Here is a 115,343-nt window from a genome sequence, read left to right as displayed (position 1 = left end):
ACTTTCAAGATTTTCGAGCTGCTGGTATTTCATCGGAATCTCATCGTGATCACGTAACGAACTAAGAATAACAGCTTTTTTACCGGATGCAGCAACGAAAAACATGCTGCCAGCGTCACAACATCTGATTGAACTCTGCAGTGCTTAAGCAAGGTGAATCCTGTATAATCTCGCTTTTCTCAAAACAGACAAATGCGATTATTTTGACCAGCACTCAACTTACGTGGCAAACCTTACAGCCGGATAGCACGCAATATCAATCCGTTTTCTCCCGAATTGCTGACGAAGAGACCGATGCCTTAGCAACGGTACAGCACCGACTGCTGAACGCGCTGGCCCATTTACATCATCAAAGTCAGGGTTTCCCACTGTTGCTGGTTCGCAGCCAGGAAAACCGTGACTATCTTGCGTTGATAGCTGATGCAGCACAACGCGTTATGGGCCATTCGTCAGCACTGTCAGGTGGTGACTACCACATCATGGCCGACAACGTTACCTTGCAGCCGCCAACCGACAGCCAGCGCCCGTTTACCAGTCAGGGTGGCATTCACTATGCTGACTGGATCGAGCAGGAAGCGCTGTTTGGCTGTGTTCGGATGCACAAAGATCGTATTCAGCTTGAGCCGGGCCTTATTCATCGTGCCAACGGCGGAACACTGGTACTTTCACTGCGCGCATTGCTCACTCAGCCGCTGCTGTGGCTGCGGCTGAAAAAGTCTATTGAACAAGGCTACATTGAGTGGTTGTCGCAGGACGAACGTCGTCCCCTGCCGGTTTCCGTTCCCCCGCTTCCGCTTCAGCTGAATCTGGTGCTCTGCGGTGAACGTGACACACTGGCTGATTTTCAGGAGCTGGATGCTGAAGCTCACGAAATGGCGATTTACACTGAATTCGAAGAAAATATTCAGATCCTGGATGAAGACGACATGCTCGCATGGTGTCGCTGGACAGTCGATCTTGCCAGCCAGGCGGATATCGCCGTCCCCGATGAAGACTTCTGGCCAGAACTGATCAAAGAAGGCGTCCGTTATAGCGGCGATCAGGAAACCCTTCCGCTCTGCCCACGCTGGCTGCTGCGCCAGCTGCGTGAAACCACCCTGATGGGTGACACGCTCAGCGCCGAAGCACTGCGTGACGCGCTGGAAGCACGGCTGTGGCGTGAGAACTACCTCAACGAACGTTTGCGTGATGAGATTCTGCAGCGCCAAATTTTGGTCGAAACAGAAGGTGAAGTCGTTGGTCAGATAAACGGCCTGTCAGTGGTGGAATATCCCGGTCATCCGCGAGCCTGGGGCGATCCCTGCCGTATTACCTGCGTGGTGCATCCCGGTGACGGTGAATTTACCGATGTCGAACGCAAAGCGGAGCTAGGTGGCAATATTCATGCTAAAGGCATGATGATTATGCAGGCCTACCTGATTGCTGAACTGGAGCTGGATCAGCAACTGCCGTTTTCAGCGTCGCTGGTGTTTGAACAATCTTATTCCGAAGTGGATGGCGACAGCGCGTCGCTGGCAGAACTGTGCGCCTTGATTAGCGCCCTCGCCAGCGAACCCTTGAATCAGCAGGTTGCGGTCACCGGCTCGGTCGATCAGTTTGGTAATGTGCAACCGGTTGGCGGACTGAATGAAAAGATCGAAGGGTTTTTCGATATCTGCCATCAGCGTGAACTGACCGGACAGCAGGGCGTCATTATTCCTGCCTGTAACGTTCGTCACCTCAGTCTGAACCAGCAGGTGGTCAGCGCGGTCGAAGAGGGACGTTTTCATATCTGGGCAATCGATCGTGCTGATGAAGCGCTGCCTCTGCTGACAGGTAAAATATGGAATACGGAAGATGGCGAAGGCGAATGTCTGCTGCGTACGATTCAGGAACGCATCAGTCAGATGAATCAACCAGAGCCTTCACCACGATTCTGGCCGCTGCGATGGCTTAACTGGTTTAACCACCGCTAATCCCATTTGCTCAGCATACAACTGTTCGCTAATATTCGAGATTCACTAAAAGAAGGCTTATTGAGAACATGGTAGATAAACGCGAATCCTATACCAAAGAAGACCTGATCCTGTCTGGTCGCGGTGAACTGTTCGGCGAAAATGGTCCGCCGCTTCCATCCGGCAATATGCTGATGATGGACCGCGTGGTCAAAATGACGGAAGACGGTGGTAAATACGATAAAGGCTTCGTGGAAGCTGAGCTGGATATCAATCCGGACCTGTGGTTCTTTGGTTGCCACTTTATTGGCGATCCGGTTATGCCTGGTTGCCTGGGTCTTGATGCAATGTGGCAGCTGGTGGGCTTTTATCTCGGCTGGCTGGGTGGCGAAGGCAAAGGTCGTGCGCTGGGTGTAGGCGAAGTAAAATTCACCGGCCAGGTTCTGCCAGAAGCTAAAAAAGTGACGTATCGCATTCACTTCAAACGTGTCATTAACCGTAAGCTGGTGATGGGCGTTGCCGATGGTGAAGTGCTGGTTGATGGTAATCTCATTTATACCGCCAGCGATTTGAAAGTGGGTCTGTTCAAAGATACCGCAGCATTCTGATACGTTCCCCGCAGAAATGAAAACCTCCGCTTGATGCGGAGGTTATATCCCTTTTCAGTGACATCCGGCTACGCAGCAGCCGACCTGTCCTCCATGGCTTGTCGCCAACCTCCCAACCAGTGAGACTTAGCGTCTATCATTTGATACGGACACATCTCTTTAGAGCGTCCTGTAATGCCAGCTTGATAACCACGTGAATGGGCGCGCTCAAGGCGGTCTCGTTTCTGTCTCTTCATACTCCGTGTCCCTCATGTAAGGTATGTGGAATCTGGTGGAAAGAAAAAGATGGCTAATAAATGTTCAGCCACCCTTTTGTTTTACTCGCTCTGTATGAAAAGATCAATGCGCAATCTTCACGCCAATGTCACAAATGTGACCTGAACCGGACATAAATTTTCTGTTTCGTGATGTAAGCCTATTGCTTTATCCGTATGATTTATATAGAAACCTTTGATAACGTCAAAAAACTTATACGATTCGAAACAATAAGTTAACTAAAAGCCCGTCGCCGCTGAGTGGGCAGTGGCAGCGTTACGCGCAATCTGTTGAGCTATCTGCTGCCAGCCCTGGGCAAGGGTTTTGACTAACGCATCATAGCCATCTTCTCGCTGTGGAAGTACCAGACTGAACGCTTGCTTAGTGAAGCGTCCCTGATGTTCCAGCGTCCACTGCCCGCTAATCACCACCTTGCCGTCATACCTGCCCTGGAAGTCGTTCACCGTCACGTTCAGCGTATCGTGTTCTTGCCCGATTAACGTCTGAGTGACCAGACGACCCGGCAAGGCTTTGGTGAGATTGGTAATTAACGTTTGCTGAAGCTGCTGATCAAGCGGACTGGCCCACAAATTATTGGCGGCTATAACGTATTTCACGTCACTGGTTTGATAAACCAGGCCGTTACCCGCCAGATAATCCGGTACGACCACCTGCTGCACCCACAATGTCGGCTGTGCGTTTGCCTCACTGCTGATCACCTGCATCGAGGCTGCCCCTGAGGGCAGCTGATAGTAAGTGGTATTCACCGTGCTGCTACAGGCACTCAGTGCGAGAGCGGCCAAAAAAACGAGTCCTTTTTTCATTGTTTCGCCCTCTTCGGCTGGGGATCCTGTCCCGGTTTTGCTTCAAACACTAACGCATTACTTTTGGCATTTAGCGTCTTCAGCACTGGCTGCAGTTCACGCAGCACCTGATCAAGCCGTTGCATATCGCCCACCAGCTTGCTGTAGGCAGGTGAACCTGGCTGCAATCCTTTCATACTGCGGTTAAGCTCACGTAGCGTCTGCTGGGTCTCTTCGGGCAGTGTTTTCATCGCCGGACTACTGGTAACGACGTTGATATTATCAATGGTACGTTGCAGATCGCGCAGGGTTTTCTGGCTCTCCTTCAGCGTTCCGGTTGCTTCCGACACCATATTGTTTAGCGGTAAACCGTTAATTTTATCCAGCGCAGCCATCAGTTTCTGCTGAATCTGGCTCAAGCCGCCGCTCACCGTCGGGATCACTTCATAACCCGCCACTTTATCCGGGCCTTTATACACCGGTGCATTGTCATAGAAGTCGATATCGACAAACAGCGCGCCAGATAACAGGTTGCCGGTCTTCAACGTGGCGCGCAGGCCGTGTTTCTTACCATCCTGGAGATGCTGTTCAATGTCGAAGTTTTCACCCAGACGGCTAATGAAACGGTCAGGTTCAATGCGAATCAACACCGGCACGCGATAGTCGTTATTCAGCGCCTGCGCAGTGCCTGCATTCATAAACGGCACTTCTGAGACCGTACCCAGACGAATGCCGCGGAATTCCACCGGCGCACCGACCTGCAGCCCGCGAATGGAATCCGAGAAGAACAATAAGTAGTCGATATGCGTGGTATACAGAGAGTCCTGAATACTGCGTTGATCGTCAAACAGATGATAATCCGCATGATTTTGGGCCGCTTTGCCTAAATCCCAGCCATCTGGCACATCAAAGCTGACCCCGCCGCTGAACAGCGTGGTCAGCGATCCCATTTCAACCCGCATGCCTGACGCCGACATATCAACGGCAATCCCGCTGTCTTTCCAGAAGCGCACATTGGTGGTCACCAGGCGGTCGTAAGGGGCGGCGATAAACAGCTGATAGGTCATCATGCGTTTATCGGTATCAAAACTGCTGGTTTCAACGGTGCCAACACGATAGCCCCGGAACAGCACCGGATCACCCGCGTTAAGCTGCCCCGCTTTTTTACTGTCGAGGATAATGCGGATGCCCTTCGCATCAGGCGGCGCTAAAGGTGGCGCATCCAGCAAAGTGTACTGATCCAGGGGTTCTTTTTTGGTACCCGGCTGGAGCTCAATATATGCCCCGGACAGCAGCGTACCTAAACCGGTAATGCCTTCACGACCCACCTGGGGTTTAACCACCCAAAATGCGCTGTCGCTGTGTAGCAGCTTTTCCATACCGGCATTCAGTCGGGCTTTAATCTCAACATGGTGAAGATCGTCAGTCAGTACCGCACTTTCAACCACACCCACGTTAACACTGCGGCTTTTTATGGTGGTTTTACCCGCTTCAATGCCCTCGGCGCTCTCGGTAATCAACGTGACTTCCGGTCCCTGATGGCTAAAGTGATAAAAAAGAATCCAGCCGCCAATTAACAGCGTAACAATAGGGACGATCCATACCGGAGACCAACGCTTGATCTGATCCACTTTGGCATGACCGTGATTATTTTCCGTCAAGATGCGGCTCCTTCATGTTTTTTTCACCAGCACGATCCCAGGTTAAGCGCGGGTCAAACGTCATTGCTGCAATCATGGTCAGAATCACCACCAGCGCAAACAATACGGCTCCCCATGCCGGGTAAACTTTCATTAACTGCCCCATACGCACCAGCGCGGAGAGCACTGCAATCACAAAGACGTCAATCATTGACCAACGTCCAACAAATTCAACCACCTCATAGATCAGGTGCATTTTATGGCTGTCACGCTGCCCGCGCCCGCTGGCATCCCAACACAGCCAGCCAATCGCCAGCATTTTCAGGGACGGGACCATAATACTGGCGATAAAAATAACTAACGCCACCGGATAGGAACCATCACCCCAGAGTAAAATCACCCCGGCCATAATATTGGATGGCATCGCCGACCCCAGCGTTTCGGTAATCATTATCGGCAGCAAATTGGCGGGGATGTAAAGCATAACGGAGGTGATCAGCAGGGCCAGCGTCCACTGCAGGCTGTGCTTGCGGCGCGCATCGGCAACCACGCCACAGCGCGGACATTCCCGCTTCGTCACCGGCAAGACCGCAGTACAGCACGGGCAGGAGCGCAGGCCCTGTTTTAATCCACTGACACCTGCTTGTGGGGCATGAGGCAAAGGCGGCATGGGTTCAATGTGCTGCCACAGCCAACGGCGATCCAGACACTGAAACGCCCGTAGCTGTAAGAGACAAAACAGGCACCACGGCCAGAAGCTGGTTTCGAGACCGATTTCACCATAAGCCATTAACTTCACGAAACTGACCAGCACGCCAGCCATAAAGATTTCTGCCATGCCCCAGTTGCGCATATGGAAAAGACTTCGTGCCAGCCCCAGTTTAAGGCTGACAGGCATCCTGACCTGATTGACCAACAGGACAATCGTGATCATGCAAAAGGCGGGAATGCCCTGGACAAACAGCAGGAACAACGTGGCCAGGCTGGCGTAATCATCGGCCACCATCACCCTGGGGATTTGCATCAGGCTAATCTGGCTGGACAGCCCGGCGACTTTCATGGTGATAAACGGAAACAGATTGGCGAGCACCAACATAAACAGCGCGGCCAGCGCATACCCGGTCGGACGTTTACGCGGCTCCGACCAGTTCACGGTCAGGGAAGTATGGCAGCGCGGACATGACGCACGGCTGCCAACGGGAATGTCCGGCAGTTTTACCATCAAGTCGCACTGTGGACAAAGCATCCACGCGTTCGTTTTCTCTGCAGAACACATTCCCGAACCCTTAAGCTATGCGCCGTTTCTCATAGATTCCAGCTCTTCCCAACGCGCAAAAGCGGTTTCCAACTGCTGTTCGACGTCAGCCAGTTCATCTAACACCGGCTGCGTTTTATCGTGTGGCTGACTGAAAAAATCCGGATGACTCATCCTGGCCTGCAGCTCGCCAATACGCGCCTCTAACTGTTCCAGTTTTTGTGGCAACTGTTCCAGTTCACGCGTGAGGTTATAGCTTAGTTTGTTCGCGTTACGTTTGGCAGCGTCATTTTTAGCATCGGCTGGCTTAAGGGCACTATTTGCCCCTTTTACTGCGCCCTGCCCCTTTTGCTGTTTATAAGCCGCCCGCTGCTGCTGCGCGTCATGGTAGCCGCCGACAAAGGTCCCTATCTCACCGTTGCCTTCAAAGATCCAGCACTCGGTGACGGTATTGTCAACGAACTGACGATCGTGGCTGACCAGCAGCACGGTGCCCTGGTAGCCATCGATGAGCTCTTCCAGCAGTTCCAGCGTTTCCACATCAAGGTCGTTGGTCGGTTCATCAAGAATCATCAGGTTACTGGGGCGCAGGAACAGACGCGCCAGCAGCAGGCGGTTACGTTCTCCACCCGACAGCGCCCTGACGGGAGTCATCGCGCGTTTTGGATGGAACAGGAAGTCCTGCAGGTAGCCCAGCACGTGGCGCGGTTTACCATTGACCAACACTTCTTGCTTGCCTTCCGCCAGGTTGTCCATCACTGTCCGATCGGGATCGAGTTCGGCACGGTGCTGATCGAAATAGGCGACCTCAAGCTTGGTACCCGAATGCACACGACCGTGATCGGCCTTCAGCTGTTGCAGCATCAGACGCAGTAAGGTGGTTTTTCCACAACCGTTCGGCCCAATCAGGGCAATCTTGTCGCCGCGCTGCACCTGGGCAGAGAAATCTTTTACCAGTTGCTTGCCGTCCACGGCGTAATCCACATTTTCCAGTTCAAAGACAATTTTACCAGAACGTGATGCTTCACCGACCTGCATATTGGCTTTGCCCATGACTTCACGGCGCTCTGAGCGCTCGCGGCGCAACGCTTTTAACGCCCGCACGCGGCCTTCATTACGCGTACGACGCGCCTTGATGCCTTGACGAATCCACACTTCTTCCTGCGCCAGCTTGCGGTCAAACTCGGCGTTTTGCATCTCTTCAACGCGCAAGGCTTCTTCTTTGCCTTCCAGGTAGGTGTCGTAGTTACCCGGCCATGACACCAGCTTGCCACGGTCCAAATCCACAATACGGGTGGCCATATTGCGGATAAAAGATCGGTCGTGAGAGATAAAGACGATACTGCCGCTGAAAGTTTTCAGGAAAGTTTCCAGCCAGTCGATCGTTTCAATATCAAGGTGGTTAGTTGGTTCATCCAGCATCAGCACGCGGGGATTACTGACCAGCGCACGTCCCAGCGCGGCTTTACGCAACCAGCCGCCGGATAAAGAGGACAGTTCGGTGTCCGGCGACAGACCAATCTGCTGCAGCACGTCCATGATACGGCTTTCCAACTGCCACAAATTGTGATGATCCAGAATCCCCTGCAGGCGCGCCATCTCGTTGAGATTTTTATCACTCGGATCGTCCATCACCTGATGCGAAATCGCATGGTAGGCTTTAAGATGCTCCGCCTGCTCTTCTACGCCTTCGGCCACAAAATCATACACCGAACCGCTGATATTACGCGGTGGGTCCTGCTGAAGCCGTGCCACGACCAGATCGGTTTCATAAATAATGCGACCGTCATCCAGCGGCTGCTCGCCATTAATGATTTTCATCAATGTGGATTTTCCGGCACCGTTACGGCCCACCAGACACACGCGCTCATTTTCTTCGATGTGCAGTTCGGTATTGTCTAACAGCGGCGCATCGCTAAAGGACAGATAAGCGCCGTGGATACTAATTAATGACATGTAACTTATTCCTTACCAGCATGAGTAATCAGCCAGCAGTTATGAATTTGGCGGTTACGCGCAAAATCCTGTGACAGGGTTTTCTGAGTGATGTCCTGAGCCTGGAGCCCCAATGCCTTAAGGCCATCCCGATCCATTTTGAAACCACGTTTGTTATTCGAGAACATGATGGTACCGCCTTTACGCAACAGGCGTTTCAGGTTACGCATCAGCATCATATGATCGCGCTGCACATCGAAACTCTCTTCCATACGTTTTGAGTTGGAAAATGTGGGCGGATCGATAAAGATCAGGTCGAAATTCTCATCGCTCTCGTTCAGCCAGCTCAGGCAGTCGGCATGAAGCAGGCGATGTTGACGGCCGGTCAGGCCGTTGAGCCGCAGGTTACGCTCGGCCCATTCCAGATACGTGCGCGACATATCCACGGTGGTGGTGGAGCGCGCGCCGCCCAGACCCGCATGTACGCTGGCGGAACCGGTGTACGCAAACAGATTCAGAAAATCTTTGCCCTGGCTCATCTGGCCCAGCATCTTGCGGGCAATGCGGTGATCGAGGAACAATCCGGTATCCAGATAGTCAGTCAGGTTCACCAGGAAACGGGCGTTAAACTCCTGCACTTCAAAATAGTCGCCCTTCTCGCTCAGCTTTTGATACTGCGCTTTGCCCTTTTGACGTTCGCGGGTCTTAAGGATTAAGCGGTTTGATGGCAATTCAAGCACGCTCAGCGTAGCGCTAATCACATCAAACAAACGCTGACGGGCTTTGTTCGCGTCGATGGTTTTGGGTGGTGCATATTCCTGCACGACCACCCAGTCCGCATAGCGATCCACGGCCACATTATAGTCCGGCAGATCGGCGTCATAAATGCGGTAGCACTCGATGCCTTCCTGGCGCGCCCACTTATCCAGCTTCTTGAGGTTTTTGCGCAGACGGTTAGCGTAATCTTCAGCAATCTGATTACCGCGCTCAGCGCTGTTCGCCGACAGCTGATAGTTTTTCTGTACACAGTCCAACGGGCCGTTTTTGGCTTTGAACTGACGGTCGGCACGCAGTTGCAGGCAACTCAGCAGCTCGGGAGACGCGCTAAACAGCGACAAATTCCAGCCAGCAAAATGCTGCTTCATCAACCGACCAAGCTGACTGTGCAGGGCAATAAGCGCAGGCTCGCTTTCCAGACGTTCACCGTAAGGTGGGTTACTGAGTACCGTGCCCAGCGTTTCTGAATTAACGGGATTCTGCAGCTTCAGCAGGTCCTGTTGTGCAAAGGTGAAGTGTTCAAAGACACCGGCGCGGCGCGCGTTCGATTTTGCCCACTCCAGCACCCGGCCGTTATTGTCATAACCAAAAAAACGCGCCTGACACGCTGCGGTGCCGACACGCGCCCGCGCCTGCGCGTCGCTCTTAACCTCTTGCCACAGGCTTTCGTTAAAACCAGACCAGGCGGTGAAGCCCCACTGATTACGCAGTAAACCCGGTGCGCTGTCGCAGGCTATCAGCGCGGCCTCAATCAGCAAGGTCCCGGAACCACACATTGGATCAATAAGCGGCGTGGTGGGCTGCCAGCCTGAACGCATCACAATCGCTGCGGCCAGGTTCTCTTTCAGCGGCGCCTGTCCGGTTTGCTGACGATAACCGCGCTGATGTAAGGCACTGCCGCTTAAGTCCAGCGCAATGCTGGCGCGATCGTCATCAAGCCACACGTTGATGCGGATATCAGCCTGTTCGCGATCGACGTCCGGGCGTGCCAGATTACGGCGGGTAAAGCTGTCGACAATCGCATCTTTCACGCGCAGTGCGCCAAACTGGCTGTTGCGAATCTCATCGTTGGTGCCGTTAAAATGCACGACAAAGGTTTTATCGCTGCCGAACATGGCTGGCCAGTCGATGCCTTGCACCCCAAGGTAGAGATCGAGATCGCTGTAAACGCCAACCTCAGACAAGGGCAGCAAAATACGCGAAGCCAGACGACTCCACATCAGGCTTTGGTACATAACGCGGTCATCGGCTTTGAAGTGAACGCCTCCCTGTACCACTTGCAAATCCTGCGCGCCCAGCGCGTCCAGCTCATTTTTTAACAGCTCTTCGAGCCCACGCGCCGTGCTGGCAAACAGAGAATTCATATCGTCACTTTTTTACTCTTGAGAAAATTGTTGCGCATTATAGCGAATCGCAGACCTATGTCATAAAGTTAGCTTCTTTTGTCTTGCGCGCCTGCTCCTGGAGACCTTCATGATTACGCTTTCCCGCCTGTTTATCCATCCTGTCAAATCCATGCGCGGGTTACAGGTATCACATGCCTGGGTTGCCAACAGCGGGTTAACCTATGACCGTATCTTTATGGTGACCGAACCTGACGGTACCTTTATTACTGCGCGTCAGTTCCCAGAGATGGTGCAGTTTACGCCGGCCATTACGCCAGAGGGCTTGTTTTTACAAGCGCCCGACGGCAGCCAGTCGCTTATCCGTTTCGTAGACTTCACCCAGGATGAGCAGCCGACAGAGGTTTGGGGCAACACCTTTACCTCACGCATCGCGCCAGACAATATTAACCAGTGGCTGAGTGGTTTTTTTCCACGAGCGGTACAGTTGCGCTGGGTCGGGCCGCAGCCCTCACGTCGTGTGAAGCGCTTTACAGAGGTGCCACTGAGTTTTGCTGATGGATATCCCTACCTGTTAGTGAACAACGCGTCGTGGCAGGATTTACAGCAGCGTTGTCCAGCCAGCGTGCGGATCGAGCAGTTTCGCCCAAACCTGGTGGTGAGTGGTGCACCCGCCTGGGATGAAGACAACTGGGCTGAAATAGCTATCGGTCAGGTAAACTTCTCCGTTCCTAAGCCTTGCAGTCGCTGTGTTTTTACCACGGTTGGCGTTGAAAGCGGCCAGAAACATCCGGATGGCCAACCTTTGGCCACGCTCCAGGGATTTCGAACGGCGCAGGATGGCAGTGGGGACATTGATTTTGGCCTGAATCTGATTGCGCTCAACAGCGGTATTATTCGTGCCGGAGACGAGGTCAGGATAACCAAACGCCAGCCGCCGCGCGCGTACGGACCGGGAGAGGTGGTCGAAACGCTCAAACCGCAACGGCAAGCGCCCCAGCAGGTCACGATTACCTGGCAGGGCCAGCGCTTCAGCGGCGACAATCAGCAGGTTTTACTTGAGCAGCTCGAAGTGCAGGGCTTCCGCATTCCTTATTCGTGTCGGGCTGGCCTGTGCGGCAGTTGTAAAATAACGCTGGTTGCGGGAAAGGTAAAAGCCTTAAAGCAGAGCGCCATCAGTGATGATGGCACTATATTGAGTTGCAGCTGTATTCCGGCGGGTGATATCGACGTGGTATGAGTTACACCGCGCGCGCATAGCGCGTGGCTTTTTCCTGCTTGTGAGGTTGCAGCCGATCGTTCATCACTTTAATCGCATCGCCAAGAACCATTCCCTTGCCCGCCAGCGTCAGCGCGGGCTGTGCCAGCAAGCAGAGCGCGGCGTTGTCGCCATTTTCGACCACCAGCAGACGCGCCTGTTCGCCATTTTCAGCCAGCGTGACCTCGACCATTTCGCCCACAGCGGGCTGCATAGACTGACGGTGCGCCGAGAAATGCCAGCTTTTTGGCATCAGGGGTTTCAGAAAACGCGCAGCAACCAGCGCATTTAATACCAGTTCAGCGCGTTGATCGCTGTTGAGCGGGCTTTGACGACATTTCTCTTCAAACGTGAAATAGAGTGCAGCATCATCAACACAAAATCCGGATTCAGTGAAAGCATCCGGCGTCAGCATTTTACGTGCATAGCGGGAACGAAAAAGCATACCGTCAGCCAGATCGAGCATCATTCGGTCGTGCTCTGCGTCGTAATACCAACGCCATTTGTCATCGGGTTTAATTTTCATCATGTGCCCTGTATTTACCGCTACGCTAAAAGCAAAAAATCCATCAAATAAAAATGAATGCTGAAAAATCGTGCAACAGGACAAAATATAAACGAGCCGGAGGGATAAATAAACCCCCCAGCGCATTATTATGACGAATGTCTTAGATATGGCTCACGATATCTTTAATTAAGCCCGGCCCTTTATAAATAAAACCAGAATAAATTTGAACCAGCGTGGCGCCTGCCGCTATTTTTTCACGCGCCGCGGTAAGCGAATCAATGCCGCCCACGCCAATAATTGGCAATCGTCCCTGTAATTCTTGTGACAGCCGCTGAATGACGGCGGTGCTGCGAGACTGTACCGGACGACCACTTAAGCCACCGATTTCTTCGCCATATTTCAGACCATTTACCAGCGACCGATCGAGCGTGGTATTTGTCGCAATAACGCCATCGATCTGGTGCCGTATTAAACTGTCAGCCACCTGGATCAATTCTTCCTCAGAAAGATCCGGCGCGATCTTTACCGCCACCGGCACATATTTGAGATGCCGTTTTTCCAGCTCTTTTTGTTTCGCTTTAATGGAAAAGAGCAGATCGTCCAGTGCCTCACCATATTGCAGCGAGCGTAAACCTGGCGTATTAGGAGACGAAATATTGATAGCGATATAACCCGCATGGGCATACACCTTCTCCATGCAGATCAGGTAATCATCTTTGCCCTGCTCTACCGGCGTATCTTTATTTTTGCCAATATTGATCCCCAGTACACCTTTAAAACGGGATTTTTTCACGTTTTCCACCAGATTATCGACACCGAGGTTATTGAACCCCATGCGGTTAATAATCCCTTCTGCTTCGACTAAGCGAAACATGCGCGGCTTGTCGTTGCCCGCCTGAGCGCGTGGCGTAACCGTTCCCACTTCAACAAAGCCGAATCCCATGGCACCAAATGCATCGATACACTCGGCATTCTTATCCAGGCCCGCGGCAAGGCCAAGGGCATTGTCGAACGTCAGCCCCATACAGCTAACCGGACGCGAGGGTAAATTCTGGCGAATGAACATTTCCAGCGGCGTACCGCTCATAAAGCGCAGCTGCTGAAAGGTGAGATGGTGCGCACGTTCAGGATCGAGCCTGAACAATGCCGGTCGGACAATTGAGTAAAACATGCACTCTCCTGGAAGACGGAAGCGATGGTGAAAATCAGTGCACAGGAAATTGTGCGCCAGAATGGTAAGGTGCTCTGGCGCAAAAGTAAATCGCGGGGCGTTAAGCCAGGGGACTGTTTAAAGCAGTTTTGATCTTACACAACGGAATCGTTTGCTGTACGTGAATTCAACCTGTCGGGGAACGCATAGTCACGCCAGATTTTGTGCCGCACCATGATGCCGAAAATACCGATGCAGACCAATACTTCGGCCAGCACCATCGACCAGGCCGCGCCGACGGCACCAAACTTCCACGCCAGCAGGCAGCAAACCGGGACGTTAATCACGCCCGCGACCATCATCACCATCATGCGTTGCCGTGCCAGCCCATGGGGGATCAAAATCTGCAGGCCCGCCGGATACGCAATATTGCCAAACAGGAAGCAGAGTACAAAGACGCGCAGCACATCGGCTGAGGGCAGGAAGTCTTTACCTAACAGTAACGCGACAACCTGATCGGCAAACAGCCAGGTAAAGATCACGATAGCCAGGCTCAGCGCAAACGACAGCATCAGGCTTTTCCGTGTTGCTGCGACCGCCGCCGCTTTGTCGCGGCCAAACAGGTGACTGACGCGGGGGAAAAACGCGCTACCAATCTGCTCTGGCACCGAGTTCGCGGCCTTGCGTAACCGATCCGCACCGTTGTAGATCCCCACCATGTAATGGGAGGTAAAAGAAGCCAGAATCACGACGTTAACACTGTTAAACAGATTGGCGCCCGCGATAGCAATAAACACATCGGCACTGTCGGTGATGCGCTGTTTGATTTCGCGTGGCTCAAAGCGATACGCGCCAATCACCTTCATTTCCAACACAAATTTCAGCGTGATGATGGCGTTGATAATCGACACCGCGCCCGGTATCAGGGCAGCCAGCCAGGTATCCTCTGGCGTTTTCACCAGTAAAAACGTCAGTGGAATGGCACAAAAGTTACCAAAGGTCGCGATGACAGCCGTTTTGCCCAGCTTTTCGAACCCCTGCATTAACCAGCCGAATGAAAACAGAGAGCCGATTAAGGTGGTGCAGTTAGCCAGGATAATGAAGAACAGAGAATGCCAGGACGGATTAAACCAGGTCGCCGTGAGTAACGTGCCGCTGGTCACCAGCAGCAGCATCAGCTTGGCGTTGAAGGTCGACCAGAAAAGCTGGGTAACACGTGTTTTATCGTCCCGGTGATGGGCAATGTCCTTGGTGGTAAAAACATTGAATCCCCAGTCAGAGATGGTACTGCAGTAAAGGACGCAGGCAATCGCCAGCGCCAGAATCCCCATATGATCCACCCCAAGCACACGCGCCAGATAGGGTAAGGTCGCCAACGGAAACAGGAAGGAGGCTCCCCGGTAGGCCAGTAAAGATAAGATATTGACTACTAAACTTTTGTCGAGCACTTTTGCCATGTCACAACAACCTTATACACATTGCATGTCTCACCTTCTCATTTCGTTCAGGTGCAAACAACATCAGGGTCCACTTTTAGGAATTACGGAACGCGTTTGAGTTCTTTTTTCACTTTATGGCTTTGCAATAAAATGAAGGTTTCCGGACTGTTTAACAGCAGCCATTCTTTAAGGCTGCTGGCTTTAATTCGGCGGCCCAGATAACGAATCGCATTCAGCACATATTCCGGTACGGGCGTTTGGTTGTAGAGCGACAGATAGATCATTAAACGAAAAGAGTGAATAAGGTAGGCTTTTTCCAGCGCCTTCTTTAATTCACTTTCTGCCCGTGAACTGCACAAGGTGTTGAAAGTGGCAATAAAAGCATTGTAGCGCTGAAAGAAAAAGGTAGGACTTTTACTGCTGTTGGTCAGCGACCCACTACGAATGCGCTGTTTGTAATACGTCTGCTGGGTTACCCATGCCTGTTTGCATTTCATAAATACCGATAAGGTAAAATTATGATCTTCATGCACGCGATCGACAAAGCGCAAATGATGCTGCTGGATAACGGTTTTTCTCAGCACGTAATTCCAGGCTGCAGAGGTATAGGAGCCGTTATGAAGCAACGCTAACAGCACATCCTGTGGCCGCTGAATGCCAGACAGGCTGTGCCTGACTTTAGGCCAGGTGATGTGCGGTTTATCTTCCCGGTAGGCGCTGGAATTAAAACAAAATAAATCGGTATCCGGATAATTTTCGACGACCTGAGTAAGCTCACTCACTAATCCGTCCGCCACCACATCATCAGGATCGCAAAAGAAAACGAACTGCCCTTGCGCCACTTCTACGCCTTTATCGCGCGCATTGCCTGCACCGCCGTTGGCTATTGTGATCATTTTCACCTGCGGAAGATGACCATAGTGCTGTTCAACTAAGGCTACCGTTCCATCGGTAGAGCTGTCGTTAACAATGATAATTTCGTTTGGCGCGCTAATTTGCCGTAATAATGAATCAACGCATTCGACAATATATTTTTCAACATTGTAAGTGGGAATAATGACCGATAACAGGATGTCAGACATACGAGATTTCTCTGCTGTTAGAAAATGACAAATAAAATCCACCAGCCTGAGACAGGCACTGACCAAGGGCGAATAGTAATTTTTAAAATAACAGGCGCTTACATTGAGCAGAGACATTTTACTGCCTGAATCAATAAAATGCCTGTCTCAATGTCGACAGGAAAAGGCGATCAAAAAAAACATCGTTAGCGGTTCTAAAGAATAACTGACAGATAATCACGTCCCTGTTTAGAAATCATTTAGAAATCATTATCTCATCAGGACGTTTTGGCTGCGCTATCTGTAACCAAACATGAATTACCGTTAAAAAATTCATGTAAAAAGGCCGTAAAGCCAACCCCTTTGATGCAACTAATCCTAATACTTCGCCGGGAGCCAAACGAAATCACATTGAATCATCGACATTTTTTACCCTTTCTTTTTTTGTGTCGCGTAAAAAACAACAACACCGTTTTTCATTTCATTCCTTTGTTTCATTATTTTGATATTCAAGTAACCAAATGTACGGATTCCGGGGATTTCATGGTGTTTATTCACCCGGATTAATGTATCAATGCCCCCTCCCTGCTTTTTTTAAGATTTGTCGTATCGGTTTTATCTCTCAGTCCTGACGTTTTTATCTGAAATCCTTTTGCAATTTTTACCTTTAGATTGTCAGAAAAATCATTTAAGCCCTGCCGTTGCCTCTGCCAGGATGAAAGCCTCAGTTCTCAACAAAAGATAATCAATAACTTTCAGTTATAAGGAGTCGTAAATGAGAGTGCTTACCCTGGCAGGTAGTCCGCGGTTTCCTTCACGGTCCACGTCGTTGTTAGCGCTATGCCAGCGCAAACTGGAATCATCCGGCGTTGAGGTCATTCCGTGGAACATCCATAACTTTCAACCTGACGATCTGATCAATGCACGCTTTGACTCCCCGGCGCTTTTAGCCCTGAGCGAAGACCTGGCTCAGGCTGATGGCCTGGTCATTGCCACGCCTGTCTATAAAGCCTCTTTTTCGGGGGCGCTAAAAACCGTTCTCGACCTGTTACCTGAACGCGCGCTGGCTCATAAAGTGGTGCTCCCGTTGGCCAGTGGTGGAAGCGCCGGTCATATGCTGGCCCTGGATTACGCACTTAAGCCAGTTTTAAATGCCCTTAAAGCCGAAGAAGTGCTTCATGGAGTTTACGCCGAAGATAATCAAATCAAACATTACGACCGCCAGCCAGAACTGGACCCGGTGCTGGCAAGCCGTCTGGATGAAGCGGTGCAATCGTTCTGGCTGGCGTTGTCACGACGTCATCAGCCCGTTGCCCTGGCCGTGTAAGGATACAGAGATGAAACGAATAGTCAGCGCGTGGTTAATGGCAGGGATGTTTGTAGCAGGGGCACAGGTTGACGCCGCAGAAGCGCCGCCCGCCCAGGTTCGCATCGGCTATCAGAAGGGGTCGGTCAGTATGGTGCTGGCAAAAGAGCACCGCCTGCTGGAGACGCGTTTCCCCCACACGACAATTCAGTGGATTGAATTTCCGGCCGGACCGCAAATGCTGGAAGCGCTGAACGTGGACAGCATTGATATTGGCAGTACCGGCGATATCCCGCCGATCTTCGCACAGGCCGCAGGAGCAGACTTACTGTATATCGGCTCCGAACCGCCGAAGCCCAAAGCTGAGGTCATTCTGGTCAGCCAAAACAGCCCGTTAAAATCCGTTGCCGATTTGAAAGGCAAAAAGGTGGCCTTTCAGAAAGGCTCCAGTTCCCATAACTTGCTATTGCGCGCGCTGGAAGAAGCGGGTCTGAGTTTCAAGGATATTCAGCCGGTTTATCTGACGCCTGCTGATGCCCGAGCAGCCTTCCAGCAGGGCAACGTTGACGCCTGGGCGATATGGGACCCCTATTATTCCGCCGTCCTGCTGCAGGGTAATGTCCGCGTATTGAAAGACGGCACCACGCTGAATCAAACCGGGCCGTTCTACCTTGCGACGCGCAGTTTTGCACAGGACCACAATGACTTCGTCTTAGCGACGTTAAAAGCCTTCAGTGACGCAGAAGCGCTGACGCGTAGCGAACGCGATCAGAGTATTCGTCTGCTTTCTACATCGATCGGTCTGCCTGAGGCCGTCATTGCCAGCAACCTTGACCATCGCCCGCCCAGCCCGGTCAGCCCGGTGAGTGCGCACACGGTCGCTTTGCAGCAGAAAACCGCCGATCTGTTTTATGCCAATCATCTGATTCCCGTGAAAGTATCGATTGCCGAGCGCATCTGGCATCCCCATGCCGTGACGCAATAAGGAGAGAAAAATGAGTGTTTCCGTATTTTGGTTCCTGCCAACCCATGGTGACGGACATTACCTTGGCACGGCTGAAGGCGCTCGCCCGGTTGACCATGCTTATTTACAACAGGTGGCACAGGCTGCCGACCGGCTGGGCTTTGGTGGCGTACTGATCCCGACGGGCCGCTCCTGTGAAGATGCCTGGCTGGTGGCGGCATCGTTAATCCCTGTGACTCAGCGTCTGCGTTTTCTGGTGGCCCTGCGTCCCGGTGTGATTTCGCCCACCCAGGCTGCGCGTCAGGCCGCAACGCTCGATCGCCTTTCCAACGGACGCGCGTTGTTCAACCTGGTGACCGGGGGCGATCCCGAGGAGCTGGCTGGTGATGGCGTATTTCTCGATCACCGCGAGCGCTATGCAGAATCGGCCGAGTTTACCCGCGTCTGGCGGCGCGTGCTGGAAGGCGAAACGGTAGATTACGAAGGCAAGCACGTTCATGTGCGAGGCGCTCGTCTGATGTTTAAGCCGGTACAGCAGCCTCGTCCGCCGCTGTGGTTCGGGGGTTCTTCAGAGCCCGCTCAGGATCTTGCCGCCGAACAGGTTGATGTTTACCTCACCTGGGGTGAACCACCTGCCCTGGTTAAAGAGAAAATTGAGCAAGTGCGGGCGAAAGCCGCAACACAGGGTCGGCAGGTTCGGTTTGGTATTCGCCTTCACGTGATCGTACGTGAAACCAATGAGGAAGCCTGGCAGGCAGCCGACAAGCTGATCGCCAACGTGGATGATGCCACCATCGCCAAAGCACAAAGCGCCTTTCAACGCACCGACTCGGTGGGTCAACAGCGCATGGCTGCTCTGCACGGCGGACGCCGCGATAAGCTGGAGATCAGCCCTAACCTCTGGGCCGGCGTCGGACTGGTGCGCAGTGGCGCAGGCACGGCGCTCGTTGGCGATGCGCCTACCGTGGCGGCACGGATGAAAGAGTATGAAGCCCTGGGCATTGAAACCTTTATCCTGTCGGGATATCCGCATCTGGAGGAAGCTTATCGCGTCGGTGAGCTGCTGTTTCCTCATCTGGATCTGAATATTCCTCAGGTCCCGCAACCGCGGGTGATTCAGGCGCACGGTGAAGCCGTTGCGAATGATTTTACGCCTGAGAAAAAAGCCGCCCGGGCCTGAGGAGATAACGATGACCAGACTACGTAAATCATTCTCAGCGGCGCTGGTGCCCTGGCTGCTGCCGGTGTTACTGGTGGTGGTCTGGCAAATTGCATCACAGACCGGCTGGCTGTCTACGCGTATTCTCCCAGCACCGGAAAAGATTGTGACCACCTTCTGGCAGTTGGCCGCCAGTGGCGAGCTCTGGCAGCATCTCGCCATCAGCAGTTGGCGGGCATTGCTAGGCTTCAGCATTGGCGGTTCCCTCGGTTTGCTGCTGGGATTGATCACCGGCACCTCGCGGCTGGGTGAGCGCCTGCTGGATACCTCACTACAAATGTTACGCAACGTGCCCCATCTGGCGCTAATCCCACTGGTTATCCTGTGGTTTGGCATCGATGAATCCGCCAAAATTTTTCTGGTGGCGCTGGGCACGCTGTTCCCTATTTACCTGAATACCTACCACGGTATTCGCAACGTGGACCCAGGCCTGGTTGAAATGGCGCGCAGCTACGGTCTATCCGGCTGGAGCCTGTTTGTTCAGGTGATCTTACCCGGCGCGTTACCGAGCATCATGGTAGGCGTGCGCTTTGGACTGGGATTAATGTGGCTAACGCTGATTGTGGCCGAGACGATTTCGGCTAACGCCGGTATTGGCTATCTGGCAATGAACGCCCGTGAATTTCTGCAAACGGATGTGGTGATGGTTGCCATCATTCTTTATGCCCTGCTGGGAAAACTGGCTGATGTCAGCGCATTACTGCTGGAGCGTGTCTGGTTACGCTGGCATCCGGCTTATCAACGTAAGGAGCAAACCGCATGATTAACTCCGCTATCCCGGCGCGTCTCAACGCGGGTACGCCCGTCGGTGTAAAGGGCGTCAGTAAGAAGTACGGCGAGCGCACCATTCTGAATCACATCGACCTGCATATTCCTTCCGGCCAGTTTGTTGCCGTGGTGGGCCGCAGCGGCTGTGGTAAAAGCACCCTGCTGCGCCTGTTGGCCGGGCTGGAAAACAGCACCCAGGGCCAACTGCTGGCAGGTAATGCGCCACTGCAGACTGCGCGCGACGAAACCCGGTTGATGTTTCAGGATGCCCGACTGCTGCCGTGGAAAAAAGTCATTGATAATGTCTCGCTGGGTCTGCGTGGCAACGCATGGCGTGAGGCCGCACGTGACGCGCTGGAGGCTGTCGGACTGGCTGACAGAGCACACGAGTGGCCTGCCGCGCTCTCCGGTGGTCAGAAACAGCGTGTGGCGCTGGCTCGGGCGCTGATTCACCGTCCCGGCCTGCTGCTACTGGATGAGCCGCTGGGGGCGCTGGATGCCTTAACGCGAATCGAGATGCAGGAGCTGATCGAATCGCTCTGGCAGCAGTACCACTTTACGGTTCTGTTGGTTACCCATGATGTCAGTGAAGCGGTCGCGATGGCTGATCGGGTGTTACTGATAGAGGAAGGTCAGATAGGACTGGATTTGCTGGTCGATCTGCCCCGCCCCCGACGACGGGGTTCAGCGCGTCTGGCAGAGCTGGAAGCGGAAGTGCTGGATCGGGTTATGCGCCGCGGCGCAACAGACAAACCGCCACGCTATGCGCAACAGCGTTAATCAAACGGCGGGCTGTTAACCCGCCGTTTTTTATCAGGCGTTCAGTGCCTTGGTAATTTTCTCGTACAGATCGCCAGACAGTTTATCCAGACCTTGCAACTGCTCCAGCGCCTGACGCATCAGCGCCTGGCGGTTAGCGTCATAACGTTTCAGACGAATCAATGGCTCAATCATACGCGAGGCCACCTGCGGATTGCGGGTATTAAGATCCGTCAACATCTCCACCAGGAAGCGATAACCACTGCCATCTTCGGCATGGAACGCCGAGGGATTACCTGAAGCAAACGCACCAATCAACGAGCGAATACGGTTGGGGTTACCCATACTGAAGGAACGGTGCGACAGTAAACGACGCACGTTGAGTAACGCATTTTGCGCCGGGCTGGTAGCCTGTAAGACAAACCATTTGTCCATCACCAGGCCATCCTTGTGCCAGCGCTCATCATAGTCCGCTAACAACGCATCACGGCACGGTAACTGTGCCGCCACCGCAGCAGTGAGTGCGGCCAGGGAGTCCGTCATGTTATTGGCATGCTGGTATTGCGCCTGCACCAGTTTATTCGCCAGATCCATGTCCCCGAAGGCCAGATAGTAAAGACAGATATTCTTCAGCGAACGTTTACCAATGTCTGCATGATCAACATGGTATTCAGCCTGCTGATTCGCATGGTAGACGGCAAAGAACTCATCGGCCAGCTCACGGGCCAGCGTACGCACCAGCGCCTCACGCACCAGCGCAATGGCCTGCGGATCGATAATTTCAAACAGCTCGGCGATTTCGTTTTCACTTGGCAGCGATAAAATCAGGGCGGTGAGCGCCGGATCGCTGTCGGCATCCAGCAACACCGTGCGGAAGGCATCTGCGACATGCAGTGGCAATGACAGATGCTGGCCTTGCTGATGACGCGCCACGTTGAGGCGCAAGTAAGTGGCTAACAGGCTTTGTGCGGCATCCCAGCGTGAAAAGTCGTTGCGTGCATGGCGCATCAGGAAAGTCAGCTGCGCATCGCTCCACTTATAATCGAGCTTCACCGGCGCGGAAAACTCACGCAGCAGTGACGGCACTGGCTGGAAATAGACATTATCGAAAACAAAGGTCTGGAACTCTTCCGTTACGTTCAACACGTTATGCACCGGATGGCCGTCACGCTGAAGCGGAATCACCTTACCCTGCCCGTCATAGAGTTCGATATCCAGCGGGATATGCAGTGGCAACTTCTCTTTCTGCTCGGCCGTCGGCGGCGTGTGCTGGGTAACATGAAGCGTGTACTGTTCCAGTTCCGGATTGTAGTCATCGCGTACCGACAGCGTTGGCGTGCCCGACTGACTGTACCAGCGACGGAACTGAGAGAGATCGATATTAGAAGCGTCTTCCATAGCCTGAACAAAATCATCGCAGGTGGCTGCGCTGCCGTCGTGGCGTTCGAAATACAGCTGCATCCCTTTCTGGAAATTCTCTTCACCCAGCAAGGTGTGCAGCATACGGATCACTTCAGAGCCTTTTTCATACACCGTTAAGGTGTAGAAATTGTTCATTTCGATCACCTGATCCGGGCGGATCGGATGCGCCATTGGGCTGGCGTCCTCGGCAAACTGCGCGCCGCGCATGATGCGCACGTTATCTATGCGGTTAACCGCACGCGATCCGAGGTCGGAGCTGAACTCCTGATCGCGAAAGACGGTCAGTCCCTCTTTCAGGCTCAGTTGGAACCAGTCGCGACAGGTTACGCGGTTGCCGGTCCAGTTATGGAAATACTCATGACCAATGACTGCTTCAATCCCCAGATAATCTTTATCGGTGGCGGTTTCGGCTTTTGCCAGCACGTATTTGGAGTTGAAAACGTTCAGGCCTTTATTCTCCATCGCGCCCATATTGAAGAAGTCCACGGCAACAATCATAAAGATGTCGAGGTCATACTCCAGGCCAAAGCGCTCCTCATCCCACTTCATGCTGTTCTTCAGGGAGGTCATCGCCCAGTCGGCACGATCCAGATTGCCGCGATCGACAAAGATCTCCAGCGCAACATTGCGACCAGAACGCGTGGTAAAGCTGTCACGCAGTACATCAAAGTCACCTGCCACCAGTGCAAACAGATAGCACGGTTTAGGGAAAGGATCCTGCCACTTTACCCAGTTACGGCCCTGATCATCTTTACCGCTGTCAATGCGGTTGCCGTTTGACAGCAGGTAGGGATAACGGCTGCCGTCAGCGATAATGGTAGTGGTAAAGCGCGCCAGCACGTCGGGGCGATCCAGATACCAGGTGATATGGCGGAAACCTTCGGCTTCGCATTGGGTGCAGAGCGCTTCACCGGATTTGTAGAGCCCTTCAAGGGCGCTGTTACGGTCAGGATGAATATCATTGACGATTTTAAGCGTGAAGCTGTCTGGTAACTGACTTAATACCAGCGAACCCGCGTCTTCATGCCAGGCCGTCCAGGCCTGACCATTGACTTCCAGCGACACCAGCGTCAGATCTTCGCCATCCAGACGCAGTTCAGCCTGGTGGTCTCCCTGACGTTTAACCTGACTCACCGCCGTCACCCGCGTCGTCGTTTCATCCAGTTCAAAGGTTAAATCGATATCGGTGATGGTGTAGTCTGGCGCACGATAATCGTGTCGATATTTTATTTGTGGCTGCTGCGTCATATTCCGTCTCGCATGTAGTAGTTATTCGTCAAAGTCTACGCATTCGTCGCTAAAGTAAAAGTATAAGCATTACTCGTCAAACGTCTAAGCATGATGCGCCGAGCTTAGCATGCACAATGCATGTATCAGATAAAATGGCTACAATTTGTTAACAATGACACATTTCGTCCTCGACTCGCTATCCTCAAATATGCTGTGATCGCTCTCTGTTAGTGATTTATACTTTTGCGTCTTTTACGACGTTAAACACACCGGGCTCTGCGCCACCGAACAGGATGCTGAAACGCGCCATGACAGGACATGCTTCCCCGATACTGACTTCGCTGCTGGATACGGATGCTTATAAGCTTCATATGCAGCAAGCCGTATTCCACCGTTACCATGATGTCACGGTGGCCGCGGAGTTCCGCTGCCGTAGCGACGAGCTGCTGGGTTTTTATGCTGACGAGATCCGTGCGGCAATAGATGCCATGCAGGCGCTGGCACTCACCGAGGCTGAATATGCCTGGTTATCTGACCTGCCCTTTTTTGCTGATGACTACCTTAGCTGGCTGCGAAACTTTCGCTACGACCCACAACAGGTCGAAGTCCAAAATCACCATGGCAAGCTGGCTATCCGCATCCAGGGCCCCTGGCGGGAAGTCATCCTGTGGGAAGTCCCACTGCTGGCGCTGATCAGCGAAGTGGTTCACCGTCACCGCACACCCGCCATCAGCAGCCAGCAGGCCGTGGAATTTCTGCATCAGAAACTGGACAGGTTTCAAACCCAGGTGGCCGACACCGATATGTCACGTTTCCGATTGATGGATTTTGGCACCCGACGCCGTTATTCACAGGGCGTGCAGGAATCGATTGTCAGCACCCTGAAACAGGATTTTCCGTGGCTGATGGGCACCAGTAACTATGATCTGGCGCGCCGCCTTGAACTTACGCCAGTAGGTACTCAGGCCCACGAGTGGTTTCAGGCTTTTCAGCAAATCAGCCCGGTGCTGGCGAACAGCCAGCGCGCGGCCTTACAGGCCTGGCTGGATGAATATGATGACAAGCTGGGTATTGCCTTGACCGACTGTATTGCCATGGATGCCTTCCTGCGCGATTTCGGTCCGGTCTTCGCCCGGCGTTATCAGGGACTGCGCCACGACTCAGGTGACCCGGTTGAGTGGGGCGAGAAAGCCCTAGCGCACTATCAGCAGTTGGGTATCGATCCGCTCACGAAAACGCTCGTGTTTTCGGATAATCTCAACCTGGAGAAATCGCTGGCGCTCTATCGTCACTTTGGCCAGCGTACCAACGTTGTATTCGGCATCGGCACGCGCCTGACCTGCGACATTCCCGGTGTTACGCCACTCAATATCGTGATCAAGCTGGTGCAATGTAATGGCAAGCCGGTCGCTAAGCTCTCTGACAGCCCAGGTAAAACGATCTGTCAGGACAAAGCGTTTGTTAAAGCCCTGCGAAAAGCCTTTGACCTGCCGCTGGTTAAAAAAGCCAGCTAGCCTCTTTGTTATCGGGGCGTTAACGCGCCCCGCCTTCCCGGCATTAAATCTGATATTCCCCTGAATTTTGCTTGTTTCCTGTTGACTCACAAGTAACATAGCTACACCCCAGTCTGGGGAATTCATTCACACACTTCTTCTATATAGAGAGATATTTATGAGCGTAGTGCCTGTAGCGGATGTACTGCACGGTCGCGTCGCGGTTGACAGTGACGTCACCGTACGTGGTTGGGTGCGTACCCGAAGAGATTCCAAAGCCGGTCTTTCCTTTATCGCTGTCTATGACGGCTCCTGCTTTAATCCCGTTCAGGCTGTCGTCAATAATTCTCTGAATAATTATCAGGACGAAGTGCTGCACCTGACCACTGGCTGTTCCGTCATTGTCACCGGTAAGGTGGTTGCGTCGCCGGGTCAGGGTCAGGCATTCGAAATCCAGGCGACAAAACTGGAAGTGGTGGGCTGGGTAGAAGATCCCGACAGCTACCCGATGGCGGCAAAACGCCACAGTATTGAATACCTGCGTGAAGTCGCGCACCTGCGTCCGCGTACCAACCTGATTGGCGCTGTAGCCCGGGTGCGTCACACGCTGGCACAGGCGCTGCATCGCTTCTTCCATGAGAACGGTTACTTCTGGGTCTCCACGCCGCTTATTACCGCCTCCGATACCGAAGGAGCCGGTGAGATGTTCCGCGTCTCAACCCTGGACATGGAAAACTTACCGCGCAACGATCAGGGTAAAGTCGACTACTCCGAGGATTTCTTCGGTAAAGAAGCCTTCCTGACGGTGTCCGGTCAGTTAAACGGTGAAACCTACGCCAGTGCCCTGTCGAAAATCTACACCTTCGGCCCGACTTTCCGCGCGGAAAACTCCAACACCAGCCGCCATCTGGCAGAATTCTGGATGCTGGAACCGGAAATCGCTTTCGCCTCATTAGACGATGCGGCAGCCCTGGCGGAAGCCATGCTGAAGTATGTCTTCCAGGCCGTTCTGAATGAGCGTGCGGACGATATGGCGTTTTTTGCCGAACGCGTAGACAAGGATGCGATTAATCGCCTGGAGCGTTTTGTTACTACCGATTTCGCCCAGGTCGATTATACCGATGCCGTCGATATCCTGATGAACTGCGGTCAGACCTTTGAGAACCCTGTGTCATGGGGCATCGATTTATCCTCTGAACATGAACGTTATCTTGCCGAGAAGCATTTCAAAGCGCCGGTGGTGGTTAAAAACTATCCGAAAGATATCAAGGCGTTCTATATGCGCCTGAACGACGACGGTAAAACCGTGGCCGCGATGGATGTGTTAGCGCCGGGCATCGGTGAAATCATCGGGGGTTCTCAGCGTGAAGAGCGTCTGGATGTGCTGGATGCGCGTCTGGAAGAGATGGGTCTGAAAAAAGAAGATTACTGGTGGTATCGTGATCTGCGTCGCTATGGCACCGTGCCACATTCAGGTTTTGGATTAGGTTTCGAACGTTTAATCGCCTATGTCACCGGCGTACAAAATGTAAGAGATGTTATCCCCTTCCCACGCACGCCTCGCAACGCGAGCTTCTGATTTTCAGCATTAAATATAAGAAATTCATATATATAAAGAGGTCGGCATCGCCGGCCTTTTTTTATTTTTGTAAATTTTGATATGTCTCACAAAGTTCCGTTATTTTTACATTTTGTAATACATATTTTATATTTGAAACAAGATTACGACTTTTGTAGCATTTTCGCAGTAGAATTACCCGGTGGGGGATGGAAAGATGCGTGCAGACACAGGAGACACCAAACTTCTTTCAAGGTTCACGTAAAGTTTTCTTGACGGCAGTGGCAGGTGTCCAAATAACTCCAATGAGGGTAATAAATAATGATGAAGCGCAACATTCTGGCAGTGGTTATCCCTGCTCTGCTCGCCGCCGGCGCAGCTAACGCAGCAGAAGTTTATAACAAAGACGGCAACAAGCTGGACCTGTACGGTAAAGCGGATGCACGTCATACTTTCTCTGATAACGCAGGTGATGACGGCGATCAGACTTATGTTCGCTTCGGTTTCAAAGGCGAAACCCAGATTAATGACCAGATGACCGGTTACGGTCAGTGGGAATACAACGTTCAGGCGAACAACTCTGAAGGTTCTGATGCACAAAACAATAACAAAACCCGTCTGGGCTTTGCTGGTCTGAAATTTGGTGATGCCGGTTCAATCGACTACGGCCGTAACTACGGTGTGGTTTATGACGCAATCGGCTGGACCGATATGCTGCCAGTATTCGGTGGTGACTCAGGTAACTCCGATAACTTTATGAATGGTCGTAGCACCGGTCTGCTGACCTACCGTAACACCAACTTCTTTGGTCTGGTGGATGGCTGGAACTTCGCCGTTCAGTATCAGGGCAAAAATGACCGTACTGATACCCGCCGCGCGAACGGTGATGGCTACGGTATTTCAACCTCTTACACCTCTCCAATTGGCGTTGGCATCGTAGGTGCATACAGCAGCAGCGATCGTACCAATGCCCAGGCGGCAGGTGCACAGACCACATTTAGTAATTCCGGCAGCACCACCACCGCTTCAACCACAACGGGTGAAGGCGCTGGTAAACGTGCTGAGAGCTGGGCAACTGCTCTGAAATATGATGCGAACAACATCTATCTGGCAGCGATGTATGGTGAAATGCGAAATGCTGCACCAATCTCACGCTCAACAACAGGTACCTTTAACATTAACGGCCAGACATTTAGCAACGCTTCTTTAAGCGGTTATGCTAACAAAGCCCAGATCATTGAACTGGTAGCACAGTATCAGTTCGACTTCGGTCTGCGTCCTTCACTGGCCTACGTGCAGTCTAAAGCAAAAGACATCGAAAATATCGGCGATGCTGACCTGTACAAATACTTCGATGTGGGCGCAACCTACTACTTCAACAAAAACATGGCCACCTACGTTGATTACAAAATCAACCAGCTGGACAAAAACAACCCACTCGGCATTCCTAACGATGACGTAGTTGGTGTTGGTCTGGTTTACCAGTTCTAAGTTTGTTGATGCAGTACAAAAAACGGAGCTTCGGCTCCGTTTTTTAATGCCGTTTTCTCGCCCTCTCCCCGGTTATTTCCCCCCGACAACATAAGAACGGGTAATTCTGGCGCACAGACGATGAATTTTATCGCAAACGGTTGGCATTTCGCCGTGCTGACGTTAACCTGATGGTTCATTTGCTAAAGTTCACGCTACTGGACCCGACTCATGTTTGAATCGATCTCTGCTGCACCCGCTGATCCTATCCTTGGCCTGGCCGATCTCTACCGTGCCGACGACCGCCCAAATAAAATCAATCTTGGTATTGGTGTTTATAAAGATGAAACCGGGAAAACGCCGGTGCTCACCAGCGTTAAAAAAGCAGAACAGTACCTGCTTGAAAACGAAACCAGTAAAAATTACCTGAGCATTGACGGTCTGCCGGATTTCGCGCGTTGCACGCAGGAATTGTTATTTGGCAAAGGCAACGCCCTGATCGCGTCGGGCAGAGCCCGTACGGCGCAGACGCCGGGCGGTACGGGTGCACTGCGCGTCGCCGCAGATTTCCTGTCTACCCAGACCGCCGTTAAGCGCGTGTGGGTGAGCAACCCGAGCTGGCCTAACCACAAAAATGTGTTCAATGCTGCCGGGATTGAGGTATGCGAATACCAGTATTACGACGCGGCTAACCATACGCTGGACTTTGACGGCATGCTGGCCTCCCTGAAAGAGGTGAAAGCCGGTGATGTGGTGCTGTTTCACGGCTGCTGCCATAACCCGACCGGTATTGACCCAACAGCAGAGCAGTGGCAACAGCTGGCACAGCTCTCCCAGGCCAACGGCTGGTTGCCCCTGTTCGACTTCGCCTACCAGGGCTTTGCCCGTGGTCTGGAAGAGGATGCGGAAGGGCTGCGCATTTTTGCTGCCAGCCATCAGGAACTGATTGTCGCCAGTTCTTATTCCAAGAACTTTGGCCTGTATAACGAACGTGTTGGTGCAATTACATTGGTTGCAAGCGACGCCGCGACGGTCGAGACCGCGTTTAGCCAGGTGAAATACACCATTCGCGCTAACTACTCCAATCCTCCGTCACACGGTGCCGCCGTCGTTGCCACCATCCTGGGTAATGACGCGCTGCGTACTATCTGGCAGCAAGAGCTGTCTGATATGCGTCAGCGTATCCAGCGCATGCGTCAGCTGTTTGTTAACACGCTGGCGGATAAAGGCGCACAGCAGGACTTCAGCTTTATCATCAAGCAGAATGGGATGTTCTCATTCAGCGGATTGACCAAAGATCAGGTCATCCGCCTGCGCGAGGAGTTTGGGGTTTATGCCGTTAATTCGGGCCGCGTGAACGTTGCCGGTATGACGCCAGATAATATGTCTGCACTGTGTGAGGCAATTGTCGCCGTACTTTAGGCTGATACCGCATAAAAAAATGGGCCGCTCTGGCCCATTTTTTATTGCAGGAAAGGATTGGTCAGACGTTCACGTCCCAGCGTTGACACAGGACCGTGACCGGGTAAAAACGTGACATCGTCGCCTAGCGGCAGCAGCTTATTTTTTATCGCATCGATGAGATGCTGATGATTGCCCTGCGGGAAATCAGTGCGCCCTACACCACCGCTAAAAATCACATCACCCGAAATCAGTAAGCGACCTTTGGCATCAAAAAATACAATGTGGCCTGGCGTATGTCCCGGGCAGTGCAGTACGTCGAGCGTGACCTGGCCGACCTGAACAGTGTCACCTTCCTCCAGCCAGCGATCCGGCGTCAGTGGCGCGCAGTACTCAAGACCAAACATTTGGCTTTGCGTGGGTAATGATTCCAGCCAGAATGCATCCTGCTTTTGCGGACCGACCAGCGGCACCTTCCAGAATGCAGCCAGTTCCGCCGCCGCCCCAACGTGATCGAGATGACCGTGCGTAAGCAGGATCTGTGCGGGCTTTACCTCAAGCTGTGCCAGCGTTTGCTTGATGGTCTCAGCATCGCCACCGGGGTCCACAAGGGCGGATTCACGCGTGGTTTCACACCAGATAACCGAACAATTCTGCGCAAAGGCGGTGACGGGGATAATGTGATAGTTCATAACGCTCCATGGTCGGCACCCGCAGCGTTGCCGACGTTACTACCAGTGCCTGACGGGACCGGTATCAATATGTACAAAGTTGCTGCTGGGGTAATATCCTACACCACCGGCTCGCATTTTTAATGCGGCTTTGCGAACATTCGCCAACGTCACCCCTTCAATATGAAAATCCATCGCCTGACCTTTGGTGTGGTAACTGTGTTTTGCCACACCAGGTCCCGACTCCCGCAGCATATTGTTCGTCGCCAGTGAGCGATAGCCGGAGACGAGCTGAACGGGTTTGCGCGTTTCCAACAGCGCCTGAAGACGATAGAGCTGGTCAAACAGATGGGGATCGATACTTTTTGTTTTATTGGCACGGTAGTCGCGGAAAAAGTGGTTCAGGCGTGACAATTCACTTTTGTCGTAACTTTTACCGTTAAAAAATTCAGTTTTAAGGGTTTCGCCAGTGTGAAGATTATTGAGCGTTAAAATCCGTGGACGTGAAGTGGAGAGTGAAGCCATCGCGGTCTCTGGCAGTAAGGCCAGACCGGCAGCGGCACTTCCGCAAAGCAGCAGTTTGCGACGTAAAGAATCGATTGTAGACATGGAGCGGTTTACCTGAAAACAGAGTCAAAGACATGTGCAAAAAACGTACTGGCGGAACCATAACTTCCTGGCGCTAGCACGTCAACCCATTATGGGCAAGTTTGGAAGGCGGCTCCAGATAAAGCCGCCTTAATGACAGGACTGAATCACGCAGAGGCCGTGCGACTAACGATTAAAAATCAACCATTAGAGCAACAACTGTTGCGCACGGCTTAAGACCTGGCTGGCTGAACGCGCCGTATTATCATAATTGTAAATATCTGTACGGAACTGCGTTTTACCGTCATCCGCGACCCAGGCCGTTAAATAATACAGGTTAACCGGGATGCGATGGCGAATAGGCACATAGCGCGTGTCACCCTGCTTAAGCGTGTCAGAAATACGGGCATCGTTCCAGCCGACATCCTGCAACAGAATACCCGCCAGTTCTGAGGCTTTATTGACGCGCACGCAGCCCGAGCTTAGTGCACGAATATCGCGCTGGAACAGGTTGTGGTTCGGCGTGTCATGCAGATAAATCGCATCTGAGCTTGGCATATTAAACTTATAGCGACCCAGCGAGTTGGTTTGCCCCGGTGCCTGACGTATGCGGTAAGGGAAAGAAGACGCGGACACCATGCTCCAGTCAATCATGCTGGGATCGATGACTTCAGAATCGGCACTCCAGCCAGACAGCAGGGTATAACCGTGCTTATACAGATAGGTGGGGTCCTGTTTCACTTTAGGAATAATGTCCTGACGCACCAGGTTGGTCGGCACATTCCACGGCGGATTCAGCACCACATTATTCAGTGCGCTTCGCATCAACGGCGTTTTACGATCTGGCCGGCCCACGATAACCCGGGAGGACAGAACTTTTGTGCCGTTGTTGTAATAGTTCAGCGAGTAGTTGGGGATGTTAACCATAATGCCGTTGTGCATATCATCCGGCAGCAGGCGCAGGCGCTGAATATTCAACGCCAGTAAGGCAGCACGCTGCTGGGGTGAGACATTCAGCCATTCACGTGTGCGCAGGCCAATCGCCCCATCGGCGTCAAGTCCCTGCCACTGCTGAAAGCGTTTTACCGCCGCCACCAGGTTGTCATCATAGACGTTCACACCGCCCGGTGCCGCGGGGGCATTTTGCACATTGCCTGAAACATCGGGCGTGGTGGCGGGTATATCATTAACCGTCACTGCCGAAGGACTCACGGCGACAGGCTGCTCGCTGTGGCTGGCAGGAACGGGCGCGGTAGGAACGACGTCCTCGTTGGGCGCAGGTACGGCAACCTGAGCGCTTAACATACCGCTGCGGCGTAATATTTCGCGTAAGGCCGGCACATCGTCACTGACCTGTCCAGGTCGTAAGGTGTCACGATTTTTAATTTGCGGCCAGGGCTGTTTATCTTCAAGCAGACTCTTCAGCGCCTTGTGCATCAAAGGATACTGCGGATGCTGCGGCACCAGTGAATTGACAAAGGCCAGCGAACTGCCCGCATTCACCGCATTCTGCCATGCATTGATCACGGACACCGACGGTACCGCCAGCTTGTAAGGGACGGTGCTGTACAGCCAGGTTTCCCCCTGAACAGGCACCGTTGACACAAACTGCAAATAGCCCAGCATCGCATCGGACAGCGTTACATCGCGGGCGAAATCTTTAATAGTCGGATCGGTCAGGCGATCGACCCAGCGGGTAAACTGCGGCTGGACGCCGGAAAGCGCAACCTCCGCCAGCTGCTGCTGAAACTTTTGCACGGCGTCAGGATCTTGCCAGATTGGCTGCATATTTCGCGCGGCATACAGGGCAGCCAGTGAAGCGCCATAAAAAGGTTGGTTATCGCCTGAAAAAGCCTGTCGGATCTTCTGCTGGCTCTCGCTGACGGACAGGGCTGCATGCGTCATTTGCGTGCCCGGCATGGCAGCGATGATAGCGGCCTGAGCCATGGCACAAGGAATCAGCGTTAGTGCCAGCGCAAGCCACGAACTAACCTGATGAATTTTTGAGCTTTTATTCAGTAACATCCCTGCCCCCTTCATTAATCTACCGCGCAGCATGTCAGGAAACGGCTGCGATCGGGCTGTTACCCATATTATTGAGTATACGAATAAAAACGGCATTTGCCTCCTGTGACAAATGCCGTTACCAGATTAACCAATGGCGCTGTTTTTGACTATCTCTGCATCATGAATATTATGTCGTGGTTTCGCTTGCTGGATCGGCTTCGCTACTGCGTTTCGCAGGCAGCGGATCGGCGGCAAATCCGCGTAATCCCACCACGTGAACGTGCTCGGTATTATTAAATACTTTACGCATCAGTTTATAAGTGGTGCCCTTCTCCGGACTGATGTTCTCTGGTGCCGCAATAACCAGCTGCATCTCCAGACGCTCACAGAGTTCAAACAGCGTCGCGATAGAGCGTGCATCCAGACGTGCGGCTTCATCCAGGAACAGCAGACGGCAAGGTGAAATATCTTTACCGCGCAGGCGGCGTGATTCCTCTTCCCAGCTCTGAACGACCATAACCAGAATCGACATCCCGGTACCAATCGCCTCACCGGTAGACAGCGCACCACTTTCTGCGCGCAGCCAGCCGTCCGAACCACGATTGACCTCGACTTCCATCTCCAGGTAATTACGGTAGTCCAGCAGCTCTTCACCAATGGTCTGCGGCGTGCGCTGGCCCATATCAATATGCGGATTCAGACGTTGATAAAGCTTCGCCAGCGCTTCCGAGAACGTGAGTCGGTTGCTGTTAAACAGATCCTGATGCTGTTCATGCTCTTCAGACAACGTATCCAGCAGCATCGCGTGGGTTTCCCGCACGTTAACGTTAAGCCGAACGCTGCGCACCTGACCAAAGCTAACGGTTTGTAACCCCTGGTTAAGCTGGCGAATACGGTTCTGTTCACGCTGGATCGTTTTACGAATAATGTTCGCCACGCTACGTGAACTGATCGCCAGAGTTTGCTCACGGGCCGTCAACTCCTCCGTCAGCCGATTGAGTTCAATCTCCATCTGTTCGATGGCTTCAACCGGATCGTCGGTGCGAATAATATCCTGACGGATACGTTCGCGCAGATGTTGATACACGGCGATGAAAAACTGAATCTTACGTTCCGGACGTTTAGGATCTTCAGACAAACGCAGCACGTCGCGCAGATGTTCGTTATCCGCAACCGCCAGGCGCAGTGCGCCCAGCGCCTTATCCGACATGGAGCGCAGTTCATCGCCACTGAGATAAGCCAGTTCACGGCGATGCAGACGGCGTTCCACCCCGTTGTCTTTAACCAGACGCAGTACCAGGCACCAGCCCGCTTTGGCGCTGACCACCTGTTCACGGTTCTGGTGATAGTTACGTTCAAGCTGGCGCAGCTTTTTCTGCAGGTTGTCCATCTCTGCTTCGCAGAAGGTGAGCTGTTTCTCCAGCTGATTGCGGCGGGCGCGGTTGTGGCTCAGCGCCGTATAAAGCTCGTCACGGCGGATTCGCGCGCGTTCTTCCGCGCTGGCATCGGCCTGAACACCAATGTCCTGCATTTCCTGCTGCAGCTCTTTCAGCATGTCGCGCTTGGCATCATAAGCACTTTTTAACGATGCCAGCACCTGCGAATACTGCGTCAGCTGCGACTGATGCGCGCGCAGACGTTCACGCGTGCGGCTCCGTTCGGCTTCGGCCTGCTCCAGCCGCTGCCGTAGTTTATCGCTCAGGTCGTTGTTGCCGCCCAGCATGCCAGCCGAGTCGTCATAGCTAAAATGCGCCCGGCGCTGTACCACTTCCGTCAGGGCAAACGCCTGCTGACGCGCATTGCGCTGCTGTTGCTGCGCCTGCTGGTAATCCGCCTGCAGCTGTTCGTGCTGTTCAGGATCGCTTTGCAGTACCGCAATCATCGGCTCAAGTTTGGCCAGTTTCGTCCCATGTAAATGCAGGAAACGTGCGGCCTCCTGCGCCTCTTCGACCTGCTCGCGAATCTCTTCACAACGATCCGCCAGGGTTTCATCCAGCAACAGGTTAATGCGCGGCAACAGGCGGTTAAGCTGTGCAACGCCCTCTTTCGCCAGCTCAAACTGCTGACGCTGCTGCTGATTGTTGCTTTCATGTTGATTGAGCGCACGTTCCAGCTCACCGCGACGGGCGCCGAGCTGACGGATTTGTGCTTCAGGATCGTCATCGAAGGCCACCGCAAGGTGACTGCCGATAAAGCGGCTGAAAGACTGGTGTAAACGTTGCGTCTTCTGAACGTCAAAAGACAACGTGGCATAGCGTTCCGCCAGGCGATCGCGCTCATTGTTAAGCAGCTCGAGTTGGTTTTCGCGTGCCGCCCGACCAAATAAAGGAATTTTTGGGAAGCGGGAATAGCGCCACTGACGCTCGGCAACTTTCACCACGACTGCGTTTTGTAGCTCGTCTACGCTGAACACGCTGTCATCGAACGACTGGGGGTCCCCTTCGATCAGGTACAGATCTTCCGGGCACTCTTCTAAGCCATCCAGTTGCTCGCGCACCAGCGACAGATCGGGCACCACAATGGCGTGGCGCGACGGGCCATACAGCGCGGAGAAGTAAGGTGCATCGTTCAGCGTCACGTCATCATAAATTTCTGACAGCAGTACGCCGCCAAACCGTTCGGCAAGCTGATTCAGGCGAGGATCTTCGGCACCGCCCGGTTGGCTGAGACGTTCAATTTGCTGCTCAATTTCACGTTTGCGCGCCGCCACTTCGTCACGTTCAACGGTGGTTTCACGCTCGCGTTCCAGCAACTGCTGCATGTATTCGGTCACGTCCTGGCTGCTGGCCAGTTCCTGACCGGTTTGCTCACTGAGCTGAGTCAGGATTTCTTGTGCTGCCAGCCAGTGCGGCGCGCGCGCGGTCAGCGACGTGATGCGTTCGCGCAGCTGCTCAAGTTCCTGGCGCATCATCATGCGCTGTTCGCCCGCGTCAGCCACGCTGCTGTTGAGCTGCTCGATTTGCGCTTCGAGTTCACGCTGCAACCCTTCCAACGCATCAGGCTCGTAATGCTGGCCCTGACGTTTACAGAACTCTGCCAGCAGACGTTCGGCTTCCTGTTGTTCGCGCAGGCGCTGTTCAAGCTCATTCAGGCGCAGACGCAGTGACGAAAGTTGATCGGCATGGTGACGCTGATTGCTGGCATCGCGCAGCAGATCGCGGCCGACTTGCCACGCCTCTTTGCGGCTGACGTCACCGGCAATGCTGGTAACCAGCGACAACGCCTGCTCAAACTGGCTGTGAGCCGCTTCCGCTACGCTCAGCTTCTGCTCAAGATGCAACAGTTGCCCCGTGGCTTCTTCTTCTTTCGCCTGGAAGCTGGCCTGCCATTCGGCAGCATTTTCAATATTCAGATCCGGCAGCTGGCACAGCGATCGCGCACGTTCCAGCGCCTGTAACGCCTGTTGGTACTGGATCGCCCGGGTTTGTTGCACATCCAGCGCCTGCTGAAAATCGGCCAGCTGGCTTTTCAGCTCATCGACTTCCAGTTCGGCCGCCTCAGCACGGGCCTCATTTTCTTCCTGGATTTCACGCGCTTCGGCGACCACTTCGCTCTGCTCTTCCAGACGCAGCGTTAGATCCTCGATATCGCTGTCATACCGGGTAATCTTCTCTTGCTGGCGCATCGCCGTTTGCACCAGATTCAGGTGATCGCTGGCTGCCTGATAATCGATTTCGAGATCGCTTTCCGCCCCGCTGTGTTCGGCCAGCTCGCGCGCCATTTCCACATGACGGAACTGTTCAGAGGCCAGCTGTTTGCGGCTGCTGAACAGCTCATTGCGCAGTTGTAAGGCGCTATCAAGATGAATGCGTCGCTCATTGGCGTGACGCATGTAGTCTGCCGAAACGTAGCTGGTGGCTTCAGAAATCAGATGCTTGAACAGGTCACGATCGGACTGCGTCACGCGGATGGCTTCCAGCGTCATGCGGTTTTCGCGCAGTGCCGCTTCCATATCCTGAAACGCTTTGCGCACGCCGCTGTTTTCCGGCAACAGGTAGTCGCGCAGAGAGCGGGTAATCGCACTGGAGATACCGCCGTAAAGTGACGCTTCGATCAGGCGATAAAACTTGCTGCGATCGCTGGCTGAACGCAGGCGACGCGGCACGACACCGAGATCAAACATCATGGCATGATAGTCGGTGACCGAGCTGTACTGACGGAACTGGACGCCTTCCAGTGCCTCAACGCGTTCTTTTACCTCGTTAAGCGGTAAAACACGTGCCTGACGGCTGTTGAGGATTTCCGTGAGCATGTCGGTAGGCAGCGTATCCGTGGGCAGCCCATGAATACTGAAAGGCTTGATATCGACCTTCTTATCACGTCCGGCGATCTGCTGCAGTCTGACACCCACGACAACGCGTTGATGACGGGAATTGACCACGTCCAGCATGGCATAGCAGACGCCGGCGCGAAGTTTACCGTGCAGGCCTTTATCGCGTGAACCCGAGGTGGCGCCAGCTTCAGTAGTGTTACGGAAGTGCAACAAGGTTAAGTCAGGAATCAGCGCCGTGACAAAGGCCGCCATGGTGGTTGACTTACCTGCCCCGTTCCCACCCGACAGCGTGGTGACCAGTTCATCAAGATCAAAGGTTCGGGCAAAAAAACCGTTCCAGTTGATCAGCGTTAGCGAACGAAATTTGCCGCGTTCAATCATGCCTGTTCTTCCTCCGCGATATCACCCGCATCGCTGTCATTCTCTTCACTGTCTTCCGCCTCAGTCGTGGCCGTTGCGTTGTCCAGCAACATTGCCTCGCCGTCACGAATCAGGCGCAACTGCGCTTCCCGCGGATCATCACCGCTGCGCACATCGGCACCAAAGCGAAAAACAGACTCGATAATACGAAACTTGCTGCTGTCATTGCCAAAGAACCACACCATACCAAGACGACGCAGGCGGCTTAAGGAAGCCCGCATTTTTTCCTGCAGCTTGGCACGATCGAGATCCGAGCCGGTTGAGCGCTGGTTAACCAGCTTCAGCAGTTTGCTTTCATCAGCCAGGGACAGCAGCTCGTCATACAGCTCCTGCTGGGTAAAAATACCTTCGTTCGCCAGACGTTCCGGGCTGAGATAGAGATAGCACAGGATTTTACCGACCATCATATCCAGCTCAGACAGGACAGAGCGAGGAATCAACGTGGTTGAGCGTGGACGCAGATAGAAGAATCCCTCTGGCGCGCGGATCAGCTCAACGTTATAGCGCGTATAAAATTCTTCCAGATACTGCTGGTAATCCATCAGAAAAGCGTGGTTATCCAGCTCTTCAATGCCAATGTGGCGTCCGGCACGCAACTGACTGTCCAGCGCCGGAAAAATCGGATTTGCCAGTGCCTGTGCCAGTTTAACCGGCATCACTTGTTCAATATTTGTCGATGACATGTGCCTGCACCTTGGCTCCGTAATCATTAATGGCTTGCCATTCCACAGGCAAACCGGCTAAATCGGCTTCCGCTACGCCGAGTCGCACCGCCTGATCCACTACGATGCGCGCAAGGTCAAAGTGACGCGCGCGTGGGTATTGGGCCAGATAGTCGCGCATTACCACGGCGAGGTTGAGCGGTTTTTGCTGCGTTTTGTAACTCTCTAAGGCTTCTTCAATCATGGCCGCCAGCTGCTCGCGAATTTCATTAAATTCTTCAAATTCCAGCTCGGCAGGCAGTTCGCCCATGACTTCGTCGTTACGCAGCGTCAACTCGTCATCACGCATATCGTAAAGACGTTCGGCGTTGGCATAGGTCAACGCCCAGGGCGCATCAAAATAGTTCTGTACGGAAACCCGCAACCGCTGAGCAAAAACGCGGTTTTTGTCCATATCGATGGCAGTACGAATAAATTTGTGGACGTGGCGATCGTAGCCAATCCACAGGTCGATGGCCTGCTGCCCCCAACTGGTAATGCGGTCGAGTTTGCTTTGCAAATCGAAGACCAGTTTATCGACGAAGCCCAGATCCGGGCTATCCAGCGTCGCATCCTGAATACGCAGCAGATTTTCCTGCAGCTTATCGCCCGCCGCCTCAAGCGTATCCTGCAGCTCGCGCAGTGTACCTGAGGTTTCCGACAGCAACATTTCACAGCTTGAAATTGCGGCTCGCCAGTCTTTGTTCAGCAGTTCAGCAATATCGGATTTCACCGCCTGCTGTTGCTCATCCATCAGGCGCTGTGTCATATCAATACTGTCGAAGATTTCGGCCACCGAGTATTTCAGCGGCGCGAACACGTTGCGGTGCCAGTGAAATTCGTCGCCATTTTCCTGAGCGGCATCCGCGGCACGCTTCAGTTCCGCAGCAACAATGGAAAGTTGCATAGACAGGCGCAGCGTGGAGAACTCACGCTGGCGGATATAGTAATCGGTGATGCCGATGGCCAACGGCGTCAGGCGATAAATGGCATTGCCCTCGGTTAACTCACTGGTAAAGCGATTTAACAAGCGCTGACGCACCATATCGTTGATGGCGTTGTTGGCACGCACCAGGACGGTTTCACTGGTTTGCTCAAAGGCTTTGCTGACGTGACGAAACGCATCAATCAGATCACCTTCGCTCATCTCTCCGTCCATGCGCTCGCCATTTAGCGTGGCGATAGCCAGCAAAAAAGCCAGACGTTCAACTGGCAGCGCAAGGGAGAAGTCATTCTTGCGCGCCCAGGATACCAGTTCCGGTACCGTCTGGGAAAATTCACTCATAATTCGTCCTTCTGCCCGGGTTTGCGCGCGGTCACGTGGATGTAACGCCCTAAGCTTAAAAAGGGTTCCTGGCGGCAAAAGCGCCGCTCCATCTCAATAATTTCGTCGTCACTCTTTGGCTCGCCTTTAGGCGGCTTCATATAATCACTGAATACACGAATCCCGGCACGCCGTTCAATCTGGAAACCACAGGCTTCCAGCCAGCGATACACATCATCGGGATCGCGAGGATAATCCGGTGACAGCGTGCGCTTCTTGCGTTTGGTTAAGTTGGTACGCAGATAACCAAAATTACCCAACGTCAGGGTGCGTAATGTTAAACCATGCAGGTTGTAAAACATCAACGACAGCACGCCGCCGGGCCGCAGTGTATCAAACAAGGCTTTTAACACGGCTTCAGGTTCAGCAACCCACTCAAGCACAGCGTGAAACAATACCAGATCCACCGGCTTAACCAAATGTTCACCGACCTGCTGCGCGCTAATTTGTTTGAATTGCATGTGGTGGCTCACACCCAGCGCCTGGGCATTTTCCTGCGCGCGGCGTAACATTTCACCTGACAGATCGCACAGCACGACCTGATGGCCCCGCGCCGCCAGCCCGCTGGAAATTTGCCCTATACCGCCGCCCGCATCCAGCACGCTCAGGGAAGAGGAGGACAGGCTGGGAAGAATCGTTTCCAGCTCATCCCACAAGATGGCCTGACGCACCTGGCCTTTGGTTGTGCCGTAAATATTTTGCGAAAATTTATCCGCGAGATCGTCAAAGTTACGATCCTGCATGGCGTGGACTCCGGTATGCTGCGGTGAAACATATGCTATTTTGTCACAGGTACAGTAAGAATGAAGCTTTCATCCCATTCTTGTGCTCTGGCTGCTGTTTTTTCGGACAACAAGAGGTTTTTTAAATGTTTTTTATGCTGAAAAAGGCAGTGGGTAACGTATTACTTCCCCTGCCTTTTCTGCTTTTACTTATGGCAGTGGGCATTTTACTGCTTTGGTTCAGTCGCTGGCAGAAAAGCGGCAAAATAATCATCTCAACCAGCTGGCTGGTGTTATTGCTGATTAGCCTACAACCCGTTGCAGACCGCCTGCTGCTGCCGGTGGAGTCGCACTATCCGACCTGGAATGGCAGCCAGAAAGTGGATTACATCGTGGTACTGGGCGGAGGTTATACCTATAACTCTGCATGGGCACCCAGTTCAAACTTGTTGAATAACAGTTTGCCCCGGGTAACAGAAGGCGTGCGTCAGTGGCGGCGTAACCCGCAGGCAACAATGATATTTACCGGTGCCGCTGCAGGGCATAACCCCAAAAGTAATGCGTGGGTAGCCGCACAGGTCGCCGAAAGCCTTGGCGTACCTTCATCACATATCCATACATTGGATCAGCCCAAAGATACTGCGCAGGAAGCCCAGGCGGTCAGCGCCCTGATCGGTCATCAACCCTTCCTGTTGGTTACATCAGCGAATCATATGCCGCGTGCCATGCGTTTTTTCCAGCAGGCAGGACTCGACCCGACGCCCGCGCCGGCTAACCAACTGGCGATTACCTCCCCGTTAAACTGGTGGGAGCGTGCTTTCCCTTCTCCGCTGTGGATGGGCCACAGCGAGCGCGCTATCTATGAAACGCTGGGCAGCCTGTTACAGCGCTTTAAAACCTCTGCTGAGGACACTGGCCCGTAAACATGCTGAGTGATACGCCCAATAACGCGCGTATCACTCAACCATGGTTTTCTGTTTGGGGCCATATCTGGACGGGTGCATCCTCAGGCAAGCGCCGCGAGGGGTAAAGCGCGACGGCTCGACTCAGCCGTGCATGGCAGCACGAACGCGGATCAGATCCTCTGGCGTATCGACGCCAACGCCCGGTACCGTTTTTGCTACCGCGACATGAATCTTTTCGCCATACCACAGCACGCGGAGTTGCTCGAGAAGTTCGATCTGCTCAAGTGGACAAGGTGCCCAGCCTACGTAACGACGAATAAACCCTGCGCGGTAGGCGTAAATGCCAATGTGACGTAACAGCGTATCGCCGATCCGATCGCGCGATTCAGCATAGCGCTCACGGTCCCAGGGAATGGTCGCGCGTGAGAAATACAGCGCGTAGCCTTTTGCATCCATAACGACTTTAACGGCATTGGGATTAAATGCTTCTTCCGCATCGGTAATCGGCACGGCCAGCGTCGCCATACCTGCTTCAGAATGCGCCAGGTTGGTCGCTACCTGATGCACGATTTCCGCCGGGATCATGGGCTCATCGCCCTGAACATTGACGATAATTTGATCGTCTGCAAACTGATACTTCTCAATCACCTCGGCAAGACGTTCCGTGCCTGAATGATGGTCGGCGCGCGTCATGCAGACTTCGCCCCCTGCCGCTTCGACAGCGCTGGCTACATCAGGGTGGTCGGTCGCCACGATCACCCGGCTGGCACCGGATTCTCGTGCACGCTCCATCACATGTACCACCATCGGCTTGCCATGAATATCGACCAAGGGTTTACCGGGTAAACGGGTTGAGGCATAACGAGCAGGAATGATGGCAATAAAACTCATGGATGGATCTCTTCAACCGATAAGGTACGGGCTTCATTTTCCAGGAGAACCGGAATGCCATCGCGCACAGGGAAAGCCAGCGCATCCGGCTTGCAGATCAGTTCTTGCTGTTCGTTGTTGTAGTACAGCTTGCCATTGCAAACCGGGCAGGCAACGATTTCGAGTAAACGGTGATCCATATTTCCTCCATCACGGACCGAGAGCGTAAGCGCTAAAGCATATCACAGCGCTGACAAGAGCGGGTAAACCGCACCGGGTGCGGCATCACGGATTATCCAGTTGCCACAACGTTGGCCAGTGCGCCAGTAACGCTGAGGGTGCCTGCTGAATCGCGACCGTCTCTGCGCCCTGCCAGCGCGCAAAGCGGGTTATTGCGCGTTGGGCATCCTGCAAAAATGACGCAGTGACCGGGACGTTTTGTTCCAGCCAGATATTTTTGATTTCAAGCTGGCGCGACGCGCGGAGCATCCGTGCATCAAGCCGGGCTTTAATTTGGCCGCGATGCAGTAAGGGTAAGACAAAGTAGCCATATTTACGCTTAGCGGCTGGCGTATAGCATTCAATACGGTAGTCAAAACCAAAGAGTTCCAGCGCCCGTTTCCGATCCCAAACCAAGGGATCGAACGGGGATAACAGCGTGGTATGTGTCGCTTTCAACGGCGTCGCTAATCCGGGCAGCGCACTCTGATGCAGCCACATTTCTCCCATACCATTAACCTCGACCGGAATAATTTCTCCGGCCTCCTGCGCCCATTGCATAAACACGTTGACGGGTGCGCGTTTCAGCCGGTAATAATCCGCCAGCCACTCGCGGCGAAAAATCCCCAGGCTGCGTGCGCTGTTTATAAGCATTAATCGGGTTGCTTCGTCCTCGCTGATGGCATGGATCGCATCCTGCCAGTCAGGCATCACCCGGGCGCGTAAATCGTAAACACGCTGAAAATTTCGCCGTTCCGACACCATCAACTCACCGGCACTAAACAGGTTTTCAAGATGCCGCTTGTGCGGTTTCCAGGCCCACCATCCGGGTTTATGATTTTTTCCGCTGGCAAAATCGGCCGATCTTACCGGTCCGTTATCGCGGATATACGTCAGTAACTCGGCGATCTCCTGCTGATATTCGGCAGCCCACTGCGCACTGTATTTCCAACCCAGACGTTCAGGCGACAGCATGCGATGTCGCAGTAGTTTGTAATCGTTGCGCGGAATAAAGCAGGCTTCATGGGCCCAGTACTCAAATATCTCGCCCTGAGCAAGAGCCTCATCCAGCCAGGAGGACGGATAGTCGCCTAAACGACTAAACAGCACCAGATAAGGGCTTCGGGCAACCACATTGATGGTGTCGATTTGCAGCAAAGACATCTGGGTAATACAGTCTGGAATGTCCTCACGGCGTGCCCGGCGGGCAGCGGGACGAAGCAGGCCCTGTGCCGCGAGTTGAATATTGCGGGCCTGCTGTAGCGAAAGTGAATGTGTGCTCATTCTCTTCCTTATCTGAAGGGGATTTTAGTGCGATGCCCGGTGTGAATACGTGCCGCAAAGGCGTTCTAAATCGTCTAACAGTGCCGTTGCCGCTTCAGCTTGCAGATGAGCATCTACCGGTAAATACCACCAGGCAGGTTGCGCGAATGCGCGACACTTTACTGCATCTTTTTCGGTCATCAGCAGCGTCTGCTCCGGCAGCAGCAGACGTGAAAGTTCGTCTTCGCTATAGGCATGGTGATCGGCGAAGGCGATTTCCGCCACGGGCGTTAAACCCTGCTGTTTTAAGGTGTTAAAAAAGCGAGGTGGATGACCGATTCCCGCCATCGCAACAACGTCTTGAAACGCGCTGAGTGGACGTTGCTCACCGCTAAGAAGGTGGGTCGCCATGCCCGGGCGCAGTTGCATGGCAATTTCACCCTGCTGCGGTTCGCCGCCGTTGACGATAATGGCATCCACCGTATTCAGGCGCGAAGCACGTTCACGCATCGGACCCGCGGGTAGCCACCAGCCATTACCAAAACGGCGCACCCCATCCACCACCACGATTTCCCGATCGCGCTGCAATGCGTAATGCTGCAGGCCATCGTCGGTGACAATCAAATCCAGTGAGTGATGTTCCAGGAGCGCCTCAATGGCATCACGACGACGAGGGGCGACGGCCACTGGCGCAGACGTGCGCTGAGCGATCAGAACAGGTTCATCCCCTGCCTGTTCGGTCGCAGTGTCGGCCGTAACCCGCAACGGATAACTGTCTGCTTTGCCGCCATAGCCGCGTGAAATCACACCTACCCGTAATCCGCGCTGTTGCAGGGCTTCGACCAACCAAATCACCACTGGCGTTTTACCGTTCCCACCAGCAGTCAAATTACCCACCACGACCACAGGCAGCGGCGCGCGCCAGCTTTTACGCCAGCCGCGTTGAAAACTGAAGCGAATCAATGCCGTGATAGCACCGTACAGCACACTGAGTGGCCATAGCAGTAACCACAGGGGCGATCGGCCACTCCAGATGCGCTCAATCATTGGCCAAATTGCATTTTATGAAGTTGTGCATAAGCGCCTTTTTCCGCCAGCAACGCTGCATGCGTGCCGCGCTCAATGATTTTGCCCTCTTCCACCACCACAATTTCATCCGCTTTTTCGATAGTAGACAGGCGGTGTGCAATGACCAGGGAGGTACGGTTTTTCTGCAACTCGTCCAGCGCTGACTGGATGGCACGCTCAGATTCCGTATCCAGCGCAGAGGTCGCCTCATCAAGAATCAGGATTGGGCAGTCGCGCAGCAGCGCGCGAGCAATAGCGATACGCTGGCGCTGACCGCCAGACAACAGCACGCCGTTCTCACCGATCACGGTATCCAGGCCTTTATCCATTTTATTGATAAAATCCATGGCATGGGCCATGGTCGCCGCCTTTTCAATTTCCTCGCGGCTGTACTGCTCGCTTCGCGCGTAGGCGATGTTATTGGCGACGGTATCATTGAACAGGTGCACATTTTGCGACACCAGTGCCACCTGATTACGTAATGAGGATAAGGTGTACTCGCGCAGGTCGTGACCATCCAGCAAAATGTCGCCCTGCTGAATATCATAAAAACGCGTCAGCAGGCTTGCAATGGTGGATTTACCCGAGCCTGAGCGACCAACCAATGCCACCGTTTTTCCTGCTGGCAGCATCAGATTAATGTCTTTCAATGCTGGGGTTTCACGACCGGGATAGGTAAATGTCACATTACGGAACTCGACATCGCCTTTGGCGCGGGTAATTTCACGCTTACCGGTGTCAATTTCCTGTTCGCTGTCCAGGATTGAGAACAGCGTCTGGCAGGCTGCCATGCCGCGCTGGAACTGAGCATTGACGTTAGTCAGCGACTTCAGTGGGCGCATCAGGGCAATCATCGAGGAGAACACAACCGTTATGGTACCAGCGGTCAACGTATCCATTACGCTTGGGAAACTTGCCGCATAGAGGACGAAGGCCAGGGCCAGAGAGGCGATCAGCTGAATGACAGGATCGGAGATCGAAGACGCTGAAACCAGCTTCATGCCCTGCTGGCGCATACGGTTGCTGACCTTAGCAAAGCGCTCAGATTCAATTTCCTGACCACCGAAAATCAGCACTTCTTTATGCCCTTTCAGCATTTGCTCAGCGCTGGTCGTCACCTGCCCCATGGTGTTTTGCATCGATTTGCTGATGTTACGGAAACGTTTTGACACCATGCGAATGGCAAATGAAACGATGGGGGCCAGCACAATCAGGATCAGTGACAGCTGCCAGCTGTAATAAAACATCATGATAAACAGGCCAATAATCGATGCACCCTCACGTACCACCGTCACCAGCGCACCTGACGACGACGAGGCAACCTGCTCAGAATCATAGGTGATGCGCGAGAGTAGCGTGCCCGTGGACTGTTGATCGAAGAAGGCTACCGGCATGCCCATCATATGACTGAAGAGGCGGCGACGCATATTCATGACTACATTGCCCGACACCCATGAAATGCAGTAGCTGGAGATATAGCTGCTCACGCCACGAATCAGCATCAAGCCAATGACTGCCAACGGCATCCACAGCATTACGGACCTGTCCGCTTTACCAAAGCCGTCATCCAGCAAAGGCTTCAACAGGGAGAGCATTAACGTATCGCCTGCGGCATTAATAATCAGGGCCGTAGCCGCCACAATTAAGCCAGCTTTGTTGGGTGCGATCATCGGCCAGAGTCGACGGAATGTCTGCCACGTTGAGAGATCTTTATCTTGATGCATTATTTATTCACGTTGTTGGAAATAGCCGGTCATTCTACCTGGATTCGCGTTTGACGCCAAACCACTGATGATACCAACGGGGCATTAATTGCTCTCGGAGGGTAAAAACCTGTATTTTTCCCTTATTAACCCTGATGCTTATCTGTCCAGATTGCCCCGTATCGAGCCAGTTATAGCCATATTCATGGTAATGCCGCAAAACAGGTTTCGCCGGCATGCGCCATGCATTATAGCGTGCCAGCGACGCCATCGCGGTGCTACCGGCGACGCTGCGCAGCAGTAAGCGAGACGACGAGGTACGGCTGCCATGGTGAGGAACCTGCAGGATATCAGCCTTAAGCTGCTGCTTTTCCAGCCTGACCAGTTGCTTTTCAGCCGGGCTTTCAAGATCGCCGGTCAATAACAGCCGGACTTTTCCATCATCCACCCTCACCACGCAGGAGTCGTTATTTTCGCCCGCGTTCGGCGCGGTGAGCGGCCAGAGCACCGTAAAATTTAGCTGTTTCCAGCGCCATGCGGCACCGCGAACGCAGGGTAAATGCTGGTGGCCCGCTAAACCGCTACGGACCTTCATTGTGGGCCAGTGTTGCAGAATGGCAGATAACCCACCGATATGATCGAGGTGTTTGTGGCTCAGTATGACCTGCTGCAATTTAAGACCTTTGCGTTGCATCCAGGGAATAATAACCCGTGTTCCCGCATCACTGTTTTGCCAGCGCGGCCCCGTATCGTACAAGACAGCCTCACGGCCCTGACTGATGACCACGCTCAAACCATGCCCGACATCCAGCATATCAATGCGCCATTCCCTGTCCGGTTTATCGTGGCGGGAGAACATCAGGGCCAGTGCGACAGCACTGCAGCTCCACGGCAGGCTGAATAGTACGCCAGTGCGCCAGACAAGCAGACCGCCCCAGACGATGAGCATATAAAAAGTCGCCCCTTGTAGCGGCCACCAGCCTGGCGGCAACAGAGCCAGGCCGGTTAACAGAAGACGAAGCGACACATCTGCCGCCAGCCAAAGCCACATGGATAATTCCGCTACCGGCAGCAGCATCGCAAGCAGTATCAACGGCACCGTGATGAATGACACCACCGGGATGGCCAGCAGATTCGCGATTAACGCCGTCATACTGATGCCATTAAATAAGCTCGCCTGTAGCGGCAGCATCAAAATCATCATCCCCAACTGTAGGTGGAGGAGCTGTATCGGCAACCAGCGGCGTGCGTGGCGAAAGCGCGCCACCAGTGGAAACCAGTGATACCAGGTCAACAACATGCCAACGGCCAGCACCGAGAGCCAGAAGCTGTCCGAGAGCACCGTCAGCGGATCGATAGCCAGCAGTGAGCCTACGCACAGCGTCCAGACCTGCCAGCCACTTAACTGCACGCCAATGAATCGTGTTACGGCCCAGAGAGTCAGCGCCAGCAATGCCCGCTGCGCAGGTGCATGAGCCCCCGAGAGCCAGGTATACAGCGCGGCAAAAATCCAGCTAATGACCACGGGATACCGATAACCAATACGGCGGGCCGGAAACAGAATCTGGCTACCCCGTGCCAGTAACCATCCCATCCCTGCTGCCAGCGCGATGTGCATGCCTGAAATAGCCATCAAATGTGCGGTGCCCGTGTCACGCAATAATTGCCGGGTAGCTTCACTCAGGTTGTCCCGGATACCAAACGCCAGTGCTTCAAGCGTGGCGGAGGCAGGCAACAAACCGTTTTGCTGGCGATGATAATGTATAAAACGCCAGCGCCAGCTGCAGGATGGATGCGTGATGACCTGCGAAATAATGCGTCCTTGTACAGGTGCATGGTTCGCCATGGCGAAACGCTGTGCATCAAAATCGCCTTCGTTGAGCCGGGCATGCACCGCCCTCAGCCTGAGCATCATTTTCCAGCGCTGACCCGGGCAATATTCACTGCTGTCACCCGGCAACGAGAGCCAGGCAAAGCGAGGTGGGAAAAACCTCTGGTTGCCCTCTTTGAGCAGTCTGACTCTGATGCGGGAATGGGTCTGATGTACATCCTCAATTTGCACATCGAACATCGCTGGCCGGGCAATCATCTTTTCGGTGTCGTTTACCAGAGATTGTGCATTGAAAAGCGACCATGCAGAGAGCAGCAGCGTCACGCCTGTCATACGCACGTAGCGGTGAGGCAACCGCATCAGGCAACCGCCACTCAGGAGCAACAGCACCGTTATTAACGGCGGCGGAAGCCGGGGTAATAGCAGTAAAGGTAAACTGCTCACCGCAGCGATTCTTGCCAGTGCAATCCATGTCAACATAATGCATCTCGCTCTTGTCGTAGCGCGAGTATGCCGCAGGGCTATTCTTGATAAAGCACGCTATGGGCAAAATAAGGGAAGCGTCGAAGTGAATATCGGCGGTTGCAGTCGTGCGGCTTTTTTCTGGAAGAGAGGTTCAGTGTCAAAATCAGGCAAAAAAAAACGACATCCGGAGATGTCGTTTAGGCGGTTCGGTATCGGCTTAGCCGTAAATGTTGGCACGATCACGCAGCTCTTTACCTGGCTTGAAGTGGGGAACGTATTTACCTTCCAGATCCACTTTGTCACCCGTTTTCGGGTTACGGCCAGTGCGCGGAGCGCGATAATGCAACGAAAAGCTGCCGAATCCCCGGATTTCAATGCGTTCGCCCTGTGCCAGCGTAGTGGCCATGTGCTCAAGCATCTCTTTGACTGCATCCTCAACGACTTTCGCCGGTATATGAGTGTGCTGTCCCGCCAGCCTTTCAATCAGTTCTGACTTGGTCATGTAACCTCCGGTTAATCCCTACAGGAATGTATGACAGCTTTTACCGAAACCGGGCGAATAAATCCGCCCGGTGCAAGGTCGATTACTCGCCTTTAGCCGCTTTGAACGCTTCAGCCATAGCGCTAGAGAAGTTGCCTTCTTCCTGTTTGGTGTTAACAGTGTTGATGGCTTCTTTCTCGTCAGCCTGGTCTTTCGCACGAACAGACAGGCTAACAACGCGGTTTTTACGGTCAACGCCGGTGAATTTAGCTTCAACGTCGTCGCCTACGTTCAGAACCAGCGTAGCGTCTTCGATGCGGTCCAGTGAAGCTTCAGAAGCGCGCAGGTAACCCTCAACGCCGTCTGCTAATTCAACTGTAGCACCTTTAGCATCAACTGCAGTCACTTTACCGGTGACGATGGCACCTTTCTTGTTCAAAGTGATGTAGTTGTTGAACGGATCTTCTGCCAGCTGTTTCACGCCCAGAGAGATACGCTCGCGCTCTGCATCAACCTGCAGTACAACGGCAGCGATTTCGTCGCCTTTTTTGTACTCACGAACGGCTTCTTCGCCAGTCGCGTTCCAGGAGATGTCAGACAGGTGAACCAGACCGTCGATGCCGCCGTCCAGGCCGATGAAGATACCGAAGTCAGTGATTGACTTGATTTTACCTTCAACGCGATCGCCTTTGTTGTGGGTCTCGGCGAACTGCTGCCATGGGTTAGATTTGCACTGCTTCAGACCCAGGGAGATACGACGACGCTCTTCATCGATGTCCAGAACCATAACTTCAACCACATCGCCTACGTTTACAACTTTAGACGGATGGATGTTTTTGTTGGTCCAGTCCATTTCTGAAACGTGTACCAGACCTTCAACGCCTTCTTCGATTTCCACGAAGCAGCCGTAATCAGTCAGGTTGGTTACACGACCAGTCAGCTTAGTGCCTTCTGGATAGCGCTTAGCGATAGCCACCCATGGATCTTCGCCCAGCTGCTTCAGACCCAGTGATACACGGGTACGCTCGCGGTCGAATTTCAGCACTTTAACGTTGATTTCATCGCCAACATTCACGATTTCGCTTGGATGCTTAACGCGCTTCCAGGCCATATCAGTGATGTGCAGCAGGCCATCAACGCCGCCCAGATCAACGAATGCACCGTAGTCAGTAAGGTTCTTAACGATACCTTTAACTTCCATGCCTTCCTGCAGGTTTTCCAGCAGCTGATCGCGCTCTGCGCTGTTCTCAGATTCGATAACCGCACGACGTGAAACCACGACGTTGTTGCGTTTCTGATCAAGCTTGATCACTTTGAATTCAAGCTCTTTGCCTTCCAGGTGCAGCGTGTCACGCACTGGACGCACATCAACCAGTGAACCTGGCAGGAACGCACGGATACCGTTCAGCTCAACTGTGAAGCCACCTTTGACTTTGCCGTTGATAATACCGGTAACAGTTTCAGCTTCTTCGTAGGCTTTTTCCAGCGTGATCCAAGCTTCATGACGCTTAGCTTTCTCACGGGACAGCAGAGTTTCACCGAAGCCGTCTTCCACTGCGTCCAGAGCAACGTCAACTTCGTCACCAACCTGGATTTCCAGTTCGCCGGCTGCGTTTTTGAACTGCTCTGCAGGAATTGCAGATTCAGATTTCAGGCCCGCATCAACCAGAACAACGTCTTTGTCGATAGAGACAACGACGCCACGAACGATGGAACCCGGGCGGGTTTCGATTTCTTTCAGGGATTCTTCAAATAGTTGAGCAAAAGATTCAGTCATATTGATAATCTTAGGATTCTTCAATTTAACGTCCATCTGACTTCATGTCGGATGGGGTTGTTTCACATGCCCTGCACCGGGTCCATGGCACAGGGTTAATAAATTCGTTTACGCCAAAATATCAGATGCCCAGCGTCTTTCGGGCATAATTCAGCGCCTTATCAATAACTTGCTCGATAGACATCTGTGTTGAATCCAACACTAATGCGTCTTCAGCAGGCACTAATGGCGCTATAGCGCGGTTGCGATCGCGATCATCGCGCTCTTTTATCTCGGCTAAAAGGCGATCAAAGTTAACATTAAAGCCCTTATCCTGCAACTGTAGCATACGTCGCTCTGCACGCACTTCCGGGCTGGCATCAAGGAAAATCTTGACGGGGGCGTCGGGGAAAACAACGGTGCCCATATCACGGCCATCGGCAATTAAGCCGGGGCCTTCGCGAAAAGCACGCTGGCGGCGCAATAGTGCCTCACGGACGCGGGGAAAAGCGGCAACGCGCGAGGCGGTATTGCTGACTTCCTGGGTCCGAATTTCGCTGGTGACTTCTTCACCTTCCAGAATGACCTGCATCTCGCCGTTCTGAGAGATAAAGCGCACATCCAGGTGAGCAGCAATGGGAACCAGTCCCTCTTCAGACTCAATATCGACCTGATGATGTAATGCGGCTAAGGCCAAAACACGATAGATCGCGCCGGAATCCAGTAAATGCCACTGCAAGGCTTCCGCCATCGCTTTGCACAGGGTGCCCTTTCCCGCGCCACTTGGCCCATCAATAGTTATGACCGTGGCAGTTGCTGTCATCATTCCCTCCTGTTGCTGCGCGCATTTTGGCCAGTTGGCCGTCACAAATGTCGGGCATTATACGCTGCCCTGCGACGCTTCGTTACCCTTTAGAGGGAAGGTGATGCGAAATTTCGCCAGAAAAAGGACTTTTCTGGCCTGCTGAATGGGAATGAGAAACAGGCCCGGCGAAATACTCACCGGGCGAGGAGATCAGGCGTTCTGGCTGATTTTTGCCAGTTGCTCGAAATAATCAGGGAAGGTTTTTGCAGTACAGCCAGGATCCAGAATGGTAACGGGCGTCTCTGATAACGCCACCAGCGAGAAACACATTGCCATACGGTGATCGTTATAGGTTCCGATCGCGGCATGCGTCAGGTGAGCCGGGGGCGTAATACGGATATAATCGTGCCCTTCTTCGACTTCAGCCCCGACTTTACGCAATTCTGTTGCCATAGCCGTCAGGCGATCGGTTTCTTTAACCCGCCAGTTATAGATGTTACGCAGTTGGGTGGTGCCCTGAGCAAACAGTGCAGCAGTCGCGATCGTCATAGCCGCATCAGGAATGTGATTCATATCCATATCGACAGCCTGCAGTTTGCCCGCTGTACAGGCGATGTAATCATCACCCCACTCGACGGATGCGCCCATTTTTTCCAGAACATCAGCAAAGCGAATATCGCCCTGTACGCTGTTACGACCAATACCGGTCACGCGCACAGTGCCACCTTTAATCGCTGCCGCCGCAAGAAAATAGGAGGCAGAAGATGCATCGCCTTCCACCAGATAATCTCCCGGTGACTGATACTGCTGTTTTCCTTTAATCAGGAAGTGCTGGTAGTTTTGATTTTCAACCTCAACGCCAAAGCAGCGCATCAGGTGCAGCGTAATATCGATATAAGGCTTAGAGACCAGATCGCCTTTAATGCTGATTCGCGTGTTCTCTTCAGCTAAAGGGGCCATCATCAGTAACGCGGTCAAAAACTGACTGGATACGCTGCCGTCTACGGTGACTTCACCGCCAACAAAGCCACCACGCAGGCGAACAGGCGGATAATCTGTATTCTCAAGGTAATCAATCTGGGCGCCCCCCTGACGTAACGCATCGACCAGATGCCCAATCGGCCGCTCTTTCATTCGCGGCTCGCCCGTGAGCACCACATCCTGCGCCCCAAGGCAGAGCGCCGCTGCCAGCGGGCGCATGGCCGTGCCAGCATTGCCCAGGAAAAGCTCAACCGGTTGTGCAGCCAAAAGAGGGCCGCCCTTTCCTGTCACTTCGCAAACGGTACGATCGTGGGAAAGGGTGAAATCCACGTCCAGAGCCTTGAGCGCATTAAGCATGTGCTTAACATCATCACTGTCCAGCAGGTTAGTGAGTCGGGTTTTACCCTTCGCTAATGCGGCCAGCAGCAACGCACGGTTTGAAACACTCTTGGAACCGGGCAAATTAACCGTGCCATTAACGCGAGCAATGGGCTGAAGGGTCAGGGAATCTTGCATGTGAAACTCAATCCTCAAAAAAACGACAACTCCGCCGGATGGCGGAGTCGGGTGTCAGCAGTCCCGCTGACTGGGGAATAATCAGCCGTGGCGACGTTCGAAATCAACCATGAAGTCTGTCAGCGCTTTAACGCCTTCCAGCGGCATAGCATTGTAAATGGATGCCCGCATGCCGCCGACAACGCGGTGGCCTTTTAACGCGTGCAAACCGGCTTTTAATGACTCGTCCAGGAACAGGCTGTCGAGTGACGCATCCGCCAACTGGAAAGGAATATTCATTCGCGAGCGGTTTTGCAGCGCGACATCGTTACGATAGAAATCACTCTTGTCGATCAGATCGTAAAGCAAGCCCGCTTTTGCCTGATTAATTTTCTCAATTTCGGCCACGCCACCTTTCTGCTTCAGCCACTTAAACACCAGTCCACTCAGGTACCAGGCGAAGGTGGGCGGTGTATTGAACATCGAATCATTTTCTGCCAGAACGCTGTAATCCAGGATAGAAGGCACGCTCTTATCGGCTTTACCTAACAGATCGTCCCGGACAATGACCAGGGTAATCCCCGCCGGGCCAATATTTTTCTGCGCACCCGCGTAAATCACGCCATAGCGGTTGATATCGAGAGTACGGGATAAAATCGTGGAGGAGAGATCGGCAACGACGACTTTGTTGCCAAAATCAGGTTCTTCATCAATGGCAACGCCGTCGATGGTTTCATTAGGACAGAAGTGCAAATAAGCGGCCGTGTCACTGACATCCCACTCACGCATCGGCAGAATGGCACGCTTACCCTCAAGGGTGGTTTTGACATCCAGGGTACGTGGCGAGCAATATTTAGCCGCTTCTTTAATAGCGCTGTGCGCCCAGTAGCCGCCGTCGGCATAATCTGCACTGGTGGCACTACCCAGCAGGTTACCCGGTACCGCAGCAAACTGCGCGCGTGCGCCGCCATGGCAGAATAAAACTTTGTAATTAGAGGGTATTTTTAGCAGATCGCGAAAGTCCGCCTCTGCTTCCTCAGCCACCTGAATAAATTCTTTACTGCGGTGACTGATCTCCATTACGGAAGTCCCCAGGCCGTGCCAGTTTGTCAGTTCTTGTTCTGCACGGCGGAGCACTTCGCTCGGCAGCATCGCTGGCCCAGAGCTAAAATTATAAATTTGCGTCATTTCCCTCACCACTGTCATATAAAACGGTTATGAATAACGATTCGGTTTTATCACTGCATTCTGGTGGCTGCAATCATAAATCTAACACCGGTCACATTTTTCCAGCACATCGCACCGAAGGTTATATTACCAATGCAATCCAACACGAAATATTGTGAGGCGAGTTCCTTTCGTTCAGTCTCGGCATTGGCAGATAAACCAGGGTATGAGAAAACGTCCGGTAAAATTGCTGCGCCTTGATAGCGAACAGGCAGCAAAAAACGTATCATTGCGCGCTTTACGCACCCTATTTTACAGAGAGAGCGGCACCATGACGCAAACTTTTATCCCGGGCAAAGATGCCGCCCTGGAAGACTCCATTACGCGTTTCCAGACCAAACTGCAGGATCTGGGCTTTAATATAGAAGAAGCCTCCTGGCTTAATCCCGTTCCACACGTCTGGTCTGTGCATATCCGCGACCGCGACTGCCCACTCTGCTTTACCAACGGCAAGGGTGCCAGCAAGAAAGCCGCTCTGGCTTCGGCGCTGGGTGAGTATTTTGAACGTCTGTCCACCAACTACTTCTTTGCCGATTTCTGGTTGGGTAACAGCATCGCTCAAGGCGATTTTGTCCATTACCCCAATGAAAAGTGGTTCCCCCTGCCTGAAGATGACAGCCTGCCAGAAGGCATTCTGGATGCGCGTCTGCGCGCCTTTTACGATCCTGAAAATGAAGTGGCTGCGTCAGATTTGATCGATCTTCAGTCGGGTAACCACGAGCGCGGTATTTGCGCCCTGCCTTTCACGCGCCAGTCCGATCAGCAAACCGTTTATATTCCGATGAACATCATTGGCAACCTGTACGTATCGAACGGCATGTCAGCCGGTAATACGGCCAATGAGGCACGGGTTCAGGGATTATCTGAAGTCTTTGAGCGTTACATTAAGAACCGTATTATTGCGGAGTCTGTCAGCCTTCCCACCATTCCTGAGTCGGTGATGGCACGCTATCCTGCCGTGGTGGAAGCCATTGCTCGCCTGGAGGCGGAAGGCTTCCCAATCTTTGCTTATGATGCGTCATTAGGCGGTAAGTACCCGGTTATTTGCGTCGTGCTGTTTAATCCTGCTAACGGTACCTGTTTTGCCTCTTTCGGCGCGCATCCGGACTTTGGCGTGGCGCTGGAGCGTACCGTCACTGAGCTGCTTCAGGGCCGTAGCCTCAAGGATTTGGACGTCTTTACGCCGCCTACCTTTGATGATGAAGAAGTGGCTGAACACGCTAACCTGGAAACACACTTTATTGATTCAAGCGGCCTGATTTCCTGGGATATGTTCAAAGAGACGGCTGATTATCCGTTTGTGGACTGGAAATTTGATGGCACTACCGAGCAAGAATTCAGCACGCTGATGGCGATTTTCGCGGCCGAAGGTCAGGAAGTCTATATCGCGGACTACGAGCACTTAGGTGTTTATGCATGCCGCATTATCGTGCCTGGCATGTCAGATATTTATCCGGCTGAAGACCTGCTACTGGCTAACAACAGCATGGGCGCGGGCATACGTGAAACGCTGCTTGCCCTGCCTGGAAGCAACTGGAACCCGGAAGAGTACCTCGATCTGATTTCTCAGCTGGACGAAGAAGGTTTTGATGACTTCACCCGCGTCCGCGAGCTGCTGGGTCTGGCAACGGGTAAAGATAACGGCTGGTACACCTTACGCATCGGCGAGCTTAAAGCGATGCTGGCGCTGGCCGGTGGTGACCTGGATCAGGCGTTAATCTGGACAGAATGGACCATGGAGTTTAACGGCTCCGTTTTCAGCCCAGCACGTGCAAATTACTATCGTTGCCTGCAAACCTTGCTGCTTCTGGCCATGGAAGATGAGCGTAATCCACTGGAATATCATGCTGCCTTTGTACGCATGTATGGTAGTGAGGCTGTAGAAGCAGCCTCTGCGGCGATCAGTGGTGAAGCGGCCTTCAACGGGCTCCAGCCGGTGGACAGCGATCTCACCGCTTTCCCTGCCCACCAGGCGCTACTGGCGGCTTATGAGAAACTGCAGCGTGCTAAACGTCGCTACTGGGAAAACGCATAATTATTTGCGGCATTCTGTCAGATTAAGTTTGCGATAAACGCAAAGGCACTAATACTCATTAGTGCCTTTCTTTTTTACCCATTAAGCATTTCAGTTATTAATAGATCATCGTTTTTATTATCCAGAATAAAAACAACACAATAGAGATATTTTGTTAACAGCACAGTGACGTCGACAGCTGCAGCACCTCGTCAATTAAACAAAACCTGCATTATTTAAAATAAATTTAATTATTTATTTTCAATAACTTATTCAAAAAACCATTCTTTTTTGTCAGAATTTTTCCGCCATTGCCCGGCCGAACATGATCTAAATCAACTTCTACCTCTGTTGCCTTTGTTATTATTTTTTCAGACAACTTTTGGAGTGAGTTAGTGTGAAAGCTGACAATCCTTTTAACCTGTTATTACCCGCCGCGATGGCGAAAGTTGCTGAAGACGCTGGCGTTTATAAAGCAACCAAGCATCCCCTGACAACGACCTTTCTCGCGTTTACTGCGGGCATGTTCATCTCTATCGCTTTTGTGTTTTACATTACGGCCACCACCGGCAGCGGTGAAATGGCCTACGGTATGGCAAAACTCATCGGCGGTATCTGTTTTTCACTGGGCTTAATCCTTGTCGTGGTCTGCGGTGCCGATCTGTTCACCTCTACCGTGCTGATTGTGGTCGCTAAAGCGAGTGGCCGTATCACCTGGGGGCAACTGGCACGTAACTGGATTAACGTTTATTTAGGTAACCTGGCCGGTGCACTGTTTTTTGTGACACTGATGTGGTTTTCCGGTGAGCATATGGTGGCCAACGGCGCATGGGGTTTAAACGTGTTGCAAACGGCCGACCATAAAATGCATCACACGTTTATCGAAGCCGTTTGTCTGGGCATCCTGGCAAATTTGATGGTCTGTCTGGCGGTCTGGATGAGCTATTCAGGGCGCACCTTAACAGATAAAAGCCTGATTATGATTTTGCCGGTGGCGATGTTTGTTGCCTGTGGTTTTGAACACAGTATCGCAAATATGTTTCTGATTCCTTTCGCCATCATTATTCGTGATTTTTCTGGCCCTGAATTCTGGCATGCCGCTGGCACGACCGCAGCACAGTTCCCGGCCCTCTCTGTAAAAAACTTTATTTTCGACAATCTGATTCCGGTCACGCTCGGCAACATCATCGGCGGCGGCCTGTTAGTTGGATTGACCTACTGGGTAATTTACTTACGCGGTGGGCACGAAACGCACTAATCCTGTCTCGACGGTGCATCACAACCCGATATACCCGAGAGCAAAAGTCTCCTTAAATAAGGCAGGTATAATATGACCGAACTTAACGCAAAACTCGCCTCAGCCTGGCAAGGTTTTACTGAAGGCGAATGGCAGAACAGCGTCAACGTACGCGACTTCATCCAGAAAAACTATACGCCGTATGAAGGCGATGAATCTTTTCTGGCAGGTGCCACCGAAGCCACAACCAAACTCTGGGAAAGCGTGCTGGAAGGCATTAAAGTTGAAAACCGCACTCACGCCCCCGTAGATTTTGATACCGATCTTGCTTCTACCATTACGTCCCACGATGCCGGTTACATCAATAAATCGCTGGAAAAAATTGTTGGCCTGCAAACTGAAGCCCCATTAAAACGCGCCATTATTCCCTTTGGCGGTATCAAGATGGTCGAGGGCTCATGCAAAGTTTACGGTCGTGAACTTGATGCCGCACTGAAAAAAACCTTCACTGAATATCGTAAAACCCATAATCAGGGTGTGTTTGATGTTTATACCCCAGACATTTTACGCTGCCGTAAATCGGGTGTATTAACCGGCCTGCCAGATGCCTACGGCCGTGGGCGCATCATCGGTGATTACCGTCGCATCGCATTATACGGCATTGACTATCTGATGGCCGATAAGTTTGCTCAGTTTACTTCCCTGCAGAGCGATCTGGAAAATGGCGTAAACCTGGAAGCCACTATTCGTCTGCGTGAAGAAATTGCTGATCAGCATCGTGCGCTGGGACAGATTAAAGAGATGGCAGCCAAATATGGTCACGATATCTCTGGTCCAGCCACTAATGCCGTGGAAGCGGTTCAGTGGACCTATTACGGCTATCTGGCCGCAGTAAAATCACAAAATGGCGCGGCCATGTCGTTTGGTCGTGTTTCAACCTTCCTGGATGTGTTCATCGAGCGCGATCTTAAAGCAGGCAAACTGAATGAAGAGCAGGCTCAGGAACTGATTGACCATCTGGTGATGAAACTGCGTATGGTGCGCTTCCTGCGCACGCCTGAGTATGATGAACTGTTCTCTGGTGACCCTATTTGGGCTACTGAATCGCTGGCCGGTATGGGTGTTGATGGTCGTACGCTGGTGAGCAAAACCACCTTCCGCTTCCTGAACACGCTGTACACCATGGGGCCGTCACCCGAACCTAATATGACCATTTTGTGGTCTGAAAACCTGCCGGTTAACTTCAAAAAGTATGCGGCGAAAGTATCTATCGATACCTCGTCACTGCAGTATGAAAATGACGACTTAATGCGCCCTGACTTTGACAACGATGACTATGCGATTGCCTGCTGCGTCAGCCCGATGATTGTCGGCAAGCAAATGCAGTTCTTTGGTGCCCGCGCGAACCTGGCGAAAACCTTGCTCTACGCAATCAACGGCGGCGTGGATGAAAAACTGAAAATGCAGGTGGGTCCAAAAGAGGCCAAAATCACCGACGATGTGCTTGATTTCGACATCGTGATGGCACGTCTGGATCACTTCATGGACTGGCTGGCAAAACAGTATGTCACTGCATTGAACATTATCCACTTCATGCATGATAAATACAGCTATGAAGCGTCGCTGATGGCACTGCATGACCGTGATGTTTATCGCACCATGGCATGTGGTATTGCCGGCCTGTCTGTCGCTGCGGACTCACTGTCTGCAATCAAATACGCGAAGGTGAAACCGGTACGCGACGAAGACGGTTTGGCCATTGATTTTGATATTGAAGGTGAATATCCACAGTTCGGTAACAACGACCCACGCGTTGACGACCTGGCTTGCGACCTTGTTGAACGTTTTATGAAAAAAATTCAGCAACTCGAAACCTACCGTCACGCAGTACCGACCCAGTCAGTGCTGACCATTACCTCTAACGTGGTTTACGGTAAGAAAACCGGTAATACGCCAGACGGTCGCCGTGCAGGCGCGCCTTTTGGCCCAGGCGCTAACCCGATGCACGGTCGCGATCAGAAAGGTGCGGTGGCATCCCTGACCTCGGTCGCTAAACTGCCGTTTGCTTACGCAAAAGATGGTATTTCCTATACCTTCTCTATCGTTCCAAACGCGTTAGGTAAAGATGACAACGTGCGTAAAACCAATCTGGCAGGATTGATGGACGGTTACTTCCATCATGAGACCAGCATTGAAGGCGGTCAGCATCTTAATGTGAACGTCATGAATCGGGAAATGTTAATGGATGCGATGGATAACCCTGAAAAATATCCTCAGTTGACCATTCGCGTCTCCGGTTACGCCGTGCGCTTTAACTCGCTCACTAAAGAGCAACAGCAGGACGTGATTACCCGTACCTTTACACAGTCCCTGTAAGTACGTTAGCCACTACGCTTATCTGAGGCTCCTTCATGGAGCCTCTTATTCAAAGTCTGCTTTGGTGGTTGTCTGAGACACGGATAACAACCAGAATCGATTTCCTGTTCAGAGCACGCCAGAGAGTGTGCCACCTGCTCCGCAGGCTTACCTGGAGAATACATCGCAATGTCAGCCATTGGTCGCATCCACTCATTTGAATCATGCGGTACCGTAGACGGTCCCGGTATTCGGTTTATCACCTTTTTCCAGGGCTGCCTGATGCGCTGCCTTTACTGTCATAATCGTGATACCTGGGACACGCACGGCGGTAAAGACATCACCGTTGAGGCGCTGATGGCGGATGTTCTGTCCTATCGTCACTTTATGAATGCATCAGGTGGCGGGGTTACCGCATCGGGTGGCGAAGCGATTCTGCAGGCCGAGTTTGTGCGCGACTGGTTTCGCGCCTGTAAAGCAGAAGGCATTCATACCTGCCTTGATACCAATGGCTTTGTTCGCCGCTACGATCCGGTTATTGATGAATTACTGGACGCGACGGATTTGGTCATGCTGGACCTCAAACAGATGAATGACGAGGTTCACCAGATCCTGGTCGGCGTGTCCAATCATCGCACGCTTGATTTCGCCCGCTATTTACAGAAAAAAGGGAAACGTACGTGGATCCGTTTCGTCGTGGTGCCCGGCTATTCTGACGATGATGACACAGTCCATCGCTTAGGCGTTTTTACTCAGGATATGGAAAACGTTGAGAAGATAGAGCTGCTGCCTTATCACGAACTGGGTAAACACAAATGGATTGCGATGGGTGAAGAGTACAAACTTGATGGGGTGAAGCCGCCCAGTAAAGAGACAATGGAGCGGGTAAAAAACATTCTCGCCAGCTACGGGCATGAAGTGATGTATTGATGACGATGCCGGGAATAGTCACCCCGCTCAATTCACCCCACTCACAGAAACGAATCACCCAACCCTCGGGCTGCGATGTGCCAACGAAGCACAGGGCAGCCCTCTGAGAAGTCGGTCAGGCATGCGCCACGGGCGTGGCATGATGATCGGCTTTACGCAACAGCATAACCAGGTAAACCAGCGCCACTGCCGCAATCATAACGAACAACACGCGGTCAGAATAACTCTGCATCAGCATCGCGGTCATGCTTGGACCAGCCAGGCTGCCCAGCGTATAGCTCAGCAACAACGCCTGATTCATAGCCACCAGTTCGTGGTGTGCAACGGTTTCACAGGCCCACGACATCGCCACGGGATAAAGCGTAAAACCGGCCAGCCCCAGTACAAACAATGCGGGTGCCATCGCGGCATTGGTCAGCATCGCAATAGCGCCCAGGATCACCACAAATACCTGCACACGCAGCACCATCATGCGGCCAAAGCGATCGGCCAGACGACCAATCGGCCACTGCCCGACAATGCCTGCACTGACCAGTAGCGCCATCCAGTAGCCAACGTTCGCGTCACTCATGCCCTGGTGGGAAAGATACAGCGGCATCAAACCATACAGCGAACCCAAAACAATACCTGAGATGATGCAACCGTTGATGCCAAGGCGAGAACTGCGGCGACGCAGCATAGGTAAAATGCGTCCACCCGGCAGCGCTTCAGCTGGGTCGCTGTGGGTGGCAACCTGAGTGAAGATGAGCGGTAAAATGGCACAAATCACCGTCGCAGTTACCCAGGGGATCACACTTAACAACGCAGTCGAAAGCTTGCTCACCAGCAGTTGGCCGGCAACCGTTCCCAGGTAATAGACGATCATATAAGCAGCTAGCAGTTGTCCACGGTTGCGTACCGTGCCGCTACATAATAAAGCGCTTTCAACCACGACCCAGACTAACGCGCAACCGATGCCCGCCGTAAAGCGTAACAGCGTCCATGACCAGAATCCCGACATCATCATCATGCACAGCGTGGCCCCGGCAAACAGACCGGTAGCCAGATAATAGCTACGGTTAAATCCATAATGTTTGATCAACCAGCCCGCCGTTAAGGTCCCGAGCAGATTGCCGGTATAATATGACGAACTCACTACGCCCACCTGCCAGGTAGCGAGAGAATCATGCGTCAGCCAGAGTGGAACCAACGTATTCAGCACAGCAATAGAAACTGTCATTAATAACAGGCCGCAAAGCAGCAATATCACAGGACGTGACCAGGTCGACATAGGGATTAAAAACCAAAAGAAATGAAGGAAATTGCGCGCAGTTTGCCATTGCGTTTTTTAAAGTCAACGGGGAGAAACAGGCCTCAGCACATTTTGCTGCCCGACAATTTAATTTATTTATCTTCAGTAAGTTAGCGGGATATTTTACGCCGATAAAAATAAAGCTATCTCTATGATAATGTAGATTTTTACGCTTCCGGCAGCGCGATACATCGATAACGTTTATTTGTGATAAATGCTTATGCGGTTCGTAGACATCGTTCCGCCATTTGGACCAAAAAAAAACCCAGCGGGCGCTGGGTTTTTCAGAGGATAACGGGCGATTAACCAATAAATTCCAGGCCCTTCATATAAGGGCGCAGTACCTCTGGCACGGCAATGCGGCCGTCTTGCTGCTGGTAGTTTTCCAGCACCGCCACCAGGGTGCGGCCCACAGCCAGACCGGAACCATTTAATGTATGGACCAGACGCGGCTTTTTATCCTGCTTATTACGGGTGCGGGCCTGCATACGGCGGGCCTGGAAATCCCCCATATTTGAGCAGGAAGAGATTTCACGGTACGTATTCTGCGCCGGTAACCACACTTCTAAATCGTAGGTTTTAGTGGAGCCAAAGCCCATATCGCCCGTACACAGCAGCACTTTACGGTAGGGCAGATTCAGCAGCTGTAAGACTTTTTCGGCATGACCGACCAACTCTTCCAGGGCATCCATTGAGGTTTCTGGCGCGACGATCTGTACCATCTCGACTTTATCGAACTGGTGCATACGGATAAGTCCGCGGGTATCACGGCCATAGGAGCCCGCTTCAGAGCGGAAACACGGCGTATGAGCCGTCAGCTTCAGCGGCAGGTTCTCTTCCTCGACGATTTCATCGCGTACAAGGTTGGTCAATGGCACTTCTGCGGTAGGAATCAGCGCATAGTGGCTGCTTTCTGATTCTTCTTCCAGTGGTCGGGTATGAAACAGATCTTCACCAAACTTAGGTAGCTGTCCTGTTCCGTACAACGTCGCGTGGTTAACCAGATAAGGCACATAGGTTTCCAGGTAGCCATGCTGCTCGGTGTGCAGATCGATCATAAACTGGCTAAGCGCACGGTGCAGGCGGGCAATCTGTCCCTGCATCACGACGAAGCGTGAACCGGTAAGCTTTACTGCCGCGGCAAAATCCAGCCCTTTCGCGGCTTCGCCCAGCTCAACATGATCTTTTACCTGAAAATCTAACTGGCGTGGCTCACCCCAGCGGCTGACTTCCTGATTCTCGCTGTCGTCTTTGCCCAGCGGCACTTCATCCGCAGGAATATTCGGCAGCGCCAGGCTAAAGTCGCGGATCTGATTTTGCAGTTCATCCAGTTCTGCTTTGGCAGCATCCAGGCGTTCGCCCAGGCTGTTCACTTCCTGACGCAGTGGCTCGATGTCTTCCCCACGTGCTTTGGCCTGACCGATGGATTTGGATCGGGAGTTACGCTCGGCCTGCAGGTTTTCGGTTTCTACCTGCAAGACTTTGCGACGCTCTTCGAGCGAACGCAGCATTTCCACATCCAGTTTGAATCCCCGGCGTGCCAGTTTTTCTGCGACTGCGTCTGGCTCATTACGCAGCAGATTTGGATCGAGCATGCTTATCCTGTGTATTTATGAGTTAAAAGAAGGGACGCATTCCTGCTGGAATGCGTTGAAAACATTGACCACATTACCGCAACGTCTGTTTTAGCGGTAGCGTTTTGTCTGGCTATTTTGATCGAGTTCAGTAAGCCAGGCCAGCTTTTCGCCAATTTTGCCTTCAAGACCACGTTGTGTTGGATGATAGTAACGTGTTTGTGCCATTTCAGGGGGGAAATAGACCTCGCCAGCCGCGTAGGCGTTGGCTTCATCATGGGCATAGCGGTAGCTTTCACCCAGGCCCATCTCTTTCATTAGCTTAGTGGGCGCATTGCGCAAATGGTCGGGGACATCAAAATCGGGATGGTCGCGCGCATCACGCATCGCGGCCTTAAACGCGTTATAAACGGCGTTACTTTTTGGCGCGCAGGCCAGATAAACAATGGCTTGTGCAATCGCCCGCTCCCCTTCCGCGGGGCCGACGCGGGTAAAACAATCCCAGGCCGAAATCGCAACCTGCATACCGCGAGGATCGGCGTTGCCGACATCTTCAGAGGCAATCGCCAGCAGGCGACGTGCCACATAGAGCGGATCGCCACCTGCGGTAATAATCCGTGCGTACCAGTAGAGGGCAGCATCCGGTGCCGAACCGCGAACAGACTTATGTAACGCAGAAATGAGGTCGTAAAAACGGTCGCCCTTGTTATCAAAGCGCGCAGAACGCTCACCGGCCACCTCGGTTAACAGCTGTGGCGTTAATTCCCTTTTCCCGTCCGCACGGGTTTCGGCCATATCCGCCATCATTTCCAGCGTGTTCAGCGCACGGCGCGCATCGCCGTTCACCAACTCAGCGATCATGCGCCGCGTATTATCCGGTAGCAGGATATCGCTGTTGCCATAGCCTCGATCGGCGTCCTGCATAGCCTGGTCAAGTACCTGCTCGATGTCCTCTGTGGTCAGGGACTTGAGCAAATAAACGCGGGCGCGTGACAACAGGGCGGAATTAAGCTCGAAGCTGGGGTTTTCGGTCGTTGCACCAATAAAGGTGATTGTGCCGTCTTCAATATGCGGCAGAAAGGCATCCTGCTGGCTTTTATTGAAACGGTGCACCTCATCCACGAAAAGAATCGTGCGACGGCCGGCCTGCTTGCTCAGGCGCGCACGTTCTATCGCTTCACGAATTTCTTTGACACCTGATGTGACGGCAGAGATGCGTTCAACGTCCGCGTTGCCGTAGTGCGCTATAATCTCGGCCAGCGTGGTTTTGCCTGTTCCTGGCGGTCCCCAGAGAATCATTGAATGCAAATGGCCAGCCTCAATCGCGCGCGGCAGCGGTTTACCCGCAGCCAACAGGTGTTGCTGACCAATATAGTGCTTCAGGGTTTCTGGCCGCATACGCGCGGCCAGTGGTTTAAAATCTTCGCTGGAGAAATCCAGGGACAGGTTACTCACTACCACCTCACTGACGTTGATCATCCACCGTGACGCCTTTAGGCGGGGTGAAAGTGAATTTATCCGGGCTGATAGGGCCGTTTTTCTGGCTCTTTAACTGGTAGTTACTGCGCTGCCCATCCTGCTCTATGGCGCTGAACTGATTGATGGTGCCGTCTGGCGTCACATCAATCGTGAACTGCTTGAGATTGCCATCGCTTTTCTTCGGCGTCAGTTCAAATTTGTCGCCCTGCTGCTTGACGTTATATTGCTTCCAGTCACTCGACTGATTACGGGCAATCAACATAAATGGCGTATTACTGGTGGCGTTTTTTAACAGGCTTACCGTGGCCTGTTCTACAAACGGGTTGTAGAACCATAACGATTTTCCGTCAGAGATGATGACGCTCTCGTCAGGCGCGGTCATGTGCCAGTTGAACAGGCTTGGGCGTTTAACCCACAGCTCACCTTCCCCGTCCTGCACGTTAGCACCGCTGCCATCGGTAACCTTTTGAGTAAAGCTGGCGTGGAAGCTGTTTACTTTATTTAAACGCTGTTGCAGGTCAGTCGATGCATCAGCGAAAGCGCTGGCTGAACCCAAAGCGGCCATCAGGCCGAAGGCGATTACGCGTAATTTCATCTGCTTAAATCCTTATTAAATCGTTTCCCGTTGATAACGATACTAAGCCTGGTCGCTGTCCTGCATTTAATACAGGAGAAAAAACCGAAAGCCTAATCAACTATGGGGGTTAACCGCTAAAAAACAATGAGCCAGCAAGAACTGGCTCATTGATTTATGTTTCAAAGCTTATCGCTCAGGCTCTACATATCATGTGGCGGTGGTGACAGGACTTCGCGGTTACCGTTATGACCCGGCGCCGAGACAATTCCTTGTGCTTCCATCTGCTCAATGATGCGCGCGGCGCGGTTATAGCCGATACGGAACTGACGCTGAACGCCCGAAATAGAGGCGCGACGCTTGTCTACCACAAAGCCCACCGCCTGATCGAACAACGGGTCCAGTTCTTCATCGCTGTCGATACCGCCTGCACCTTCGCTCTCTTCACCCGCCGTAATGCTCTCAATGTATTGCGGACGGCCACGCGCTTTCCAGTCCTGCACAACGGCATGAACTTCCTGATCGCGCACGAAGGCACCGTGAACACGGACCGGCATGGAGGAGTTTGGCGGCATATAGAGCATGTCACCCATCCCCAGCAACGACTCCGCGCCGCCCTGGTCGAGAATAGTACGCGAGTCAATTTTACTTGATACGGTAAAGGCAATACGGGTCGGGATGTTCGCTTTGATCAGACCGGTAATCACATCCACCGAGGGACGCTGGGTTGCCAGCACCAGGTGGATACCTGCCGCACGTGCTTTCTGCGCCAGGCGGGCAATCAGCTCTTCCACTTTTTTACCCACGGCCATCATCAGGTCGGCGAACTCATCCACCATCACCACAATGTAAGGCAATTTTTCCAGCACCGGTGGCGTCATGTCCATACTGTCGCCCGGTTTCCAGAACGGATCGGGAATTGGACGGCCCATCGCCTCCGCCTGCTCAACTTTCTCGTTGTAGCCCGCAAGATTACGCACGCCAAGCGCCGACATCAGTTTATAGCGGCGCTCCATCTCACCGACGCTCCAGCGCAGCGCATTCGCCGCATCTTTCATATCGGTGACGACTTCGGTGAGTAGATGCGGAATGCCTTCATAGACCGACAGCTCAAGCATTTTCGGGTCGATCATAATAAAGCGCACTTCTTCCGGCGTGGCTTTATACAACATGCTGAGAATCATGGCGTTCACACCGACTGACTTACCCGAACCGGTGGTACCCGCTACCAGTAAGTGTGGCATTTTCGCCAAATCGGCCACTACCGGCTGACCGGCAATGTCTTTACCCAGTACCACGGCCAGAGGTGAAGGATTGTCACGGAATTTTGGACAATCCAGCACTTCACGTAAGTAAACGGTCTGACGATGCTTATTCGGTAATTCCAGTCCGACATAGGGCTTACCGGGAATCACTTCAACAACGCGCACTGCCGTGGTCGACAGTGAACGGGCCAGATCGCGTGACAGGTTAGAAATACGCGCGGCTTTCACGCCAGGCGCCAGATCCAGTTCAAAGCGGGTAATCACCGGGCCTGGAGAAATGCCGACGACTTCCGCCTTAACACGATAATCGCCCAGGCGTGATTCAACCAGACGTGCCGTCTGCTCCAGCGCAAACATATCAACCGGCTCCTCTTCGACAGGCGGCGCGGTTAACAGATCCAGCGAAGGCAATGGCGTGGAGGGTTTTTCCAGCGGCTGCTCATGACGCATCAGGAAAGGGTGAATCAGGCTGTCATGCAGCGACGGTTTTGTGTCTTCGACGGGTTCTGGCTGTTGAACAGGTGCCGCGAAGGTATCCGACACCACGCTCTGTGTCGGCACCGTTCTCTGGGCTGCCGCCTGTTCTGGGGCGGCCTGCATTTGCTGCCACGGCTCATGTTTTGCCGCCACGTCATCCGTTTCAGGCGCAGCCGCAATGGTGAACAGCGGCTCAACAGGTCCATCATCGACCAAATCTTTCATCGGTGAGAAATCAAAAGCCGCCGAGGTATCCAGATTGAAAACCGGCGCGTTGTTGTCGGGCTCCGCCTCATAGCGCTGTTGCTGCTGTTCGGCGAACTGACGTGCCAGCGATGCCTGCTGCAGCGCCAGTTCATCGTCCTCGTGCTGCTCATCCTGTTGCCAGCGCTCGCCATAACGCTGTTGCTGTTCCGACTGAAACGCGTGGCGTAACTCGGCCTGTTGCAGCGCGTCTTGCTCCTCTGCAGACCAGTCCGGGTTGTGCGTATCCTCAGGCACTGGCTGAGACGCGGGGCTTTCAGACAGCTTCGCTTTCTCTTCCGCCATGCGCTGCGAAGGCAGTTTGATACCGTACGAGGCCAGTTCGCGTCGGGTCGGTAATTTCACTGGATTCGGCCGGGGCAGCGCCGGGCCAATCCCCTGCTTCACCTGCGGATTCGCCTGATTTTCAGGTACCGGTTCAAACAGGGGCGACATCGATGACGCCTGCTTTGCGGCAACGGCTGATGTCACCGCGCTGCTCAGCGTCGCGGCAGAGGCTGCCTCGCGCCAGTTGCCCATTTTCGGCTCATCATCCTCATAAGCCGTAAAGGGGCTTGAGGATGCAGGCGTTTCATCCGGCATTTCAAAACGGTACAGAGGCGGTTCGCTCACCGGTTTATCCTGCGGAACAGGATCAAGCGGCGCAGCATTGCGCACGGGAGTAGAATAATGTGCTGCCGATTCCTGCGCGGACGCGGCGGAAAAATGGGCGGATTGTGCAGGTACAGCGCCCACTGGCTGAGCGACAGGGGCTACTGACTGTGCGGTCGCCGCATTGGACAGCGCCGGGGCAACGGCAGGCTGCTGGGTCGGCACCGCAGCGGACGCCACCGGCATATCGGAAGCGTCGACGGTTGCAGCGACGGCGGCGCGAGTGGCTGTTGCCGCCTTAGCCAGCAGCGGATCGTTCTCATCCAGATCGGGCTGAGCTTTACGCGGTGCGGCAAGCAAAACGTCATCGTCTTCATGCGGCTGAGCGTGAAGGACAGGCACAGCCTCTTCATGATGTTCTGCCTCATCCTCTTCCTGCCAGGGTTCGTCATGGCGTGAACGGTTGCTGGCAAAGGTCAGCACGCCCATGACAACGCCGCCGATTCTTTCCGCAATGGTTAACCATGACCAGCCGGTATAAAGCGTAATCCCGGCAGCCCAGATGCAGAGCAGTGTCAGCGTTCCGCCTGCTGGACTAAACCAGGGCGAAATCGCATTACTGACAAGACTGCCGATGACGCCACCCGAGGCAAAGTACCAGATGTCGTCGGCATTGAGTGCCGCCATACCGCAGGTGGTCACCACCAACGCCAGTACGCCGATTAAGCGTAAACCGATGGCGAAATAGTCAAAGTAGTCCTGATTATCGCGCTGGCGAAACGCTATCCAGCACAGCCCCAAAATCACCGGCGGAATGGCGTACGCCATCACACCAAAGATGAACAGTAAGGTATCAGCCAGCCACGCGCCTACCTTGCCACCAATATTATGGATAGGTTCATGCCAGGCCGTCTGCGACCAGCTCGGGTCGGAAGGATTAAAACTGACGAGGGAAACCATCAGATAGATGGCAAACAACGCCACCAGGATGAGCAACGCTTCCAGCAGACGGCGTCCACTGCTCAGCGACTGTAACGAAACGTCTTTATCTTCTGTGTATTCCTGGCTCAAGAGAACTCTCCAGGTGCCTGTAAAGTAAGAAACAACAGCGCCGGGCTCACCCGACGCTGGTCCTGTATGTATTCACAGGAGTGTACCGAAATTTCACAGGCTTTGCACCTGCCACGCATCAGCGCGTTTTGATCACCAGACGGTTACTCTGTTTGACCTCTTCCATCACCACGTAAGTCCGCGTGTCGTTTACACCTGGCAGGCGCAGCAAGGTTTCACCCAGCAGCTTGCGGTAGGCGGACATATCAGGCACGCGCGTTTTAAGCAGGTAGTCGAAATCACCAGAAACCAGGTGACACTCTTGAGTTTCCTCAAGTTTTTGTACGGCGGCGTTAAATTGTTCAAACACATCTGGCGCGCCACGATTCAGAGTAATCTCAACGAATACCAGTAATGAGGCGTCCAGGTAGTGAGGGTTAAGTTGCGCAGTATAACCAAGGATGAATCCCTGGCGTTCAAGACGACGTACACGCTCAAGACAAGGTGTAGGCGATAATCCTACACGTTTGGAAAGTTCCACGTTTGAGATGCGACCGTCTTTCTGCAATTCATTCAGAATGTTTCTGTCGATCCTGTCGAGGTCTTTACCGGGGCGTTTCTTATTATCTACCATTATTATTGTCTCTCTTAATTCCTTCCCTTTACCTGCCATCCCCTGAAAACGCTCATTGTTCGGGGCATTTTTTGAAGTGAAATAACAAAGTCTGAGTGCGTTCGCACCTATGTGTATGACGTATGACGCATGTTGCCTGTCCACATCATGCGTCATGACCCATATCAGACGACAAAATTCGTTCGGCACATTGCCCAAAACCCGGCGGCAAAACCCGTTTTGTTCCGAAGATGTCATTCGCTTCTTACACTGTTTTCGCAAATGCGCAGGCGATTGTCAAAGTAAAATGTCTAAATTCAGGACAAGATGCCAGACACTTCGCTGGGTCACTGTTTTTAAATGAGTATTTTCGTGCGGCATGGTGCAACGAAATGAATTTTTGCCCCCTTTTGGCACAAGTGACAGGCGAAAAACGTATTCATCGTCTACGCCGTTTACAGCAATCGCCAACAAAAGCGCGCAAGTGTTGTCAATGATGCGGCTTATTCCCTACAATCGCAGACTATGTCAGGCGAATGAAACTGAGGAACGCATGAGTACGGCTAAACACAGTAAGTTGCTCATTCTGGGCTCTGGTCCAGCAGGTTATACCGCAGCCGTCTATGCTGCACGCGCAAATCTGAATCCGGTATTGATTACCGGGCTGGAAAAAGGCGGACAGCTGACCACCACGACGGACGTGGAAAACTGGCCGGGCGACCCGCACGATCTGACAGGTCCGTCGTTAATGGAACGCATGCACGAGCATGCTGAGAAATTTAACACTGAGATCATTTTTGACCACATTCATAGCGTTGATCTGCAGAATCGTCCGTTCCGTTTAACCGGTGACAGCGGCGAATACACCGCAGATGCGCTGATTATTGCCACGGGCGCGTCGGCGCGCTATCTCGGCCTGCCGTCAGAAGAGGCGTTTAAAGGCAAAGGCGTTTCAGCCTGCGCCACCTGCGATGGTTTCTTCTACCGTAATCAGAAAGTCGCCGTTATCGGCGGCGGTAATACGGCGGTAGAAGAGGCACTTTATCTGGCCAATATTGCCGCTGAAGTGCATTTGATTCACCGTCGCGACAGCTTCCGTGCGGAGAAAATTTTAATTGATCGCCTGATGCAAAAAGTCAGCAACGGCAACATCGTGCTGCACACTCATCGCACGTTGGAAGAAGTTGTGGGCGATCAGATGGGCGTGACCGGGCTGACGCTGCGTTCAACGCTGAATGATGAAACGGAAGCGCTGGAGGTTGCTGGCCTGTTTGTGGCCATTGGCCATAGCCCAAACACGGCGATTTTCGACGGTCAGTTAGCGCTTGAGAATGGCTATATCAAGGTGCAGTCAGGACTGCACGGCAATGCCACCCAGACCAGTATTCCGGGTGTGTTTGCCGCGGGTGACGTGATGGATCATATCTATCGCCAGGCCATTACCTCTGCGGGTACTGGCTGTATGGCTGCCTTAGATGCAGAGCGTTATCTTGATGGTCTGGTTAAGAACGATAAGTAAGTTGTTAATAACCTGATCTTAATTGTTTGAGGCGACTGTTTTTCAGTCGCCTTTTTTATTATCACCATGCTAAATTCATGCGCCAGGCGTGAGGGACTTGCCTCATTTCATTTGTCTTCGCCACAGTGGGTTTCGCATGAACAAATCGCGGCAGCAGCACCTTACCCGTTGGCTTCGTCAACAGCGCCATCATGCCGGTCCCTGGCTACGACTTGCCTCACTCTTAGGTTCAGCAGGCGCACTACTGATTATCATGCAGGCCTGGCTGCTGGCTTCGTTACTGCAGGCACTTATCGTCGAGCAGCAAGCGCCGCAATCCCTCCTGCCCCGCTTTATGTTACTGCTGTTGTGCTTTGTGCTGCGCGCGGTGCTGAACTATGCCCGCGAGCAGGCAGGCTTTCGGGCCGGTCAGGCCATCCGCCAGGCACTGCGTAAACAGGTTTTGGATCGTTTATCCGATCTGGGGCCCGCCTGGATACAGGGCAAACCCGCAGGCAGTTGGGCAACACTGCTTCTGGAACAAACCGAAGATATGCAGGCGTACTATGCGCGCTATCTGCCGCAGATGACGCTGGCAGCGGTAATCCCTTGCTGCATTCTGATTACCCTGTTCCCCCTGAACTGGGCCGCCGGATTGATTCTGCTGGCTACGGCACCGCTGATTCCGCTCTTTATGGCGATGGTGGGCATGGGCGCGGCCGATGCTAATCGCCGCAACTTCCTGGCCCTGGCACGCCTGAGCGGTGACTTCCTTGATCGCTTACGCGGGCGGGAAACGCTGCGGCTGTTTCACCGGGCTGATGCAGAGAAGCAGGCAATTGCCGCCACGACGACAGATTTTCGTCAACGGACGATGGAGGTTTTACGCCTGGCCTTTCTCTCCTCCTCAGTGCTGGAGTTTTTTGCCTCATTAGCCATCGCCGTGGTGGCGGTTTATTTTGGTTTCTCGTATCTGGGCGAGCTGCATTTTGGCGATTATGGTAAAGGCGTCACGCTGTTTGCCGGTTTCCTGGTGTTGATTCTGGCCCCCGAATTCTTTCAACCTCTGCGCGATCTTGGCACCTTCTATCACGCTAAGGCACAGGCAATCGGCGGGGCCGATGCCCTTGAGCGGTTTATGCAGGACACTCCGTCGTCAGACAGGGCCTCAGGTAATGTCGCGTTTAGCGCCACTTCGCCGCTGGAGCTGGTTGCTGACAATCTTGTGGTCTGCGCCCCCGGCGGCAAGGTTCTGTGCGGCCCTCTACATTTCACCCTACGGGCAAGCGGGCGCGTGGCGCTGGTCGGCAAAAGCGGTGCAGGCAAAACCGCGCTGTTAAATGCCCTGCTGGGGTTTTTACCCTATGCGGGTTCGCTCAAAGCCAATGGCATTGAGCTTCGCGACCTGGCACGACGCGACTGGCATCAGCATCTTGCCTGGGTTGGACAAAACCCACAGTTACCGGCCGCGACGTTGCGTGAAAATATCGTCATGGACGCGCCCCTGGATACTGAACGCCTGGACAGGTTAACCGCCGCCTGTGGCATCAACGAATTCCTCCCCCGGCTGCCTGAAGGGCTGGATACCGCGCCTGGCGATGCCAGTAACGCGTTGTCCGTGGGACAGGCACAGCGTATTGCGGTAGCGCGAGCGCTGTACAAACCGGCTCAGCTATTGCTACTGGATGAGCCTGCCGCCAGCCTGGATGCGCTCAGTGAACATCACGTTATGCTGGCGTTAAATCAGGCCGCGACGCAGCAAACCACCCTGATGATTACGCATCAGATTGATTCGCTGCAAGACTGGGATGAAATCTGGCTCATGGAGGAAGGAAAACTGGTGCAGCAGGGCCACTGGCAGCAACTTACCTCACAGCCTGGGCCGTTCCGTGAATTGCTGCAACATCGTCAACAGGAGTGCATCTGATGTCTGCTCTGCGTCCTTTTATGCGATTGTGGCTGCGTCATCCCTTCCGGCTGACGCTGGGAATGGTTCTGGCCATCGTCACGCTGTTAGCCAGCATTGGCTTGCTGACCTTATCCGGGTGGTTTCTGGCGGCCTCGTCTGTCGCTGGCGTTGCGGGACTGTACAGTTTTAACTATATGCTTCCCGCAGCAGGTGTGCGCGGCGCGGCAATTATCCGCACGGCGGCCCGTTACTTTGAACGGCTGGTCACTCACGACGCGACGTTTCGGGTGTTGCAACATTTACGCGTTTTCACCTTCAGTCGTTTGATTTCGCTGGCACCCGCTCAGCTTGCAGCCTTTCGTCAGGCGGATCTGCTCAACCGTTTTGTCGGTGATGTCGACACGCTGGATCATCTCTATCTGCGGGTAATCTCACCGCTGCTGGGTGCGTTTATCGTCATTGTGGTGGTGACGGTCGGTTTAAGCCTGATTGACCTGCAACTGGCTCTCACCCTGGGCGGCGCCCTGCTCGCCCTGCTCTGCATCTTGCCACCGCTCTTTTACCATCTGGGTGCACCGGCGGGCGTTGCGATTACCCGTCAGCGTTCGCACTGGCGCGTGCAGTTAATGCACTGGCTGGCAGGCCAGGCTGAACTGACGTTATATGGTAACGCTGCAGTCTGGCGCACCAGACTCGACAGCTGTGAACAACAGTGGCAGGAGGCGCAGCGTCAACAAGAGCGTTTACAGGCGCTGGCGCAAAGTCTGTTACTGATATGCAGCGGCATGACGGTTACTGCGCTGCTCTGGCTCAGCGCAGAGAGCATTGCGCAGCAGCAACTTCCCGGGCCATTCATTGCGCTGGTGGTATTTTGTGCCCTGGCCGCTTTTGAAGCCCTGGCCCCTGTCGCGGGCGCATTTTTGCCGCTGTCTCAGGTGATAACGGCGGCCCAACGCGTCAATGAAATTATCGAACAAACACCAGCGATTGTTTTTCCCTCTAAAACTGTTATCCCTTCTGGTGCATTACACGTAAGCCTACAGGCGCTTGATTTTTGCTATCCGGGACGCTCTGAAAAAGTGTTGAATCAGTTTTCATTAAGCATTGAGGCGGGAGAACACGTTGCGCTGCTCGGACCGACCGGCTGTGGAAAATCGACATTGCTTGGGCTGCTTACGCGCGCCTGGGATAGTCAGCAAGGTGAGATTAGGTTAAACGCAGTTCCCCTTACTGAGTGGGATGAGGCGCAACTCCGGCAACGCATCAGCGTTGTCACCCAGCGTGTTCATCTGTTCAGCCAGACCCTGCGTGACAATTTATTGCTGGCCTGCCCCAACGCCAGCGACGAAACACTGACTGCGGCATTGATGCAGACTGGTCTGCAGACCCTGCTGGATAACGAGGAAGGATTAAATGCCTGGCTGGGCGAAGGCGGTCGTCCGCTGTCTGGGGGCGAACTGCGACGTCTGGCGCTTGCCCGTGCCCTGCTGCATAACGGCGACCTGTGGCTATTGGATGAACCAACGGAAGGCCTTGATGCGGCGACCGAGCAGCATATTCTCGCCTTGCTGCAGCAGCTTACGGCAGGCAAAACCGTCATTATGGTCACTCACCGTCTGACAGGCCTGGCGCAGATGGACAGAATTTGCCTTATGGACAGCGGCCGAATCATTGAGCAGGGAAATCATTCCGAATTAGTCGCAAAAGGTGGACGTTACTGGCGTTTCCAGCAACGCTTTGCGTTATAGTTTCGTGCAAAAGCTGATGGATAACGTAACGCGATGAGACTGGTTCAACTGTCACGGGAATCGTTGCTCTTTCCTCCCCCGGAAATGGCCCTGCGCGAGCCCAATGGTCTGCTGGCCATGGGCGGCGATCTTTCGCCTGCCCGTCTGCTCAGCGCCTATCAGCAAGGTATTTTCCCCTGGTTTTCGCCGGGCGATCCGATTCTGTGGTGGTCACCCGATCCCCGTGCGGTGTTGATCCCTGAACATTTTCATCTTAGCCGCAGTATGAAACGCTTTCATCAGCAGTCGCCTTATCGCGTCACCATGAACGAAGCCTTTGCTGATGTCGTTGAGGGCTGTGCCATGGGCCGCGAAGAAGGAACCTGGATCACCTTTGAGGTGAAACGCGCATGGCTGAAACTCTATGAGCTGGGCCATGCTCACTCCATTGAAGTCTGGCGCGGGCAACAGCTGGCAGGCGGCATGTACGGGCTGGCACTGGGCCAGATATTTTGTGGTGAATCCATGTTCAGCCTGCAAACCAATGCTTCAAAAACCGCACTATGGGTTTTTTGTCAGCATTTCATTAAGCACAAAGGACGCCTGGTGGATTGTCAGATACTTAATCCCCATACGGCATCGTTGGGCGCGGTCGAAATCCCGCGTGAGGCTTACCTGGAATCGGTAAAAAACCTGTCATCTCAACCCGTTGACAGCGGCTGCTGGCTCAATCAGACCCTTTTTTAAAGCTCGCGCAGATGTTTTGCACACACAAAGTCGGTTAAGTGCTATAATAGCGGCGTTTGGTATGTCGTCCGCGCTTGAATTTCAAGCCGGAATTGCCAGGCTGGGAATCTCATCGCACTCTCGGGACTGTTTCAATCGTGCGCGTGTTACCGGTTGATTCAGATTCTTAGCCCGCTAATCCCCCGCAGACGTCACATAAACACCCTAATTTAACCGACATGCTCGCGTTATAAGCGAAGCACGGCGATGCGTTGGCTTTATTGCCGACGGTTCTTTACATAACTCGTTGAATTGGGCATTATCTTGCCGGTTCAACTGAAAGGTAGTACACCCAGAGGATTCGATGGCCAAAGAAGACAATATTGAAATGCAAGGTACCGTACTGGATACGTTACCTAACACCATGTTCCGCGTAGAACTTGAGAACGGACACGTGGTTACCGCTCATATCTCCGGTAAAATGCGTAAAAACTACATCCGCATCCTGACGGGCGACAAAGTGACTGTCGAGCTGACCCCGTACGACCTGAGCAAAGGCCGCATTGTCTTCCGTAGTCGCTGAGTTGCGTTGATGCTATTGCCTCCAGCCGAGGCAATAAAAAAAAGGCCGGATATTATCCGGCCTTTTCTCTTTCCGTCACACAGTGCTTAGTGCACAGTGCCTTCCGCTTTACGTTTTTGCGCACTCAGGAAGTGATAAGTTAACTGGCCTTTCTCTTTATCCAGTGCAACCGATACTGAACCCCCTTCCACCAGCGAACCAAACAGCAGTTCATTGGCCAACGGTTTCTTCAGGCTTTCCTGAACGGTACGCGCCATTGGACGTGCACCCATCGCTTTGTCGTAGCCTTTCTCTGCCAGCCAGTCACGCGCTTCATCACTGACCTCAAGTGAAACGCCTTTAGCATCCAGTTGGGCCTGCAGTTCAACGATAAACTTGTCCACCACCTGATGAATGACTTCGGCCGACAAGTGGCTGAACCAGATAATGTTGTCCAGACGGTTACGGAATTCAGGCGTAAAGATTTTTTTAATCTCTTCCATTGCGTCAGTGCTGTTGTCCTGATGAATCAGGCCAATAGATTTACGCTCGGTTTCGCGCACGCCAGCATTGGTTGTCATCACCAGTACCACGTTGCGGAAATCCGCCTTGCGACCGTTGTTATCGGTCAACATGCCGTTATCCATTACCTGCAGCAACAGGTTAAACACATCCGGATGCGCTTTCTCAATCTCATCCAGCAGTACGACGGCATGAGGATGTTTGATCACCGCATCAGTCAGCAGACCACCCTGATCAAAGCCAACATAGCCCGGAGGCGCACCAATCAGGCGGCTGACGGTGTGACGCTCCATGTACTCGGACATGTCAAAACGCAGCAGTTCAATCCCCAGCGCTTTCGCCAGCTGAACGGTAACTTCGGTTTTACCGACGCCCGTTGGACCAGCAAACAGGAATGAACCCACCGGTTTGCGATCCTGTCCCAGACCTGCACGGCTCATCTTGATCGCTTCGGTCAAGGCTTCAATGGCATTATCCTGACCAAACACCAGCATTTTCAGGCGGTCGCCCAGGTTTTTCAGCGTATCGCGATCGGTGGCGGACACGCTCTGCTCCGGAATACGCGCGATACGCGCGACCACGGTTTCAATATCAGCCACATTTACGGTTTTCTTGCGTTTGCTGGCTGGCATCAGGCGTGCACGGGCACCCGCTTCATCGATAACGTCAATGGCTTTATCTGGCAGATGGCGATCGTTGATATATTTCACCGCCAGTTCGACTGCCGCACGCACGGCTTTCGCGGTGTAACGAACGTCATGGTGCGCTTCATATTTGGTTTTCAGGCCGTTAAGAATCTGTACCGTTTCTTCTACCGACGGCTCGGTAATGTCGATTTTCTGGAAACGGCGCGCCAGGGCGCGATCTTTTTCAAAGATGTTGCTGAATTCCTGATAGGTCGTGGAACCCATCACGCGGATTTTACCGCTAGAAAGCAGTGGCTTAATCAGGTTGGCGGCATCGACCTGCCCACCCGATGCTGCACCCGCACCGATGATGGTGTGAATCTCATCAATAAACAGGATGCTGCTGTTATCCTGCTCCAGCTGTTTTAACAGGGCTTTGAAACGTTTCTCAAAGTCGCCACGGTACTTAGTGCCCGCCAGCAGAGAGCCGATATCCAGAGAGTAGATGGTGCAGTCCTTCATCACCTCAGGCACGTCACCCTGCACAATGCGCCAGGCTAAACCTTCCGCAATGGCTGTTTTACCGACACCGGATTCCCCCACCAGCAGCGGGTTATTTTTACGGCGGCGACACAGAACCTGAATAGTGCGTTCCAGCTCTTTGTCGCGACCAATCAGCGGGTCAATTCCGCCAACGCGAGCAAGCTGATTAAGATTGGTGGTGAAGTTTTCCATACGTTCCTCCCCGCCTGCTTGCTCTTCGTTAACCGGGTTTTCAGCACCAGGTGCCTGGCCAGGTTCGTCTTTACGCGTGCCGTGAGAGATGAAATTCACCACATCAAGGCGGCTGACTTCGTGTTTGCGCAGCAGGTAAGCCGCTTGCGACTCTTGCTCGCTGAAAATGGCAACCAGTACGTTAGCACCGGTAACTTCACTGCGTCCGGATGACTGAACATGGAAAACCGCACGCTGTAGTACACGTTGGAAGCTGAGCGTCGGTTGCGTATCACGCTCTTCTTCGCTGGCAGGCAGCACAGGCGTGGTCTGTTCAATGAAGGCTTCGAGTTCCTGCCGTAGAGCCACAATGTCCACCGTACAGGCTTCCAGTGCCTCTCTGGCCGACGGGTTACTGAGCAACGCCAGTAACAGATGCTCGACGGTCATAAACTCATGACGGTGCTCACGCGCTCTGGCGAAAGCCATGTTTAAACTGAGTTCCAGTTCTTGATTGAGCATTAGGCACCTCCTCCAGTTAATCGCTCTGACCTGCTTCCTGTATGGAGAGAGGCTCAGGCTTTTTCAAGCGTACACAGCAACGGATGATGATTGTCCCGCGCGTAATTATTCACCTGCGCCGCTTTGGTCTCAGCGACCTCTGCGGTAAATACACCACAGATTGCTTTACCGTGGTAGTGAACTTTCAGCATCAGTTGCGTTGCACGTTCAATATCATAAGAAAAGAACTTTTGCAGAACGTCAATAACAAATTCCATAGGTGTATAATCGTCATTATTCAGAATGACTTTATACATGGAAGGCGGTTTTAACCCTTCGCGTACTTTTTCGTCGGCCAAGTGTTCAAAATTTAGCCAGTCATTTGTGTTTGCCATAGTGTTCCGTTGTGATTCTGTACATCGTCATCAAATCCAGGGTCATCTGTAGAGTTTAACACGTGTGTCAAGTGCACTGTCGCTAATGCATTCTCAGGCAAAAAACCCTGCACGCGACCTGTATCACAAAATTTCAAATAGCGTTAACTACCTCAAATTTTGATGATTTTTTCCCCACGTTGCCCGGTGCTTTGCTTGACGACCGTGGCAGTTTCTCTACATTCTACCTTCATAAGCTGATTGAGTTTTAATCAAACCCGACTCACGGCTTCAGTGACCTCACCTACTTATAAAATGTCTTGCGAGGGAAGTAAAAGCATGGAGACAGGTACCGTTAAATGGTTCAATAACGCCAAAGGTTTCGGCTTTATCTGTCCAATCGGGGGCGGAGAAGATATCTTCGCACACTACTCAACGATACAGATGGATGGTTACAGAACGCTAAAAGCGGGCCAGCAGGTTCATTTTGACGTTCATCAAGGCCCTAAAGGCAACCATGCCAGTCTGATTGTACCTGTTGAAGTGCAACAGGCCGTAGCCTGAGATCCCCCCAACGTTGGACCGCTCCGTCAAAAATGCCAGCCTGCCGCGCTGGCATTTTTACGCTGTAACCCCTATCCCGCTTTGCCCTGCGCCAGGGTAATCACCTGGGAAAACATCTCCCGCAGGCGTTCCGGGATTGCCTCGCTGCCGCATTCGGCTGCTGCCATAGCGACCGTGATAGCCAGTTCAGGTTTTGATGCACGATGAATAGCTTTGGTAATAATACGCCTGGGATTAACAGGTACGTTTAACGGCAGGTGCGCTGCCTCATGATACACATCACTAAAGCCATGTTGGTAAAGGAACTGCTCCATATCCGCCGCCGGGAGCTGCGTCAGGTGATGCTTCTCGACATCATGAGGCTGGAGCTGGCTGCGCGCCGTGGCTGCATATTTTTTCCCTGCCATATCCCCGTCAGTCAGCACATGCCAGGCAATGCCCATACGTCGGGCAAATTTTAACAGCGGTTTTAGCCCGGACTGTGCAAACTCAATGACTTTAATTCCTTCAGCGGCGAAGTGAAAGCCGCATTGTCGCGCCATTTCGTTAATGATCCAGACTTCGGTTTCACCTTCAACCAGAAGCCAGCAGCGGGCAAACAGGGCTGAAGGCCGGTTGACTTTAATATGGAAGCCGATGCGGCGGCTCTCTTCCGCACTCAGCCCTTCGGGACCAATGCGCCATGCGGCCACGCGCGTTGGCTCACGTACCAATCGGCAAACGTTCTCCACCGCGACCTGAGAAAGCAGCTCTCCAGAATTGGTCGTCGCAATCTTCTGTAACGGGAGCAACGTGAGAAGGTTCCATGCTACGGATAACATGATGGGATGCAGCCGGGTTTCCGGATCTTCAATCAGCAACAACGGCCGGGCGCCCGGTGCCAAAGGTTCGCTTCCTCGCGCCTGGACCAGCAAGCTAAACATGCGTAATAAAATAAGTTGGCGGCTGCGGACGTCCGTGGCGGCAATCAGGTGATTCAGCTGGTCCAGTGAACGCCAGCCCTGAATACCGTCACGTGATTGTGGATCGACGCGGTGCATCTGTCCGCCATTCTCAGGATGCTGAACCAGAAAGTAGTGTTCCATCAGCTGCTGCATGGTCTGTAATCCCTGACGCAGCATGTCATTACTCAATTGCTGTGGATGCTGTTCCAGATCCCGAGTCAGTTTATCCAGCTCTTTCGCCAGTTGATTCAGGGTGGACAGACGGGCATCAATACCGCTTTCGACCGGGCGAACACGTCGGCTAAAACGTGCATCGCGCAGCCGTAATACTGGATTCATGCGCAGCAGATAACTTATCGCCGCCGCACTTCCCTCTTCCGCTAGCACATGACCATGGCTATCGATAAAGCGCCGTGTTGAGGTGATCTGGCCGTCACGTCGCCGGGCGTGCACGCTGTAACTCAGTCGGCGTTGTCCCTGTTCGGCGGGTTGCCAGAACGGCTGTAGCAGGTCGCTGTTTTCCGCGTCGTCATCCCTGAAGTGGAAAACGACCGACAGGCGATGAACCCGATCGTCGACTTCGCCCGGCGTAAAGTGAAAATCGTCAGGAGAAAACACATACTCGCGCGAGTGGGGCGACAGCAGCAGGCTGAGCGCGTCCAGCAAACTGGATTTACCCCAGGCGTTTTCGCCAATCAGCAGGTTTATACGCGTCAGGGGTAAAGAGAGCTGATTAATGCCGCGAAATCCCCGGATATCGATATGTTCCAGAATCATAGCGTTTTTATCCTCTTTGTTGTCCGCAGAATGAAGCGGCTTCATCAGGCGGTCAAGTCACTTTGTTGTAAGGGTTTACTCACCCGGGCTTTTTCGCTAGCGTGTCGAGACTTTCGACATGGACGAACCGATCAATATGTATTCCGGACTCTTAATTATCCTGTTGCCCCTGCTGGCAGGCTGGCTGTTACCGCTTCGACACGTGACGTTTCTCAAGGCCGTCAACCGACTGTTAGGCTGGATGGTCTACGTCATTCTGTTTTTTATGGGCATCAGCCTGGCCTTTCTCGATAATCTCAGCAGCAATCTGCTTACGGTGTTTTATACTGCGGCAGTAACAGCGACATGCATTCTGCTATGTAACCTGCTGGCGTTGCATTGGCTGGAGCAACGGCTGCCCTGGCAGCACAGTCACAAACCGCAAAAGCTTCCTTCACGTCTGCATATGGCGCTGGAATCACTGACGTTATGTGGTGTGGTTGTCGTAGGCTTTGCGCTGGGCCTGACCCAATGGCCCTGGCTGCATCATGCCGCCGCCGCCAGTGAATATGCATTAATCTTTCTGCTCCTGCTGGTGGGCATTCAGCTGCGCGGTAGTGGGATGACGTTGCGCCAGATGGTCTTAAACCGTCGTGGCATGATGGTCGCGCTCGCGGTGCTGCTCAGTGCGCTGCTGGGGGGAATGATCGCGGCTCTGGTACTGGGACTGCCGCTGAAAACCGGGCTGGCCCTGGCCAGTGGCTTCGGCTGGTACTCTTTATCGGGGATTCTGATGACGGAAGCCTTCGGCCCGGTAATTGGCAGCGCCGCCTTCTTCAACGATCTGCTGCGAGAGCTTATCGCGATTATGTTGATCCCTGCGCTGATCGCCCGTCACCGCAGTACTGCACTGGGCTTATGCGGCGCAACCTCTATGGATTTTACCTTACCGGTTTTGCAACAGGCAGGCGGTACAGAAATCGTCCCAGCCGCGATTGTGCATGGCTTTGTCATGAGCCTGCTGGCACCGGTACTCATCGCCCTGTTCTCCGCCTGACCGTCCAATTCAACTTTTGATGCAATTTTTTACGGTTGAGTTGAATCAGCGTCGTCTACGCTTCTTTGAGTTGTTTGATTCTGCTATCCCCTGGATGGCGACGGATTACCAAGGAGAAGAAGATGAAACAAACCGTAGCGGCGCTGGTGGCCAAAACCCTGGAAAACGCCGGCGTAAAACGTATTTGGGGCGTCACAGGTGACTCACTAAACGGCCTGAGTGACAGTCTGAACCGAATGGGCACCATTGAGTGGATGCCAACCCGACATGAAGAAGTGGCTGCCTTCTCGGCAGGCGCAGAGGCGCACGCCAGTGGCGAACTGGCGGTGTGCGCCGGCTCCTGTGGTCCCGGTAACCTGCATTTAATTAACGGGCTTTTTGACTGCCACCGCAACCGGGTGCCCGTACTGGCGATTGCCGCGCATATTCCCTCCAGCGAAATCGGCAGTGGTTATTTTCAGGAAACCCATCCTCAGGAGCTGTTCCGCGAATGTAGCCACTACTGCGAGCTGGTGTCGAATCCCGAGCAACTGCCACAGGTGCTGGGCATTGCCATGCGGAAAGCCATTCTGAATCGCGGCGTATCCGTGATTGTGCTGCCCGGTGATGTGGCGCTGCAGCCAGCACCGGAATCCGCACGCGCAGACTGGTATCCGCCGCAGTTGCCGGTCGTGCTACCGTCCGCCGATGAGCTGTCTACCCTGGCGCAAACCCTGAACGGCGCGACCAATATTACGCTGATGTGCGGCAGTGGTTGTGCGGGTGCACATCGTGAAGTCGTCGAGTTGGCGGCGATGCTGAAAGCGCCAGTTGTGCATGCGCTTCGCGGTAAAGAGCACATCGAATACGACAATCCCTATGATGTCGGCATGACCGGGCTGATTGGTTTCTCCTCAGGCTTTCATGCCATGATGAATGCGGATACCCTGGTGCTGCTTGGTACCCAGTTCCCTTACCGCGCCTTCTACCCTGAAAAAGCGAAAATCATTCAAATCGATATTAACCCCGGCAGCCTGGGCTCGCACTGCCATGTGGATCAGGCCTATATCGGCGATGTCAAAACCACGCTGCGTGCTCTGCTGCCCAAACTGCAGGTCAAAACCGAGCAGCGTCACCTGGACAGTGCACTGAAGCATTATGCCGAGGCGCGTAAAGATCTGGATTCGCTGGCAACAGCCAATGATGACCAGCCGATTCATCCGCAATATGTGGCACAACAAATCAGTGAGCTCGCCGCCGACGACGCGATTTTCACCTGCGATGTGGGAACCCCAACCGTGTGGGCAGCACGCTATTTGAAAATGAACGGTAAACGCCGCCTGCTGGGTTCCTTTAACCACGGTTCAATGGCAAACGCGATGCCACAGGCGATGGGCGCACAGTCACTTAACCGTGACCGCCAGGTCGTGGCGCTATGCGGCGACGGCGGGTTCAGTATGCTGATGGGCGATTTCCTGACTGTTGCCCAGTTGAAGTTGCCGGTAAAACTGGTGATTTTCAACAACAGCTCTTTGGGCTTTGTCGCCATGGAAATGAAAGCGGGCGGTTACCTCACCGATGGCACCGACCTGCACAATCCTGATTTTGCCGCCATTGCTCAGGCCTGCGGCGTGAAAGGCATTCGGGTGGAGAAAGCCTCCGAGCTGAATGGCGCGCTGGAACAGGCCTTTGCTCACGATGGCCCGGTCCTGGTGGATGTGATTACCGCGAAAGAGGAGCTGGCGATGCCGCCAGAGATTAAGCTGGAGCAGGCCAAAGGGTTCAGCCTGTACATGTTGCGCGCCATCATAAACGGTCGCGGTGACGAAGTACTTGAACTGGCAAAAACTAACTGGCTGCGGTAAAACAGATGGATGTTACAGGCGGGCTCTCCGCCCGCCTGGCTTTCCGCTGCCCAGGAGCACAATGTGATTGATCTACGCAGTGATACCGTAACCCGTCCCAGCGCTGCCATGTTACAGGCGATGATGACAGCTGAAACCGGCGATGACGTTTATCGGGACGATCCCACCGTTAACGCACTTGAAGCCGAAGCGGCACGACTGAGCGGCAAAGCCGCTGCGCTGTTTTTGCCAACCGGTACCCAGGCCAACCTGGTGGCGTTAATGAGCCACTGCCAGCGTGGTGAAGAGTACATTGTGGGCCAGCAGGCACATAACTATAAGTACGAAGCGGGCGGCGCAGCGGTGCTGGGAAGCATTCAACCCCAGCCCATTCTGGCTGCCGCCGATGGTAGCTTGCCGCTGGATGTGGTGGCCGAATTTATCAAACCCGACGATATCCATTTTGCGCCCACCCGACTGCTTAGCCTTGAGAACACCCATCATGGCAAAGCCCTGCCTGCAGCCTATCTGGAGCAGGCGTGGCATTTCACCCGCGAGCATAAGCTGGCGCTGCACATTGACGGGGCGCGTATTTTTAATGCCGTCGTGGCGCAGCAAACCACCCTTGAAAACCTTGCCCGCTATTGCGATACGTTAACCATCTGCTTGTCGAAAGGCCTGGGCGCGCCCGTGGGTTCGCTGCTCTGTGGCGATGCGGATTATATTGAACGTGCGCGCCGCTGGCGCAAGATGACAGGCGGCGGTATGCGCCAGGCTGGCGTGCTGGCCGCGGCTGGGCTGTATGCGCTGCAACATAACGTTGCGCGTTTGCAGACCGATCACGAGAATGCCGCCTGGCTGGGACAGGAGTTGCAAAAAATCGGCGTCGAGGTGACCGAGCAGCAGACAAATATGTTGTTCGTGCGCGTGCCGTCAGACCAGGTTAACGCGCTGGGACAGTGGATGAAATCCCATGATGTCCTGATGAGCGTTGGTCCCGTCACCCGAATCGTCACCCATCTGGATGCTGAGCGCCCGGTGCTGGAAAAGGTACTGGGCTACTGGCGGGCGTTTTTAGCGCAGCATCGTCCCGATGCCGCCGTCAACACACCTACCCTGTCGGCGTCCCCTTACGCGGGTCGCTAGATCGGAAGCGCAGTAACCGCCGGTTATTGCGCTTCCCCATATTTTTCCAGCAGCGCCTCCGCAATCGCCAGCGTTTCAGCATCCGCGAACCCCTGATAGTGAGCAGGACGGAAATGCATCTGAAAAGCCGCAATCAGGTTCTGTTGCTCACGCGCCGTCATTCCTTCAGTTACCTGATAGCCGTAACGCTGCAAACGATCAAGCAGGAGGGGAACCGGAACGGCGGCTTCACGATCTTGCCCGGCTAAGTAAAAAGCGACGCGTTGCGGATCGGGCCATGCCCCGATGCCCTGTTCAGCCAGCTGCTGCCACGGAAACTGCGGGCCTGGGTCCTGTTTACGCTGAGGGCCGATATCACTGTGGCCCACGATATTTTCTGGCGCAATACCATAACGTCGGGTGATGTCGTTGATGAGGGCGATGAGGGCGCGGATTTGCCCAGGCGGAAAAGCTTGCCACGTCAGCCCGGTGAGCGTCCGGCGATAGCCGTTATTGACCAGCTCGATACCGACGGATGTGTCATTGATGCGGGTTGCGCCGCGCCAGAAACTTGGCCCGGCGTGCCAGGCCAGGTCCGTCTCCGGTACCAGTTGCCAGATAATGCCCTGGCCCTTACGCTGCGGCGGCTGACGGGGAATAAGATAATGGACGCTGACCTCACGATCGGTCAGCGTCGCCAGAGAAGAGGAAAAATCCTCGGCGGTATAATGTATCACCACCACTTTAACCCGTGGTCGTGCGCCCTGAGCAGGGTGACGCAGATCGACCCAGTAGCCTGGTCGCGATTCTATGCCCGACTGACAGCCCACCAGCAGCCAGACCGTCAACAGCAGCAGCAGCCGTTTCAACGAATAATAACCGCCGTGCCCGTCACGCTCACCATCAGCATACTGCTGTCTTTACCCACGGTTTCGTAATCGATATCTATGCCGACCACCGCATTGGCCCCCAGCGCGTTGGCCTGCTCTTCCAGCTCTTTGAATGCGATCTCCCGCGCCTTGCGCAGTTCTTTTTCATAAGCGCCCGAGCGGCCGCCAACGATATCGCGGATACCGGCGAAAAAATCGCGGAAAATGTTAGCACCGAGAATCGCTTCCCCGGTCACCACGCCACAGTAATCCGTAATACTGTGGCCTTCCAGCGTGGGCGTCGTCGAAAATTTCATCCTGTTCTCCCGTTGCGTAAACCGACCAAAGGCTCTTTCACCTAAAAGCAGAACTATACTCTATGTTAAAAAGGCACCTTGCCAGAGAACAATAAGGAAATCGAGATGAGAAACAAAGGTTTTGCGCTTTTGCTCCCGGCCGCGCTACTGCTGAGTGCCTGTACGACAGTAGAGCCGGTAACCAAGGATAATGGCCCACGAACCGCCCCTTGCATTGAAGGCGGCCCGGATACCGTGGCACAAAAGTTCTATGATATGCGGATTGAACATCCTACCTCCGGTCTGCCTGATAGCACGACACTGGCAAACTATCGTCCCTACCTGAGCGAAGGGCTTTATCATTCGCTTCAGGAAGCGAGTCAAAGCCAAAATGCCGCCAAATGGCGCAACGGCGATGTGTTCTCCAGCCTTGCTCAGGGGCCCGCTCAGGCTGACGTTGCCGATGCATCAACCATCCCGAACCGGGATGCCCGCAATATTCCGCTACGGGTAAAAATGAGCCGCGACAATAAGCAGTGGCAGGATGAAGTGCTGATGATCCACCAGGGCAGTTGCTGGGTGGTGGACGATGTGCGCTATGTCGCAGAGGGATCGCATCCCGCAGGCGGTTCGCTGAGCCAGATGCTTGAAAAGGCGAAAAAATAACCCCTGCTCATTCTCACGTCTGATTCACTTTCACGTCTGAAAGCGCCGACCTGAAGGCCGTGCGTTTTCAGACGGCATCCTGTCTGCTTTCCAGAAACGCCTGCCGGTCACCTCACAACATCTTGTGCTAATCTTTTGGGTGTTTACCGCTTATTCGTAAATTTTAAGCCACCTTAATTGCATAACTATTTTGGTGACGTTAAAATCCGCAAAACTAATAGCTATTCAAAATTGGCGCATGAGTATTCAACTAAACGCGATTAATTGTTTCTACGGTGCTCATCAGGCGCTGTTTGATATCAACCTGGACTGTCCGCAGGGCGAAACGCTGGTGCTGCTTGGCCCAAGCGGCGCAGGCAAAAGCTCGCTGTTGCGTGTGCTGAATCTGCTTGAGCATCCCCGCTCCGGTCAGTTGCACATTGCAGGTAATGATTTCGACTTCAGCAAAACCCCTTCTGAGGCCGCGATACGTGAACTGCGTCAAAACGTGGGAATGGTTTTCCAGCAGTACAATCTCTGGCCGCACCTGACCGTGCTGCAAAACCTGATGGAAGCCCCCTGCCGCGTACTGGGTTTAAGCAAAGCCGATGCCCGGGCCAGAGCCGACAAACTGCTCGATCGCCTGCGTCTCACCAGCTACAGCGACCGCTTTCCTCTGCACCTTTCTGGCGGACAGCAGCAGCGCGTTGCCATTGCCCGCGCGCTGATGATGGAGCCGCAGGTGCTGTTATTTGATGAACCTACCGCCGCGCTTGATCCCGAGATCACCGCACAGATCGTCAGTATCATTCGCGAACTGGCGCAGACCCAGATTACCCAGGTGATCGTCACCCATGAAGTGGAAGTGGCACGTAAAACGGCCAGCCGCGTGGTGTACATGGAAAACGGTCACATTGTGGAACAGGGCGATGCCAGCCGCTTTACACAGCCGCAAACCGAGGCGTTTGCACACTATCTTTCGCACTAAGTCAGGATGCTAACAATGAAAAAAGTCGTACTTGCTGCACTGCTTGCCGGATTAAGCCTGAGCGCTTCCGCTGCCGAAACCATTCGTATTGCTACCGAGGCTTCCTATCCTCCTTTTGAGTTTGTTGATGCGAATAACAAAATTCAGGGCTTTGATGTCGATCTGGCTAATGCGCTGTGTAAAGAGATGGATGCGACCTGTACGTTCACCAATCAGGCTTTCGACAGCCTGATCCCCAGCCTGAAATTTCGCCGTTTTGATGCGGTGATGGCCGGCATGGACATTACGCCTGAACGTGAAAAGCAGGTGCTGTTCAGCAAACCTTACTATGACAACTCTGCCACCTTCGTTGCGCAGAAAGGCAAAGTCGCCAGCATTGAAGCGCTGAAAGGCAAGCGCGTTGGCGTACAGAACGGGACGACCCATCAAAAATACCTGACAGATAAGCATTCGGATATTACCGTGGTGCCCTACGACAGCTACCAGAATGCGGTGCTGGATCTGAAAAATGGCCGCATTGATGCCGTTTTTGGCGACAGCGCGGTCGTCAACGAGTGGCTTAAGCAGAACGCAAACCTGGCCCCGGTGGGTGAGAAAGTGACCGATAAAGACTATTTCGGAACCGGTCTGGGCATTGCCGTTCGTCAGGGAAATACTGAGCTGCAAAGCAAATTCAATGCCGCGCTTGATAAAATCAAAGCCGATGGCACCTACAAAACCATCTACAGCAAATGGTTCCAGCAGTAATTTCTGATGAATGAAATAATCCCGCTTGCAAGCGCCGCCGGTATGACCGTCGGCCTTGCTGTTTGTGCCCTCATCGCTGGCCTGGTGCTGGCGATGATTTTTGCCGGCTGGGAGTCAATGCGGCTGAAGCCGCTGGCATGGATCGGTACCGCTCTGGTCACGCTGATTCGCGGCCTGCCGGAAATCCTGGTCGTGCTGTTTATCTACTTTGGCGCATCACAGGTGTTACTGACCTTATCCGATGGCGTTGTCCTGAACTTCGGCTTTTTCAGGCTGCCGGTTCAGATGCAGATTGAAAATTTTGACGTCAGCCCGTTTCTCTGTGGCGTGATAGCGCTGGCGATGCTCTATGCCGCCTATGCGTCGCAAACGCTGCGCGGCGCGCTGAAAGCCGTGCCGATTGGGCAGTGGGAATCAGGCCAGGCGCTCGGCATGAAAAAGTCAGCGATTTTTGTCCGCCTGATCATGCCGCAAATGTGGCGTCATGCGTTGCCAGGCCTGGGAAACCAGTGGCTGGTGTTGCTGAAAGATACCGCACTGGTGTCGCTGATTAGCGTTAACGACCTTATGTTGCAGACCAAAAGTATCGCGACCCGAACCCAGGAACCTTTCACCTGGTTTTTAGTGGCGGCGGCCATTTACCTGCTGATCACGCTGTTCAGTCAGGCCGTGCTGCGTCGAATTGAATTGCGCACTACCCGTTTTGAGCGGGGGGACCGCTGATGCTGCACTATCTACCCGAACTGTTGAAAGGGCTGAATACCAGCCTGAGCTTAACCGCCGCTTCCCTGGTGACCGCGCTGCTGCTGTCGCTGATGTTTACCATCGTGCTGGCCTTGAAAACGCCGCTGTTTTCGCCGCTGGTAAAAGGCTTTATTACCCTGTTTACCGGCACGCCGCTGCTGGTGCAGATCTTCCTGATCTATTACGGGCCGGGGCAGTTTCCTAGCCTGCAAACGGTGCCCTGGTTATGGCACCTGCTGTCGCAGCCATGGCTGTGCGCCATGCTGGCGTTGTCACTCAACAGCGCGGCCTATACGACGCAGCTGTTTTACGGTGCCGTTCGGGCGATTCCTTCTGGTCAGTGGCAGTCCTGTGAAGCGCTGGGCATGACGCCCCGGCAAACCCTGCGTATTCTGCTGCCTTATGCGTTTAAGCGTGCGCTGTCTTCCTACTCCAACGAAGTGGTGCTGGTGTTTAAAGGCACATCACTGGCGTTTACTATTACGCTGATGGAGGTGATGGGGCATGGTCAACTGCTGTATGGCCGAACCTATGACGTCACGGTTTACGCGGCTGCCGGGCTGATTTACCTGTGTGTTAACGGTCTGCTTACCCTCATGATGCGCCTGATTGAAAAACGCGCCCTGGCGTTTGAACGGCGGAATTAATCCTTCGGCAGGGCAACCTGCCTGATTAATTTTATAATCATATTTATTGCATAAAAATTCATTTACTGGCATCGTGTGGCGCATTCACTTGCTGTGTTATTGATGGCTAACGGGAGCCTGTAATGAAAAAATGGATGATTGCCGCCGTACTGGCAAGCCTGGCGGTAAGCGCCCAGGCGGCTGACAAAATTCGCTTCGCCACCTCTGCTACCTACCCTCCTTTTGAATCGCTGAACAGCGACAACCAGATTGTGGGTTTCGACATTGACCTGGCGAAAGCGCTGTGTGCGCAGATGAAAGCGGAATGCTCATTTACTAATACAGCGTTTGACAGCCTGATCCCTTCGCTCAAGTTCCGCCGCTATGACGCCGTCATTGCAGGTATGGATATCACTGCCGAACGCAGCAGGCAGGTTGATTTCACTCAGCCCTATTACGCGAACTCCGCCATCGTGATTGCGCCGAAAGGGAAGTTCAGTTCTGTCGATGCATTGAAAGGTAAACGTATTGGCGTTGAGAATGGTACGACGCACCAGAAATATCTGCAGGACAAGCACCCTGAAATTACAGTTGTGGCGTATGACAGCTATCAGAATGCCATTCTGGATATGAAAAGCGGTCGTCTTGACGGCGTATTTGGTGACAGCGCAGTCGTCAATCAGTGGTTAAAAAGTAACAGCGAACTGGCCAGCGTCGGTGAGCACGTAACGGATGCCGATTACTTTGGTACCGGCCTGGGCATTGCAGTACGCAAAGGTAATGACCCACTGCGCGATAAATTTAATCAGGCTCTGGCGGCGTTGAAAGCGAACGGTAGCTGGCAGAAAATTAATCAGAAATGGTTCCCTGAATAAGTATTATGGGCCAGCGGCGTGTTCTGCTGACCGGTTCTGCACTGTCCTCAGTTCAGCAGATTACCTGACTGGCCCACCCAGCCGTTGATGCGTCAGTAGCGTCAGCACTTCAAAATGCGCCGTATGCGGGAACATATCGAACAGCTGTACCTGTGTCACATCGTAATCGCTCAGCCGGGCAATATCCTGCGCCATCGTCTGCGGATTACAGCTTGAATAGAGCACATAGTCAGGCGCCATCGTGCGGAGATAATCACACAGCCCCTTTCCAATCCCCCGGCGCGGCGGATTCACCAGCACCAGCTGCGGCACCGCATCACGCTCAGTGGCAAAGGCGGTGGAATCGAGTGCGGCAAAACTGACGTTATCCAGACCCAGCATTTGTGCTGAGCGTTGCGCGCAGGCAATGGCGTCAGCACTGATCTCGATCCCGGTCAGCTGTATCTCTGGTGAAGCGCAATGCAGGCCAAATCCTCCCACGCCGCAAAACAGATCCCACATGCTGGTAATCGGAAGCTGACGCACCCAGTCGCGCGCCGTCGCGTACAGCGCACTGGCCACCTGGGGATTGGTCTGGAAAAAACTTTGGGGCCGTATCCACAGCGGAACACCGTTAAAAACGTCGGCCAGCGACTGCGTTGGCGTCAGCGCGATCTCCTCATCCCCTTCCAGAATGGCCATATGCACCGGCTGAATGTTGGCTGAAATCACACTCAGCTGCGGCAACTGCTGCTGTAGCCAGGGCAGTGCGTTTCGCAGTTGCTCCAGCTTGGTGTGCGATCGCAGAACAAAGCGCAGCATCATCCCGCCCTGGGTACTTTCGGTCAGCAGCAAATACTTGAGTTCACCGCGCTGCCGTTCGATGTTGTAAGGGGTTAAGCCTGCACGCGCGATAAAGGGTTTTAAGCTCGCCAGTACCGGGGAAAAGCTGTCGGGATAGAGCGGACAGGCGCAAAGATCCGTCGCCTCACCGTTACGCTGTACGATACCGAAAATCGGGCGCTCAACGCTGCCGCTCACCACCATCTTTGCCTTATTACGGAATCCTTGCTGGGCCGACGTGACCGGCGGCAGCCAGTGTTTAACCGGAAACGCGGCCAGCAGCTGGGTCAGTTGGGACTGTTTCTCATCAAGCTGCTGGGGATAAGGTTTTTCGAGCCACTGGCAAGAGCGGCAACGGTTAGCGTCATAGAGCGCGCAGTGCATGGTAAAGCCTGTGTTAACGGTCGGAAGGGTTGGCGGAGCGCGATTGTATCACCGCTTACGGAAAAATGCGCGGCTGCTGGCGGGGAGAAAAAGCAGCAACAGCACCACCAGATCGGGCAGTTTTTGCAGCAGCGTGCGATGGATAATCTGCAGGTTATTATCCCCTTGAATGCTGAAGATTTCCGGGTAGATCCAGCCGGTGGAAGCCATGAGCATATAAAACAGCACCACGATTTGCGCCACCACGAATCCCCAGCGTCCCCGGTTGCTGCCGCGCATCAGGGTAAAAGCACAACGCAGTTCAAATAAGAAAATGACCTGACTGGCGATAAAGATCAGCGTGGAATCCCATGACTGCGCACTGCGGTGCACAAAGTTGGCTATTTCGGCGTAACCCAGCGCATTCGCCAGCATTAACACGCTCAGACAGCGCGTGGCAATAATCGCCACGCCAGCCACCGTGACGGGCACCGGGGCTGAGGGTAAAACAGAGCCGTGTTTAAGGGTTTCCGACATGTCTTTTACTCCACCATGACGATAAAGAGGCTGGATTAACCAGCCTCGTCACAGAATGGCAAAAGTCGGCGGTTTTAGCCACGTTTCGCTTTCTGAATATCGCTTATACGCTGCTTTTCTTCATGCGCCATCACGCGCCAGGCAATAAAGCCCACGATGCCCACGACGAACAGGATCAGGGAAGCCAGCGCGTTAATCTCCGGATTCACCCCACGTCGCACCGTGGCGAAAATAGCCATTGGCAAGGTGGTGGCGCCCGGCCCGGTCACAAAGCTGGCAATCACCAGGTCATCCAGTGACAGCGTAAAGGCCAGCAGCCAGCCCGTCACAATCGCTGGTGCAATCATCGGGACCGTAATCACAAAGAAGACTTTCAACGGCGTCGCGCCCAGATCCATCGCCGCCTCTTCGATAGATCGGTCCAGCTCCCGCAGCCGCGAGTTAATCACCACCGCCACATAAGCGGTACAGAACGTCACGTGTGCCAGCCAGATGGTAAGCGTACCGCGTTCCGTTGGCCAGCCCAGCGCATTTCCTAAGCCGACAAACAGCAGTAACAGTGACAGCCCGGTGATCACATCAGGCATCACCAGCGGTGCGGTCAGCATAAAGGCAAAGCCGTTATGACCACGAAAGCGCCCAAACCGCACGATAATCACCGCCGCCATCGTGCCCAGCACCACCGCCATCGAGGCTGAAAGCCCGGCAATGGTCAGGCTCAGCAGCACCGCATCGATCATGGCATTGTCCTGAAACAGCACCCGATACCAGTTGAATGAAAACCCTTCCCAGACCGTCACCAGTTGCGAACTGTTGAAGGAGTAAACCACCAGCAGCAGCATCGGTGCATAAAGAAACAAAAAGCAGCAGGCTAAAATCGCCGTACGCCAGGGAGAGCGGATCGTTGGCAGATTGTTCATCCCTTCTCTCCCATTTCACGGTTTTGATGTTTGTGGAACCAAATAATCGGCAGAATCAAAATCAGCAAAATGATCACCGCCAGCGCAGAGGCCACAGGCCAGTCACGATTGTTAAAGAACTCCTGCCAAAGAATACGGCCAATCATAATACTGTCCGGACCGCCCAGCAGTTCGGGGATCACGTACTCGCCCACCGCCGGGATAAACACCAGCATGGAACCGGCAATGATACCGCCCTTTGTCAGGGGCACGATCACGCTGAAGAAGGTTTTCAGCGGGCGCGCGCCCAGATCCAGTGAGGCTTCCACCAGCGAATAATCGATTCGCGTCAGCGCGGTATAAATAGGCAGCACCATAAAGGGCAGATAGCAGTAGACAATCCCGATATAGACCGCCGTATTGGTATACAGAATCACTAACGGATGGTCGATCACGCCCGTCCACAGCAGAAAGCGGTTGAGAATACCGTTGTTGTTCAGCAGTCCCATCCAGGCATAAACCCGCACCAGAAACGACGTCCACGACGGCAGGATCACCAGTAACAGCAGGACAGAACGCATCGAAGGCTTGCTGTGCGCCACGGCCCACGCCAGCGGATAACCAATCAGCAGGCAGATCACGGTGGAGATAGCCGCCACTTTTAACGACTGTAAATAGGCGTCGATATACAGCGGATCGTCGCTCAGCGTGACATAGTTGCCCAGATTCAGCACCAGGCTGAGTTGATCGTCAGCCCAGTTGACCAGTTCGGTATAAGGCGGAATCGCCCGGGCAATATCCGCGAAGCTGATTTTCAAAACAATCAGGAACGGCAGCAGAAAAAAGAGAATCAGCCACAGGTAAGGTAATGCAATGACGAGCTTGCGCCCGTGCTGCATCTTTATGCGCGTTGCCCAGCGCTGCAACGGCGTACCGAGCAGCTTAGCCGGGGCTTTCGTGCGTTGAAAAATCTGGTTCATCGCGCCTCCTTAAACCGTCAATACCACGCAGCTGTCACTGTCCCAACACAGACGCACTTGATCGCCCCAGGTCGGTAACCCTTTGCGGTAGCGATGTGCATTTTGTAGCTGGGCACTGAGCATCTGGCCACTGTGCAGGCGAACATGGTAAATGGAGAGATCGCCCAGATAGGCAATGTGGACCACCTCACCGTCAGCAAAGTTACAACCCTCGGCAGGCACGTCTTCACACAGCATTACTTTTTCAGGGCGCAGGGCGACGTGAACCGGCACGTTATCCACCACCGATACGTCTGAATCGACTTTAAGAGGATGCTTCAGGCCGGGGCTGTCAATCACCAGACCGTCTTCCTGACGTTCGCGCAGCAGGCCCTCAAACACGTTTACCGAGCCGATAAACTCGGCGCTGTAGCGGCTGGTAGGATGCTCGTAAATCTCTTCCGGCTCACCGATCTGCACGAATTTGCCGCGGTTCATGATGGCAATACGCCCTGCCATCGTCATGGCTTCTTCCTGATCGTGCGTCACCATTACACAGGTCGCCCCAACGCGCTCCAGAATGTCCACCACTTCCAGCTGCATGCGGTCGCGTAGCTTTTTGTCCAGCGCCCCCATAGGTTCATCCAGCAGCAGCAGTTTCGGCCGCTTCGCCAGGCTGCGCGCCAGCGCCACGCGCTGACGTTGACCACCCGAAAGCTGGTGCGGTTTGCGTTTGGCAAATTCCTGCATGTGTACCAGCGACAGCATTTCTTCGACGCGTTGGGTGATTTCCCCTTTTGCCAGTTTGTCCTGCTTCAGGCCAAAAGCAATGTTCTGCTCTACCGTCATATGGGGAAACAGCGCGTAGCTCTGGAACATCATATTAATAGGGCGTTGATAGGGCGCGACATGCGACAGATCGTGACCATCCAATACAATCTGGCCGCTGGTGGGCTGTTCAAACCCTGCCAACATGCGTAACAGGGTTGATTTGCCACAGCCGGACGCGCCGAGCAGGGCAAAAATCTCGCCTTTATAAATGGTCAGGCTGACGTCGTCCACGGCATGCTGGCCGTCAAAGGATTTGGTCAGATTACGAATTTCCAGCAGCGGCGTTAACGCTTTTGCTGTTTTATTTTGCGGGCGAGGGATGGCATCGTTCACGAATGTAGTTCTCCGGAGCCAGGCGGAACAACGCGGCAAACAGTGCCGCTAAAAATGGCACAACAGAGGCCTGTACTGCGCCTCTGTTGCTGTTGCATAACATATGCTGTCGAATTACTTACCGCTTTTAACCTTAGTCCATGCACGTGTGCGCACGCGATCCAGTTTCGGGTCCTGAATCTTCAGCACAAACAGTTTGGCCATCGCATCCGGTGTGGGGTAAATACCGGGGTTGTTACGGATATCGGCATTAATTAACGGCAGTGAGGCTTTATTGCCGTTGGCGTAATTCATTTTATTGGACACGTCAGCAATGACTTTCGGATCCATGATGTAGTTCAGCCAGGCGTAAGCCGCATCAATATCTTTGGCGTCTTTAGGAATCGCCATCATATCGAAGAACGCGAGTGCGCCCTCTTTCGGTACGCTGTAACCAATGTTGACGCCATTCTTCGCTTTCTCCGCGCGGTTTTTCGCCTGAAGAATATCGCCCGACCAGCCAATGGCCACACAGATATTGCCGTTCGCCAGGTCGTTAATATATTGCGAAGAGTGGAAGTAACGAATATTGGGACGCAGCTTCAGCAAGAGATCCGTCGCGGCACCGGAATAATCTTTCGCATCGCTGCTGTTAGGATCTTTGCCCAGGTAGTTAAGTACGGTGGCAAAGATCTCTTCGGGCGCATCCAGGAAAGAAACGCCACAGCTTTTCAGTTTTTCCAGGTTTTCTGGTTTCATCACCAGATCCCAACTGTTTACCGGCGCATCAGCGCCCAGCGCGGCTTTAACTTTTTCGACGTTATAACCAATTCCGGTGGTGCCCCACAAATATGGAATGGCATATTTATTATCCGGGTCATGCTGGGCGACTTTCGCCATCAAGGCAGGGTCCAGATTTTTATAGTTTGGCAGTTTGCTTTTATCCAGCGGCTGAAACACGCCAGACTGAAGTTGACGTCCCAGGAAACTCGATGAAGGCACCACGATGTCATAGCCGGTGCTACCAGCCATCAGTTTGCCTTCCAGGACTTCATTGGAATCAAACACGTCATAGACCACTTTAATACCGGTCTGCTTTTCAAAATTAGGCACGGTATCTGGCGAAATATAATCCGACCAGTTATAAACGTGCAGCGTCTTATCTTCCGCCATGGTACTGGCTGAAGCAGCCATCAGCACCCCAGCCACCACACCTGACAACCATTTTTGACGTTGGTTGAACATGCTTTTAATCCTCCTGAGCGGGTTATAACAACGCTGCACATCAGTGATTCGGTTTTGCGTTTAGTGATTAAAAATCAGTTACACAATGAATCATTATTCAGTGGACGTTTAATAGTAAAAACCTATACCTGCACGGCATTCTCACTGTTGTCGCCGCCCCGCAAGCATAGCCCCCCCGTTCAGGGTTAACCAGATCTCAGCGTAAAAAACGCCTGAACTCAATATTTTATGCATGTTTAAGCTATGAGGTTCGGCTTTTATGGCATAAACAACGTCATTAATCTGGCAATTAAGGGCTTAATGCAGAATAAAACATTACGGTTATAAATTAACCTGTGTTGTTCACAATTGATAACATTAAGAATTACAGGCGCTGAACCGCAAAAATCGTCGTTGTGGCGTCAGCCAGGAGGGGAAATACGTGGCAGGTAACAGAGGGCGCGTCGGAAATAAAAAAGCCGTCAATGATGACGGCTTAATCAACGCAGGGGTTTAATGCAGGACAGAATGCATGGCGCTGCTTGCAACATGCTCTTCATCTTCACCTATCATCAGCAAATTATTGGCAAAGGCTTCCATGATGACCATGGAAATCTCTTCTTCACTCTGCTTCATAAAATGCGAGAACTGACCGAAGGTTAACCCGGCCGTGGTCATCATTGACTGGCAAACAATAAGCTTAGGCAGATTGTCATCCTGTATATCGATGAACGCCTTAACCGTCAACGAACTGGCGTTGATTTGCGATAAGTCACCCACCAGCGGAATTAATGCGGTCGGTTTGACTTCCGCCAGTGCTGAAAACAGAATGACGTTATCGACCAGGTCGATTTTAGCGTCAAACACCCCGTCGAAGTTTTGCATATGCGGCAAATGAAGCGCCTGGCAAGCATCACATTCAAACCAAGTGATATTTTGCTGATCCAGCCAACGACGCAGCAGGTCGATATCCGGAACGACAAGAGAATCCATTGTAAAATCCCATGGGGTGATAAATAAGCGACCTAGCTTACGGAAAAACCGGGTGAGATTCCACGAAAACCACTGGAAAACGCGGGTCAACCCGCGGTTTTAGGACGGAGCCCGGGGGTAGCATGCCGTTCAATGTGGTCGATCATCATGCCGGCAATGTCCAGACCGCTTGTGGTTTCAATGCCTTCCAGGCCGGGAGACGCATTTACCTCCATGACCAACGGGCCACGTTTTGAGCGCAGAATATCCACGCCTGCCACATCCAGCCCCAATACAGCGGCAGCTTTCACCGCCATCTCACGTTCCTGCTCGCTGATGTCAACCGTACAGGCGGTACCGCCTCGATGTAAATTCGAACGGAAATCCCCTTCTTTCGCCTGACGCTCAATGGCTGCCACGACACGATCGCCGATCACCAGGCAACGCACATCGCGCCCACGCGCTTCCTGGATAAACTCCTGCACTAAAATATGTGCATTAAGCCCGCGAAAGGCATCAATGACGCTTTCTGCCGCCTGGCGCGTCTCGGCCAGTACGACGCCAATGCCCTGGGTTCCCTCGACCAGTTTCACCACCAGCGGTGCACCGCCCACCATGGCGATCAGGTCCTGAGTATCATCCGGAGAAGAGGCAAAACCCGTTACCGGCATATCTATCCCGTCCCGGGCCAGCAGTTGCAGGGAACGGAGTTTGTCGCGCGCGCGGGTCACAGCGGCGGATTCGTTTAACGGATAACTGCCGCACATTTCGAACTGGCGTAACACCGCGGTGCCATAAAAGGTAATACCGGTGCCAATGCGCGGAATAACGGCATCGAAATGCCCCAACAGCTCGCCGCGGTAGTGAATACCGGGCGAGGCGGGGTTAATGTTCATATAACAAGAGAGAGGATCAATGATCTGCACAAAATGACCGCGCTGTTCGGCGACGTCACGTAAACGGCGACAGGAATAAAGCGTTCCATCGCGCGACAGAATGGCCATTTTCATCCATCAAAATCCTTGCGTTAAATTAGCGTGTTGCCCAGCCCTGCTGATGCAGGTAATCCAGCATAAACGGGCGGGTTTCTTTGATGATCAGGCGCTGAATCAACTGGCTCCAGGTTTCGCTACGCTGATTGCTGTCGCGTTGTTCATAGTAGATCGCCGTACGGCTATCGTAATCAGCCAGCACAGCCGGGTCCACAGGTTGATAACGATTTTCATGTACCAGCATCGACTGCGGAATACGTGGTTTCACATCCGGCACGGATTCAGGATAGCCCAGGCAGAAACCAAACAGCGGCAGCACAAACTTTGGCAGCCCCAGCAGCTCGGTTACCTGGGCGATGTTGTTACGAATACCACCAATAAATACGCCGCCCAGCCCCAGGGATTCTGCTGCTACCATGGCATTCTGCGCCATCAGTGCTGTATCCACACAGCCGAGCAGCAGCTGTTCTGCCCGGCCTAACTGGGCATCCGGGCAGATTTGCAGATGACGATTAAAGTCCGCGCAAAATACCCAAAATTCCGCCGCATCGGCCACCCACGTCTGGCCGCCCGTCAGGGTAACCAGTTGATCGCGTAACGCCGGATCGGTCACGCGTACAATGGATGAGCACTGCAAAAAGCTGGATGTGGACGCCGATTGCGCCGCAGCAATAATCGCGTCACGCTGTTCAGTACTCACCTTCTGGTCAGTGAAAGAACGGATTGAACGGTGGCTGCACAGTAAATCGATAGTCGGTGTCATAAAATCTCCAGCTAATTCTCTTTTTTTTCAGATTGGTTGAACAACTGCGGCGCCAGTGCTTTGGCACAGCGCCACATCAACAGCCAGGCGGCAGGTAACATCAGCATAATGCCGATGATAAACAGCGCGGTCGCTAAGTGCTTACTTCCGGCACCGTTGGGCAGGCCAGGTAACCAACGGTTAACCACGACCAGCGCGCCGACAATAAGCAAACCGCCCAGCGCTTCCATTGCCAGTATGGTCTTAGGCAACGTTGCGATGTTCCGCATAGCTTTCTCCTGCCTCAAGGCTAATTGACTCTCAATTATGGATAACATCCCTTAAATTGCACATCAGCGGTTTCAGATCGCGCTCTGACTCACTTTGTGGATTCATAGGATGCAGGCATCAGACTAACAGGTAAATCCTGCTTTCTTTAAGCGCGACGAGCGGGCATCATTATCGGCTTTCCTGACTTTGTCGTGTGATCATCATCACACAACGTACCTCGCAAGGAGTTCTCAATGATTGCTGTTATTTTTGGTCGTCCCGGCTGCCCTTACTGCGTTCGCGCCAAAGAACTGGCGGATAAACTGCAGGCCGATCGTGATGATTTCAACTACCAGTATGTTGATATTCAGGCGGAAGGCATTACCAAAGCCGATCTCGAAGCCAGTGCGGGCAAACCGGTCAGCACCGTACCGCAGATTTTCCTGGACGATCAGCATATCGGTGGCTACACCGAGTTTGCGGCGTGGACAAAAGAGAATCTGGGATTTGTTGCCTGAGCAACAGAGGCGGTAACCTGAATGTGCGCGCTGGCGTGATGCCAGCCGCGCCTTAATGAAATGGCTGACCTGACTCAACAGGATAACGAGCAGTACATAACCCCGTATAAGCACTTAACGTCTGGACGCGGCGATCAGTCGCAGCAACCGCACGAGTAGTGCACCGCATCCCGCCCAAAACATGCCGCTCAGGCTCCAGATAGCAATATAATCCCATCGGGTAGGCTCAGCGAAAACGCCATGCAATAACAGCGCGGCCAGTAGCGTCCCGGTAAACGCCATAATCAGCGTACTTTTTAGCGGTGCTTCTTGCTGCATCAGCGCCATTAATGCACCAGGTAGCAAAAAAAACAGCAGTTCAGGCTGGCTGTGTAACACCTGCTTATCTAACAGCCGGAAATCCTGAGTAAACATAAAGACTAAACAATAAAACACGCCACCTGACAGGCAGGTTGCCCAGAAATAATAACGCTGCGGCATAACTCCCCACTCATTAAAAACTCGCCAAAACATCGTCTGTGACCTTGCTGAGCCCGGTGGAAATAAAAATAAACAGTCGTTTGCCATACGAATGAAAGTCGCCAATGGCTGAGAATGGTTTTTCTGATTAGAATATTGGCCTCGTTACCTTTTCAGAAATCGATGATCGCTGAAGGTAATCTTACGGCTTGCTCAAGATAGCGAAAAACAAGCCTCTCTTCAATAGGTTACAAGTAAACAAGAAGTTAAAATGTTGAATGTTAACATCGCAGAATTGTTAAGAGGTAATGACATTCTGTTATTATTTTTCGTGCTGGCTCTGGGACTTTGTCTGGGGAAATTACGTTTTGGCTCGGTGCAACTCGGCAATTCCATTGGCGTATTAGTGGTTTCGTTATTATTAGGCCAGCAGCACTTCTCGATGAATACAGATGCCCTAAGCCTGGGCTTTATGTTGTTTATTTTTTGTGTCGGTATTGAGGCGGGTCCCAACTTTTTTTCTATTTTCTTTCGGGACGGCAAAAATTATTTCATGCTCGCCATCGTGATGGTGGTCAGCGCCCTGCTGTTGGCCCTGGGATTTGGCAAATTCTTTGGCTGGGATATCGGGCTGACCGCGGGCCTTCTGGCCGGTTCCATGACCTCTACGCCGGTACTGGTCGGTGCAGGCGATACGTTGCGCCAGAGCATCAGCGATCCTAAACAGCTCAGCATGATGCAGGATCAACTCAGTCTGGGCTATGCCGTTACCTACCTGATAGGGTTAGTCAGCCTGATTTTTGGCGCTCGCTATCTCCCCCGTCTGCAACATCAGGACTTACCCACCAGCGCACAACAAATTGCACGTGAGCGCGGCCTTGACGCTGACAGCCAGCGCAAAGTGTTTCTGCCGGTGATTCGTGCTTATCGTGTGGGCCCGGAGCTGGTGGCATGGAGCGGCGGTAAGAATCTACGTGAGCTCGGGATCTATCGCCAGACAGGCTGCTATATCGAACGTATCCGCCGTAATGGCATCCTCGCCAGTCCGGATGGCGATGCGGTGCTGCAACTGGGGGATGATATTTCGCTGGTGGGCTATCCGGATGCGCACGCGCGACTGGATGCCAGCTTCCGTAACGGAAAAGAAGTCTTTGACCGCGATTTGCTGGATATGCGGATTGTGACCGAAGAGATTGTGGTAAAAAACCACAACGCCGTAAACAAGCGGCTGAGCAAACTCAATCTTACCGATCACGGCTGCTTTTTAAACCGCGTGATTCGCAGCCAGATTGAGATGCCAATTGACGACAATATCATGCTCAATAAAGGCGATGTGTTGCAGGTCAGTGGTGAGGCGCGGCGGGTAAAAAGTGTGGCGGATCGCATTGGCTTTATTGCAATTCACAGCCAGATAACCGACCTGCTGGCATTCTGTGCCTTTTTTATCATCGGCCTGATGGTCGGGTTGATTACGTTTCAATTCAGCAACTTCAGTTTTGGCATCGGTAATGCCGCAGGGTTGCTGTTTGCCGGCATTATGCTGGGCTTCCTGCGCGCTAACCATCCCACCTTTGGCTATATTCCGCAAGGTGCGCTGACGATGGTTAAAGAGTTTGGGCTGATGGTGTTTATGGCAGGCGTTGGCCTGAGTGCCGGGAGCGGTATCGACCATGGCATATCGGCTAACGGCGCGCTGATGCTCTTGTGCGGCCTGTTGGTCAGCCTGTTGCCGGTAGTGATTTGCTACCTGTTTGGCGCTTATGTTCTACGCATGAACCGCGCGCTGCTTTTCGGGGCCATTATGGGTGCACGCACCTGCGCACCGGCTATGGAGATTATCAGCGATACGGCGCGCAGTAATATTCCTGCGCTGGGCTATGCCGGCACCTACGCCATTGCGAACGTTTTGCTGACGCTGGCGGGCACATTAATCGTTATTATCTGGCCGTTACTACCCTTATAAAATTTTTTTACTGACGTCCAGAACTTTTTTTACCGACCACAGTCTGAATAAGTGCCACTGCTTTTCTTTGAAATCCCCAAATTGTGGAGCCCGCTGGTCTTTTTCCCAGCGGGTTTTTTTATGCCTTGCATCCTGCCCGCCCCACTTCAACATTAAAACTTCACCAAACTTAAACCATTTTGCAACCTTAGTGCAGATTAAGAACCTTGTGATGGACTCTCTGCCCGTCTGCACGCAGGATAGGCAGCTTATTTTGTTAGCAACATGTGCTAGCAGATGCGACAGACTCAATCTGCTTTTGCCCGTTGGCTTAAGCCCTTTTTCCGGGATTGAGAGAATCTGAACATCAGTAAGAGGAACCGACCACGTAATGGAAGAATTGAACCGCACCCTATTTATGGCGATTAACGCTACCTCAGACTCACCTCACTGGTTATTGCAGCTTGCCCTCTTCATAGCCAAAGACGTCATTGCCATTGTCCCGCTGCTGATTGTGGCATTGTGGCTGTGGGGACCGCGCGATCAGGTGGCGTCACAGCGAGTGCTGGTGTTAAAAACCGGCATCGCGCTGCTCTATGCATTAGCCATTTCCTGGTGCGTGGGACAACTGTTCCCGCATCCGCGTCCGTTTGCGATCAATTTCGGCCATCAGTTTCTGGCACACGCTGCCGACGACTCGTATCCCAGCGATCACGGCACCACGATTTTCACCTTTGCGCTGGCTTTCCTGTTCTGGCACCGGCTCTGGTCGGGCATTATCCTGATGGTGGTCGCCACTGCGATTGCCTGGTCGCGTGTTTATCTTGGCGTGCACTGGCCAATGGATATGCTGGGCGGTTTTCTGGTGGGAATGCTGAGTTGCCTGGCGTCGCACCTTGCCTGGCAGCTGTATGGCGAACGTCTGCTTAATATCATTAACCCGTTCTATCGGGCGCTGTTCGCTTTACCGATACGTAAAGGCTGGACACAAGGGTAATACACAAGGGACGCCGCGGCGTCCCTTCCGTTTTTTAGCTGAACCACTTCCCGAACCAGCCGTTAAACTTCATCATCACAAAATCAATGATACGGTTGAAGAAGCCGCCTTCCGGCACATCCTGCAGCACCACCAGCGGACGCTGTTCAATCGTTTTGCCGTCCAGTTGAAAATCAATGGTGCCGACCACCTGGTTTTTCTTCAACGGCGCCTCTAGCTGCGGCGATGTCAGGCTGTAGCTGGCTTTCAGGTTTTTCATCTGCCCTTTAGGAATGGTCAGTGCCGCGTCTTTTTCCACGCCAAGGTTGACCTGATTCTGTTCGCCAAACCAGACGCGCTGCTGGGCAAAAGGGGCATCCGCTTTAATTGGGGTCACGGTTTCAAAAAAGCGGAAACCCCACGTCAGTAATTTTTCACTCTCGCGGAAGCGAATGGCATCGCTGGCGGTTCCCAAAACAACCGAGATCAGCCGCATATCGCCTTCGGTGGCTGAGGCCACCAGATTATTACCGGCACCGGAGGTGTGACCGGTTTTGATACCGTCCACCTTCAGATTGCTGCTCCAGAGCAGACGGTTACGGTTTATCTGACGGATGTTGTTAAAGGTAAACTCTTTTTCCTTGTTCAGGGCATACTCTTCCGGCACATCGCGAATCAACGCCTGACCAATCAGCGCCATGTCGCGCGCGGTACTGTACTGCCCCTCGGCATCCAGGCCATGCACCGTCATAAAATGGGTGTTTTTCAGGCCAAGCGCATTGACATAGTTATTCATCAGACCAATAAAGGAATCCTGACTGCCAGCCACATAGTCCGCGAGTGCGATGCAGGCATCGTTCCCGGACTGGATCACAATGCCTTTGTTCAGCTCATGCACCGGAATGCGGTCACCGGGCTTAAGAAACATCAGCGAAGAACCGCGCAGTTTGGGGTTGCCGGTAGCCCAGGCATCCTGCCCCACCGTCACCATATCATCGGGTTTAATTTTGCCGGATTTGATTGCCTGCCCAACCACATAGCTGGTCATCATTTTTGTCAGGCTGGCAGGATCGAGCCGCTGATCGGCATTCGACTCTGTCAGAACTTTACCGCTGGCGTAGTCGATTAAGATCCAGGCCCTGGCATCAATTTGAGGCGCGGCGGGTGCCTGTTCAGCAAAAACAGCCATCGGCGCGATGAGTAACAACGAGGTCGCAGCGATGCGCCGCAGGGGAGATGAAAAGCAAGTATTTGTCATGGGCTTGGCCGGATTGTCCTTAGTAAAACGAAAGTCAAAGGCTTAACACCTTCTGTGAGAACGCTACCCGCTGGCGTCAATGAAAAAAACCGCTTAATCGTAAAGTTTTATAGATTTTAGTAGATTAACCCTGGTCTGAGCGCCGCGCGCCTGCCATTTTCCCTCACGAATGTCGCACATAAAAATGCGCTAAATTCTGATTTTTTAATCAAAAAGTTAAGGCCGTCACAAAACTGGGTTAACCTGACTTTATTCAATCGAGGAGAACCCCCTATGGATTTAGCCCTGTTTGATCTGGATGAAACGCTGATTAGCGAGGACAGTACCGGCCTGTGGCTGCGCTGGCTGGTCTCACAAGGCTTCGCCTCCAGTGACCTGCTTGATGAAGAACAGGAATTAATGCGCCAGTATTACGCCGGAACGCTGTCCATTGACGAGTACATGCGTAAAACCCTCTCCCCTTTAGCCGGGATGGCAACGATGACGGTGGAAGGATGGGTTCGGCGCTTTATTCACCGCGATATTATGCCGCGCGTCTTTCCTGAAGCGCGGGCGCGTCTCGACTGGCATCAGGCGCGCGGAGACAGAATTATCGTCATTTCCGCCAGCGGCGAGCATCTGGTGAATCCAATTGCCAGCCAGCTTGGTGCCTGCGGCGCACTGGCTATTGGCGTGGAAGTGGTGGATGAGCGCTACAGCGGCAATACCTATGGCACCATGACGTTTCAGCAGGGCAAAGTGAAACGGGTGGAAGAATGGAAGGCTGAACGCCCTGCGGAACAGTACGCATATACCTGGGCCTACAGTGACTCCATGAATGACCTGCCCATGCTGGCGCAGGCCGATTATGCACACGTGATAAACCCGGCCGAGCCGCTGCGCCAGGAAGCCGAAAAACGCGGCTGGCAGGTCTGCCACTGGGTCCGCTAATTTAACCGCGGGACGCGCTGGCGTCCTGCTTCAGCCCTACCTTCAGCAATTTACCTTCGGCTTCATCCGTTAAGACATAGAGATAACCATCTGGCCCCTGGCGGACATCGCGGATGCGTTCATTTCGCCCGTCCAGTAAGCGTTGCTCTTCCACCACTTTCTCGCCGTTAATGTGCAACCGAATCAGGTTCTTCTCTTTCAGCGCCCCGATAAACAGGGAGTTTTTCCACTGCGGGAAACGCGCGCTGTTATAAAAGGCCATACCACTGATCGCCGGTGAGACTTTCCAGTAAAACGCGGGCTGTTCCGTGCCCTCAACGTGCGTGCCTTTAGATTCCGGGACCTTACTGCCGTTGTAATCAATACCGTAGGTGGCCAGCGGCCAGCCATAGTTTTTGCCCTTCTGGATGATATTCACCTCATCTCCACCGCGCGGACCGTGTTCACTTTCCCACATCGTCTGCGTCCAGGGATTCAGCGCCAGACCTTGCGGATTGCGCAGGCCATAGGCCCAGATTTCTGGCCGCGCGCCCTGCCTGTCAACGAAAGGATTATCTTTTGGCACGCTGCCGTCCGCGTTCAGGCGCAGCAGTTTGCCCTGAAGTTTATCGAGGTCCTGTGCGGCGCTGCTGACAAAGTTGTCGCCAAAGGCAATCCATAAAAAGCCCTGACGATCAAAGGCCAGTCGGGTCCCGATGTTGTTACCGCTTGAGAGGCGCGGCGTTTGCTGAATTACCGCATGAAAATCGGTTAACTGGCGATTATCGTTACTGAGTTTGCCGTAGCCCACCACGGCGCCGGCCTTGCCGTTGCTGTCCGCTTCGGTATAGCTGAGCCAGACGCGGCGGCTCTGCGCAAAATCGGGTGCCAGCACCACGTCCAGAAGTCCGCTCTGACGCTGCGCCCAGACCTTCGGCACGCCCTGAATCGGTTCGGACAAGCCGCTGTCTGGCCGCCAGCTGCGCAGTTGACCGGATCGTTCGGTGATCAGCAGGGTTTGATTATCCGGCAAAAACGCCACTGACCAGGGATGATCCAGCTTATCCTGGAGCACCTCAACCTTGAGTTCATCAGCCCACAGCGGGCTGGAAAAGAGTAGCGCGCCACTGAATAACAGCGGGATCGAAACACGGGACATAGCCTTCTCCTCACAGGGTGCAGTGTTGTTAAGCGTAGTCAGCGGGTCGGGGATGCTGTTAAGGATTTACAAAAGATTAAACAAGGTGTTGGCAGCAGGATGCGCAATGGCAGGCGCGGGAGAAGCCGACCGAAAAGGTATCGTGAAGAGAAGAGACCGCCCGCAGTAAGATAGCGGGCGGAAGCGGTTATTCGAAACAGGTGTCCGGGTTTTCCGCCAGTGAGATAAACTCTTTACCGCCTGGCGTCAGAGCCAGAATCGTGCCGCTTTCAATATCGTACACCCAGCCGTGCAGCCGCAGCTTACCCTGGCGTAACCCGACCGATACCGACGGGTGAGTTTTCATGTTGTTTAGCTGGGCAATCACGTTTTCCTGCACCATTTCGTTGAGTTTTTTCTCAGGCGAATCATATTCACGCTGCTCAACCACCGCTTTTGCCGCATCGGCATAACGCAGCCAGTGCTCAACGGCTGGCATCGAATCCATACAGGCACAGGAGGCGATGGCGTTCATTGCGCCACAGTTGGAGTGACCACAGATGATGATATCAGAAACGCCCAGCGCCATGACCGCGTACTCAATGGTCGCTGACACACCGCCCGGCTCCGGGCCAAATGAGGGCACAATGTTGCCCGCATTGCGGATAACGAACAGCTGCCCAGGTTCCTGCTGCGTCACCAGTTCCGGCACCAGACGGCTGTCTGAGCAAGAGATAAACAGCGCTTTTGGATTCTGGTTTGATGCCAGACTTTTAAAAAGCGCTTTTCTTTCGGGAAAGACTGTCTGCTGAAAACTCAGAAACCCGTTGATGATCTCTTTCATTATTTCGCTCTCACATTATCCACGTCATGATCTGAAGAAACGGTGCCTTCAGTACTTGTTAAGCGATTCATTATTAATGAAAACAAGCAAATATCAACCGAGAATCTGGGCAAAAGCCCGCCAGTAAAGTCAGGATTGTTAAATATTTATTCCCTCCAGTTATTAGGTGTTTATTAGAATTTCTTTTACAGAACGGTGAGTTAGTGCTTTCCCCCCGCCCGCCTGCTCTGCCGTTTCGTCAACGGCAACCGCGTCTGACCTTTACCGGTTTTTGCGTTACTTTACGCTTAACCAATCCCTTACAGATAACGCTACAATTTTCATCACAACACAGGTAAAATCGCGCGCCATTGCTGTGCTGAACCGGAAACCACCTTATGTCCACTACGAATACACTGCCGCCGCGCGTAGGATTTGTCTCGCTTGGCTGCCCAAAAAACCTTGTCGACTCCGAGCGCATCCTGACGGAACTGCGCACCGAGGGCTATGAGGTGGTGCCACGCTATGACGATGCTGAAATCGTTATCGTCAACACCTGCGGATTTATCGACAGCGCCGTACAGGAATCTCTGGAAGCGATCGGTGAAGCCCTGAACGAAAACGGCAAGGTCATCGTGACCGGCTGTCTGGGCGCTAAAGTCGACCAGATTCGTGAGGTGCATCCAAAGGTGCTGGAGATCACCGGCCCACACAGCTATGAACAAGTGCTGTCGCATGTCCATCGCTACGTGCCAAAGCCGCAGCACAACCCGTTTCTGAGCCTGGTGCCGGAACAGGGCGTGAAGCTGACGCCGCGCCATTACGCCTACCTGAAAATTTCTGAAGGCTGTAATCATCGCTGCACCTTCTGCATCATCCCTTCAATGCGTGGCGATCTCGACAGCCGGGCCATTGGTGAAGTGCTGGATGAAGCGAAGCGCCTGGTTGAAGCCGGCGTCAAAGAACTGCTGGTGATTTCGCAGGATACCTCTGCCTATGGGGTGGATGTGAAACACCGTACGGGCTTCTGGAACGGTGCGCCGGTTAAGACCAGCATGGTGAGCCTGTGTGAGCAGTTAGCGAAACTCGGCGTTTGGGTTCGCCTGCACTATGTTTATCCTTATCCGCACGTTGATGACGTCATTCCACTGATGGCGGAAGGCAAAATTCTGCCGTATCTGGATATCCCGTTACAGCATGCCAGCCCGCGCATCCTGAAGCTGATGAAACGCCCTGGCGCGGTAGAACGTACGCTGGAGCGCATTAAGCGCTGGCGTGAAATCTGTCCTGAATTAACGCTGCGCTCAACCTTTATCGTCGGCTTCCCCGGTGAGACCGAAGAAGACTTCCAGATGCTGCTGGACTTTATTAAAGAAGCCCGTCTGGATCGCGTTGGTTGCTTCCAGTATAGCCCGGTTGAGGGCGCAACGGCTAACCAACTGCCCGATCCGGTCGATGAAGCCGTTAAGCAAGCACGTTATGACCGCTTTATGCAGTTGCAGCAGCAGATCTCTGCCGAACGCCTGCAGGAAAAAGTGGGACGTGAAATTATGGTCATCATTGATGAAGTGGATGAAGAAGGCGCGATTGGTCGTAGCATGGCAGATGCGCCTGAAATCGACGGCGCCGTCTACCTGAATGGTGAAAGCAATGTTAAGCCGGGCGACGTCCTGCGCGTGAAGGTTGAACACGCGGACGAATACGATTTGTGGGCCAGCCGCGCTTAACCGTACTTCTGCTGGTGCGCTTTCTTGCGCGCCAGATAGTCATCGTCTGCACGTAACCTGTCCCAGTACGCTTTGAAAATGGCCGCCGCAGCGGCCTTTTCTTCGTCCCTGCCTCGGGGCAGCTCCTTGCCATCCGCAGCGTATTTACGGCCACCTTTGTGGTTGCTGTAGCGACGGGCGCGGGTATAACCCATCTGGATAAATTTGCGCGCCATGTCCATCCCCACAAAGTCATCCTGCTGGCGATAGGCTTCGAACAACGTCATGATTTCTTCTGCAGACGCTTTCGCCACCTCAACGGTGCGAAAACGCCAGTGCGGTAAGATTTCGTCTTTATAGGGCTGGACCATCAGCACGCCCTGCTCCCCGCGGCCGACCTGATAACGTTCAGGCTGTTTGCGAAAATCGATAGTGCTGAAGTCTTGTTCGTAATCAAAAGGTTTCATGTCTTGAGTTTAGGATCAAGTGCGTCACGTAGCCCGTCGCCAAGCAAATTAAACGCTAAAACAGTGAAAAAAATCGCCAGCGCCGGAAAAACCGCCACGTGAGGGGCGATCACCATATCGGCTCGCGCTTCGTTCAGCATCGCGCCCCATTCGGGTGTCGGCGGCTGCGCGCCCAGCCCCAAAAACGACAGGCTCGCCGCCGTGATAATCGAGGTGCCGATGCGCATGGTGAAATACACCACAATGGACGATACCGTGCCGGGTAACAGGTGGCGCAGAATGATCGTCCAGTCGGAGGCACCAATGCTTCGTGCGGACTCAATATAGGTTTGATGTTTCAACACCAATGTATTGCCGCGCACCAGACGGGCAAAGGCCGGAATGCTGAAGATTGCCACGGCGATAATCACATTGCTGATACCGGTGCCCATAATGGCCACCACAGCAATGGCGAGCAGAATACCGGGGAAGGCAAACAGCACATCGCATACGCGCATGGTTATCCTGTCCCACCAGCCTTCGTAGTAGCCCGCCAGCAGGCCCGCCAGGGTGCCAATAAACGCGCCTATCGCCACGGAAACAAAACCGGCAATCAGCGAAATTCGGGTGCCCACCAACACACGACTAAAGATATCGCGCCCCAGTGAATCCACCCCAAACCAGTGCATCAGCGAAGGGCCGTCGTTCAGGCGGTCATAGTCAAAGTAATTTTCTGCGTCGAACGGCGCAATAGCCGGAGCCGTAAAGGCCAACACAATCAGCACCAGCACGAAGACGCCAGCCAGCAATGCCACAGGCTGATGGCGAAAACGCCGCCAGAATTCCCGCCACGGTGTTCTTACCCGGTTGCCGTTTAACAGCGGCATCGTTTTAAGTGCCGCTTCCCGTCGCCAGTTTTTCATCAGGTGTCCTTAAAGCGAATCGCCGGGTTAATGACGGCATATAACATATCGACAAACAGGTTAATCAGGATAAACTCCAGCGAAAACAGCAGCACCTCCGCCTGAATAACGGGGTAATCGCGCATCTGCACCGAATCCACCAGCAGACGACCTAACCCCGGCCAGTTGAATACCACCTCGACCACAATCGAGCCGCCAAGCAGGAAACCAAACTGCAGGCCCATCATGGTGACAACCGGAATCATGGCATTACGTAACCCGTGTTTAATCACCACACGCGACTCACGCACTCCCTTGGCTCGCGCGGTGCGCATGTAATCTTCCTGCATCACCTCAACAAACGAGGCGCGGGTAAAGCGCGCCATCACGGCGGCGACCGCGGCACCCAGGGTAACAGACGGCAAAATATAGTGCTGCCAGCTATCGGCACCCACCGTGGGCAACCAGCCCAACTGCACCGAAAACACCTGCATCAGCAACATGCCCAAGGCAAACGCCGGAAAGGAAATGCCCGACACGGCCAGCGTCATTCCCAGGCGATCCGGCCAGCGATTGCGCCATACCGCAGAAACAATACCAATCGCCATCCCCAGAATCACCGCCCATACCATGCTGACTAATGTCAGCCACAGGGTCGGCATAAAACGCGCGGCAATCTCCTCTGATACCGGCCGTCTTGACACCAGCGACTGACCAAAATCCCCCTGCAGGGCATTCACGATAAAATGCCAGAACTGCAGCGGCAGCGGCTGATCCAGTCCCAGTTCCTGTCGCACCAGCGCCACAACCGTGGCATCCGCATCCTGACCCGCAATCAGGCGCGCCGGATCGCCCGGCAGCAAGTGCACAAACATAAACACCAGCACCGCCACGATAAGCAGGGTGGGAATCAGGCCCAACAGTCGTTTAAGAAAATAGTTAAACATGTCACATCCTACACAGCAGCCAGCCGTCGTGGCTGACCTGCCCGGTATCGTCAGCGCAGCCTCAGTACGCACTGAAACAGCGGGCATCAAAAAACCCGCTCAGGTTTCAACCCTGGGCAGCGCCCAGCTGTCGACAACCTGAACGGGCGCGCCGGATTACTTCAGCTCGGCATCGTCAAAACTGAATGACGTATCCGGCATCACATAAAAGCCACTCAGGTTTTTGCTGTGGGCTGAAACCAGCTGCTCCACCACCAGTGGAATCCACGGATGATCGTTCCAGATAATATCCTGCGCATCTTTATAACGTTCGGCTTTTTGCTTGCTGTCGGTAGTTTTCAGCGCATCCGCTAAATCTTTATCCACTTTAGGGTTGCTGTAGAAGGCCGTATTAAAGATCGCCGGTGGCCAGGCAGCCGTGGCAAACAGCGGCGTTAATGCCCAGTCAGCTTCTCCTGTAGAGGCTGACCAGCCGGTATAAAACATGCGTACGCCGCTCTCTTTCTGACCTTTGCCTTCCACTTCCGCCGCACGCTGTCCCGCATCCATCGCCGTCACTTTCACCTTAACGCCCACCTGCGCCAGCTGCTGCTGAACAAACTGCAGGACTTTCTGTGCCGTACTGTGATTGTGAGATGACCAGAGCGTGGTGTCGAACCCGTTCGGATAGCCCGCTTCTTTCAGCAAGGCTTTCGCTTTGGCCGGATCGTAAGGAATGGGCGGATAGGTTTGTGCGTACTCAATTGACGGCGGTACCACGCCGGTGGCCGGGGTGGCATAACCGGCAAACGCGACTTTGACTAATGCCTGACGGTTAATCGCATATTCTAGCGCTTCTCGCACCTTGGGGTTATCAAAAGGTTTTTGCGTCACATTCAGGCTGATATAACGCTGCATGATCGATGGCGTGGTGACAACATCAAGCTTGCTGTTTTTCTCCAGCAGTTTGGCCTGCTCATAAGGCACAGGAAAGGCAAAGTTCGCCTCGCCCGTTTGCAACATAGCCGCACGGGTATTGTTATCCACCACCGGACGCCAGGTGATGCTGTCGAGTTTTGGATAGCCCTTTTTCCAGTAGCCATCCCATTTTTTCACCTTAACAAAATCGGTCTGGTTCCAGGTCACAAGCTCAAACGGCCCGGTTCCCACCGGATGGAAACCAATGTCTTTGCCATATTTTTTCAGCGCTGCAGGCGAGATCATCACCGCGGCAGGGTGCGCCAGATTGTTGATAAAGGCTGAAAAAGGCTGCTTGAGTGTGATTTTCACCGTCGTAGGATCGACAGCTTCAGTGCTGGCGATGTATTTGAACAGGTTATAGCGTTTTAGATGATTATCAGGATTGCTGGCGCGATCGAGGTTGGCTTTAACCGCCTCGGCATTAAAGTCGGTGCCGTCCTGAAATTTCACGCCTGAATGCAGCTTAATCGTATAGATCAGGCCGTCTTCGCTCACCTGGTAGCTGTCGGCCAGTACATTGATGCGCTTCATATCTTTATCGAAGCCAAACAGCCCCTGATAAAAGGATTTCGCTACCGCCTGTGACAAGGTGTCATTGGCATCGTAGGGATCAAGCGTGGTGAAATTAGAGGCAACGGCAATCACTGCATCCTGTGCTGCCCACGCGGGTAACGCCATTGCGCTGCTCAGTACGCCCGCAGCCAGTAACCCTTTACGCATCGTTATCTGCATTATCTTCTCCTTGTAATCCCTGTCTGATTTGTCGCCGCAGCGACCGCTTAATTATTCAGCTCGCGCTCAGGGCGTGACGCGCCACAAAATGGCCGGGGGCCACTTCCCTGAGCGAAACCGTTTCGGGTTCATCGCCCAATGAACGAATTGGGCTGGGAATCTCATCGACTAATAAACTACGCTCGCGCTGTCGGTGCGAGGGATCGGCAATCGGCACCGCCGCCATAAGCTTTTGGGTATAGGGATGCTGCGGATGTTCAAACACCGCCTGGCGCGGCCCCATCTCGACAATTTGTCCCAGATACATCACCGCCACACGGTGGCTGATGCGTTCAACGACCGCCATATCATGGGAAATAAACAGAAAGGCGATGCCAAACTCGCGCTGTAAATCGAGCATCAGGTTGATGATCTGCGCCTGAATGGAAACATCCAGCGCAGAAACCGACTCATCGGCAATCACGACTTTGGGATTGAGCGCCAGCGCCCGTGCAATGCAAATACGTTGACGCTGACCGCCGGAAAATTCATGGGGATAACGCCTTGCGTGCTCCGGTAATAATCCCACTTTCTCCAGCAGCCACGCGACGCGCTGTTCCGCCTCACGGCGCGGCATGACCTTGTGCACCAGTAACGGCTCCATAATCGAGAAGCCGACGGTCAGGCGCGGGTCCAGCGACGCATAGGGGTCCTGAAAAATAAACTGAATATCGCGCCGCAGATGCGCCAGCGCGGGGCCTGACAGATCGTTGATACGTTGACCGTTAAAGGTGATGCTACCGCCCTGGCTGGCAACCAGCTTCAACAGGGAGCGTCCGGTGGTGGATTTACCGCATCCGGATTCCCCCACCAGCGCCAGGGTTTCGCCCGCATAGAGGTCAAAACTGATATTTTCGACCGCGTGTACCCGCCTTATCACCCGATTCAATAAACCTGAGCGGATATCGAAACGGGTGACCAAATTACGCACCTGTAAAATCGGTGGCTGGTCATGGCGTACGGTATTTTGCGGCTCGTCCGGCTTTTCATCACTATCAATCAGGGGAAACTTCGCAGGGAGCGGCTGGCCCCGCATCGCCCCCAGCGCCGGGACGGCGGCGAGTAAAGCACGGGTATAAGGCTGCTGCGGCGCGCTGAACAGTTGCACCGTCTCGGCATTCTCGACCACTTCTCCGCGATACATCACCTGCACGCGGTCAGCCATTTCAGCCACCACGCCCATATCATGGGTGATAAAAATCACCCCCATCTGCATCTCTTTTTGCAGTTCACGAATCAGCTGCAGAATCTGCGCCTGAATCGTCACGTCAAGCGCCGTGGTCGGTTCATCAGCAATCAACAGCGCAGGTTTGCACGACAGCGCCATGGCAATCATCACACGCTGACGCATACCGCCTGAGAGCTGGTGAGGAAAACGCCCCAGAATGTTTTGCGCGTCGGG

General features: G+C 53.4%; 98 protein-coding genes and 2 pseudogenes (2 of these 100 cut by a window edge). 38 read left to right on the top strand and 62 right to left on the bottom strand.

What is annotated here, in order from left to right:
• Positions 1-33 carry the start of a macrodomain Ter protein MatP gene (gene matP, locus NR177_RS05875; protein ID WP_141248571.1) on the bottom strand. Its footprint begins 435 nt before the window's first position, so the window shows 33 of its 468 coding nt (coding positions 1-33); the start codon lies at positions 31-33; its stop codon lies off the left edge, out of view.
• 95 nt (positions 34-128) lie between these two features.
• Here matP and NR177_RS05870 point away from each other — a divergent pair, with 95 nt between their 5' ends.
• Both NR177_RS05870 and fabA read left to right on the top strand, forming a co-directional pair.
• Complete coding sequence (locus tag NR177_RS05870; RefSeq protein WP_256852458.1) at positions 129-1,955, top strand: Lon protease family protein; 1,827 nt, start codon at positions 129-131, stop codon at positions 1,953-1,955.
• A 68-nt stretch (positions 1,956-2,023) separates the two neighbouring features.
• On the top strand, positions 2,024-2,542 hold the full coding sequence (gene fabA / locus NR177_RS05865; protein ID WP_008925876.1) for a bifunctional 3-hydroxydecanoyl-ACP dehydratase/trans-2-decenoyl-ACP isomerase: 519 nt from the start codon (positions 2,024-2,026) through the stop codon (positions 2,540-2,542).
• Positions 2,543-2,610: 68 nt separating this feature from the next.
• On the opposite strand, the gene rmf is transcribed toward fabA, so the two are convergent.
• From rmf to rlmKL, 6 genes are all read right to left on the bottom strand, one after another.
• Positions 2,611-2,778: a ribosome modulation factor gene (rmf, locus tag NR177_RS05860; protein WP_006118662.1), complete on the bottom strand. Its 168-nt coding sequence runs from the start codon at positions 2,776-2,778 to the stop codon at positions 2,611-2,613.
• A 258-nt stretch (positions 2,779-3,036) separates the two neighbouring features.
• Positions 3,037-3,621: a membrane integrity-associated transporter subunit PqiC gene (pqiC, locus tag NR177_RS05855; RefSeq protein WP_256852457.1), complete on the bottom strand. Its 585-nt coding sequence runs from the start codon at positions 3,619-3,621 to the stop codon at positions 3,037-3,039.
• Positions 3,618-5,261: an intermembrane transport protein PqiB gene (gene pqiB, locus NR177_RS05850; RefSeq protein ID WP_063878977.1), complete on the bottom strand. Its 1,644-nt coding sequence runs from the start codon at positions 5,259-5,261 to the stop codon at positions 3,618-3,620. The genes pqiC and pqiB overlap by 4 nt, the downstream gene beginning before the upstream one ends.
• Positions 5,248-6,516, bottom strand: a complete 1,269-nt coding sequence (pqiA, locus tag NR177_RS05845) for a membrane integrity-associated transporter subunit PqiA (RefSeq protein WP_063878975.1) — start codon at positions 6,514-6,516, stop codon at positions 5,248-5,250. Before pqiA ends, pqiB begins: the two co-directional genes overlap by 14 nt.
• A 15-nt stretch (positions 6,517-6,531) precedes the next feature.
• Entirely contained in the window at positions 6,532-8,451 is a 1,920-nt protein-coding gene (locus tag NR177_RS05840; RefSeq protein WP_096012243.1) for an ABC transporter ATP-binding protein, read from the bottom strand.
• Positions 8,452-8,456: 5 nt separating this feature from the next.
• Positions 8,457-10,571 carry a bifunctional 23S rRNA (guanine(2069)-N(7))-methyltransferase RlmK/23S rRNA (guanine(2445)-N(2))-methyltransferase RlmL gene (rlmKL, locus tag NR177_RS05835; RefSeq protein WP_256852456.1) on the bottom strand — a complete coding sequence of 705 codons (2,115 nt, stop codon included), beginning with the start codon at positions 10,569-10,571 and terminating at the stop codon, positions 8,457-8,459.
• A gap of 109 nt (positions 10,572-10,680) precedes the next feature.
• Between rlmKL and NR177_RS05830 the strand changes: the two genes are divergently transcribed.
• Positions 10,681-11,790, top strand: a complete 1,110-nt coding sequence (locus NR177_RS05830; protein ID WP_256852455.1) for a YcbX family protein — start codon at positions 10,681-10,683, stop codon at positions 11,788-11,790.
• A gap of 1 nt (position 11,791) precedes the next feature.
• Here the strand turns inward: NR177_RS05830 and NR177_RS05825 are convergent, their stop codons facing one another.
• The 4 genes from NR177_RS05825 to NR177_RS05810 all read right to left on the bottom strand — a co-directional run bounded on the left by NR177_RS05825 (position 11,792) and on the right by NR177_RS05810 (position 15,987).
• The gene (locus NR177_RS05825) at positions 11,792-12,334 is read right to left on the bottom strand and encodes a cell division protein ZapC (protein WP_063878971.1); all 543 of its coding nucleotides are present in this window, start codon (positions 12,332-12,334) and stop codon (positions 11,792-11,794) included.
• A 142-nt stretch (positions 12,335-12,476) separates the two neighbouring features.
• On the bottom strand, positions 12,477-13,487 hold the full coding sequence (pyrD, locus tag NR177_RS05820; RefSeq protein WP_063878970.1) for a quinone-dependent dihydroorotate dehydrogenase: 1,011 nt from the start codon (positions 13,485-13,487) through the stop codon (positions 12,477-12,479).
• A 134-nt stretch (positions 13,488-13,621) separates the two neighbouring features.
• Entirely contained in the window at positions 13,622-14,923 is a 1,302-nt protein-coding gene (locus tag NR177_RS05815; RefSeq protein WP_063878969.1) for a flippase, read from the bottom strand.
• An 83-nt stretch (positions 14,924-15,006) separates the two neighbouring features.
• Positions 15,007-15,987 carry a glycosyltransferase gene (locus NR177_RS05810; protein WP_063881146.1) on the bottom strand — a complete coding sequence of 327 codons (981 nt, stop codon included), beginning with the start codon at positions 15,985-15,987 and terminating at the stop codon, positions 15,007-15,009.
• Positions 15,988-16,741: 754 nt separating this feature from the next.
• On the opposite strand from NR177_RS05810, the gene ssuE reads away from it, so the two are divergent.
• Genes ssuE through ssuB form a run of 5 tightly spaced genes read left to right on the top strand, consistent with a single transcriptional unit; the run spans position 16,742 to position 21,003 of the window.
• The gene (gene ssuE / locus NR177_RS05805; protein WP_256852454.1) at positions 16,742-17,293 is read left to right on the top strand and encodes an NADPH-dependent FMN reductase; all 552 of its coding nucleotides are present in this window, start codon (positions 16,742-16,744) and stop codon (positions 17,291-17,293) included.
• A gap of 10 nt (positions 17,294-17,303) precedes the next feature.
• A complete protein-coding gene (locus NR177_RS05800) occupies positions 17,304-18,257 on the top strand; it encodes a sulfonate ABC transporter substrate-binding protein (protein ID WP_145395097.1) in 954 nt (317 codons plus the stop codon).
• Positions 18,258-18,267: 10 nt separating this feature from the next.
• Positions 18,268-19,416, top strand: coding sequence for an FMNH2-dependent alkanesulfonate monooxygenase (gene ssuD, locus NR177_RS05795; RefSeq protein ID WP_256852453.1), 1,149 nt, complete (start codon positions 18,268-18,270; stop codon positions 19,414-19,416).
• Positions 19,417-19,426: 10 nt separating this feature from the next.
• A complete protein-coding gene (gene ssuC / locus NR177_RS05790) occupies positions 19,427-20,218 on the top strand; it encodes an aliphatic sulfonate ABC transporter permease SsuC (protein ID WP_063878965.1) in 792 nt (263 codons plus the stop codon).
• A complete protein-coding gene (gene ssuB / locus NR177_RS05785) occupies positions 20,215-21,003 on the top strand; it encodes an aliphatic sulfonates ABC transporter ATP-binding protein (protein ID WP_063878964.1) in 789 nt (262 codons plus the stop codon). The genes ssuC and ssuB overlap by 4 nt, the downstream gene beginning before the upstream one ends.
• A gap of 33 nt (positions 21,004-21,036) precedes the next feature.
• On the opposite strand, the gene pepN is transcribed toward ssuB, so the two are convergent.
• The gene (gene pepN, locus NR177_RS05780) at positions 21,037-23,652 is read right to left on the bottom strand and encodes an aminopeptidase N (RefSeq protein WP_063878963.1); all 2,616 of its coding nucleotides are present in this window, start codon (positions 23,650-23,652) and stop codon (positions 21,037-21,039) included.
• Between the two features lie 290 nt (positions 23,653-23,942).
• Between pepN and pncB the strand changes: the two genes are divergently transcribed.
• The 4 genes from pncB (at position 23,943) to NR177_RS05760 (ending at position 29,577) form a co-directional block, all read left to right on the top strand.
• Positions 23,943-25,148, top strand: a complete 1,206-nt coding sequence (gene pncB, locus NR177_RS05775; RefSeq protein ID WP_172897740.1) for a nicotinate phosphoribosyltransferase — start codon at positions 23,943-23,945, stop codon at positions 25,146-25,148.
• Positions 25,149-25,305: 157 nt separating this feature from the next.
• Positions 25,306-26,706: an asparagine--tRNA ligase gene (gene asnS, locus NR177_RS05770; protein WP_063878962.1), complete on the top strand. Its 1,401-nt coding sequence runs from the start codon at positions 25,306-25,308 to the stop codon at positions 26,704-26,706.
• Between the two features lie 300 nt (positions 26,707-27,006).
• Positions 27,007-28,176: a porin gene (locus NR177_RS05765; RefSeq protein WP_306277986.1), complete on the top strand. Its 1,170-nt coding sequence runs from the start codon at positions 27,007-27,009 to the stop codon at positions 28,174-28,176.
• A gap of 210 nt (positions 28,177-28,386) precedes the next feature.
• Positions 28,387-29,577 carry an amino acid aminotransferase gene (locus NR177_RS05760; RefSeq protein WP_256852452.1) on the top strand — a complete coding sequence of 397 codons (1,191 nt, stop codon included), beginning with the start codon at positions 28,387-28,389 and terminating at the stop codon, positions 29,575-29,577.
• A 41-nt stretch (positions 29,578-29,618) separates the two neighbouring features.
• Here the strand turns inward: NR177_RS05760 and NR177_RS05755 are convergent, their stop codons facing one another.
• From NR177_RS05755 to cmoM, 7 genes are all read right to left on the bottom strand, one after another.
• Positions 29,619-30,248, bottom strand: coding sequence for an MBL fold metallo-hydrolase (locus NR177_RS05755; protein ID WP_096012234.1), 630 nt, complete (start codon positions 30,246-30,248; stop codon positions 29,619-29,621).
• Between the two features lie 39 nt (positions 30,249-30,287).
• Complete coding sequence (locus NR177_RS05750; RefSeq protein WP_013025254.1) at positions 30,288-30,836, bottom strand: YcbK family protein; 549 nt, start codon at positions 30,834-30,836, stop codon at positions 30,288-30,290.
• A 186-nt stretch (positions 30,837-31,022) separates the two neighbouring features.
• The gene (gene ldtD / locus NR177_RS05745) at positions 31,023-32,840 is read right to left on the bottom strand and encodes a L,D-transpeptidase (RefSeq protein WP_256852451.1); all 1,818 of its coding nucleotides are present in this window, start codon (positions 32,838-32,840) and stop codon (positions 31,023-31,025) included.
• 169 nt (positions 32,841-33,009) lie between these two features.
• Entirely contained in the window at positions 33,010-37,476 is a 4,467-nt protein-coding gene (gene mukB, locus NR177_RS05740) for a chromosome partition protein MukB (RefSeq protein WP_063878957.1), read from the bottom strand.
• Entirely contained in the window at positions 37,473-38,198 is a 726-nt protein-coding gene (gene mukE, locus NR177_RS05735; RefSeq protein ID WP_063878956.1) for a chromosome partition protein MukE, read from the bottom strand. The genes mukB and mukE overlap by 4 nt, the downstream gene beginning before the upstream one ends.
• Complete coding sequence (gene mukF / locus NR177_RS05730) at positions 38,179-39,501, bottom strand: chromosome partition protein MukF (protein ID WP_063878955.1); 1,323 nt, start codon at positions 39,499-39,501, stop codon at positions 38,179-38,181. Before mukF ends, mukE begins: the two co-directional genes overlap by 20 nt.
• Positions 39,498-40,283 (bottom strand): tRNA uridine 5-oxyacetic acid(34) methyltransferase CmoM, encoded by a 786-nt coding sequence (cmoM, locus tag NR177_RS05725; RefSeq protein ID WP_063878954.1) that lies wholly within the window; start codon positions 40,281-40,283, stop codon positions 39,498-39,500. The genes mukF and cmoM overlap by 4 nt, the downstream gene beginning before the upstream one ends.
• Positions 40,284-40,408: 125 nt before the next feature.
• Between cmoM and elyC the strand changes: the two genes are divergently transcribed.
• Positions 40,409-41,185 (top strand): envelope biogenesis factor ElyC, encoded by a 777-nt coding sequence (gene elyC / locus NR177_RS05720; protein ID WP_096012231.1) that lies wholly within the window; start codon positions 40,409-40,411, stop codon positions 41,183-41,185.
• A 123-nt stretch (positions 41,186-41,308) separates the two neighbouring features.
• Here the strand turns inward: elyC and kdsB are convergent, their stop codons facing one another.
• The 11 genes from kdsB to serC all read right to left on the bottom strand — a co-directional run bounded on the left by kdsB (position 41,309) and on the right by serC (position 54,292).
• The gene (gene kdsB / locus NR177_RS05715) at positions 41,309-42,058 is read right to left on the bottom strand and encodes a 3-deoxy-manno-octulosonate cytidylyltransferase (RefSeq protein ID WP_063878952.1); all 750 of its coding nucleotides are present in this window, start codon (positions 42,056-42,058) and stop codon (positions 41,309-41,311) included.
• Positions 42,055-42,237 (bottom strand): Trm112 family protein, encoded by a 183-nt coding sequence (locus NR177_RS05710; protein ID WP_013025246.1) that lies wholly within the window; start codon positions 42,235-42,237, stop codon positions 42,055-42,057. The genes kdsB and NR177_RS05710 overlap by 4 nt, the downstream gene beginning before the upstream one ends.
• A gap of 85 nt (positions 42,238-42,322) precedes the next feature.
• A complete protein-coding gene (locus NR177_RS05705) occupies positions 42,323-43,540 on the bottom strand; it encodes a winged helix-turn-helix domain-containing protein (protein WP_096012229.1) in 1,218 nt (405 codons plus the stop codon).
• Between the two features lie 24 nt (positions 43,541-43,564).
• Positions 43,565-44,566: a tetraacyldisaccharide 4'-kinase gene (gene lpxK, locus NR177_RS05700; RefSeq protein WP_256852450.1), complete on the bottom strand. Its 1,002-nt coding sequence runs from the start codon at positions 44,564-44,566 to the stop codon at positions 43,565-43,567.
• Positions 44,563-46,311 (bottom strand): lipid A ABC transporter ATP-binding protein/permease MsbA, encoded by a 1,749-nt coding sequence (gene msbA, locus NR177_RS05695; RefSeq protein ID WP_109717238.1) that lies wholly within the window; start codon positions 46,309-46,311, stop codon positions 44,563-44,565. Before msbA ends, lpxK begins: the two co-directional genes overlap by 4 nt.
• Positions 46,312-46,345: 34 nt before the next feature.
• Positions 46,346-48,601, bottom strand: a complete 2,256-nt coding sequence (locus tag NR177_RS05690; RefSeq protein WP_256852449.1) for a DNA internalization-related competence protein ComEC/Rec2 — start codon at positions 48,599-48,601, stop codon at positions 46,346-46,348.
• A gap of 202 nt (positions 48,602-48,803) precedes the next feature.
• Positions 48,804-49,088, bottom strand: a complete 285-nt coding sequence (gene ihfB / locus NR177_RS05685; protein ID WP_003849360.1) for an integration host factor subunit beta — start codon at positions 49,086-49,088, stop codon at positions 48,804-48,806.
• Between the two features lie 82 nt (positions 49,089-49,170).
• On the bottom strand, positions 49,171-50,844 hold the full coding sequence (gene rpsA / locus NR177_RS05680; RefSeq protein WP_026021040.1) for a 30S ribosomal protein S1: 1,674 nt from the start codon (positions 50,842-50,844) through the stop codon (positions 49,171-49,173).
• A gap of 121 nt (positions 50,845-50,965) precedes the next feature.
• A complete protein-coding gene (cmk, locus tag NR177_RS05675) occupies positions 50,966-51,646 on the bottom strand; it encodes a (d)CMP kinase (protein WP_256852526.1) in 681 nt (226 codons plus the stop codon).
• 192 nt (positions 51,647-51,838) lie between these two features.
• Positions 51,839-53,125 (bottom strand): 3-phosphoshikimate 1-carboxyvinyltransferase, encoded by a 1,287-nt coding sequence (aroA, locus tag NR177_RS05670; RefSeq protein WP_256852448.1) that lies wholly within the window; start codon positions 53,123-53,125, stop codon positions 51,839-51,841.
• A gap of 81 nt (positions 53,126-53,206) precedes the next feature.
• On the bottom strand, positions 53,207-54,292 hold the full coding sequence (gene serC, locus NR177_RS05665; protein ID WP_256852447.1) for a 3-phosphoserine/phosphohydroxythreonine transaminase: 1,086 nt from the start codon (positions 54,290-54,292) through the stop codon (positions 53,207-53,209).
• 310 nt (positions 54,293-54,602) lie between these two features.
• Between serC and ycaO the strand changes: the two genes are divergently transcribed.
• The 4 genes from ycaO to pflA all read left to right on the top strand — a co-directional run bounded on the left by ycaO (position 54,603) and on the right by pflA (position 60,867).
• Positions 54,603-56,366, top strand: coding sequence for a 30S ribosomal protein S12 methylthiotransferase accessory factor YcaO (gene ycaO, locus NR177_RS05660; protein ID WP_096012526.1), 1,764 nt, complete (start codon positions 54,603-54,605; stop codon positions 56,364-56,366).
• A 376-nt stretch (positions 56,367-56,742) separates the two neighbouring features.
• A complete protein-coding gene (gene focA / locus NR177_RS05655) occupies positions 56,743-57,603 on the top strand; it encodes a formate transporter FocA (RefSeq protein WP_145395089.1) in 861 nt (286 codons plus the stop codon).
• A gap of 72 nt (positions 57,604-57,675) precedes the next feature.
• Positions 57,676-59,958, top strand: coding sequence for a formate C-acetyltransferase (gene pflB, locus NR177_RS05650; RefSeq protein WP_109717233.1), 2,283 nt, complete (start codon positions 57,676-57,678; stop codon positions 59,956-59,958).
• 168 nt (positions 59,959-60,126) lie between these two features.
• Complete coding sequence (pflA, locus tag NR177_RS05645; protein ID WP_256852446.1) at positions 60,127-60,867, top strand: pyruvate formate lyase 1-activating protein; 741 nt, start codon at positions 60,127-60,129, stop codon at positions 60,865-60,867.
• Between the two features lie 115 nt (positions 60,868-60,982).
• Here pflA and NR177_RS05640 read toward each other — a convergent pair whose 3' ends face one another.
• The 7 genes and pseudogenes from NR177_RS05640 to lrp form a co-directional block, all read right to left on the bottom strand.
• Positions 60,983-62,137, bottom strand: coding sequence for an MFS transporter (locus NR177_RS05640; RefSeq protein ID WP_256852445.1), 1,155 nt, complete (start codon positions 62,135-62,137; stop codon positions 60,983-60,985).
• A gap of 323 nt (positions 62,138-62,460) precedes the next feature.
• A complete protein-coding gene (gene serS, locus NR177_RS05635) occupies positions 62,461-63,753 on the bottom strand; it encodes a serine--tRNA ligase (RefSeq protein ID WP_256852444.1) in 1,293 nt (430 codons plus the stop codon).
• A gap of 90 nt (positions 63,754-63,843) precedes the next feature.
• On the bottom strand, positions 63,844-65,187 hold the full coding sequence (locus NR177_RS05630; RefSeq protein WP_063881143.1) for a replication-associated recombination protein A: 1,344 nt from the start codon (positions 65,185-65,187) through the stop codon (positions 63,844-63,846).
• Positions 65,188-65,194: 7 nt separating this feature from the next.
• Positions 65,195-65,806, bottom strand: a complete 612-nt coding sequence (gene lolA / locus NR177_RS05625; protein ID WP_063878940.1) for an outer membrane lipoprotein chaperone LolA — start codon at positions 65,804-65,806, stop codon at positions 65,195-65,197.
• Between the two features lie 182 nt (positions 65,807-65,988).
• A pseudogene (locus NR177_RS23960) lies at positions 65,989-68,214 on the bottom strand (DNA translocase FtsK); the annotation flags it as partial.
• Between the two features lie 726 nt (positions 68,215-68,940).
• Positions 68,941-69,342, bottom strand: a pseudogene (locus NR177_RS23955) (DNA translocase FtsK 4TM domain-containing protein); the annotation flags it as partial.
• Positions 69,343-69,571: 229 nt separating this feature from the next.
• Complete coding sequence (gene lrp, locus NR177_RS05615; RefSeq protein WP_006118610.1) at positions 69,572-70,066, bottom strand: leucine-responsive transcriptional regulator Lrp; 495 nt, start codon at positions 70,064-70,066, stop codon at positions 69,572-69,574.
• 532 nt (positions 70,067-70,598) lie between these two features.
• On the opposite strand from lrp, the gene trxB reads away from it, so the two are divergent.
• The 5 genes from trxB (at position 70,599) to infA (ending at position 76,488) form a co-directional block, all read left to right on the top strand.
• Entirely contained in the window at positions 70,599-71,564 is a 966-nt protein-coding gene (gene trxB, locus NR177_RS05610; protein WP_063878938.1) for a thioredoxin-disulfide reductase, read from the top strand.
• A 136-nt stretch (positions 71,565-71,700) separates the two neighbouring features.
• On the top strand, positions 71,701-73,470 hold the full coding sequence (gene cydD / locus NR177_RS05605; RefSeq protein WP_256852442.1) for a cysteine/glutathione ABC transporter permease/ATP-binding protein CydD: 1,770 nt from the start codon (positions 71,701-71,703) through the stop codon (positions 73,468-73,470).
• Positions 73,470-75,200, top strand: coding sequence for a cysteine/glutathione ABC transporter ATP-binding protein/permease CydC (gene cydC, locus NR177_RS05600; RefSeq protein WP_256852441.1), 1,731 nt, complete (start codon positions 73,470-73,472; stop codon positions 75,198-75,200). The genes cydD and cydC overlap by 1 nt, the downstream gene beginning before the upstream one ends.
• A 33-nt stretch (positions 75,201-75,233) precedes the next feature.
• The gene (aat, locus tag NR177_RS05595) at positions 75,234-75,926 is read left to right on the top strand and encodes a leucyl/phenylalanyl-tRNA--protein transferase (RefSeq protein WP_109717228.1); all 693 of its coding nucleotides are present in this window, start codon (positions 75,234-75,236) and stop codon (positions 75,924-75,926) included.
• Positions 75,927-76,269: 343 nt separating this feature from the next.
• Positions 76,270-76,488, top strand: coding sequence for a translation initiation factor IF-1 (gene infA / locus NR177_RS05590; protein ID WP_002211347.1), 219 nt, complete (start codon positions 76,270-76,272; stop codon positions 76,486-76,488).
• A gap of 86 nt (positions 76,489-76,574) precedes the next feature.
• On the opposite strand, the gene clpA is transcribed toward infA, so the two are convergent.
• Together clpA and clpS are read right to left on the bottom strand one after the other, a co-directional pair.
• Complete coding sequence (gene clpA, locus NR177_RS05585) at positions 76,575-78,851, bottom strand: ATP-dependent Clp protease ATP-binding subunit ClpA (RefSeq protein ID WP_063878934.1); 2,277 nt, start codon at positions 78,849-78,851, stop codon at positions 76,575-76,577.
• 53 nt (positions 78,852-78,904) lie between these two features.
• Positions 78,905-79,225 (bottom strand): ATP-dependent Clp protease adapter ClpS, encoded by a 321-nt coding sequence (gene clpS / locus NR177_RS05580; RefSeq protein WP_063878933.1) that lies wholly within the window; start codon positions 79,223-79,225, stop codon positions 78,905-78,907.
• Between the two features lie 318 nt (positions 79,226-79,543).
• On the opposite strand from clpS, the gene cspD reads away from it, so the two are divergent.
• Complete coding sequence (gene cspD, locus NR177_RS05575; RefSeq protein ID WP_024470922.1) at positions 79,544-79,768, top strand: cold shock-like protein CspD; 225 nt, start codon at positions 79,544-79,546, stop codon at positions 79,766-79,768.
• A 71-nt stretch (positions 79,769-79,839) separates the two neighbouring features.
• Here the strand turns inward: cspD and NR177_RS05570 are convergent, their stop codons facing one another.
• A complete protein-coding gene (locus tag NR177_RS05570) occupies positions 79,840-81,489 on the bottom strand; it encodes an ATP-dependent endonuclease (RefSeq protein ID WP_256852440.1) in 1,650 nt (549 codons plus the stop codon).
• A 136-nt stretch (positions 81,490-81,625) separates the two neighbouring features.
• On the opposite strand from NR177_RS05570, the gene NR177_RS05565 reads away from it, so the two are divergent.
• From NR177_RS05565 to ltaE, 3 genes are all read left to right on the top strand, one after another.
• The gene (locus NR177_RS05565; RefSeq protein WP_063881142.1) at positions 81,626-82,525 is read left to right on the top strand and encodes a lysine exporter LysO family protein; all 900 of its coding nucleotides are present in this window, start codon (positions 81,626-81,628) and stop codon (positions 82,523-82,525) included.
• Positions 82,526-82,647: 122 nt separating this feature from the next.
• On the top strand, positions 82,648-84,369 hold the full coding sequence (gene poxB, locus NR177_RS05560; protein WP_063878931.1) for a ubiquinone-dependent pyruvate dehydrogenase: 1,722 nt from the start codon (positions 82,648-82,650) through the stop codon (positions 84,367-84,369).
• A gap of 63 nt (positions 84,370-84,432) precedes the next feature.
• Positions 84,433-85,494 carry a low-specificity L-threonine aldolase gene (gene ltaE, locus NR177_RS05555; RefSeq protein WP_256852439.1) on the top strand — a complete coding sequence of 354 codons (1,062 nt, stop codon included), beginning with the start codon at positions 84,433-84,435 and terminating at the stop codon, positions 85,492-85,494.
• 23 nt (positions 85,495-85,517) lie between these two features.
• On the opposite strand, the gene NR177_RS05550 is transcribed toward ltaE, so the two are convergent.
• Complete coding sequence (locus NR177_RS05550; protein WP_256852438.1) at positions 85,518-86,342, bottom strand: N-acetylmuramoyl-L-alanine amidase; 825 nt, start codon at positions 86,340-86,342, stop codon at positions 85,518-85,520.
• On the bottom strand, positions 86,339-86,659 hold the full coding sequence (locus NR177_RS05545; RefSeq protein ID WP_096012214.1) for a heavy metal-binding domain-containing protein: 321 nt from the start codon (positions 86,657-86,659) through the stop codon (positions 86,339-86,341). The genes NR177_RS05550 and NR177_RS05545 overlap by 4 nt, the downstream gene beginning before the upstream one ends.
• 105 nt (positions 86,660-86,764) lie before the next feature.
• Between NR177_RS05545 and NR177_RS05540 the strand changes: the two genes are divergently transcribed.
• The 6 genes from NR177_RS05540 to artJ (NR177_RS05515) all read left to right on the top strand — a co-directional run bounded on the left by NR177_RS05540 (position 86,765) and on the right by artJ (NR177_RS05515) (position 91,263).
• Positions 86,765-87,304, top strand: a complete 540-nt coding sequence (locus NR177_RS05540; protein WP_063878928.1) for a lipoprotein — start codon at positions 86,765-86,767, stop codon at positions 87,302-87,304.
• A gap of 238 nt (positions 87,305-87,542) precedes the next feature.
• Positions 87,543-88,271 carry an arginine ABC transporter ATP-binding protein ArtP gene (artP, locus tag NR177_RS05535; RefSeq protein ID WP_096012212.1) on the top strand — a complete coding sequence of 243 codons (729 nt, stop codon included), beginning with the start codon at positions 87,543-87,545 and terminating at the stop codon, positions 88,269-88,271.
• Positions 88,272-88,286: 15 nt separating this feature from the next.
• Complete coding sequence (artJ, locus tag NR177_RS05530) at positions 88,287-89,018, top strand: arginine ABC transporter substrate-binding protein (RefSeq protein WP_063878927.1); 732 nt, start codon at positions 88,287-88,289, stop codon at positions 89,016-89,018.
• A 6-nt stretch (positions 89,019-89,024) separates the two neighbouring features.
• Entirely contained in the window at positions 89,025-89,741 is a 717-nt protein-coding gene (gene artQ, locus NR177_RS05525; protein WP_096012211.1) for an arginine ABC transporter permease ArtQ, read from the top strand.
• Positions 89,741-90,409, top strand: a complete 669-nt coding sequence (artM, locus tag NR177_RS05520) for an arginine ABC transporter permease ArtM (RefSeq protein WP_256852437.1) — start codon at positions 89,741-89,743, stop codon at positions 90,407-90,409. The genes artQ and artM overlap by 1 nt, the downstream gene beginning before the upstream one ends.
• A gap of 122 nt (positions 90,410-90,531) precedes the next feature.
• On the top strand, positions 90,532-91,263 hold the full coding sequence (gene artJ / locus NR177_RS05515) for an arginine ABC transporter substrate-binding protein (protein WP_256852436.1): 732 nt from the start codon (positions 90,532-90,534) through the stop codon (positions 91,261-91,263).
• 60 nt (positions 91,264-91,323) lie between these two features.
• Here artJ (NR177_RS05515) and rlmC read toward each other — a convergent pair whose 3' ends face one another.
• The 10 genes from rlmC to NR177_RS05465 all read right to left on the bottom strand — a co-directional run bounded on the left by rlmC (position 91,324) and on the right by NR177_RS05465 (position 100,206).
• Positions 91,324-92,469 (bottom strand): 23S rRNA (uracil(747)-C(5))-methyltransferase RlmC, encoded by a 1,146-nt coding sequence (rlmC, locus tag NR177_RS05510; RefSeq protein WP_256852435.1) that lies wholly within the window; start codon positions 92,467-92,469, stop codon positions 91,324-91,326.
• 48 nt (positions 92,470-92,517) lie between these two features.
• Positions 92,518-92,985 (bottom strand): YbjO family protein, encoded by a 468-nt coding sequence (locus NR177_RS05505; protein ID WP_063878922.1) that lies wholly within the window; start codon positions 92,983-92,985, stop codon positions 92,518-92,520.
• A gap of 74 nt (positions 92,986-93,059) precedes the next feature.
• The gene (gene potI / locus NR177_RS05500; RefSeq protein ID WP_096012207.1) at positions 93,060-93,905 is read right to left on the bottom strand and encodes a putrescine ABC transporter permease PotI; all 846 of its coding nucleotides are present in this window, start codon (positions 93,903-93,905) and stop codon (positions 93,060-93,062) included.
• The gene (potH, locus tag NR177_RS05495; RefSeq protein ID WP_063878920.1) at positions 93,902-94,864 is read right to left on the bottom strand and encodes a putrescine ABC transporter permease PotH; all 963 of its coding nucleotides are present in this window, start codon (positions 94,862-94,864) and stop codon (positions 93,902-93,904) included. The genes potI and potH overlap by 4 nt, the downstream gene beginning before the upstream one ends.
• A 9-nt stretch (positions 94,865-94,873) precedes the next feature.
• Entirely contained in the window at positions 94,874-96,007 is a 1,134-nt protein-coding gene (gene potG, locus NR177_RS05490; protein WP_256852434.1) for a putrescine ABC transporter ATP-binding subunit PotG, read from the bottom strand.
• Between the two features lie 114 nt (positions 96,008-96,121).
• Positions 96,122-97,231 carry a spermidine/putrescine ABC transporter substrate-binding protein PotF gene (gene potF, locus NR177_RS05485; protein ID WP_063878918.1) on the bottom strand — a complete coding sequence of 370 codons (1,110 nt, stop codon included), beginning with the start codon at positions 97,229-97,231 and terminating at the stop codon, positions 96,122-96,124.
• Positions 97,232-97,723: 492 nt separating this feature from the next.
• Positions 97,724-98,203 (bottom strand): YbjN domain-containing protein, encoded by a 480-nt coding sequence (locus NR177_RS05480; protein ID WP_063878917.1) that lies wholly within the window; start codon positions 98,201-98,203, stop codon positions 97,724-97,726.
• 86 nt (positions 98,204-98,289) lie between these two features.
• Positions 98,290-99,192 (bottom strand): 30S ribosomal protein S6--L-glutamate ligase, encoded by a 903-nt coding sequence (gene rimK / locus NR177_RS05475; protein WP_063878916.1) that lies wholly within the window; start codon positions 99,190-99,192, stop codon positions 98,290-98,292.
• Positions 99,193-99,214: 22 nt separating this feature from the next.
• Positions 99,215-99,937, bottom strand: a complete 723-nt coding sequence (gene nfsA, locus NR177_RS05470) for an oxygen-insensitive NADPH nitroreductase (RefSeq protein WP_063878915.1) — start codon at positions 99,935-99,937, stop codon at positions 99,215-99,217.
• An 11-nt stretch (positions 99,938-99,948) separates the two neighbouring features.
• The gene (locus NR177_RS05465) at positions 99,949-100,206 is read right to left on the bottom strand and encodes a DUF1418 family protein (RefSeq protein WP_145395078.1); all 258 of its coding nucleotides are present in this window, start codon (positions 100,204-100,206) and stop codon (positions 99,949-99,951) included.
• Positions 100,207-100,440: 234 nt separating this feature from the next.
• On the opposite strand from NR177_RS05465, the gene NR177_RS05460 reads away from it, so the two are divergent.
• Positions 100,441-100,704, top strand: coding sequence for a GrxA family glutaredoxin (locus NR177_RS05460; RefSeq protein WP_063878913.1), 264 nt, complete (start codon positions 100,441-100,443; stop codon positions 100,702-100,704).
• Positions 100,705-100,818: 114 nt separating this feature from the next.
• Here NR177_RS05460 and ybjM read toward each other — a convergent pair whose 3' ends face one another.
• Positions 100,819-101,184, bottom strand: coding sequence for an inner membrane protein YbjM (gene ybjM / locus NR177_RS05455; RefSeq protein WP_256852433.1), 366 nt, complete (start codon positions 101,182-101,184; stop codon positions 100,819-100,821).
• A gap of 253 nt (positions 101,185-101,437) precedes the next feature.
• Here ybjM and NR177_RS05450 point away from each other — a divergent pair, with 253 nt between their 5' ends.
• Positions 101,438-103,126 (top strand): aspartate:alanine antiporter, encoded by a 1,689-nt coding sequence (locus NR177_RS05450; protein ID WP_109717278.1) that lies wholly within the window; start codon positions 101,438-101,440, stop codon positions 103,124-103,126.
• Here the strand turns inward: NR177_RS05450 and NR177_RS05445 are convergent.
• Positions 103,121-103,279: a hypothetical protein gene (locus NR177_RS05445; protein WP_156506656.1), complete on the bottom strand. Its 159-nt coding sequence runs from the start codon at positions 103,277-103,279 to the stop codon at positions 103,121-103,123. The two genes, NR177_RS05450 and NR177_RS05445, sit on opposite strands and share 6 nt — an antisense overlap.
• 217 nt (positions 103,280-103,496) lie before the next feature.
• On the opposite strand from NR177_RS05445, the gene ybjG reads away from it, so the two are divergent.
• Positions 103,497-104,102, top strand: a complete 606-nt coding sequence (gene ybjG, locus NR177_RS05440; protein ID WP_063878911.1) for an undecaprenyl-diphosphate phosphatase — start codon at positions 103,497-103,499, stop codon at positions 104,100-104,102.
• 34 nt (positions 104,103-104,136) lie between these two features.
• On the opposite strand, the gene NR177_RS05435 is transcribed toward ybjG, so the two are convergent.
• Positions 104,137-105,339, bottom strand: a complete 1,203-nt coding sequence (locus NR177_RS05435) for a serine hydrolase (protein ID WP_063878905.1) — start codon at positions 105,337-105,339, stop codon at positions 104,137-104,139.
• A gap of 273 nt (positions 105,340-105,612) precedes the next feature.
• Here NR177_RS05435 and NR177_RS05430 point away from each other — a divergent pair, with 273 nt between their 5' ends.
• Positions 105,613-106,269, top strand: coding sequence for an HAD family phosphatase (locus NR177_RS05430; RefSeq protein WP_256852432.1), 657 nt, complete (start codon positions 105,613-105,615; stop codon positions 106,267-106,269).
• A 1-nt stretch (position 106,270) separates the two neighbouring features.
• Here the strand turns inward: NR177_RS05430 and NR177_RS05425 are convergent, their stop codons facing one another.
• Together NR177_RS05425 and NR177_RS05420 are read right to left on the bottom strand one after the other, a co-directional pair.
• Positions 106,271-107,407, bottom strand: a complete 1,137-nt coding sequence (locus NR177_RS05425) for a PQQ-dependent sugar dehydrogenase (protein WP_063878903.1) — start codon at positions 107,405-107,407, stop codon at positions 106,271-106,273.
• Positions 107,408-107,594: 187 nt separating this feature from the next.
• A complete protein-coding gene (locus NR177_RS05420) occupies positions 107,595-108,230 on the bottom strand; it encodes a carbonic anhydrase (protein WP_013025190.1) in 636 nt (211 codons plus the stop codon).
• Positions 108,231-108,607: 377 nt separating this feature from the next.
• Between NR177_RS05420 and rimO the strand changes: the two genes are divergently transcribed.
• Complete coding sequence (gene rimO / locus NR177_RS05415; RefSeq protein ID WP_063878902.1) at positions 108,608-109,936, top strand: 30S ribosomal protein S12 methylthiotransferase RimO; 1,329 nt, start codon at positions 108,608-108,610, stop codon at positions 109,934-109,936.
• Here rimO and NR177_RS05410 read toward each other — a convergent pair.
• The 3 genes from NR177_RS05410 to gsiC are packed head-to-tail and all read right to left on the bottom strand — an operon-like array spanning position 109,933 to position 112,210.
• Positions 109,933-110,382 (bottom strand): DUF4385 domain-containing protein, encoded by a 450-nt coding sequence (locus tag NR177_RS05410; protein ID WP_063878901.1) that lies wholly within the window; start codon positions 110,380-110,382, stop codon positions 109,933-109,935. The two genes, rimO and NR177_RS05410, sit on opposite strands and share 4 nt — an antisense overlap.
• A complete protein-coding gene (gsiD, locus tag NR177_RS05405) occupies positions 110,379-111,284 on the bottom strand; it encodes a glutathione ABC transporter permease GsiD (RefSeq protein WP_063878900.1) in 906 nt (301 codons plus the stop codon). Before gsiD ends, NR177_RS05410 begins: the two co-directional genes overlap by 4 nt.
• Complete coding sequence (gene gsiC / locus NR177_RS05400; RefSeq protein ID WP_109717220.1) at positions 111,284-112,210, bottom strand: glutathione ABC transporter permease GsiC; 927 nt, start codon at positions 112,208-112,210, stop codon at positions 111,284-111,286. Before gsiC ends, gsiD begins: the two co-directional genes overlap by 1 nt.
• On the opposite strand from gsiC, the gene NR177_RS05395 reads away from it, so the two are divergent.
• The gene (locus NR177_RS05395; protein ID WP_181377133.1) at positions 112,209-112,352 is read left to right on the top strand and encodes a hypothetical protein; all 144 of its coding nucleotides are present in this window, start codon (positions 112,209-112,211) and stop codon (positions 112,350-112,352) included. The genes gsiC and NR177_RS05395 overlap by 2 nt on opposite strands.
• A gap of 14 nt (positions 112,353-112,366) precedes the next feature.
• Here the strand turns inward: NR177_RS05395 and gsiB are convergent, their stop codons facing one another.
• Positions 112,367-113,902, bottom strand: a complete 1,536-nt coding sequence (gsiB, locus tag NR177_RS05390; protein WP_109717219.1) for a glutathione ABC transporter substrate-binding protein GsiB — start codon at positions 113,900-113,902, stop codon at positions 112,367-112,369.
• Positions 113,903-113,957: 55 nt separating this feature from the next.
• Positions 113,958-115,343 carry the 3' portion of a dipeptide ABC transporter ATP-binding protein gene (locus NR177_RS05385; protein ID WP_372340330.1) on the bottom strand. It continues 522 nt past the right edge of the window, so only the last 1,386 of its 1,908 coding nucleotides appear in the window; its start codon lies off the right edge, out of view — the gene reads right to left on this strand; it ends in the stop codon at positions 113,958-113,960.

Origin of the sequence: Pantoea sp. Fr+CA_20, from assembly GCF_024520835.1 — a bacterium.
GTDB classification, from domain to species: domain Bacteria; phylum Pseudomonadota; class Gammaproteobacteria; order Enterobacterales; family Enterobacteriaceae; genus Pantoea; species Pantoea allii.
This window is presented reverse-complemented; position numbering and strand designations above follow the sequence as displayed.

Bases quoted from the DNA above. Each gene is read 5' to 3' on its own strand.
- fabA (WP_008925876.1), top strand. From the start codon at position 2,024: ATGGTAGATAAACGCGAATCCTATACCAAAGAAGACCTGATCCTGTCT.
- rmf (WP_006118662.1), bottom strand. From the start codon at position 2,778: ATGAAGAGACAGAAACGAGACCGCCTTGAGCGCGCCCATTCACGTGGT.
- pqiC (WP_256852457.1), bottom strand. From the start codon at position 3,621: ATGAAAAAAGGACTCGTTTTTTTGGCCGCTCTCGCACTGAGTGCCTGT.
- pqiA (WP_063878975.1), bottom strand. From the start codon at position 6,516: ATGTGTTCTGCAGAGAAAACGAACGCGTGGATGCTTTGTCCACAGTGC.
- NR177_RS05840 (WP_096012243.1), bottom strand. From the start codon at position 8,451: ATGTCATTAATTAGTATCCACGGCGCTTATCTGTCCTTTAGCGATGCG.
- rlmKL (WP_256852456.1), bottom strand. From the start codon at position 10,571: ATGAATTCTCTGTTTGCCAGCACGGCGCGTGGGCTCGAAGAGCTGTTA.
- NR177_RS05830 (WP_256852455.1), top strand. From the start codon at position 10,681: ATGATTACGCTTTCCCGCCTGTTTATCCATCCTGTCAAATCCATGCGC.
- NR177_RS05825 (WP_063878971.1), bottom strand. From the start codon at position 12,334: ATGAAAATTAAACCCGATGACAAATGGCGTTGGTATTACGACGCAGAG.
- pyrD (WP_063878970.1), bottom strand. From the start codon at position 13,487: ATGTTTTACTCAATTGTCCGACCGGCATTGTTCAGGCTCGATCCTGAA.
- NR177_RS05815 (WP_063878969.1), bottom strand. From the start codon at position 14,923: ATGGCAAAAGTGCTCGACAAAAGTTTAGTAGTCAATATCTTATCTTTA.
- NR177_RS05810 (WP_063881146.1), bottom strand. From the start codon at position 15,987: ATGTCTGACATCCTGTTATCGGTCATTATTCCCACTTACAATGTTGAA.
- ssuE (WP_256852454.1), top strand. From the start codon at position 16,742: ATGAGAGTGCTTACCCTGGCAGGTAGTCCGCGGTTTCCTTCACGGTCC.
- NR177_RS05800 (WP_145395097.1), top strand. From the start codon at position 17,304: ATGAAACGAATAGTCAGCGCGTGGTTAATGGCAGGGATGTTTGTAGCA.
- ssuD (WP_256852453.1), top strand. From the start codon at position 18,268: ATGAGTGTTTCCGTATTTTGGTTCCTGCCAACCCATGGTGACGGACAT.
- ssuC (WP_063878965.1), top strand. From the start codon at position 19,427: ATGACCAGACTACGTAAATCATTCTCAGCGGCGCTGGTGCCCTGGCTG.
- ssuB (WP_063878964.1), top strand. From the start codon at position 20,215: ATGATTAACTCCGCTATCCCGGCGCGTCTCAACGCGGGTACGCCCGTC.
- pepN (WP_063878963.1), bottom strand. From the start codon at position 23,652: ATGACGCAGCAGCCACAAATAAAATATCGACACGATTATCGTGCGCCA.
- pncB (WP_172897740.1), top strand. From the start codon at position 23,943: ATGACAGGACATGCTTCCCCGATACTGACTTCGCTGCTGGATACGGAT.
- asnS (WP_063878962.1), top strand. From the start codon at position 25,306: ATGAGCGTAGTGCCTGTAGCGGATGTACTGCACGGTCGCGTCGCGGTT.
- NR177_RS05765 (WP_306277986.1), top strand. From the start codon at position 27,007: ATGATGAAGCGCAACATTCTGGCAGTGGTTATCCCTGCTCTGCTCGCC.
- NR177_RS05760 (WP_256852452.1), top strand. From the start codon at position 28,387: ATGTTTGAATCGATCTCTGCTGCACCCGCTGATCCTATCCTTGGCCTG.
- NR177_RS05755 (WP_096012234.1), bottom strand. From the start codon at position 30,248: ATGAACTATCACATTATCCCCGTCACCGCCTTTGCGCAGAATTGTTCG.
- NR177_RS05750 (WP_013025254.1), bottom strand. From the start codon at position 30,836: ATGTCTACAATCGATTCTTTACGTCGCAAACTGCTGCTTTGCGGAAGT.
- ldtD (WP_256852451.1), bottom strand. From the start codon at position 32,840: ATGTTACTGAATAAAAGCTCAAAAATTCATCAGGTTAGTTCGTGGCTT.
- mukB (WP_063878957.1), bottom strand. From the start codon at position 37,476: ATGATTGAACGCGGCAAATTTCGTTCGCTAACGCTGATCAACTGGAAC.
- mukE (WP_063878956.1), bottom strand. From the start codon at position 38,198: ATGTCATCGACAAATATTGAACAAGTGATGCCGGTTAAACTGGCACAG.
- mukF (WP_063878955.1), bottom strand. From the start codon at position 39,501: ATGAGTGAATTTTCCCAGACGGTACCGGAACTGGTATCCTGGGCGCGC.
- cmoM (WP_063878954.1), bottom strand. From the start codon at position 40,283: ATGCAGGATCGTAACTTTGACGATCTCGCGGATAAATTTTCGCAAAAT.
- elyC (WP_096012231.1), top strand. From the start codon at position 40,409: ATGTTTTTTATGCTGAAAAAGGCAGTGGGTAACGTATTACTTCCCCTG.
- kdsB (WP_063878952.1), bottom strand. From the start codon at position 42,058: ATGAGTTTTATTGCCATCATTCCTGCTCGTTATGCCTCAACCCGTTTA.
- NR177_RS05710 (WP_013025246.1), bottom strand. From the start codon at position 42,237: ATGGATCACCGTTTACTCGAAATCGTTGCCTGCCCGGTTTGCAATGGC.
- NR177_RS05705 (WP_096012229.1), bottom strand. From the start codon at position 43,540: ATGAGCACACATTCACTTTCGCTACAGCAGGCCCGCAATATTCAACTC.
- lpxK (WP_256852450.1), bottom strand. From the start codon at position 44,566: ATGATTGAGCGCATCTGGAGTGGCCGATCGCCCCTGTGGTTACTGCTA.
- msbA (WP_109717238.1), bottom strand. From the start codon at position 46,311: ATGCATCAAGATAAAGATCTCTCAACGTGGCAGACATTCCGTCGACTC.
- NR177_RS05690 (WP_256852449.1), bottom strand. From the start codon at position 48,601: ATGTTGACATGGATTGCACTGGCAAGAATCGCTGCGGTGAGCAGTTTA.
- ihfB (WP_003849360.1), bottom strand. From the start codon at position 49,088: ATGACCAAGTCAGAACTGATTGAAAGGCTGGCGGGACAGCACACTCAT.
- rpsA (WP_026021040.1), bottom strand. From the start codon at position 50,844: ATGACTGAATCTTTTGCTCAACTATTTGAAGAATCCCTGAAAGAAATC.
- cmk (WP_256852526.1), bottom strand. From the start codon at position 51,646: ATGACAGCAACTGCCACGGTCATAACTATTGATGGGCCAAGTGGCGCG.
- aroA (WP_256852448.1), bottom strand. From the start codon at position 53,125: ATGCAAGATTCCCTGACCCTTCAGCCCATTGCTCGCGTTAATGGCACG.
- serC (WP_256852447.1), bottom strand. From the start codon at position 54,292: ATGACGCAAATTTATAATTTTAGCTCTGGGCCAGCGATGCTGCCGAGC.
- ycaO (WP_096012526.1), top strand. From the start codon at position 54,603: ATGACGCAAACTTTTATCCCGGGCAAAGATGCCGCCCTGGAAGACTCC.
- pflB (WP_109717233.1), top strand. From the start codon at position 57,676: ATGACCGAACTTAACGCAAAACTCGCCTCAGCCTGGCAAGGTTTTACT.
- pflA (WP_256852446.1), top strand. From the start codon at position 60,127: ATGTCAGCCATTGGTCGCATCCACTCATTTGAATCATGCGGTACCGTA.
- NR177_RS05640 (WP_256852445.1), bottom strand. From the start codon at position 62,137: ATGTCGACCTGGTCACGTCCTGTGATATTGCTGCTTTGCGGCCTGTTA.
- serS (WP_256852444.1), bottom strand. From the start codon at position 63,753: ATGCTCGATCCAAATCTGCTGCGTAATGAGCCAGACGCAGTCGCAGAA.
- lolA (WP_063878940.1), bottom strand. From the start codon at position 65,806: ATGAAATTACGCGTAATCGCCTTCGGCCTGATGGCCGCTTTGGGTTCA.
- lrp (WP_006118610.1), bottom strand. From the start codon at position 70,066: ATGGTAGATAATAAGAAACGCCCCGGTAAAGACCTCGACAGGATCGAC.
- trxB (WP_063878938.1), top strand. From the start codon at position 70,599: ATGAGTACGGCTAAACACAGTAAGTTGCTCATTCTGGGCTCTGGTCCA.
- cydD (WP_256852442.1), top strand. From the start codon at position 71,701: ATGAACAAATCGCGGCAGCAGCACCTTACCCGTTGGCTTCGTCAACAG.
- cydC (WP_256852441.1), top strand. From the start codon at position 73,470: ATGTCTGCTCTGCGTCCTTTTATGCGATTGTGGCTGCGTCATCCCTTC.
- aat (WP_109717228.1), top strand. From the start codon at position 75,234: ATGAGACTGGTTCAACTGTCACGGGAATCGTTGCTCTTTCCTCCCCCG.
- infA (WP_002211347.1), top strand. From the start codon at position 76,270: ATGGCCAAAGAAGACAATATTGAAATGCAAGGTACCGTACTGGATACG.
- clpA (WP_063878934.1), bottom strand. From the start codon at position 78,851: ATGCTCAATCAAGAACTGGAACTCAGTTTAAACATGGCTTTCGCCAGA.
- clpS (WP_063878933.1), bottom strand. From the start codon at position 79,225: ATGGCAAACACAAATGACTGGCTAAATTTTGAACACTTGGCCGACGAA.
- cspD (WP_024470922.1), top strand. From the start codon at position 79,544: ATGGAGACAGGTACCGTTAAATGGTTCAATAACGCCAAAGGTTTCGGC.
- NR177_RS05570 (WP_256852440.1), bottom strand. From the start codon at position 81,489: ATGATTCTGGAACATATCGATATCCGGGGATTTCGCGGCATTAATCAG.
- NR177_RS05565 (WP_063881142.1), top strand. From the start codon at position 81,626: ATGTATTCCGGACTCTTAATTATCCTGTTGCCCCTGCTGGCAGGCTGG.
- poxB (WP_063878931.1), top strand. From the start codon at position 82,648: ATGAAACAAACCGTAGCGGCGCTGGTGGCCAAAACCCTGGAAAACGCC.
- NR177_RS05545 (WP_096012214.1), bottom strand. From the start codon at position 86,659: ATGAAATTTTCGACGACGCCCACGCTGGAAGGCCACAGTATTACGGAT.
- NR177_RS05540 (WP_063878928.1), top strand. From the start codon at position 86,765: ATGAGAAACAAAGGTTTTGCGCTTTTGCTCCCGGCCGCGCTACTGCTG.
- artP (WP_096012212.1), top strand. From the start codon at position 87,543: ATGAGTATTCAACTAAACGCGATTAATTGTTTCTACGGTGCTCATCAG.
- artJ (WP_063878927.1), top strand. From the start codon at position 88,287: ATGAAAAAAGTCGTACTTGCTGCACTGCTTGCCGGATTAAGCCTGAGC.
- artQ (WP_096012211.1), top strand. From the start codon at position 89,025: ATGAATGAAATAATCCCGCTTGCAAGCGCCGCCGGTATGACCGTCGGC.
- artM (WP_256852437.1), top strand. From the start codon at position 89,741: ATGCTGCACTATCTACCCGAACTGTTGAAAGGGCTGAATACCAGCCTG.
- artJ (WP_256852436.1), top strand. From the start codon at position 90,532: ATGAAAAAATGGATGATTGCCGCCGTACTGGCAAGCCTGGCGGTAAGC.
- rlmC (WP_256852435.1), bottom strand. From the start codon at position 92,469: ATGCACTGCGCGCTCTATGACGCTAACCGTTGCCGCTCTTGCCAGTGG.
- NR177_RS05505 (WP_063878922.1), bottom strand. From the start codon at position 92,985: ATGTCGGAAACCCTTAAACACGGCTCTGTTTTACCCTCAGCCCCGGTG.
- potI (WP_096012207.1), bottom strand. From the start codon at position 93,905: ATGAACAATCTGCCAACGATCCGCTCTCCCTGGCGTACGGCGATTTTA.
- potH (WP_063878920.1), bottom strand. From the start codon at position 94,864: ATGAACCAGATTTTTCAACGCACGAAAGCCCCGGCTAAGCTGCTCGGT.
- potF (WP_063878918.1), bottom strand. From the start codon at position 97,231: ATGTTCAACCAACGTCAAAAATGGTTGTCAGGTGTGGTGGCTGGGGTG.
- NR177_RS05480 (WP_063878917.1), bottom strand. From the start codon at position 98,203: ATGGATTCTCTTGTCGTTCCGGATATCGACCTGCTGCGTCGTTGGCTG.
- rimK (WP_063878916.1), bottom strand. From the start codon at position 99,192: ATGAAAATGGCCATTCTGTCGCGCGATGGAACGCTTTATTCCTGTCGC.
- nfsA (WP_063878915.1), bottom strand. From the start codon at position 99,937: ATGACACCGACTATCGATTTACTGTGCAGCCACCGTTCAATCCGTTCT.
- NR177_RS05465 (WP_145395078.1), bottom strand. From the start codon at position 100,206: ATGCGGAACATCGCAACGTTGCCTAAGACCATACTGGCAATGGAAGCG.
- NR177_RS05460 (WP_063878913.1), top strand. From the start codon at position 100,441: ATGATTGCTGTTATTTTTGGTCGTCCCGGCTGCCCTTACTGCGTTCGC.
- ybjM (WP_256852433.1), bottom strand. From the start codon at position 101,184: ATGCCGCAGCGTTATTATTTCTGGGCAACCTGCCTGTCAGGTGGCGTG.
- NR177_RS05445 (WP_156506656.1), bottom strand. From the start codon at position 103,279: ATGTTGAAGTGGGGCGGGCAGGATGCAAGGCATAAAAAAACCCGCTGG.
- ybjG (WP_063878911.1), top strand. From the start codon at position 103,497: ATGGAAGAATTGAACCGCACCCTATTTATGGCGATTAACGCTACCTCA.
- NR177_RS05435 (WP_063878905.1), bottom strand. From the start codon at position 105,339: ATGACAAATACTTGCTTTTCATCTCCCCTGCGGCGCATCGCTGCGACC.
- NR177_RS05430 (WP_256852432.1), top strand. From the start codon at position 105,613: ATGGATTTAGCCCTGTTTGATCTGGATGAAACGCTGATTAGCGAGGAC.
- NR177_RS05425 (WP_063878903.1), bottom strand. From the start codon at position 107,407: ATGTCCCGTGTTTCGATCCCGCTGTTATTCAGTGGCGCGCTACTCTTT.
- NR177_RS05420 (WP_013025190.1), bottom strand. From the start codon at position 108,230: ATGAAAGAGATCATCAACGGGTTTCTGAGTTTTCAGCAGACAGTCTTT.
- rimO (WP_063878902.1), top strand. From the start codon at position 108,608: ATGTCCACTACGAATACACTGCCGCCGCGCGTAGGATTTGTCTCGCTT.
- NR177_RS05410 (WP_063878901.1), bottom strand. From the start codon at position 110,382: ATGAAACCTTTTGATTACGAACAAGACTTCAGCACTATCGATTTTCGC.
- gsiD (WP_063878900.1), bottom strand. From the start codon at position 111,284: ATGAAAAACTGGCGACGGGAAGCGGCACTTAAAACGATGCCGCTGTTA.
- NR177_RS05395 (WP_181377133.1), top strand. From the start codon at position 112,209: ATGTCACATCCTACACAGCAGCCAGCCGTCGTGGCTGACCTGCCCGGT.
- gsiC (WP_109717220.1), bottom strand. From the start codon at position 112,210: ATGTTTAACTATTTTCTTAAACGACTGTTGGGCCTGATTCCCACCCTG.
- gsiB (WP_109717219.1), bottom strand. From the start codon at position 113,902: ATGCAGATAACGATGCGTAAAGGGTTACTGGCTGCGGGCGTACTGAGC.